This is a genomic window from Sinorhizobium glycinis (assembly GCF_001651865.1).
GTDB classification, from domain to species: Bacteria; Pseudomonadota; Alphaproteobacteria; order Rhizobiales; family Rhizobiaceae; genus Sinorhizobium; species Sinorhizobium glycinis.
Window position 1 is genome coordinate 168,973 of sequence record NZ_LPUX01000061.1, and the last position, 114,660, is coordinate 283,632.

Below are 114,660 nucleotides of genomic sequence, written 5' to 3' on the forward strand. Positions count from 1 at the left end.
CCCGCGACGACGTCAAGGCCTTCTATCTCGGACAGAAACCCGGCGCTGCCGTTCTCGCCGCCTATTGACCATTCATTGAAAGGGAGAACCCGAATGACCATTTCGACTATCAGAACACGCGATGCCGCCCATGGCGTTCCGGCGGTGCCGCGGCCAAGCGAGCCGGCGCATGTCATCAGGAGCGATTCCGAGGCGATCGAGGTGGCGAAGAAGCTCGCTGCCGAATTTGCTCCCGGTTCGGCCGCGCGCGACCGCGAACGCATCTGGCCGGTTCAGGAACTCGATGCCTTCTCGCAGAGCGGGCTCTGGTCGATCAACGTGCCGAAGAAGTTCGGCGGCCCCGAAGTCTCCTATGCGACTCTCGCCAAGGTGATCGAGATCATTTCCGCCGCCGACTCCTCGATCGGCCAGATCGCCCAGAACCATCTCGGTGTCGTTGCCGCGGTCCGCACCGTTTCCGACGAGGAGCAGCAGAAGCTGCTATTTGCGGAGGTGCTGCGCGGCACCCGCTTCGGCAACGCCTTCTCGGAATTCGGCTCGAAGCGTGCCGTCGATTTCGAGACGAAGTTCGTCGATGCCGGCGATCATGTCATCGTCAACGGGCGGAAGTTCTATTCCTCCGGCGCATTGCTCGCTCACCTGGTGCCGATCGTCGCCTTGGACGACGAGGGCCGCGCCTGGTACGCAATTGCCGAACGCGATGCGCCGGGCCTGACGGTCGTCGACGACTGGTCTTCCTTCGGCCAGCGTACGACGCTTTCCGGCACGGTCATCCTCGACAATGTCAAGGTGCCGAAGACGCACCTCGTTCCCGGCTACAAGGGCTACGAAGTGCCGACGGCGGACGGCGCGATCTTCCAGATCATCCAGGTGGCCGTGGATACCGGCATCGCCCAGGCGGCAATCGACGAAACCGTCGCCTTCGTGCGGACGAAGAGCCGTGCCTGGGTCGACAGCGGTCTCGAAAACGCCTGGGACGATCCGTACACCATCCAGGCGGTCGGCGACCTGACGCTGCGCCTCCATGCTGCGCAGGCCCTGCTCGAAAAGGCCGGATATGCGATCGACCGTGCGGTTGCAAATCCGACGGCTGAAACCGTGGCAGAGGCCCAGATCGTCACGGCGGAGGCGAAGATCCTTTCGACGGAGATCGCGATCGCTGCCACCAACAAGCTGTTCGAACTGGCCGGCACGCGCTCGACGCTCGCCGAGCACAATCTGGACCGCCATTGGCGCAATGCCCGCACCCACACGCTGCATGATCCGGTGCGCTGGAAATACGCGATCCTCGGCAAGTATTTCCTGAACGGCGAGAAACCGCCGCTCCACGCCTGGAGTTAGAGCGGGACGCGCTCACATAGGTTCGCGCCGGTCTAATCCTTTGTTCTTGCCGCATTTGCGCGACGTCAGGTGATTTCCACCTGAGTGCAAAATGCTCTGATGGCGCAGCTTGCCGTTCCTTGCCGGCGCCCGGCCGTTGGATCCGCCCGGGCGCCGGTTGCCGTTATCGGCTTTCTTCAAGCCAGGGCGAGCGAAGAAAAAACTTCCGCGCTTAAATACATAAAAAACATAGATTGACTGTATAGTAGCTGGCGACCTGCGATGCTGATGACGAACCTCGCCCGAGCCGGACGGAGACTCCGATGAGCAAGACCATTCGCTTCAACGCCTTCGACATGAACTGCGTTGGCCACCAGTCGCCGGGGCTATGGGCGCATCCGCGCGACAGGTCCTTCAAATACAAGGACCTGGACTATTGGCAGGACTTGGCGCGGACGCTCGAGCGCGGCGTCTTCGACGGCATCTTCATCGCCGACGTGATCGGCTACTACGACGTCTACAAGGGCAGCAACTACCACGCGCTCCATCAGGCGGCGCAGATTCCGGTCAACGACCCGCTGCAGCTCGCCGCGCCGATCGCGCTGGCGACCGAGCATCTCGGCATCGGCATCACCGCGTCGATCTCCTTCGAGCATCCCTACACCTTCGCAAGGCGGCTTTCGACGGCGGATCATCACACCAGAGGTCGGGTCGGCTGGAACATCGTCACGTCCTATCTCGAAAGCGGCGCGAAGAATGTCGGGCAGGGAGGCCTGCGCAAGCATGACGACCGCTACGCCGTCGCTCGGGAGTATCTGGAGGTGATCTACAAGCTGCTCGAAGGCTCCTGGGAGGATGGCGCGGTCGTGCGCGACCGGGATGCCCGGGTCTTCACGCATCCCGAAAAGGTCCACGAGATCGGCCATCGCGGCAAATATTTCGAGGTTCCGGGCTATCATCTCTCCGAACCCTCGCCGCAGCGCACCCCGGTTCTCTATCAGGCCGGCGCGTCCGGGCCGGGCAAGAAGTTTGCGGCGGAGCACGCTGAATGCGTGTTCGTCGCGGCGCAGACGAAGACCATCCTTCGCAACTATGTCGCCGACATCCGGGCGAGAGCCGCGGCGGCGGGACGTTCTCCCGAAAGCATCAAGATCTACAATCTGCTGACGGTGATCGTCGACGAGACCGACGAGAAGGCGCGCGCCAAGTTCCGCGACTATCTCGACTACGTCTCCTATGACGGCTCGCTGGTCTTCATGTCCGGCTGGACCGGCATCGATTTCTCCCGCTACGAGCCGGACGACCTGGTGCGGAAGGTGGAGACGAACGCAATCCATTCGGCGGTCGAAAGCCTCTCCGAAGGCGATCCGAACAAGCGCTGGACGATCCGGGAGCTCGCCGAATGGGGCGGGATCGGCGGCATGGGCCCCGTCGTCGTCGGTTCCGCCGCGACGGTTGCCGACGAATTGGAGCAGTGGGTCGAGGACACCGGCGTCGACGGCTTCAACCTCGCCTATGCGGTCACGCCCGAGACCTTCGAGGACATCGTCGGCCATCTCGTTCCGGAGCTGCAGAAGCGCGGCGTCTATCCGCGCGAATACCGTCCGGGAACGCTGCGCGAAAAGCTGTTCGGACAGGGGCCCCGCCTCGAGGCGCCGCATCCCGGCGCGAACTACCGCGACATCGAAGCCATCAAACGCAGCGAAGCGCTGCGCGCCACCGGCAGCTAACCCTGTTCTCAAGGAGCATCGAGCCATGGGTACTCTTTCCAACGCCAAGATCGACTATTCCGTCCATCCCCGTGTCAATTCGCACGATCCTGTACCGCCCCGCCCGAAGCCGGCGACGCCGGCCCATGTCATCACCAGCGACGCGGAGGCGATCGAGATCGCCGAACGTCTGGCGGAACGGTTCAAGGCGGGTGCGGCTCTGCGCGACCGAGAAGGCCTGCTGCCGATCGCCGAACTGGACGAATATTCCCAGAGCGGCCTCTGGAGCATCAACGTGCCGAAGGCCTATGGTGGTCCGGAAGTCTCCTATGCGACGCTCGCACGGGTGATCGCCACGATCGCCGCGGCCGATCCGGCAATCGCCCAGATCACCCAGAACCATCTGGCCATCGTCGCGACGGTCGATCTCGACGGCACCGAGGAACAGAAGAAGCTGTTCTTCTCCTGGGCGCTTCAAGGCATCCGCTACGGCAATGCGTTCTCGGAACTGAAGAGCAAGACGGTCGCGGCCTTCGAGACCAAGGTCGTCTTCGACGGCGACGACGTGATCGTCAATGGCGAGAAGTTCTACACGACCGGCGCGCTCCTCGCCCATGTCGTGCCGATCGTCGGCGTCGACGAGAACGGGCAGGGCTATCTGGTTTTTGCCGACCGCGATGCTCCCGGCCTGACGGTCACCAACAACTGGTCGAGCTTCGGCCAGCGCACCACGGCCTCCGGGTCCGTCAAGATCGAAAATGTCCGGGTGCCACGGGCGCGCGCGGTCCACGTCACCTCCTTCGACCATCCGACGATCGGCGGTCCGGTCTCACAGATCATCCAGGCGGCCATAGATGCCGGCATCGCGCGCGGCGCGATCGAGGATACGATCGCCTTCGTCAAGAACCATAGCCGGCCATGGGTCGACAGCGGCAAGGAGACCGCCGGCGAGGATCTGTTCACGATCGCGGCGATCGGCGACCTGAAGATCAAGCTGCACGCCGCCGAGGCGCTGCTGGAAATCGCCGGGCGTAGCATCGACGTCGCCAAGACGGACCCGACGCTGGAGACGGTCTCGGAGGCGACGATCAAGACCGGCGAGTCCAAGGTATTGACGACCGAAATCGCCATTCTCGCGACGAACAAGCTTTTTGAACTCGCCGGTACGCGCTCGACGCTTGCCGAGCACAATCTCGACCGGCACTGGCGCAACGCCCGCGTCCATACCCTGCACGATCCGGTGCGCTGGAAGTTCTACCACGTGGGGAATTACTACCTGAACGGCGTCAACCCGCCGCGCCACGCCTGGAACTGAGGCGAGAAGCGATGAGCGAGAACGACCGCAGACTGCACCGGGAGGCCGCGCTTATCGCCGGCCGTCCTGCGCCTCATGTGCCGCCGCGCCGGACAAAAGCCTACCGCATCAAGGATGACCGGGAAGCGGTCGCCGTCGCTCGGGAGCTGGCGCGCGAATTCGCCATCGGCGCCGCCGAGCGCGACCGCGAGCGCCGTCTGCCGCTCGCGGAGATAGAGCGCTTCTCGCAATCCGGCCTCTGGGCGATCACCGTCCCGAAGGCCCATGGCGGGGCCGGGGTCTCCGCCGTTACCCTTGCCGAAGTCACGGCGATCATCTCGGCGGCCGATTCGAGCATCGGACAGATTCCGCAGAACCACTTCTATATGGTCGAGGCACTGCGGCTCGCCGGCAGCGAAGAACAGAAGAGGCATTTCTTCGGGCGCATCCTCGATGGGGATCGCCTCGGCAATGCATTCACGGAAATCGGCACGAGGACACCGGTCGATTTCAGGACGCGTCTTCGCAAAGAGAACGGCAGACTGTTGCTCAACGGCCAGAAATTCTACTCGACCGGTTCGCTCTTCGCCCACATCGTCGTCGCCGTGGCGAAGGACGAGAACGAACGCGTGAACCTCGTCTTCATCGATCGGGCGACGCCCGGGCTCGATCTCGTCGATGACTGGACTTCGTTCGGCCAGCGCTCGACGGGCAGCGGTACGGTTACCTTCGACGACGTCGAGGTCACCGCCTTTGAGGTCGTCGACCATGACGGCGTTTTCGAACGGCCGACGCCGATGGGGCCCTTGGCGCAGATCGTTCACTCGGCAGTCCAGGTCGGCCTGGCGCGCGGTGCACTTGCTGAAACGATCTCCTATGTGCGGGCGCATGCGCGGCCGTTCTTCGAGCTCTCTATCAAGCATGGATTCGAGGATCCGCACACGATCCATGCGGTGGGGGACGTCTCGATCCGCGTCCACGCGGCCGATGCGCTGCTCGCCCGTGCGGGCCGATTGCTCGACGCCGCTACGGAAACTCCGACGGAAGACACGGTCGCCGTGGCATCGATCGCCGTCGCGGAGGTCAAGGCGCTCGCGACCGAGACCGCCCAACTTGCGTCGACGAAGTTGATCGAACTCGGCGGAGCGCGCTCGACCCTTGAGAGCTACGGCCTCGATCGCTTCTGGCGCAATGCCCGGACCCACTCGCTGCACGATCCGGTGCGGTGGAAATACCACCATATCGGCAATTATTACCTGAACGGGCTGTTGCCTCCGCGGCACGGCGCAATTTGATCTTCGACGTGTCCTGTTGACCGGAGCGCTGTCGACTGCGGAGGTGCAGCATGCGGAAATTCGAACCTTTGCCAGTGGTGGCCATCGTCGGAGGCGGCTTCAGCGGGGCGGCGGTCGCGCTGCATCTGGCGCGCAGCCGGGAACCGGGACCAGAGGCGCGCGTCGTCGTGTTTGAACCGCGCGCCAGGCTCGGGGCCGGTCTCGCTTACGACACGGCGGAACCGACAAACCGGATCAATGTGCCGGCCGGCAGGATGAGCCTCTATCCGGACGAGCCGGAGAGTTTCGTCCGCTATCTGGAACGCGTAAACGCGCTCGCAGGCGATCCAGATGCCCTGACCGCGGACCGCGTGCCTTATCCCCGCCGATCCGTGTTCGGCGATTATGTGGCGAGCGAGCTTGCGCCTTATCTCTCAAGCGGCGCGATCGAGCACCGTCGCGTCCGCGTGCTCGGCATCAGGCGCTCGGCGGGTCAGTGGACGATCTCCACCAGCGACGATCGGGAAATGGTGGCCGACGTCGTGGTGATCGCGGTCAGCCACCCGGCGCCGGCTCCGCCGAAAGCCCTATTGCCCGTCCTGTCGCATCCGAAGCTGATGGCCGATCCGACGAAGGGCGGCGCGCTCGAGGTCATTGCGCCAGCAGATCGGGTCCTCATCGTCGGAAACGGTCTGACGTCGGCGGATGTCGTCGCCGCGCTGGAGCAGCGGGGCCACTACGGTCCCATCATTTCCATCTCGCGCCGCGGCCTGCGGTCCCGAGGCCATCCCGCCGTCGCGCAGGATCCCTATGGCGACTTCGTCTCCGAACCGATCACGCGCGCCTCCGAGCTTCTCCGCCGCATTCGCCAGACGCTGCGTGCGGCCCGGCAACGGGGTCTGGACTGGCATCCCGTCCTCGATGCCGTGCGGGCGCAAGGCCAGCAAATCTGGCAGGCCCTGCCTGTTATCGAGCGCCGGCGCATCGCCCGACTTGCGCGGTCCTATTGGGACGTTCATCGATTCCGAATAGCGCCGCAGGTCGAGATGGTTCTCGACCGGGCGGTGGAAAGCGGCAGGCTCAACATTCTAGCCGCCTCCGTGGCATCTGCGGCGATTGAAGGGCAACATATTGTGGTTGACCTCAAGGAAAGGGTTCTCGGCGCGCAGCGTCGGATCGCCGTGGACGCCATCGTCGTCACCACCGGTCCCGCTCACGGCAGCATCCTGAGTTCCCAGCCCTTCCTTGCAGGTCTGGAAGACGCCGGCGTGCTGACAGCATGCGAAACCGGGCTCGGCATTGCTTGCGGTCGCGACGCCCGCGCCGTCGGCGCCGATAGTCTTTCGAACCGGTGGCTTTTCGTAGCGGGGCCGCTCGCACGCGGAACTTTCGGCGAACTGATGGGGCTCCCGCAGGTGACCGAGCATGCGGTATTCGTTGCCCGTGAAGTCGAAGCGCTCCTGGCGGTCGACGCGCCGGTCAGCAAAACCGGTCAGGGCGGTTGGGCGGCGAGGGGATAGCACGGGCATTCGCGTCCTGGTCCGAGTGTGACGGATAATCTCGGGGAAGGCTTTTTCTTTGAAAAAGTGTTCCTTATTAAAACTATAGATTATGATATGATCGCAACATGATCGGTGATGGACAGCGGTCGGAGGCGGATCACGATGGCTCGCAGTCAGACGCTGGGGCCTTTCGGATGAAAGGATAAAAATGACCAAAACTGACAAACCGCTCGATTTCCATTGGTTCATCCCATCCTCGGGAGACGGCGTCTATCTCGGATCCGATGACCTGAGCCGGCCCTCCGATCCCGGCTATTTCCGCGAGATCGCAACGGCTGTCGATCGCCTCGGCTATTCCGGCGTGCTTATCCCGACCGGGGTCGCCTGCGAAGAATCCTTCATACTAGCGGCCAATCTTGCGGCGTTCACGGAAAAGCTGAAGTTCCTGGTCGCCGTTCGTCCCGGTATCGCGTCGCCTGCCTACTATGCCCGTCTCGCCTCGACGCTCGATCGCGTCTCTAATGGCCGTCTGCTCCTCAATATTGTCGCGGGTGGAAGCGCCCAGGAGCTCGCCGGCGACGGTATCTTCCTTGCCCATGACGAGCGTTACGCCCATGCGGAGGAGTTCTTCCAGGTCTTCAATCGGCTCCTCGAGACCGGCAAGGCCAACCTCGATGGTAAATACATAAAGGCTCATGATGCACAGCTCGGCTTCCCGCCGGTGCAGGAACCGCGCCCGCCGCTCTATTTCGGCGGATCGTCCGATGCAGCCATCGAGTTTTCCGCCGGTCTCGTCGACAAATATCTCACCTGGGGCGAGACGCCGGACCAGGTCGCCGAAAAGATCACGAAGGTGCGCAAGGCTGCTGCCGCCAGGGGACGTGAAGTGACCTTCGGCATCCGCCTGCACTTCATCGTGCGCGAAACCGACGAGGAGGCCTGGGCCGCAGCCGACCGGCTGATCTCCAAACTTTCCGACGAGACGATCGCCGCCGCGCAGGAAGGATTTGCAAAAAATTCCGATTCTGTGGGGCAGGCGCGCATGCTGGCTCTTCACGGGGGTCGCCGCGACAAGCTCGAGGTTTCACCCAATCTTTGGGCCGGCATCGGACTCGTCCGCTCAGGCGCGGGGACCGCGCTCGTAGGCTCGCCGAAAACGGTGGCAGCGCGCCTGAAGGAATATCAGGACCTCGGCATCGATACGGTGATCGCCTCCGGCTATCCACATCTTGAGGAAGCCTATCGCGTGTCCGAGCTGCTGTTCCCGGAAATTGGTCTCGGTGGCCCGCGCAACCAGATCCGCTCGTCCTTTGGTGAGCGGCAGGTTTTTGGTGGCGGCGGGCATGGCGGCAATCTCCGGGTCGTGGCGGGCTCCTGATCTCCCGGTTGGGCAGCCAATGGGTGGCCTTGGCGGGCTGCTGATCTGGTGCTGGTAAAGTTCCTGAACGAGGAGTGATTTAGATGTCGGTTCAGCCTTCCGTACGCACATTCGATGACGAAAGGATAGCCAGCCCTTTAGCGAACCGCCCGGTCGACGCTGACGGTTTGAAAACGGCGCTGCGCGCCCTGGGTGGCGGCGTCAGCATCATAACGGCGGGAGAGGGAGAGGTGCGCACCGGAGCCACGGTCACCTCGGCGACTGCCCTTTCCGTTGATCCGCCGCGCATGCTCGTTTCCCTCAACCATTCCTCCTCGACCTGGCCCGTCGTTGAGCGTTTCGGCCACTTCTGCGTAAATATTGTCGGCTCGTCGCACGAAGCACTTGCCAATCAGTTTGCCGGCCGCGGCGGCTTGAAGGGGGTGGACCGTTACCGCGGCGCCGCGTGGACGCGCCTCGTGAGCGGAGCACCGGTCCTTGAGGATGCGGCCGCGGCAATAGACTGCGAGGTCGAGGAGGCGATCCAACGGCACAGCCATGCGATCGTGCTTGGCCGCGTCGTTGCTATTCGCATCGGCAATGGCAGTTCGCTGGTTTACCGCGATGGCCGGTACCTTGCGCTCGGTAGCTAAGCCGTCCACCAGCGGTCGCGCTCAAGATCGAAATTATTGACGAATTCCAGAATGCGGCGAGACTGGGCGCCGCCTCAAGACGGTCCAAGCGAGAGGAATGACCAAATGCCGCTCGGTATGGTGAACTTTTCCTTCGATCTTTTCGCCCCTTGGCGCAGGCCAGCCGAGGCGTGCGACATCCGCTCCGCGAGCGTGGCTGCGAAAAGGCAGGATGACGGCGAAACCGTCCCCGCGGTCCGATCCGAAGAGGAGCGGGTACGCGAACAGGCGCTGTTCTGGGGCCTCTTTCCGGTTCTTTAAGTCGGATGAGGAAGTGTGTGAAGCGGTTTTTCGCGCGCATTCCGTGTCTTGGCCTTGGAACCGATCCGGGTCCAAGCCGCCCGAGGCCCTCACAACGAGAAGACGCCTGTCCGGCTGGCGATCGTCAGTGGACGATGCATCTGAGATGGGATTCATTACACATCACCTCCGTCATCGACATGCTGACCACGAGTACTGTGGGGTCGAAGTGGGCTAAGGGCTCAACCCTGCCGATCGCTGCGGGCAAACTGCACGGCCGAAGATCGGACTAAGCCGTCGTTCTAATCCTGGCGCCGACAGCGCTTTCCGCTAACGTGTTCTCGAGGGTCTCACTCGGGTCGGATCGCCATCCACTGACACTGACACCAATGACCGGGTCGTGAGCGGAAATTCGGCAGCCCCTCGGCTGGCGCTGTCGCGTTGGATGCTGCTTAACGGCGTGCAGGCGGCAGTGAAATGATCGGGCGTTCCCGATGAGGATCGTGAGATGGCAAAGTTCGTGGCGACAAATCCCGAAGCCTACGAAGCGTATGTTGGGCGAGGCAGTCAGCGTCTCGCCCCGGCCTTCGTGCGCTTCGCCGGTGTTTCAGTCAACGAGCGAGTCCTAGACGTCGGCTGTGGCACGGGGTATTTGACACGCGCAATCGCGGCAGCGCATGCGCGAGCAACCGGTATCGATCTGTCAATATCATATGTAGATTTCGCGCGACGCACGACTGCCGACGAGAAGGTCATTTTTGACGTTGGTGATGCCCTGGATCTACCTTACTCAGATGGCGTTTTTGAACGCGCGCTGTCCATGCTCGCTCTTGATCTGCTGCCCGACGCGACCCGAGGCCTACGCGAATTCTGCCGGGTTACCCGGGTAGGAGGCACTGTCGCAGTAGTCGTCAACAACTTCCGCTGCGGCTGGACACCCTTCAGTTTAGTTTGGGATGCGGCGGCGGTGCTCGATCCTTATGGAGCAGCGATGCGCGATGAAATGGTGTCCAAGCCGCTGGGTTGGCCCGGCGGACTCGCAAAACTGTTCGGTGTGGTCGGTTTCGCGAATGTGGTGGAAGAACCGCTCAGCGCGGTCTTTGAGTACCGGTCGTTCGGAGACTATTGGTCCAGCTTTCTCACCGGGCAGGGAAAGACCGGCGCTATGTCACGAATCTCGAAGGCGCGCTACGCAGCGAATTAGAGCGCCACGTCAAGACGGCCTATCTTTGTGGCATGCTGGATGGTCCACGCGCCTTTGCCACCTCGTTCTGGGCTGTTCGCGGCGAGGTTCCAACTCAGCGGTAGCGACCCATGGGCGCAAAGCCGTTGCTCACGTGTCTAACGAGAGTCCGCTTCGGGCTCAAACGAGCCATTCCCGGTCCTCGTCCCCTACGGCAGCAACGGGTCGAGTTTGGCCCTCGGCGGGCCGGCCAGCGGCGCCTCTGTTCAAAGCGCCGCTAAGTCCGATACTCGACACCCACCGCTCGACGATCCTGCCATATTGCCGCGTCGACAGATGCGGTAAAGCGCGGACGCGGCTTGGAAACAGGTAATCCCGTTCACCGAGTCTGCGACTTCCGATCCATCCCGCGACAGCCTCCCGCGTTTGATCGGTCAGTTCGAATTGCGCGGGTCGGCCGGTCTTCCTCTGAATGATGATCGCCCGATCGCGAACCCTTCCGGAAATCGCGACATCAGCAACTGAGATCGCGACGAGATCACAAGCTCGCAATTTGCTGTCGATCGCGAGATTGAACAGCGCCAGGTCGCGCACCGCACCCGCCATTTGGAGGCGGGTTCGGATGGCCCACACCTCCTTCGGCTTCAATGGAGGCTTCTGACTGATAATGCGGCCGGAGTTCCAACTGGACATAGCTTCCTCCCGAAAACCACCCTCCACAGCCGCAGCGCTTATCATCAAGCGCGCCGATGATAATCTTCTTAGAAGTGATACTGGGAGTGGAAAGCGGAGATCTGCTGCCCCTTAAGTTCAGTTCGGCCGAGGGAAGTGGACATTGACACCGGCGCTGCCAAGGCGACTCGACACGCCAATCCTACGTTGTCCTTCGGCGTCACAGGTCATACGCAAGTCGGATGAGGTCAGGCATTTATTCGCATGTGCCGTGGTCGAAAAACCGGCGCTGACGCGGCCCTAACCGGGCCGGCGCGGCGGGAAGACGCACGGACTGCGCCGGGAGCCGACGCATGAATTATAATTCACGTCATGAATTATATTGACAAGAAATGCCCTTTGCGTTTAGCTGCCCATACCGGACTTCGAGGAGGAAATCCGGTTTTCACTGAGACCGGCGTCTGTTCGGCGCCCTCGGGCTTTTTGGGAGGGGCTTCGGCCTCGAGGAGGACACTTGCGCAGTTTTTTCAACACGACCGCGATGGCGGTCCTTGCGGCAACTCTTTTTGCCGGTTCCGCGGCCGCCGAGACGGAGAACCCGTTCCGCTGCAAGCCGGGCGAAAAATACGTCATGAACGTCATGGTCTCGGGCGTCGAATACTGGTTCCCGGTCTATGAAATGTTCAAGCAGGCGGGCCAGCAGTTCGGCTGCGAAACGGAATATACGGGCACGCCGGAATATGACGTCAACAAACAGATCGCCACCTTCGACCAGGCACTGGCACAGAACCCGGCCGGCATTCTCGTTCATCCGATGAACTCCGACCCGTTCATCGAGCCGATCAACCGCGCGATCGACCAGGGCACGGCGGTCGTCACCTTCGCGGCCGACTCGCCGCTCTCCAAGCGCGTGTCCTTCATCACGTCGGACAACACCCGCGAAGGCATCTATGCCGCCGACGCAATCGCGGAGAAGATGGGCGGCAAGGGTGAATATGCGGTTCTGGAAAATCCGGGTCAGGACAACCACGACAAGCGCATCGCGGCTTTCATCGGCCGCATGGAGGAGAAGTGGCCGGATATGAAGCTGGTCGGCCGTGCTGCCTCCAACCAGGATCCGACCAAGGCCTATCAGGGTCTCAACAGCATCATCCAGGCCAATCCGAACCTCGGCGCCGTCTTCATGCCGGAGGCAAATTCCGCGATCGGTGCCGCCCAGGCCAACAAGGAAAGCGGCGGCAAGGTCCTCGTCATGTGCGCGGACGTCAACGCCAATATCCTCGACATGATCAAGGCCGGCGAGGTCTTCGGTTCGATCAACCCGAACCAGGGCATGCAGGGCTATATGGGCTTCATGTTGCTTTGGCTCGCCAAGCATCCGGAACTGATCGATCCGATGAACGACGCCAAGCGCTCCGGCTTCAACCCGATGAGCATCCCGGTCGTCGACAATGGGCTCTCCATCGTGACGGCAGAAAATGCCGATGACTTCTATTGGGACAAATATCTGAAGCGTCGCGGCACGAACGGTATCGAGGAGTAAGCTCCGGATTTGCGCCATCCGCGCCTCATGGCGCGGATGGTCTCAGGGAGGGGAGGAACACGATGGCGAAGCCTGTGCTGACAATTCATCGCGTCACCAAGCACTTCGGTGCGGTGAAGGCGCTGACGGACGTCGAGTTCATGCTCGAACGCGGTGAGATCCATGCGCTCTGCGGCGAGAACGGCGCCGGAAAGTCGACATTGATGAACATCATCGCAGGCGTACTGCAGCCGACCGAGGGTGAGATCCGCATGGACGGGAAGGTCGTGCGGATATCCTCACCAGCCGTCGCCCAATCGCTCGGCATTGGTCTCGTGCATCAGGAAATCGCCCTCTGCCCGGATGTGACGGTTGCGGAAAACATGTTCATGGCGGCGACCGACCGCCGCCGTGCCCCCTTCATGAACTACCGCGCGCTCGAACGTGACGCGCAGGCCGTAATGAACCGGCTGGGCGCAATCGACGTCGGCCGCAAGGTTGCGGACCTACCGATTTCCAGCCAGCAGCTCGTCGAGATCGCCAAGGCTTTGACGCTCGACTGCCGGGTGCTGATCCTGGACGAGCCGACCGCGGCGCTCGCCGAAAGCGAGGCGCAGCAGCTCTTTTCGATTATCCGCGATCTCAAGGCGAACGGCATATCAATCATCTATATCAGTCATCGCATGGCCGAGATATTCAGCCTCTGTGACCGGGTAACCGTGTTCCGCGACGGCCGTTACGTCTCTACCGATCGCATTGCCGACATCACGCCGGATGACGTGGTACGCCGGATGGTGGGGCGCGAGATCACGCAGCTCTACCCGGAAAAGATCGGACCGGGTGAGGCGTCTGGCGAGCTGGTCTTCGAGGTGGACAACATCGGCGACGGCGAGCGTTTCCATGGCGTCAGCTTCGCGCTGCGCAAGGGCGAGATTCTTGGCATCGGCGGCCTGATCGGATCCGGCCGCACGGAAATCGCCGAGGGTATATGCGGGCTTCGAGCGCGCACGGCCGGTGCAGTACGCCTCCGCGGCAAGACGCAGAAGATCAATTCCTATTCCGATGCGGTGAAGGCCGGGCTCGTTTATCTCTCGGAGGACCGAAAGGGCGCTGGCATCTTTCTGGAGATGTCGATCGCGCAGAACATTTCCGTGCTGGAACTGAAGTCGCTGACGAATTCCGTCGGTCTCATGAACGGGCGTGCGGAGGCCGCGCTTGCTGAGGATTTCGCCCGGCGGCTTGCAGTGCGGATGGGCGGTGTCGAGGCCCCCGTAAAATCGCTCTCCGGCGGTAACCAGCAGAAGGTCGCGATCGCCAAGCAGCTCGCGGTGAAGCCGAAGGTCATCCTGATGGACGAGCCAACACGCGGCATCGATGTCGGTGCGAAGGCGGAGATTCACCGCCTGCTGCGCGAGCTTGCCCGCTCGGGCATCGGCATTGTCGTCATCTCTTCGGAAATGCCGGAGCTGCTCGGGCTCTCGGACCGCGTGCTCGTCGTCCGGGAGGGTCGCATAGCCGGGGAGCTCGGCATTGACGAGATGACGGAGGAGGCTGTGATCCGCCTCGCCTCGGGGGTGGGAACGGCAAGGGCGGCAAGCCATGCAGCGTGACGAGAAATTGGGAGGGACGGGAATGGCAATCGACACGATGGCGGCAGGCGCGCCGAAGACATCGTCCTGGAAACGCATCGGCAGGATGCGCGAGGCGGGGCTGATAGCGATCATCCTCGCACTCTGCGTGATCATGAGTTTCGCCTCGCCGCACTTTCTGACACTCGGCAACTTCCGCGCCATGTTGATGAGTTTTTCGGTCGAAGGCATCGTCGTCGTGGGCATGACGATCTTGCTTATCGTCGGCGGCATCGATCTCGCGGTTGGCTCCGTCGTCTGCTTTGCGATGGTGCTCTCGGGTTCGCTCTTCCTGGCCGGCCTCGACCCTTGGACGGCCTCGCTCGTCGGCATCGCCGCGAGCAGCGTGATCGGCGGCATCATGGGTTTCTTCGTGACGATCGTGGGCCTCAACCACTTCATCACGTCGCTCGCTGCCATGGTGATCGTGCGCGGGCTTTGCCTCATCATCACAAAGGGCACGCCGCTCTCGCTCTTCACGCTGCCGGCGGGCTTCAAGGCGGTGGGGCAGGGCACGTTCTACGGCGTTCCCTATGTCATCCTGATCTTCGTCGCCGTCGTCATCCTGTTCGACTTCCTGCTGCGCCGGGCAACCGCCTTCCGCAAGGTCTTCTACACCGGCAGCAACGAGAAGGCGGCGCTCTATTCCGGCATCAAGACCAATCGGGTGAAATTCTGGGTGACGGTGCTCTGCTCGACGCTCGCAGGTGTTGCAGGCGTCATCTACATGTCCCGCTTCGGCGCCGCGACCCCCACCTTCGGCGTTGGCATGGAACTCAACATCATTGCGGCGGCGGTAATCGGCGGCGCCTCGCTCAACGGCGGCTCCGGCACGATCCTCGGCGCCATCCTCGGCATCGCGCTTCTCTCTGTCGTCACCAGCTCGCTGATCCTGCTGGACGTCTCGGTCTATTGGCAGGACATGATCAAGGGGTGCATTCTGCTCGCTGCCGTTTCCATCGACCATTTCCTGCACAAGCGGAAGGCCGCCTGACATGCCAATTGCGAAACTGAAACCCAGGACGACAGCGCAGCGCGAGGAAATCGTCATCGCCCGTCAGATGCACCAGGCGCTCGTCCTGCACTTTATGGAAGGCCTGACGCAGGCACAGATCGCCGATCAGCTCGGTATCTCCCAAGCCACCGTCAACCGCCTCATCAAGCGGGGCCGTCAACTCGGCCTCGTCGAGATCAAGATCAAGTCCCCCGTCGAGCCCCTGGTCGACATGGAGGAACGACTTCTGGCGCTCGGTGGTATCAGCCGTGCGGTCGTGGTGCCGACCGTTTCCGACAATCCGCAGATCGCGCTTCAGACAGTCGGACAGGCGGCCGCCCGCCTGCTGCTCGATGAGATCGGCGACGGCGACACGATCTGCATCACTGGCGGCAAAGGGGTGAGCGCCGTCGTCGCCGGCTTGCAGCCGCCGCGTCGTTTCGACGTCGAGGTAATACCGGCGACGGGCTGCGTCCAGGGCAAGCACTATACCGACGTCAATCATGTTTCGACGCTGATGGCCGAGCGGCTTGGCGGGCATTCCTATCAGATCCACGCGCCGCTCTTCGCCGACGATTCCGAGCAGCGGGAAATGCTGATCAACATCCGCTCCGTCGCCGACGTCTTCAAACGGGCGCGCGAGGCGAAGGTGGCCGTGGTCGGCATCGGCTCGATCCTGACCGACGACTCGAGCTACTACGACCTGCATCCGTCTTCCAGCACCGACCGGGCGGCGATCGAACGCTCCGGCGCGACCTGCGAACTGCTCGCCCACCTGCTCGACGACCGAGGCCGGGTTTGCAACTACAGCCTCAACCGTTCGCTGGTGTCGCTGACGCTTGAGGAATTTGCCTCGATTCCAACCAAGATCGGCGTCGCGAGCGGGCCGAACAAGGCAGGCCCGATTCTCAGCGTCATGCGGGGCGACCATCTCGACACGCTCGTCACCGACGAGGCGACCGGCGCGCGTATTCTTGAAATTGCCTCCGAGGAAGGATTTTCCGCATGAGCGGCGAGCAGCTAACCCGCGAGATCGGACGCTCCGGCGTCAAGGCATCTGCCGTCGGCCTCGGCACCTGGGCGATCGGCGGCTGGATGTGGGGCGGAACGGATGAGGCGGAATCCAATGCCGCCATTCACGCTTCGCTCGAGGCCGGCGTCACCCTCATAGACACGGCGCCGGCCTACGGCCTCGGCCGGGCGGAGGAGATCGTCGGCAAGGCGATCGCGGGGCGCCGCGACAAGGCGGTGATCGCCACCAAATGCGGCCTCGTGTGGCATACGAAAAGAGGCAACCACTTCTTCGACCAGGACAGCAAGCCGGTCCATCGTTATCTCGGCCGGGATTCGATCATCCATGAGGTTGAGCAAAGCCTGCGCCGCCTCGGCACAGATCATATCGACCTCTACATCACCCACTGGCAGGACGCGACGACGCCCATCGAGGAGACGGTTGCGGCGCTGGAAGACCTGAAGCGGGCCGGCAAGATCCGCGCGATCGGCGCCAGCAATGTCAACCGTTCGGAGCTGAAGCAGTACATCGAAACCGGTTCGCTCGATGCGATCCAGGAGCGGTTCAGCATGATCGATCGCGAGATCGAGGCGGACCTGCTGCCGCTCACCGTTGCCAACGGCGTCTCGACCCTCAGCTATTCCTCGCTGGCGCTCGGCCTGCTCTCCGGCGCGATCGGACCGGAGCGGGTCTTTTCCGGCGACGACCAGCGCAAGGACAATCCGCGCTTTTCCGTCGCAAACCGGCAGAAGGCCAGGGATTTCGCCGAGACGACCCGGGCCGTCGCAGAGCGCCACGGCGCCAGCGTCGCGCAGACGGTCATCGCCTGGACGCTGAAGCAGCCAGGCGTGACCTTTGCCCTCTGTGGCGCGCGGAACCCGGCGCAGGCGCTCGACAATGCGCGGGCCGGCACGCTGCGGCTCTCCGCTGAAGATATGGCAGCCATCGAAACGGCCGTTTCGGCGAAGCTGGCGAACATGGACGGATAACGGACCCATCATGAACCGGAAAGACACTTTGGACGGGCTCCGCCAAAGCCCGAAGGTGGACGTGTGCGTCCTCGGAGGCGGCATCAACGGTATCAGCGTCTTTCGCGAGCTTGCGTTGCAGGGCGTCAATGTGCTGCTAGCCGAGAAGGGCGACTATTGCTCGGGCGCGAGCGCTGCCCTCTCGCGAATGGTCCATGGCGGTCTGCGCTATCTCGAGAATGGTGAGTTCAGCCTGGTTCGGGAGTCGCTCGTCGAGCGCGACCGGCTGCTGCGCAACGCCCCGCACTATGTCGCCCCGTTGCCGACCACGGTGCCGGTCTTCGATGTCTTCTCCGGTCTCGCCAACGGCATCGTGCGCTTTCTCGGCCTCACCCGCCGCCCCAGCCGTCGTGGTGCCGTCGCCATCAAGGGGGGCCTCGGCATTTACGATTTCCTGACGCGCAAGCGGGCGCTGATGCCGCGACACGAGTTCCGCGGCCGCAAGTCGACGCTGGGAAAATGGCCGGCGCTCAATCCGGCAATCCTGGGCTCGGCGACCTATCACGATGCCTGGGTCAGCCATCCCGAACGCATCGGCATCGAGCTGTTGCGCGACGCTCTGTCAGCCGGGGCGAATGCCGGCGCCCTGAACTACGCGACGCTCGAAGAGGCCGATGCCGGGGAATTCCTGCTGCATGACAAGCTTTCCGGAGAAAAATTCCCGATACGGCCGCGACTGGTCGTCAATGCCACCGGCGGCTGGATCGATACGGCAAACGCAACGCTGTTTCCTGCAGACGACCGACCCGCTCCGCTGATGGGGGGTACGAAGGGCTCGCACCTGATCATCGACAATCCGGCACTCCACGACATGCTCGATGGGCACATGATCTACTACGAGAACGAGGACGGCCGCATCTGCATTCTGTTTCCCTATCTCGGAAAGGTGCTGGTTGGCTCGACGGATATCCGCGTCGAAGATCCCGATACGGTGCGGTGCGAACCCGAAGAGCGGAACTATATCCTGCAATCGCTCGCCTTCGTACTGCCGGGCGTGCGCATCCGCCCGAAAGAGATCGTCTTTCAGTTCGCCGGCGTGCGACCGCTACCGGCCAGCAAGGATAGCTTCACCGGCCGCATCCCGCGCGACCATTTCTGCACCGTGCTCGAAGGCCGCGACGGCGGGCCGCCGGTGCTCTGCATGATCGGCGGCAAGTGGACGACTTTCCGATCCTTCGGCGAGCTCGCCGCAGACATGGCGTTGGAACGGCTGGGCCATAGCCGCCGCGTGAACACAGCCGATCGCCCTTTTGGCGGCGGACGGGAATTTCCGAAAGACCGTGCCGGATGGGTCCGGGACCTGTCGGAATCGACGAGCCTTTCCCCGGGTCGCGCCGCAACGCTGTTCGAGCGCTACGGGACAGATGCGGAGGGCGTCGTCAGCTTCACGGCGGCGGGGCCGGACCGCCTCTTGCCCCATGCCGGCTATAGCGCTCGTGAACTCCTGTATCTCATCCGCGAGGAGGCGGTCGAGCATCTGGACGACCTGCTCCTCCGGCGCACGACACTTGCCATCACCGGCGAGCTTTCGCTTGCCATGGCCGAAGCCGCGCTCGACCTGCTTGCCGCCGAAAAGGGCTGGCCGGAGCAGCGCAGGGCCGAGGAATTGAGCCGTTTTTTCAGCCTCATGCGCGAGCGCCACGGCGTCGCGGAGGAAACCCTTTCCGCAAGGAACGAACATAGGAGTGAATTATGCGAGACAACCGCAAGGTCCGGATGAACCGGCTGTTCGGCAACGGCCGTTGCCTTGACGTGGCGATCGATCACGGCGTGTGCAACGAGCCGTCCTTCCTCGATGGGCTGGAGAACATGCCAGCCGTCGTAAAGGCGCTGGTCGAGGCCAGACCTGACGCGATCCAGATGAACTACGGCCAGGCCGAGCTGTTGCAGGACATTCCCGGTAAGGACAAGCCGGCGCTGGTCATGCGTATCGACATGGGCAATCCCTATAACCGCATCCGCCATCGCGACATGTGGGCGGTATTGCAGAACGAGGCCGAGCCGCTGGTCGGTGCGTTGCAAATGGATGCCGCCTGCGTGGTGGTCAACCTCTTCATGCTGCCCGACGAACCCGATCTCTTCCGCCAATGCGTCCAGAACATTTCGTGCGTGCGGGCAGACTGCGAACGATACGGCATGCCGCTGATGATCGAACCGCTGGTCATGCAACCGGTGACGGAACGCGGCGGCTACATGGTCGATGGCGATGCCGAAAAGATCGTCACGTTGACGCGGCTTGCCCGCGAAATGGGGGCCGATATCGTCAAGGCGGACCCGACGACCAATGCGGAAGATTTTCACCGTGTCGTCGAGGCGGCGCGCTGCCCGGTTCTGGTGCGCGGCGGCGGCAAGGAGGATCTTCGCGCCGTCTTCGACAAGTCAGCCGCCTTGATGCGGCAGGGCGCCATGGGCATGGTCTATGGGCGCAACATCTATCAGCATGCCAATCCCAGCGCCGTGGTGCGCGGGCTGATGGCGATCGTGCACGCGGATGCGAGCGGCGAGGACGCCTTCGCGCTCTATCACCAGGGGTGAGGGCGTAAACGAACCTTGGGAGGGGTTCCGAATGGGAGACTATCTTTTGGGGATCGACGCCGGCAACACTGTCATCAAGGCGGTGATCTTCGACCGGACCGGCCGGGAACTGGCGCATGCGGGGGAGGAGGGCCACAGCCGCATGCCATGCCCCGGCCATGTCGAGCGCGATCTCGACGAACTCTGGACGAATGCCAAGCATGTCATCCGCACCTGCCTCGACGAGGCGGGAATCGCGGCGAGCGATATTGCCGCGATCGGCTGTGCCGGCCACGGCAACGGCCTCTACGCACTCGATCGGGACGGCGAACCGCTCCTCGGCATACAGTCGCTCGACACGCGGGCGACCGGCCTCGTCGAGCAATGGGCGGCGGAAGGCGTGGGCGACCGCACCTATCCAATCGGCCGCCAGCGCCCCTGGCCCTCACAGACGCCGACGCTTCTTGCCTGGCTGAAGCGACACCGGCCGGAGGTCTTCAAGCACATCGGCACGGTGTTCTTCTCCAAGGATTTCGTCGTCAACCGCCTGACCGGCCGGCGCATCAGCGAGGTGTCGGACATGTCCGGCGCCGGCCTGCTCGACCTCGCCGCCCGCAGCTATGACAGGACGCTCATGGACGCCTATGGGCTCGCCGATTGCATGGACCTGTTGCCGCCGCTCATCGAAAGCGCCGACATCGCCGGCACAGTTGCGGAGAGGGTGGCGCAGGAAACCGGGCTTGCCGCCGGCACACCGGTAATCGGGGGACTCTTCGACGTCGTCGCCTCGGCGCTCGGTTCCGGCGTCTCGCGCACCGGCAGCGCCTCGATCATCGCGGGCACATGGAGCATCAACCAAGTCATCATAGACGGTCCCGACCTCGACGGCCCCGTATTCATGTCTTCGACCTTTGACCGCACCTGCTACATGGCGATGGAAAATAGCGCCACCTCCGCTGTCAATCTCGAATGGCTGGTGCGTGAGTTCTTCGAGGGCGAGCATGCGGAGAGTGTATCGCCCTTCGACGCCTGCTGCGCGCTGGCAGCTGCTGTCGAACCCGCTGCGGACGATCCCCTCTACCACCCATATCTTTATGGCGCGCAGCAGGACGGCCACGCTCGGGCAGGCTTCTACGGGATCGCGGGCTGGCATAGCAAGGGGCATCTGATCCGTGCGCTGCTCGAAGGCGTCGCCTTCGGCCACCGCCAACATATTGAGACGATCCGCAAGGCGGGGGCCAGATTCGACGAGGCGGTCCTGTCGGGTGGCGGTTCGCGCAGCCAATTGTGGCCGCAGATCTTTGCCGATGTGCTCGGCGTGCCGGTCTCCGTCGCGGCTTCGCGGGAAACTGGGGCGCTGGGTGCCGCGATCGCCGCGGGAACGGGCGTCGGTCTCTTCGCCGATTTCACCGACGGCGCGGCCGCGATGGTGCGTGTCGAACGAGAATACAGGCCGAACGGTAGCCTCTCCGCTCACTATAATCAGCGCTACGCTTTGTACAGGGACATCACGGATGCCATGACGCCGATCTGGCGGCGGCTTTCGGCGCCGGCAAAAAAGTCAGCGGGAGTTGCGGCGTGACCGTGCCCATGACGGAAACTGCGGTTGACGAAGGAACCTACGATTTCATTATCGTCGGCGCGGGCTCGGCGGGATGCGTCCTGGCGAACAGGCTCTCGGCCGATCCGAGGATCCGGGTTCTGCTGCTCGAAGCGGGCGGTTCGGACCGCTATCCCTGGGTGCATGTGCCGATCGGCTATCTCTACTGCATGGGCAATCCGCGCACCGACTGGCTTATGAAGACGGCACCCGAAGCCGGCCTCAACGGCCGTGCATTGAACTATCCGCGCGGAAAGGTTCTCGGCGGCTGCTCGTCGATCAACGGGATGATCTACATGCGCGGCCAGGCTGCCGACTATGACGGCTGGCGACAGGCGGGCAATGCCGGCTGGGGCTGGGACGACGTGTTGCCCTACTTCCTGAAGTCGGAGGACAATTACCGCGGAAAATCGGCGATGCATGGGGCAGGCGGCGAGTGGCGCGTCGAGCGCCAGCGCCTCTCCTGGCCGATCCTCGACGCATTCCGCGACGCGGCGGAAGAGCTCGGCATTCCGAAGACCGACGACTTCAACGACGGCGACAACGAAGGCTCCGGTTATTTCGAGGTCAACCAGCGCGGCGGCGTGCGCTGGAACACGACAAAAGCCTTTCTGCGACCTGCAATGAACCGCAAGAATTTGCGCGTCCTGACCGGAGCCGAGACCGAAAGGCTGGAATTAAACGGAAAGATGGTCACCGGCGTGCGTTTCCGCCTCGGCGGCCGGCTCTGCATCGCTCATGCTTCGCGCGAAGTGTTGTTGTCTGCTGGTGCCATCAACTCGCCAAAAATACTGGAGCTGTCGGGCATCGGTCGACCGGACCTGCTGTCCGCCCTCGACATTCCCGTCCACCATGAACTTCAAGGCGTCGGTGAGAACCTGCAGGACCACCTGCAGATCCGCACCGTTTTCAAGATCGAAGGCGCGCGCACACTGAACCAACTCTATCACAACCTCTTCAGCCGCGCCGGCATGGGTCTGCAATACGCCATCAGCCGATCCGGCCCGCTCTCAATGGCGCCGAGCCAGCTCGGGATCTTCGCCAAGAGCGATCCGGCCGTGGCGACGGCCGATCTCGAATATCACGTTCAGCCGCTCAGCACGGACCGGCTCGGAGAGCCGTTGCATCGCTATCCCGCCGTCACCGTATCCGTCTGCAATCTCCGGCCGGAGAGCCGCGGCACGGTGCACGTCACCGCGCGTGATGCGACACGGCCACCTGAAATACGCCCAAACTATCTCTCCACCGCCGGCGACCGTTTGCTTGCGGCGAGGTCCATTCGCCACGCCCGCAGCCTCATGGAAACGAAGGCGCTCGCGCAATTCCGGCCGCAGGAAATGCTTCCCGGTCGCGAGCACGACAGCGACGAGGATCTGATCCGCCGCGCCGGGGACATTGCGACGACCATCTTCCACCCCGTCGGTACCTGCAAGATGGGAAGTGACCCTATGGCCGTGGTGGACGCGGAACTGCGCGTGCACGGCATCGAACGACTGCGCGTCGTCGACGCGTCCATGATGCCGACGATCGTCTCCGGCAACACGAACTCGCCGGTGATCATGATCGCGGAGAAGGCATCAGAAGCCATTCTGAAGCGGTTATGAAAAATTACTCGAAACGTGCTTGCTTGGAGGCGACTTGGAGCACAGCCACGGGGCTGGAGTGCACCTCCGAGGATCGACTAGACCGTAGATCGATTCAGGCCGCTGATCAGAAACTGGGACTGCTCTTGGCGTGTCGTGCTCGTTTAGCTTCCATCGTCAGATTTCCGGATTCCACCTAAGCGGGCCGCTCCCTTCCAACGATTCGATGTCGTGCGTCATTGCCGACAAAACGGTAAACCGCCCTGGCCGAAGACCGTGCTTTCGCTGTTCATGGGCCAGATGATCTGGGTGGCTATCGGCTGGTCCAGTCAAAGTCGGCCCGCGAATAGATTGTGAGCTTGCCATGCTGATGTGCAGCTGCACCCGATGGGAAGGTTAGATACTGGAATAACAACAAGAGAAGACTTAAACGCCCTGGACCCACTCACAGTCTAATCCACCGCGCTGCCGCCCGACCCGCATTGCTACAGGGCCCGGGAAAGAACCTAAGGCCAGGGGTGCTTCTGGCGACACGGGTCGGCTTCGAGCACTAAGGGCGCTTTCTACCGACCCCTTATATAGGCGTGAGGGACCATCCTACAATGCTTTCCCTTTCGGCCGAGTATCGATTTTGGGATTATGCGGCCGCGAGCGCGAAAAGCGGCCGGTCGAAATTTTGAGGAGGCCAGGATAGACCCGCATCCGAACACTCAGCCACACACGGGTCTGCTTTGCGCAACGAATTTGGAAGTTCCGGGCGCCAGCGGCCAATGTCCGCAGTGGGCTCAAACGAGCCATTCCGGGTCCTCGTCCCGTACGTCGGCAAGGGGTTGTACTACCGTCCCCGGCCCGGTGAGAAGAACCTGCCCAATATCATCCGTATCATCAATAAGGAGTGGCTTGCTTGGATCAATCGCGGACCGCCCCCTTTGCGCGCGGCCATAGGGTTCAATTTGTTCCACCCCACGGCGAGCAAAGCGGCGCGCTCGCCCTCTGTATACATCTGACGAAATTCAGCCGGCATCGCACCGCAACCTCCGAATGTTCGCTTGCGCTTCCAGGACAGTTCGCGATCTGGTGATGATTGCCATTTGCGGGACTTGAAGCCTTTCCGCTTAGCCGCGGGCGTGGCCCCCTTGCCGTCGAGCTGGCGCTGATACTCGCGTGGATTTGATACTGCTTCTCGCACGAGCCTTGTATTCAGAAGTCCATTGCTGATGGGAATGGAGGCGCTCATAACGAACCCCCATTCGCCATCCGAATGGCAAGGCAGACTTGGAGCGGGGAGAGTTCGAACTTTCGCCTCAGCGTCAAGACAACCGGACGAGGGCAGCTATCTCGATTTATCGAGTACCATTCGGCCGCTCGCATCACCGTCGATTCGGCATCGCGGAACCAATTCTCGTTGAGATTTTCGTTTGATTCTTGGACCTGATTGAGTGAGACACCTCGGTTTAAACCGCATTGTTTCTGTTTGCCAAATTGAAGTGTCTCAGTTTGCGAGATGTTGTTGATTTTATTTACTAGTGGAGGGGCCTCCGGGCCCACCGGCCGCCTGGGCGATCGCCGCTCCACCGTGTCTTCGTGGAAATGAAATCCTTGAGATCAAAAACGCTCGGTTCGGGCGAGCGGGTCAGAACGCCAGGCGGTTGTTGGACCAGACAGGGCCGAGGCGCTCTTCCTCCCGCAGGGTTGCCGAGCCATAGGAGAAGCGCAAGCCGCCGAAGATCGTGCTCGTGTCGCCGGAAAGCGCCTCGCGGAAACCGGAGAGCTCTTCGTTCACGTATTTGTAGCCGGCGAAGAGCGTGACGGGGAAGGCCTCGGGCCGGTAGTTGGCCGTCAGCTTCAGGGTACGCAGATCGTAATCGATGTCGCTTTCCGAGATGCGGTTATGGGAGCCGTCGATATCGAAGCGGATGTTGTCGGTCGCGTATATGCGTGCGCCGAGCGCGCCCATGTAGTGGTCGGCGCCGATGCTTTCCATCCGCGCCTGGCCGTAGCCAAGCGTCCCGTGCAGGGTCCAGGTGTCGAGGAAATAGGCGCCCTCGAGGCCGCCGAGGTAATCGTTGACATGGGTGTCGATGCCCGGATCGAGACGTGCCGCCTGCAGGAAGACGCCGGCTGCATAGGTGTTGTCGCGGTAGTAGCCGTGGAGCGCGCCATCGTAGCTGTTCGTGTCGAGATCCTCGTACGAAGCGCGGGTGTAGCCCAGGTCGACCTGCAGGTTCATGCCGGAGCCGGCGTCGAAGTTCACCGCGCCTCTCAGTTCCCAGCTATCCGTATCGATATCGCCGGGCGCATCGACTGCGGCGCCATAGGAGCCTTCCATATAACCGGCGACGCCGCCGGAAGATTGTTCGACCGGCACCTCATAGCCATCCCCGGGCCCGACCAGCGGCCCGTCGATATCAGCCGCCGCCGAGAGCCGCGCACCTGAAAGAAGAAAAACGAGAAGACTGCCGGCCCGGATGATTGCCCCATTCCCTTTGCAAACCCGCGAGGAACGTAAACGAGTATGGTTAATGCAATCTCTACGCGTAAACCCGGGCGTGTAGACCGGCTTCGAATTCGGCCGGCACGCAACCGGCTACCACCAATGGCGCCGAGCGATCCCACGGTGTCGATCGCTCTTGCTGCAGTGATTGTTCTTTTCGCGGCTCTTATGATTGGAATAGTGTTCGCCTGGCCGCCCCACATAGATAGGACCTCGCCCGTCAAAGTCCGTGTTGCTGCCGAGCCATCGGCGACGCCAACTTGCGTGCCGAGGCAGCAATGGAGAATTCTTCCATTCTAATATGATCACAACATCAGCAGTCGTTGCGCGAGACCCTTTTCCTGCGAACTTCATTCATTCTTCAAAGGCTCGTTTCACGGCACAAATATATAGTTCTCACGCCGTCGCCGCGAGCACGTGTCATTTGCCGCCTTTGTTCTTGTTGGAACCTAAATCACTCCTGTGAGTTTTTGCCACAGCATTAAGAATAAGGAGATTTTAGATGGCTGATAGAGGACCAACGGTGGTAAATACTGGCAGCGGTGGCGCTTGGGCCGTCGCTATAGTTCTCGTTCTGCTGGTTGTCGGCGCCTTGTTCCTGTTTGGCGGCGACCTCTTCGACGGTGCGGGCGGCGGCGGTGACACGGATGTGAATGTCAACGCGCCGAGCGTCGAAGCTCCGGCCGGGGGCGGCGGAGACACAACGCAACAGGCGCCGGCAGGCGGGCAAGCCACAGAACCGGCTCCCTCGGGTGGACAAGGCACGCAGCCAGCCCCGTCGGGAGGTACCCAGTAACGAACGAGCCGTCGCTTACGAGCGACGGCTTTGCCCATCCCTTGCTTCAAGGTGTGAAACGGCTGCCACTACCGCAGCTTTGCTCCGTGATCCACCGTGATCCACGGCGGGCCGCGTCGGTTATCCTACCGGACCACGTCCCGCCCACGCCGACAATATTCTTGTGAAAAATCGGAGACTAGGGCACAATTTGTGAACGCATCTGAAGTGCGGCGCTACCTCAAATCTGGCCACCTCGCGCCGAGTGACAGTTCGCGTGGGAGGGGTCGGCGTCGATGGATCAGGGCTTCTTTCTTCTGTTCGCCACGGTAGCTGTGATCACTGCCCTGACTGTGGTGCTGGCCCGCAATCCGGTTCACAGCGCTTTGGCACTGATGGCCTGTTTCCTGCAGATCTCGGCCGTTTTCGTCCTGCTCGAGGCGCCCTTGCTCGCCGTCGTCCAGATCTTCGTCTATGTCGGCGCGATCATGGTGCTGTTCCTCTTCGTGATCATGATGATCGATGTGCGCGAAGCGGTGTTGCAACGGTTCCTGCCGGGCGGCAACCTGCCGGCCCTGGTGCTGCTGGTCCTGCTCGGCGTCGAGATGCTTGTGCTGGTGCTCTGGAGCGACCGCTTTGCGGTCACTGAGCCCGCTGCGATCCGCGGCGGCGACCAGATCAGGTCGCTCAGCACGACGCTTTTCGCCGATTATCTCCTGCCGTTCGAAGTCGTCTCCGTCATCCTGCTGGCGGCGCTCGTCGGAGCAATCGTCTTGGCGCGGAAGGAGTCGGGGTGATGGTGCCGCTCTGGTGGTTTGTTTTGCTTGGAGTGGTCCTGTTCGTGATCGGGGCTGCGGGCGTGCTGGTCAGGCGCAACATTCTGATCGTGCTGATGTCGCTGGAGCTGCTGCTCAATTCGGTCAATATCAATTTCATCGCTTTCGGGCGTTACTACGCCGATTTCCGCGGGCAGATCTTCGCGATCTTCGTCATCGCGATCACGGCCGCGGAGGTCGCCGTCGCGCTCGGCATCCTGGTTGCCCTCGTGCGGAACAAGTCCACCCTCAAGGTCGACGACGTGACCGTGATGAAAGGATAGCGGCTTGGATCCGGTGACCTCCATCCGGCCCCTACTTGCCGTCGCCGTCGCAGGCCTGGCGGCCCTTGCAGTTCTCCTTCTCAACAAGCGCGAAAAGCTCCGCGATCTCGTCTCGCCGCTCGCCGCGATCGTCATGTTCGCGATCGTCGCCTCGATGGCGCCGACGGTGCTTTCGGGCGGCACGGTCGAGTTGCGGCTGTTCGAGATCTTGCCGGGAATCGACTTCGCTTTCCGGGTCGATGCGCTCGGCATGGTGTTTGCCACCGTCTCGTCGCTGCTGTGGATCCTCGCGGCAATCTATTCCATCGGATACATGCGGCACCTGAAGGAGCACGCGCAGACCCGCTTCTTCGCCTGCTTCGCCACCAGTCTCGCGGCGGCCGTCGGCGGCGCCTTCGCCGCCAATCTGTTCACGCTGGTGATCTTCTACGAGGTGCTGAGCCTCGTCACCTATCCGCTGGTCTACCACCACGAGGACGAGGAGGGGTGGGCGGGCAGCCGCAAATACCTCGTCTATCTGATGGGCGCGTCGAAGAGCGTGCTTCTCGCGGCGCTGGCGCTCACCTATCACGTTGCCGGGTCGCTCGACTTCGTGCCCGGAGGGCTGCTGGCGAAGGCCGATGCCTCGGCGGCGCTGCTGACGGTCGTCTATTTCTGCTATCTCTTCGGCTTCGCCAAGGCCGCGGTGATGCCGATGCATGCCTGGCTGCCTGCCGCGATGGTGGCGCCGACGCCGGTCAGCGCGCTGCTGCATGCCGTGGCGGTCGTCAAGATGGGCGTCTTCTGCGTGCTCAGGGTGGTGTTCCATGTCTTCGGCACGGAGCTGATGGGCGGACTGGGGCTCGGCATTGCCACGGCCTATCTGGTCTCCTTCACGATCCTGATGGCGTCGATCTATGCGTTGACGCGGGACGACCTGAAGGCGCGGCTTGCCTATTCTACGGTCAGCCAGCTCTCCTATGTGGTGCTGGGCGCGGTTCTGCTCTCGCCGGTTGCGATGGTCGGCGGCATCATCCACATCGCCGCGCACGCCTTCTCCAAGATCACGCTGTTCTTCTGTGCCGGGTCGATCTATTGCGCCTCCGGCAAGCGCAATATCAGCGACATGGCCGGCATCGGCCGCAGGCTCCCCTGGACGATGGGGGCATTCTTCGTCGCCTCGCTCAGCATGATCGGCGTGCCGCCGACCGCGGGCTTCGTCAGCAAATGGTATCTGACGCTTGGCTCGGTCCAGGCGGGGGAGATGGCGTTCCTGATCGTGCTTCTGGCAAGCTCGGTGCTGAACGCCGCCTATTTCCTGCCGGTCAGTTATGTCGCCTTTTTCGGGGCGGGCACGACGGAAAGCCCCGCGACGGTCCGCGAAATTCCGCTGGTGACGGTGCCGTTGGTCGCGACCGCCATCCTGTCGGTGTTGATGGGCATCTTTCCCGGCTATTTCCTTGCTCTGGCGGAAGGAGTAGTCCGATGATCAAGCGGATCGTCGATTTCTTCGGAGGTGAAGCCTATGCGCGGCAGCGGCGACGGCTGTTCTACCTGGTACTCGTGCTGATCGTCGTCGCCGACTTTATCGTTCGCCGCGAACATGCCGAATATCTGTGGGAGCGCGTGCCTGGCTGGTCGGCCGTCTACGGCTTCGGTTCCTGCGTGCTTTTGATTTTCGTCTCCAAGTTCCTCGGCCATCAGGGCGGGCTCATGCGGCGCGAGGACTATTATGACTGAGTTCGTCCATCCGGCCCTGCTGTTCATTCTTGGCGCCTTGCCGATCCCCTTCCTGCAGGGAGCGATCCGCAAGGTGTATCTGCTCTCGATCCCGGTCCTGGCGATCCTCGCGGTGCTTGCGATGCAGCCGGGAAGCTATGGTGCGGCACAGTTCATCGGCCAGGATATTCTCGTCGCCAAGGTCGACAAGCTGAGCATCGTCTTTGCCACGGTTTTCACGCTCATGGCGCTGATCGGCATGGTCTATGCGCTGCACCTGACCGAGGCTGGCCAGCACGTCGCGGCGTTCGTCTATGTCGGCAGCGCTCTTGGCGTAGTGTTCGCCGGCGACTACCTGACGCTTTACCTGTTCTGGGAGGGCATGGCGTTCGCCTCCGCCTATCTGGTGTTCGCGCAAGGGGGCGAGAAGGCGATCCGCGCCGCGTTTCGCTACCTGATGGTCCATGTCACCGGTGGTGTCGTGCTGCTCGGCGGCATCGTCCTGCACGGGATTGCCAGCGGCTCGTTTCTCTTCGGACCCATCGAGGCGGGGATGGGCCCCGGCACCTACCTGATCCTTGCCGGCTTCCTGCTCAATGCCGCGGTGCCGCCGCTCAACGCCTGGCTGACCGATGCCTATCCCGAGGCGACTGTCACCGGGGCGGTGTTCATGAGCGCCTTCACCACCAAGACGGCCGTCTATGTGCTGGCGCGGGCCTTTCCGGGAACCGAGCTCCTGGTCTGGCTCGGCACGGCGATGGCGATCTACGGCGTCATCTACGCGGTGCTGGAGAACGACTGCCGGCGGCTGCTCGCCTATCACATCGTCAGCCAGGTGGGGTACATGGTGGCGGGAGTCGGCATCGGCACCGAGATGGCCGTGAACGGAGCCACCAGCCATGCCTTCGCCCACATCCTCTACAAGGCGCTGCTGTTTATGGGGGCGGGGGCGGTGATCTACGTCACCGGTCGGCGCAAGCTCACTGAGCTCGGCGGGCTGTACAGGACCATGCCGCTCACAGTGGCGCTCTACATGATCGGCGCCTTCGCCATTTCGGCCTTTCCGTTCTTCTCGGGTTTCGTCACCAAGTCGATGGTGGTGGCCGCCGCCGGGGGAGATCACCGCGCGCTGGTCACGCTGGCGCTGACGATGGCGTCGTCGGGGACGTTCCTGCATACCGGACTCAAGCTTCCATACTACATGTTCTTCGGCACCGACCGGGGGCTGGAGGCGCGGGAGCCGCCCGGCAACATGCTGGCCGCGATGGCCATGGCGGCGACGCTCTGCATTGCGATCGGGGTATTTCCAGGACCGCTCTATGCGCTTCTTCCCTATCCAGTGGATTTCGAACCCTATACCGGCGTGCATATCACCGAGAGCCTCGGCGTTCTGATGTTCACCGCCCTCGGCTTCGTCATTTTCCTCAGGGCGCTCGACCCGGAGAACACGATCAGCATCGACACCGACTGGTTCTACCGCAAGGGGGCGCGGGCCTTCATGTGGTTCGCCGAGCAACCGCTGGCCCGTTACGAGAAGGCGGTGAGCGACGTCTCGGAGACGGCGGCACTTCCCTTGCTGCACGGGACGGCACGGACCGGGCTTCGGGTCGACCTCCACGGCGTGGATGCAATGGTCAACGGCGTGGCGCATGCGATCCTTGACGGCGGCGGGGTGCTGCGGCGGCTGCAGACCGGCGTTGTGACACACTACGCGCTGGCGATGATCGCCGGTCTGATCGCCGCCATCTCCGTCTTCGCCGTCGTCTGGCAATAGGGGGTACAATGACGTTCCCGCTGCTCAGCCTCATCGTCTTCCTGCCCGCGGTCGGGGCAGCGGTCCTGATGTGTCTGCGCAACGACGATGCGGTGCGCTGGACGGCGCTCGGTTTCACCGTGGTTGACCTCGCGCTCACGATTGCGATGCTGGCCGCCTTCGACACCACGACCCACGAGATGCAGTTCACCGAAAGGCGCCCCTGGGTGCCGGCGATCGGCATCACCTATGCGCTCGGCGTCGACGGCATCAGCGCGCTCTTCGTGTTCCTGACCGCGCTGCTCGGCTGGATCTCAGTGCTCGCCTCGTGGGTGGCGATCGACCGCAAGGTGAAGGAATTCATGGTCGCCCTGCTTTTGATGCAGGCGCTGATGCTGGGCGTATTCTCAGCGATGGACCTGTTCCTGTTCTATGTCTGCTGGGAGGCGATGCTAATCCCGATGTACCTGATCATCGGCGTCTGGGGCGGCGATGGCCGGGTCTATGCGGCCTTCAAGTTCTTCCTCTACACGCTGGCGGGCAGCCTCCTGTTCCTGATCGGCGTCATCGTGCTCTATTTCCATGGCGGCGAGACCTTCGACATCCTCGCCTTGACGGCGCAGGACTTGCCGTTCGATGTGCAGTCCTGGCTGTTCTTCGCCTTCCTGATCGCCTTCGCCGTCAAGGTGCCGATGGTCCCGGTCCATACCTGGCTGCCGGACGCCCACGTCCAGGCGCCGACGGCGGGCAGCATCATCCTCGCCGGCGTACTCCTGAAGATGGGCGCCTATGGGTTCCTTCGCTTCTCCCTGCCGATGCTGCCGGAGGCGTCGGTGTATTACTCGACGCTGATGCTGGCGCTTTCGGCGCTTGCGATCGTCTATGGCGGTCTGCTTGCGCTCGCGCAGGACGATCTGAAGAAGCTGGTGGCCTATTCCAGCATCAGTCATATGGGCTTCGTGACGATGGGGATTTTCGCGCTCAATCTCCGCGGGCTCGAAGGCGGCATCCTGCAGATGTTCAATCATGGCGTGACGACGGGCGCGCTGTTCCTGTTCGTCGGGGTGATCTACGAGCGGACCCATACGCGCAGCATCGCCGATTATGGCGGGTTGATGAAGGTGGCGCCGGTCTATACCGGTTTTCTCGCGCTGTTCACCCTGTCATCGATGGCGCTGCCGGGCACAAATTCGTTCGTCGGCGAACTGCTGGTGCTGTCGGGCGGGTTTGGCGCCAACATGGCCGTCGGTACCGCCGCCGTTGTCGGGGCGTTGCTCAGCGCGGCCTATCTGCTTGGCATGTATCGCAAGGTCGCACTTGGCCCGGCAAGCGTCGGCGCCCGATACCAGATCCGCGACGTGAACGCCCGCGAGATGGCGGCAATCCTGCCGCTGGCGATCTTCGTGCTCTGGGTCGGACTCTACCCGAAACCCTTCCTCAACGTTATCGACGCGTCGGTAAAGCATTTGCTGATTGAGGTGGACGGAAAGGGCAGCGGACAATGACCGCCGCCGTGCTCTTCCAGTGGATGCTGGCAAGCCTGCCCGAGGTCATCGTGATCACCGGCGCCTGCATCCTCCTGATCCTGGGACAATTGATACGGCAAGATCAGGAACAGCTGCTCGTCTGGGCTTCCGTCGCGGTGGTGCTGATGGCCGCTGTCGCAACGCTCATGCTGGCGGGCGAGGTGCGGCCGGCCTATTCGGGCATGTTCGTTGCCGATCGCTTCTCGGTCTTCTTCAAGTTCGTCTTCTATCTCGCCACCGTCCTGACCTTCCTCCTTTCGCGGAAATATGCCGATATCGAAGGGATCGGGAGCAGCGAATACTATGTCATGCTGCTCTTCGCGCTTTCGGGCATGATGATCATGGCTTCGGCGACCGATCTCCTGTCGATCTATGTGGGCCTCGAACTGATGGTGCTCTGCACCTATGTGCTGACCGGGTTCCTCAGGCATGAGCGGCGATCGAACGAAGCGGCGCTGAAATATGTGATCCTGGGCGCCGTCTCGACCGGCATTTTCCTCTACGGTGTTTCGCTGGTCTATGGGCTGACCGGTACGACTCAACTGGACGCGATGGCCGCTGCCGTGAGCGGCGATCCGCTCGATCCGGGATTGCTGCTGGCGGTTGTCTTCATCGTCGCGGGGCTGGTCTTCAAGGTCGGCGCGGTGCCGTTCCATATGTGGGTGCCGGACGTCTATGAGGGCGCGCCGACGACGGTCACCGCATTCATGTCGGTGGGGCCGAAGGCAGCGGGGTTCGCGGTGATCCTCAGGGTCTTCCTCAATCCCTTGGTCGCAGGCTCGGACGTCTGGATCATCGTCGCGGTCATTGCTGTGGTGACGGCGGCGCTCGGCAGTTTCGTGGCCCTGGTGCAGGATAATTTCAAGCGGCTGCTCGCCTATTCGAGCATCGCCCATGCCGGGTTCGCGACGTTCGGCGTGGTGGCCGGCGGGGCGGACGGGATCGCCAGCGTGATGCTCTATCTGCTGATCTACGCCTTCATGAATCTCGGCATTTTCGGTGCCGTCATCATGATGCGCAATGGCGATTTCTCGGGCGAGGTCATCGAAGACTATGCCGGCTTCGCCAAGTCGCATCCGGGGCTGGCGCTTCTCATGCTCATCTACCTGTTTTCGCTCGCCGGCATTCCGCCGACGGCCGGGTTTTTCGCCAAGTTCTACGTGCTCACCGCGCTCGTCGAGCGAGGTTTCGTCTTACTGGCGGTGGTCGCCGTGCTCCTGAGCGCTGTTGCCGCCTACTTCTACATCCGCATCGTCATGGTGATCTATATGCGCGAGCCGGAGAGAGCGTTCGAGCCGGCGCTGACGCCCCTGGTACGCGCCACGCTCGCCTGCACCGCCGCAGGCACCATCGGCATCGGCCTGTTTCCGGGGTGGTTTCTGAAGCTTGCCCAGGAGTCGGTGTTTGGCGGTTGATTTATTTGCAATGGCCCGCTCGACGGAATAGACTGCAAGTTCAAGAAAGAATTGCTCAATTCGCTTCCAGGGCGAGCACTTTTTTGACCCGGCATGGGGTCGCCCTGACGAAGGCCCTCGATGAACGGGGCAATGCGAGATGACTGCGATCGAATTTCTGCCGGTTCTTGTCATGATCGCCGGAATTGTTCTGGTGGTCGGGGCGACGCTGTTTGTCTCGTCGCTGCTGCGCCCCTCCAATCCCTATCCCGAAAAGAACATGCCCTATGAGTGCGGCATGGACCCCGCCGGCGAGGCCGCCGGGGGCCGCTTCAGGGTGCAGTTCTATATTCTCGCGATCCTGCTGGTCGTCTTCGATGTCGAGACGATGTTCCTGTTTCCGTGGGCCGTCGTCCTGAAAGAAATCGGGCTGGTCGGCTTTGTCGAGATGTTCGTCTTCATCGTGCTGCTTCTCGTGGGCTTCGCCTACGCCTGGCTGAAGGGGGCGCTGGAATGGGAGGCGTAGGGAATGCGTTCCGCGACAGTGTGCTGTTTACCACCGCCGACAGCGTCATCAGCTGGAGCCGCAGGTCGGCGCTATGGCCCGAGACCTTCGGAATTGCCTGCTGCGCCATCGAGATGATCTCGGCAGGCTGCGCCCGCTACGATCTCGACCGGTTCGGCGTGGTGTTCCGGCCGTCGCCCCGCCAGTCCGACGTGATGATCATCGCCGGTACAGTGACGCGGAAGTTCGCGCCTGTGGTGCGCCGGCTCTATGACCAGATGCCGGAGCCCCGCTGGGTCATCGCCATGGGCACCTGCGCCATCTCGGGCGGGGTCTACAACACCTATGCGGTGGTGCAGGGGGCGGAAACATTCGTACCGGTGGACGTCCATGTGCCCGGCTGTCCGCCGCGACCCGAGGCGCTGATGCACGGCTTCCTGCTGCTTCAGGAGAAGATCAGGAAGGCCAGGGCGCTCGCCGGGACGCCACTGGACCGGATCGCCGCATCATGAGCGTAGAGACGTCGGTTATCAGCACCCTTATCGCGGAACATTTCGGAGAGGCAATCGAGGAGCTCGGCTTCTCGCATGGGGTTCACGCATACGCTGCTCCGCCCGACAGGCTCGTCGAGCTTTGCCGATTGCTGAAGGAGCATCCGGCCCTGCGGTTCGACTTCCTGTCCGACATTTGCGGGGTCGATCTTTACCCCGAGACACCGCGCTACGAGGCGGTCTACCATCTCTATTCGCTGCCGAACAAATGGCGCGTCCGGATCAAGTGCCGCCTCGCCGATCCGCCGCAGGTTCCCTCGGTGACGGGAGTCTGGCGCACGGCCAACTGGCATGAGCGCGAGGCCTGGGACATGTACGGGATCAAGTTCGAGGGCCACCCCGACTTGCGGCGGATCTACATGTGGGAGGGCTTCGAGGGCTTCCCGCAGCGCAAGGACTTTCCGCTCCGGGGCTACAAGGACGAACTGAATCCGTTCGGCGCCGAAGGGCCGCCGCCGCACCAGCCGGACCTTGCCACCAGGGACATTCCATCAGGAGGCCGCTCGACACCGGACACGTCAGATGACCGAAGTCACTGAGCTCATGAGGCCTGAAGGCGAAGCGCTCGACACCAAGGAGGTGCTTCTCAATCTCGGCCCGCAGCATCCCAGCACGCATGGGGTGCTGAGGCTCGTACTCGAGCTCGACGGCGAGTATGTCGCCCGCGTCGATCCGCATATCGGCTATCTGCACCGCGGCACGGAAAAACTCGCGGAGAGCTTCACCTACACCCAGATATTTCCGCTGACGGATCGGCTCGATTATGTCTGCCCACCCTCGAACAATCTCGCCTTTGCGCTGGCGGTGGAGAAGCTCCTCGGGATCGAGGCGCCGATCCGCGCGCAATATATCCGCGTGCTGATGGCCGAACTGGCGCGGATCTCCGGCCATCTCCTGATCACCGGCGCACTGCCGATGGATCTCGGTGCCATGACCGCGCTGCTTTACGCCATGCGCGAGCGCGAGATGATCATGGACTTGTTGGAAATGATCACCGGGGCGCGGATGCATACCTCCTTCTGCCGGGTGGGCGGCGTGCGCGAGGACCTGCCCGACGGCTTCTTCCCCAAGATCAGGGAGTTCTGCGATATTTTCCCGAACCGGATCCGCGATTACGAACGGCTGATCGAGGACAACCGGGTGTTCCTGAAGCGAACCCAGGGGATCGGCGTGATCTCCGCCGAGGACGGCATCGACCTCGGCCTCAGCGGTCCGAACCTCCGGGCTTCCGGAGTCGACTGGGACATCCGCCGCGACGAACCCTACGAGATCTACGATCGGCTCGACTTCAATGTCATTACCCGCGAGGAGGGCGATTGCTATGCGCGCTGGCAGTGCCGGGTCGAGGAGATGCGCGAGAGCGTCCGGATCATCGAGCAATGCCTCGACCAGATGCCCGAGGGGCCGTTCCAGGTCGATATGCCGACGATCGCCTTCCCGATGGACAAGGATCGGGTGCACTGTTCGATGGAGGCGCTGATCCAGCATTTCGACCTGTCCGCCTACGGCTTCGAGGTGCCGAAAGGCGAGGTCTATTCGGCGATCGAGGCGCCAAAGGGCGAGCTCGGCTTCTACATCATCAGCGACGGGTCGCCGAAACCTTTCCGCATGAAGGTCAGGGCACCCTCGTTCGTCAACCTGCAGGGACTCTTCGGGGTCACCAATGCCCGCTATCTCGCGGACATGATCGCCGTTCTCGGCAGCCTCGATCCGGTGATGGCGGAGGTGGACAAGTAGCAGGAGCTTTGGACGCGATGAGCATGCGCGAAAAGATCGAGGAAGCGGCGGCGCGGTATCCGGACCAGCGCTCGGCGATCATGCCCGCACTGCTCATCGCGCAGCAGGAACATGGTCATCTGCCCGGCCCGGTGCTGGAAGAGGTCGCCGATATCCTCGGTGTCGAGCGGATCTGGGTCTACGAGCTGGCGACGTTCTACACCCTCTTCCACACCGTCCCCGTGGGGATGTTCCACCTGGAACTCTGCGACAACGTCTCCTGCATGCTGTGCGGATCCGAGGCGCTGCTGAAGCATCTGGAGGAGGTGCTGGGGATCGAGAAGGGTAGCACGACGCCGGACGGGCTGTTCACGCTCTCGACCGTCGAGTGCCTCGGCGCTTGCGAGATGGCTCCGGTCATGCAGGTCGGCGACGACTATCACGGCAACCTCGATGTCGGTCGGCTCGACGCGCTTCTCGCCAGGCTGCGCGCTGAGGCGGGGCAAGCCCCGGGCGACGATATAGCTGCCGCGGCACCGCCGGGAGAATAGCCTCATGTTCGAACCGGTTCTCCTCAAGAATATCGACGTCCCCGATGGCCACCTGCTCGCCACCTACGAGGCCGGCGGCGGCTACCAGGCGTTGGCGAAAGCGCTTCGCGAGCACACGCCCGACGAGGTCGTCGAGCTCGTCAAACAGTCCAATTTGCGCGGCCGCGGCGGTGCCGGCTTCCCCACGGGGATGAAATGGGGTTTCGTGCCGAAGCGGGGCGACAAGCCGAAATATCTCTGTTGCAACGCCGATGAGGGTGAGCCCGGGACCTTCAAGGACCGGATCATCATGGAGCGCGATCCGCATCAACTCGTCGAGGGGCTGGCGGTCAGCGCCTACGCGATCGGGGCCGAAACCGCCTATGTCTATGTCCGCGGCGAATATGTGAAGGCCATTCGTCGCCTGGAGCAGGCGATCGCCGAGGCACGCGAGAAAGGCTATCTCGGAGACGGCGTCCTCGGATCGGATTTCAACTTCACCATTCACATCCACTGCGGCGCCGGCGCCTATATCTGCGGCGAGGAGACCGCCATGCTCGAGTCGCTCGAGGGTAAGCGGGCGCAGCCGCGATTGAAGCCGCCGTTTCCGGCCGTCGCCGGGCTCTATGCCAGCCCGACCGTTATCAACAATGTCGAGACGCTCGCTTGCGTGCCGCATATCGTGATGCGCGGGCCGCACTGGTTCCGGGCGATCGGCCCGGACAAGAGCCCCGGCCCGAAGCTCTACTGCGTCAGCGGGCAGGTGAAGAAACCCGGCCTCTACGAACTGCCGATGGGCATACCGCTGCGCGAACTGGTCGAGGACCATGCCGGCGGCCCGCTGCCGGGACGCGGGATCAAGGCAGTGATCCCGGGCGGCGTTTCGGCCCCAATCATCCCGCGGGATGGTCTTGATGTCGGCATGGACTTCGACTCGCTGGCCGCTGCCGGCTCGATGCTCGGCTCGGCCGGGGTGATCGTCGTCGACGACTCGACCTGCATGGTCAAGGTCGCCACCCGTATCATCGAGTTCTTCCACCACGAGTCCTGCGGCAAGTGCACGCCATGCCGGGAAGGCCTGAACTGGGCCGTCAAGGTGCTGCGGCGGATCGAGGCCGGGGAGGGCGCTCCGGGCGACCTCGAGCAGCTGGATAAGCTCTGCAAGGGTATATTCGGCAATACGTTTTGTGCCTTGGGGGATGGCGCGGCGATGGGCCTGCGGGCGGCACTCGCGCATTTCCGCGATGAGTTCGCCGCTCATATCGACGAGCGGAGGTGCCCGTTCCACTAGGAAGTTCGCTGGACAGGGCTGTGAGGAAGCATGGTTAGCATCACGATCGATGGACAAACCCTGGAAGTTGAGGCTGGCTCGACGGTGCTGCAGGCCGCCGAGCGTTTGGGCATCGACATCCCAACCTTCTGCTACCTGAAGCGGCTGCCGCCGCTGGCGTCGTGCCGCATGTGCCTGGTGGAAATCGAAGGTCTGCGACGGTTGCAGCCGTCCTGCGCCACGGCGGTCACCGACGGCATGGTGGTGCGGACGAACACGCCGCTGATCGAGGAGACTCGTTCTTCCATGCTCGACATGCTGCTCGCCAACCATCCACTTGACTGCCCGATCTGCGACAAGGGCGGCGAGTGCGAGCTGCAGGACATGGTGATGGCCTATGGCCCCCGCAAAAGTGAGTTCCGCGATCCCAAGCGCGTGTTCCACTCCCGGGATATTCGCCTCAGCCCGGTTGTCATCATGAACGTCAACCGCTGCATCCAGTGCCAGCGCTGCGTGCGGATGTGCGAGGAAGTGGTTGGCGCGGTCGCCTTGGGGACTGTCGAGAAAGGCATGGATACTGCGGTCACGGGCTTCGAGGGCAGCCTTGCGACTTGCGACCAATGCGGCAACTGCATCGAGGTGTGCCCGGTCGGCGCGCTGATGAGCTTTCCCTATCGCTATAAGGCGCGCCCGTGGGACCTGGCCGAGACCGATACGATCTGCCCGCATTGCGGCACGGGCTGCCAGCTCACTGTCGGGGCGCGCAAGGGCGAGTTCATGCGGGTGCGATCCAAGGAAGAGCACGGAGTCAACCGGGAGACGCTCTGCGTGCGGGGGCGCTTCGGCCTGGACTTCGTCGAAAGCCGCGACCGGATCAAGCGGCCGATGGTCCGCCGGGATGGCGCTCTCGTCCCGGTATCCTGGGAGGAGGCCGGGGACTATCTGCGCCGACGCCTGGCGGCCGTCGAGAACAAGGCCGCGGGCGGGCTCGCCTCTGCGTGCCTGCCCAATGAGGTGCTCTATCAGTTCCAGAAGCTGATGCGGACGGTATTCCGGACCAACAACATCGATTGCTCGTCGCGCTGGTCCGTGCCCTTCGATATGCTCGGCCCGCTCCTGACTGGCTTCTATACGCGCGCTTCGCTGCACGAAGTGATCGGCAACGACTGTGTGCTCGTGGTCGGCGGCAACGTGACGGAGGAAAATCCGGTTACGGAATACCTGCTGCGCGACGCCGCGCGGCGGCGGCAAACGGCACTGCTCATGCTCTCGGCGCGGCCGTCGCGTCTCGACGCCGATGCCCGGGTAGCGCTTCGCGTGCCGCCGGGGGGAGAAGCGCCGGGTCTTGCGGCGGTGGTGGGGGGGCTCGCGGCAAGGGCCGGCCGGGAATTGCCGGACGACGCCTTCGCGACAATCGGCAGATCGGCGGTGAGCTTTGGCAGTGAAGGGTCGGACCGTCTGGTCGCGGCGCTCAAGGAAGGCCGAAGTGCCACCCTGCTTGTCAGCATCGGCCTGCTGAGATCACCGGAAGCGCGCGCCACGCTGCAGCAGCTCAACAACCTGCTGCAGGTTCTCCGTCTGCTCGGCAAGGACGTGGCGATGCAGTTCCTCTTCGACCGCGCCAACCAGATGGGCGCCTGGGACATGGGGGTTCTGCCGGAAGCTCTGCCGGGGCTGCTTCCCGCCACCGACGACGATGCGGCGCGTGCAGCTCTAGGGCGCGCCTGGGGCGCCGAGATCCCGTCTGAACCGGGCGCGAATTTCGACGCCATGCTGGAGCTTTGTGATGTGGGGCGAATGGGCGCGCTCTATATCGTCGGGAGCGACCCCCTGATGACCTATCCGGACCGGAGGATCGTACAGATGGCGCTTGGCGCTGCCGATCTCCTGATCGTGCAGGACGCGTTCCTCACGGATACCGCCGGCCTCGCCGATGTGGTGCTACCGGCTGCGAGTTATGGAGAGGAAGCGGGCACTTTTACCAACAATGAAGGCCGCGCCCAAAAACTCCGCAAATTCCGCAACCCCGCCTTCGAGGCGAGAGGCAATCTGGAGATCTTCGACTTCGTCGCGGCGCTCCGCCATCAAACGCTACAGCCATCGACGCAAGGCGAGATTTTTGGCGAGATTGCCCGGGTGGTCCCAACTTATCAGGGGCTGACGCAGGACGGGCTGGGCGCCGACGGCGCATTTACCAAAGCGGCCTCGCCGCCGCCCGCTGGCGCGTTCTTCGCGCCGCCGCCGACCCCAAAGGTCTACGACGGGCTCATGCTGGTGACCGGCGACTGCCTGTTCCACAACGGATATCTTTCCGAGCGCTCGGAGATCCTGAATACGGTCGCGGATGACCCCTATGTCGAGATGAGCACGCAGGATGCCGGGCAACTTGACGTTTCGGATGGCGATCAGGTGATCGTGCGTTCCGCTCAGGGCGAGCTGAAGGCGAAGCTCAAGGTCAACAGGCGCTTTCCCGGCGGCCTCGTTTTCGTACCGGAGAACTACAGGGCCTTGCGCCTCAACAGCCTGATGCGGCGGGGTGAATATCCATGTCCGGTGGAAGTTCTAAAGGCGCATGATACTTTTGAGATCGCCCCTGGCTCCGGCCCGCCGGCGAGCCCCGAGGATCTCGGCCAAGGCATGGCCGGTGGTTCGCCCTGAACCTTGATCGCACCTGAAAGCGCGTCGCATTGCGTATTCATGCGAAGCGCATTAGGTCATCTGTGCATGCCGTTGTCCAAAAAACCGCTACACACTTTTGGGCGACATGCATTGGCGATCGCAGGTCCCGTCAGTGATAGTGGGTCCCGCGAATATAATCGTGCAGGTCCTGCTCCGTGCGCTGCGCTTCGTCGAGCCGGTGCTTGACCACGTCGCCGATGCTGACCACGCCGACGACGTCTTCGCCCTCCATCACCAACACGTGGCGGGTGCGCCGCTGGGTCATGATCGCCATCACAAAAGGCAGCAGATCCTCTGTCGAGCAGCTCGCCACGCTTCGGTTCATGATGTCGGCGACCCGCATCATCGCCGCCTCGGCACCGTACTCGGCCATTGCATTGCAGCAATCCCGTTCCGACAGCGTGCCCAAAAATTCCCCGGCCGACCGGCTGACGACCACGAAGCCGATGTTGTTGTCGCGAAACAGCCGCAGGACCTCCACCATCGGCTGATCGGGAGTGACCGCGATGACTCCGACACCCTTGTTCTTCACGATTTCGCCGACAAACATCTGGATCCTCCTCTCCCACAGCGCGTGCGTTCGGGCGCAAAAAGCTCGCCGTAGCACCTTGAATTGCCTTAATGTTTCCTTCAGTCTGCTCCGAACCCAAGGAAACGTGCAGCGGCACTCCGGCCTGACCGCTGGCGCGCTTTCACGTTCTCCGTATATTCCGCCACCAGTTGTAGCCCCGCGTCTCGCTCGTCTCGACCAGCACGTCCTTCTTTGTGTCCAGCCGCGCGGCAACCACGCCGCCGCCCATTGCGGCCTTGCCCGGTTTGGCCAGCAGGTCGTCGCGCCCGATCACCAGGTCCCGCGAGGAAAAACTTGAGAATTCGTATTGCTGGCCGAGTGCGATCGCATCCGCGGGGCAGGCGTCCTCGCACAGCCCGCAGAACAGGCAGCGGGCCGTGTCGATCTCGAATTTCAGCGGGCGACGATTGCCCTTCTCGTCCTCGTAGGGGACGACTTCGATGCAGTAGCAGGGGCAGATCCGCGCGCAGAGTTCGCAGGCCACACACTTGATCTCGCCCTCTTCGTCACGCTTCAGGAAGTGATGGCCGCGATAACGCGAGTAGGGGAGCCATTTCTCCTTGTCCGGATACTGCATGGTCACGGATCTGGAAAACATGTAGCCGAAGGTCAGCGCCAAGCCATTCGCCAGGTCGGCGAAGAACGTCCAGCCGATCCATGTTCCGATGCTGTTCTGCGTCCGCGACATCGCCGCCCCGCTATGGACCCGGTGAGGGCCCCTCAAGAGAAAGCAATACCAGTAATAATTATGTTCGCCATCGACAGAGGAAGCAAGACTTTCCATCCGATCGCCATCAGCTGGTCGTAGCGGTAACGGGGGAAAGTAAAGCGGAACCACATGAACAAATAGACGAAGAACGCCACCTTGAGCGCGAACCAGAGGAGCGGCGGCAAGGGGACCAGCACGCCATTCCAGCCGCCGAAGAACAGGATCACCGCCAGCACCGACACCAAAAGCATGATGACGTATTCGCTGACCATGAAGAATGCGAAGCGGATGCCGCTATATTCGGTATGGAAGCCAGCCCCAAGATCGCCTTCCGCTTCCGCGAGGTCGAAGGGGATGCGCTGCGCTTCGGCGAGCCCCGCGACGAAGAATACGAAGAACCCGATCGGCTGGTAAACGATGTTCCAGACATCGGCCTGCGCCCGCACGATGTCGAGCAGGCTCATCGATTGCGCCAGCATGACCACGCCGATGACCGCAAACCCCATCGGAATCTCGTAGCTGATCATCTGCGCGCAGGTCCTGAGGCTGCCGAGGACCGCGTATTTGCTGTTCGCCGCCCAGCCGCCGAAGATGACGCCATAGACTTCCAGTCCGATCACCGCGAACACGAACAGGAGCGCCACGTTCATGTTGGAAACGTAGAGCGTGATCTCGTTGCCGAGCACCGAGACGGACTCGCCGAAGGGGATGGCGACGAACACCACAAACGGCGGCGCAAGTGCCAGGATTGGTGCCAGTTTGAACAGGAAGTGGTCGGCCTCGGCCGGGATATGGTCTTCCTTGGTCAGGAGCTTGATCCCGTCTGCCACCGGCTGCAGCAGCCCGTGCCACCCGACGCGCATCGGTCCCAGCCGCTGCTGGATGTGCCCGGCGATCTTGCGTTCCACCCAGGTCAGCGGCAAGGGCAAGAGCAGCAGGAACGCGATCAGCAACGCGACCTTGAATACGATCAGGCCAAGGGCGACGACAAGCTCCATCCGCGGCTACTTCTTCGAAGGGTTGAAAGGCGCGACCGGACTATGCCTCAACTATACACTAGGCCAAGGACCTATTGAATTCGTCCATTTTGCTGTCTGTGAATGGGTGACTGTTCGTTCGAGCTGTCGCATTATTGCCGCTGGACGCTGCGGTGAGACTTGCGAAGGCTCAGCAAGATCTTTTTTCGGAGCGAACGGCTGCCCACCCGAAGGAGACCCGGGGCGGATGGGCGTTTCGAATTGGGTCTCCGTACTTGCCCTGTAAATGCGCAAAGACGGGGTTTCGTTCCTGTCGGGCTGGCCATTTCCCAAGCCCAAATGAACCAAATGGCCCGGTCGCGAGTTTCCCCGACAGGCAGTCACAGCCTGGAGGAAATGGCATGGATTGGAATCGTGTCGAAGGTAACTGGAAACAGGTGAAGGGCAAGATCAAGGAACAGTGGGGCAGATTGACCGACGATGATCTTGACCAGATCGACGGTAACATGGATCAGCTCGAGGGCAAGATCCAGGAGCGGTACGGCATCGAAAAGGACCGGGTCAGACGGGATCTCGATGACTGGTACAACCGACAAACCTGGAACTGATCCCCAAGACCTAACCCCCGCTTCTGAACTGCCCCCGAAACTGGATGTCCTACCTTCGGGGGCAGTTCGTTCTGTTTCTTCGGATATCGCGTCAGCCGTCGTTAATGCTTCATTGATTTCCCGGTCAGCCGGCGCAACACGCTTTCGGATCGGGCGAAGCGATCAACATGTATTCAACGAGACGGAAAAACGGCTTCCCAGACGCTCGTTTTTTCGAAACGCCAACCGGGTCTCGGCAGGTTGCGTGTATTGGGCGTGTCAATCACCGTTTCGATAAGCATTTCTGCATCGCGAAGCTTCTGATTGAGGTTGTTTTCAAGCAGTATTGCAAGCACCTCGCTCGCCCTACCTCGATCGGTTATCGCGGCCGATGCCAAGCTCTTGTAAGTTCGATCCTTGAAGAAGATCGCCTGCGCGGTCGTGAGCAAATGGTCATGTTCCGCAGACGTGATGAGTTCCAAATGCAAGCAGCGAGCCAGCGTCGCCCGGACATTCACGAGTGGCTCGCTCAATGGGAGAAAACCTAGCTCGGAGGGTCCATGAGATTGCGCGACTTCCGCATCATCCTCCAGCACGCCGTCCGCGAAGTCCTGGTAAATCTTTCCAATACCCACCATCCCAAACGCCGCACATTCCACCGCCCTCAGCGCCCCCATGCTAGCAGCGCCGTAGATGCAGACGCCTTGGCTAAGCCCGAACAAGATCTCCTTGTGCCAGATGGCCGGTACGTACTCGTAAATACCGTCGATCAGTCCAATGACAGTCGCCCCGCCTTGAATCGCTTCATGGAAGTCTCCCTGCTTGGCAGGCGGGCGCAACTCGTAGTCAGGGCTGGGTGGCAAGCGCGCGCCGTAAAGGGTCGGGCCACCGAAAATCACTTTCATCTTGTTCTCAATATTCTCTTCAACGCGCGAGGGGGTGGTGGATAAGAGTATCGTTGCATCGGCGAGTCACCATTACAACCCGTAACGCACGGAACAAGCGTTGCTCCTATCGCAACCGGCAAGCTGCGAACCCCTAAATTAGATCGCCCGATCGAGGTTCGAATTCATAACTCCCCCGCAGCCTGAACCGTACGTGAATCCTGTTCATGAAATGAAGCTTCGGGTTGCGTAGTCCCTGCTTTTCAAGCATCTTTGCAAAAGCAGCCAAGCGGATCGCGCGGGGGGGCGATAGATGGGGCGCTCGCTCAGTGTCATCGACGTTTTCGTCGGTCGTCGCCTTCGCCTTGGCCGCGAAGCGCGTGGGATGGACGAGGGGGAGTTCGCCGCGGCTCTGGGCGTGTCTGCCGGGCAGGTCCGCAGATACGAGAAGGGGGCGGATCGGGTGTGTGCGCATCGTCTGCAGGTAATGGCAAATCTTCTGCAGGTGCATTTTTCGTTTTTCTTCGAGGATGCGCCATCCTCGTCGGGCGATGGCTCGCCGAAGGCGGCTGAGGCGGGAGCGGAGATCACCGCGACGTCGGTGTTCCCATCGAGAATTGTTCGGAGTCGGCGTGCCGTCGGGGCCACCCTCTGGGGCGGCCGCACCTTAGGCGTTTCGGTCGGTTGAGGTGGTCGTGACGGGGGCCGGCTATCACCTCAGGACCTTCGGGGAGTTGCGGCTGACCGATGCCACCGGCGGCACAGTAGCCTGTCCGGAGCGCGGCCTCCTGATCCTCGCCTATCTTGTCGCGTCCGGGCAGAAGGTCGCCACCCGCGAAAAGGTCGCGACAATGGTCTGGCCGGACAGGGAAAAAAGCGTCGCGTTCAAGAATCTGCGCTCAACGCTCTGGCGCATGCAGCACCTGGTCACGCCCGCGGGTGCGGTTCTGTCCGCCACGGAGATGGAAGTCGCACTGGGGCCGGTCTCCTGCGATGTCTCCGATTTCGAGAGCATAAACGGCTCCGAAGAGAGTTTTTGCAATGCCCTCTCACTCTGGCGCGATACGTTCCTATCGTCGGCGGATCTGCCGCCCGGACGTTACGCGGCCTGGGTGATGGAAAAGCGACGTAGTTTCACGGAAGTACTGCGGAGCGGGCTCATCAAAGCGGAGCAGCGGTCCGCCGACCGGTCGAAGCTGCGCGCCGCCTGTGCGCACTTCCTGGAGCACGATCCGGCGGATACCACCGTTCGTGAAATCCTGCAACGCGTCAGCTACGGCCCGCTGCTGAGTGTCAGACCGCCGGCCGTGGCCGTAAAGCAAGCTGAAGCGAACGCTCCGCAAGCGGTTCAGCTACCGCGCGTCGCACTGCTTCCACCGGCTGCCTTCGGCAGCGACCCGATGCTCCACGCCGTGAGCGTGGCGGTGATCGAGGATATAACGATCGGGCTCTGTGCTCTGCGCTCGATGACCGTTGTTGCGCCTTATACAGCCGAGCGTATCCGCGAGGCGGATGATAAGGCAACGATACTCGAGAGGCACGGCGTCACCTATGCGCTTGATTGCCGTATGTCTGATCAAGGGCTTTTCACCCAACTGATCTACCTGCCTTCCGACCAGATCGTCTGGGCCGATCGCTTTCTGATCTCGCCCGCCGGCCTCCTCAAGCAGCGTCAAGAGATCGCCTACCACGTCGCACGGGCCGTTACCCAGCAGGTGGAGACCGGGCGGGCGGAGCACCTCGACTACCTGGCGCATCCGGAAGCTTATTACGCCTATCTTGGCGGGCTCAGACACCTCTCTGGTCTCGGCTTGCCGGATGTTCGCAGGGCGCGCCATGAGTTTCGGGATGCGCTGAAGCACAAGCACGATTTTGCGCAGGCGCTGAGCGGCATGGCACGTACCTATGTCACCGAGTGGCTGCTGACCGCACGGGCGGATGATGAACTCCTGTCCGTGGCGGAGCGGCATGCCAAGGACGCGATCGGGAGCAACGAGGCCCTGCCCACGGCACATCGCGAAATTGGTGTCGTCAAGCTTTATCAGGGCGACCTCGACGAAAGCCTGGCGGCGCTGGATCGCGCCGAGCAATTGGGTCCCCACTATGCCGATGTTCTCTACAGCCACGCCGATACGCTCGTTCATGCCTCCCGTCCCGGCGAGGCCTTGGAAAAGCTTGGCAACGCGATCTCCCTCAATCCGCTGGCGCCCGACGCCTATCTATGGAGTGCAGCGGGGGCCAGCTACTTCCTCGGGGAATACGAGCAGGCCATAGGCTTTGCCCACGACATGAAGGACAAGTCGCCGGCAGACAGGATCGTTGCCGCGAGCTGGGCAATGTTGGGCGACCGCAAGAAGGCTCGCCAGCACAGGATACGGGCATTGAAGGCCAATCCGACTTTCGACGTCGACAAATGGCTCGCCGTTATTCCTTTCAAGGAGCAGTGGCAGAAAGATCTCTATCGTGAGGGCCTGAAAAAGGCTGGTTTTTAATCTGGCTGGGGGAACCAATATGAGCAAAGTGGTTGTGATCGGAATTCCGGGGGAACCGGGCTTGTGGATGGCTGATCTTGGAAACGGAACGGTAACACCGCTCAACGAGGTGACGGGCGATCTGGCGACTGTAAATGGCTTTCGAAAGCTGGGAAGCACCTTCGTCAACAACATCGATCTAGCCATCGCAGTGACGTCGGTCGAGGACGTCTTTGCAGGTCACGTGGACAGTTGATCTGCCACGACATCAGAGAGCGGGCGAGCCTGGGCAACGCTTACTCCGACAGGGTGTGCGACCCAGCGGAAACATTCGATCGCGTTCGGCCTCACCTTGCCGCTTTTGGCGTGACGCGCGTCGCCCGGCATACGGGGCTCGACAAGGTCGGGATCCCGGTCTGGTGCGCCTACACGCCGAATTCGCGGTCGATCGTCGTGGCCCAGGGAAAGGGGCTGACGGACGCTGATGCCCGGACCTCGGCGGCGATGGAGGCGCTGGAGCGTGCCGTCGCCGGCGAGCCCGCCATCGAGAGCTTCATCGAAACGGCAGAAAACTTGCGTGCCGCCGGTCGGGCCTTCGATCCGCTGAACGGGCTGATCGCCGCCGGCCAGGGCGATATCCGTCCGGACGAGGAAATCGAATGGGTCCGCGGCGCCGACCTGGCCTCCGGTCGGGACGTCTTCGTGCCGCTCGAAGCGGTGCTTCTCGACCGCACGAGACGATCGCGTTTCTGGATGTCGTCGGATGGGCTCGCGTCGGGGAACATCATGGAGGAGGCGATCCTGCACGGCCTGCTCGAGCGTGTCGAACGCGACGCACACATTCTCTGGCGCGTGTCCAGTCAGGAAGCCCGCCACCGGGCATGCGTCGTGGCGGAGGATCTCGATGACCCGGCACTCGACGCGCTCGTCGCCCGCATCGGGGAGGCGGAACTCGAATTGCGGCTTTTCGACATCACCAGCGACACCGGCATTCCGTGCTTCCTCGCGCTTCTCGGTCCGCGCGGCGCGGCGACCGCCAGCAATATCCGCTACGTCGAGGTCACGAGCGGTTGTGGGGCGCACCCTTCCGCCGTCCGGGCCGCGATCCGGGCGGTGACGGAGGCGGCGCAGTCGCGGCTCACCTATATCGGTGGCGCCCGCGATGACGTCTACGCGGAAACCTTCGACCGGCCATTGCCGGAATCGACGCGGCGCGCCTTTCTCGCAACGCCGCGACCGATCACGACCCCGCTCGCCCGCGCCGGCACGCATGTCGAGGCATTGCTGAGCCGCGCCATCTCCTGCGTGACGAAGGCGGGTGTACGGTCCGTCGTCGCGGTTCCCCTCTCTCGCGACGATCTGCCCTTCGCTGTCGTCAAGGTGCTCGTCCCGGACCTTGAGAATCCGGACGGCGAGCGAGCGCGTCGCTTCGGGCCTCGCGCGCTGTCGAAGGCGATTTCGACCTGAGGCAGCGCTGCGCTCGAAGTCTCCTGTGCCGAAGGGAACTGCACCGCGGGGCGAACGGGGGTACGTTTTCCTGAGCCCAGATCGGTGAAATTTGTCGCGTATCACCACTGATGGATGTGCAACGCTTGTGCAACGCGCGCGAACGGAAATTTCATCTATAGTCCCTTGCGAGGGTAGTAAACGCAATGGGGGTTCGAATGACTCATTCTGTCTCGGCAGCCGCCGAACATGAAGCGGAACTTGCGAGCATTGCCAGAATGCTGGCCCATATCCGCGACAGTGCCCGCGCACTAGATGCGCAAGCCCTGGAATATTGCATCGACATGGCGCTTCAGGCTGTCGCCAACGAACTGCGCGATCGGCGCGACTTCGCCGGCACAGGAGCCGATCTGGCCGGCGGCTGTCGTCTGCTGCAGTGAACATTTACAGCGCCGTGCGTCTTTGTTAGACGCACAAAGGTCGCTGTAGCACTTTGAATTGCTGCATGTTTTGATCCTTAAATCGGCCGATTTAAGGAAACATGCAGTAGGATGGAGCCGCCTGCGGCCTACCGCTAACGATCCAGTTCCGGGTAGACCCTGTCCAGGAAGCCCGGCCGAAGCTTTTCGCCAATCATGCAATCTGCCGCCGTTTCCACAGCGGCGAGGCTGAGCGTCGGGGGAAGCGTCACGCCGCTCACCTCGAGGATCAGCTTCTGCCGGATCGCGATTGCGAAATCCTCGGCCTCATGCACCGGAAGAACAAATGAGCCCGGGCCGCCGATCACGCACTCCGCATAATACTGGTCCAGCGGACCGGTAGACACGGAGGGGCGGATCAGGATTGCAAGCCCATTGATTATGATGCCGCGTCCTACGGCGTCGTTGCGGGCGGGGGCGACGGGCGGCCCGGTATTGTTGGGGCCGTCGCCGGAAATGTCGATGACGCGGCGCGCGCCCGAAAAGGCGTTCGTGTCGATCAGGCTCGTACCAAAGATGATCGCATTCGAAATCGATGTGCCGCGCCGCGTTCCGATCGGCCGCGCCTCGATCTTGGCCGCGAAGTCTTCGGCATCAGCGACGCCTTCGATCACCTGCCAGGTCACGACCGAAGCCTCGTTCACCATGCCCGCCCATTCGAAATAGCCGATGGCAATGCGGCCGAGATATCCGCCCTTGACGGCGTTGATGAAATCCGGGTGCCTGAGCGCCTGCACGTAGCCGGAACGCTGTACCCGCGCTTCCTCCATGTCCATCGAGCCGGACATGTCTACAGCAAGAACCAGTTCCACATCGACATTCGGGGGCGTGGCAGCCGTCTGCACCGGGCTGCCACTGAGTGCCATGATCAATGCCAGCATGCTCAACATCGCATCCGCCAATCGTCATGATCTACAGTCGGGACCGTCCGAGCCTCGTGTCAGTGCGGGGCTCCACAACAGGAATGTATCACAGGATTGCAAATCGGGGACTGACGCGGCCGGACGCGATTACAATATTTGTTGATCGCGATGCCTGAGAGAGAAAAAGCGGCTTAGAATGGGCGTCATGCGATGAAGATGGCCCAGGTTTTTGCAGCACTGCCGTTGGGCTGCTTGCACCCGAACTGATCATGATTCTCAGAACCCCGTTATGCTTCACTCCGCGCCGAACAAGGACATCGCCCTGATCGACCGGTTGCAACGCGCCGCCTTCGACTATTTTCCTGATCATTCCGATGCGCGGACCGGTCTCGTCGCCGACACGTCGAGGCAGGGATCGCCGTCGAGCATAGCCGCCACCGGCTTCGGGCTGTCCTGCTATCCCGTCGCCGTCGAGCGCGGCTGGTTGAGGCGTCCAGATGCGGCGCGCCGCGTACTCACCACTTTGCGCTTCTTCAACGGCAGCCGGCAGGGGAGCGATAGGCACGCAACGGGATACCGCGGCCACTACTACCATTTTCTGGACATGCGAACGGGCGAGCGCGCCTGGAGCAGCGAACTTTCGACCATCGACACGGCGCTGCTCCTGGCCGGCGTCCTGACGGCTGCCGCCTATTTTACCGGGCGCGATCCAAGCGAGGCGGAGATCCGGAGCCTTGCCGCGCGTCTTGATGAACGGGCGGATTGGACCTGGGCACTCAACCGCGGCGAAACGGTGGCGATGGGCTGGAGGCCGCCCGGGCGCTTTCTGAAGCACCGCTGGCGCGGCTATAGCGAGGCGCTGCTTCTCTACGTGCTGGCACTCGGCTCGTCGAACCGGCCCATCGCGCCGGAAAACTACGGTGCATACGCGGCGGCACACGAATGGCTGACGATCGGCGGGGCGCCGCACCTCCATGCTGGTGAACTGTTCATCCATCTCTTTCCGCACGCATGGATCGACTTCCGTGGAATAAGCGACACGGGAATGCGGGCGGCAAGAAGCGACTATTTTGCGAATACGTGCCGCGCGATCGCCCTACAGCGCGCCCACGCGGAAGAAAATCCCCACGGTTTTTCGGGCTATTGCCGCGACCTCTGGGGCCTCAGCGCCTGCCATGCGCCGAAGGGTTGGCTGCAACTGCGTGATGGTCGGCGGCAGAAGCTGTTGGGCTATGCGGCGCGCGGTGCTCCATTTGGTGCCGATGACGGGACCCTGGTCCCGTGGGCGTCCGTTGCCGGCTTGCCTTTCGCGCCGGACGACTGCCTGAGCGGCCTTTTCCATCTGATGGCGCACTATCCGGCGCTGCTTCGCGACGGCCGCCTTCCGGGTGGCTTCAATCCGAGTTTGCCGGGAGCGGGGCGCGAGGGCTGGGTCGATGACAGGATTGTCGGGCTTGACCAGGGGCTGGCAGTCATGATGATCGAGAACTGGAGAAGCGGCCTCATTTGGGAGCTCACACGCAGCATCCCGATCTTCAGCCGAGGACTGAAACGGGCCGGCTTCGATGGCGGATGGCTGACGCCGGGCGTGTTCTGATGGATGAGCGAATGGGGCAGGGACAGCATCAGGAAAGCGCGGCCGGCAGGGAGGCGGCGGCCGCGATCGCGTGGCTCGCGGCCGTTCGCCCCGAAGTCGCCTGTTCGGTTGCGAGCTCCAATGCACACTCCAAATCTCCAGACGGTTTCTGGTCGGAGTCGGCAAACGTCGAAACATGTCTTGCCTATCAGGATCGCTTTGCGTCGGGCATGGACGACAAGGTCAGGGCGGCGCATCTGATCGCCTTCTACAGTCACCAGTTCAGCCTTGCCGCGGGGGCGATTTCTCTCGCCAGCGGCCTTGTCCCGATCGTCTCGGGGCTGCGGTTCGAAACCTATTCACGTCCCTGCGACGGGCGGACGCTCACGGCCGGCCGCTTTCATTTCCTCGTCGAGCTTTCGCCGGGCGAGAGTGAGATGGAGCGGGAGGCCTGGGCCAAGAGCTTCCACGACGCCTTCGTTGCCCATCTGAAGCCGGTGATCTCGATCCTGAAACGGCGATGCGGCCTATCGGTCCGCGCGCAATGGCGACTTGCCGCAGACAGTCTCGCCGGCGCTTTCCTGGAGATCGGGCGCCGGCGGGGAGAAGAGGAAACAGCGATCGAGCACGCGCTGGGGATCGTCAAGCGCGCTCACTCGCCGCTCGCGTCGCGGCAGCTTCATTACGAAAGAATCACCGTGTTCAGCAGCGGTGGAGGAGAGGTGCGTTCCAGGACCTACCGGATACGCGGCGGCTGTTGCCTCTTTTATCGCGCCGATGGCGGCAGCTACTGCGATACCTGCGTGCTGCTGGAGCCTGAGCTTCGACGGGAGAGGCTCCGGGCCCACCTGCTCGACAGCAAAGTCTGAAGCGGCCCCATTTCCGCTACCTTCTCCACGCATGCGGCGCGCAAGCGTGGAGAAGGGAAAAAGCGCGGCCGCACACGTGCGGGTTAATTCGCCGTCAGAAACCGGTCGTTGATGAAACCGGAGACGATGCCGAGCACGATCCAGAAAGCGAGCGTCGTTGCAAGCGCGGCGACGGCGAACTCGGCGCCGAGCACGGCCGGGACGTTGCTGGAAATGTCGAGCGGCTGCGGCGCGCCGTAGAGGTGGGGAGCAGCGACAAGGGCAAGACCGGCCAGCTTGGCGACGATTTCGCGGCGGAGTGCCAACAGGTAAAGGCCGGCGGCCGAGAGCAGGACCGTCGCCCCCCACCAGGCCTGGCGGTCGCCAAGCTCGGCGGCCGGAAATCCCGGCAGCTCCGGTGGCAGGCCGATTGCGGGCAGCAGGTGTACCGCGAGCCAACCGAAGGCGCCCCAGAGCGCGCCATTGGCAAGCGTGAGCGGATAGCCGATCACCAGGCTGATGCCGGCTAGAAGCAGCGAGAAACCGGCGCCGGTCACCAGGTTGGCGGCAAGCGTGCCGGAGAAGCGGCTCATGCCGAACATGATGCCGCCTTCCTCGTGTTCGCCCTCATGCTCGTGGGCGTAGGCGGGGGTGATCGGCGAAAGTGCGCTGAGCATGGCAGCGAAGGTCGGAGCGCCGCTCAGCGACGAATGCTGCTGATGATCAGGGGTCGCCGGCTGTTCGGCGGCGGGCTGTTCGGTTGCAGCCGGTGCTTCGCCCTCGAATTCTTCCGCATGCAGGATCAGCGGCGTGATGCGCCATTCCTGGGCGGCGGTCATGAAGACGCCGGCGATCAGCCCGGCCACGATCGCGGCCAGAAGTGTCTTGACGATCATTGTCGATTTTCCTCAGCGGGCGCGCTCGCCTTGTGGCGCAGCCGGCCCGGTTCCATGGACGCAACCAGCCGCTCGCAGCCGCGTATGCGTGCCAGCCGCACGACGCGCGCTCCGAGCGCCTGGAGGTCGATCGTTTCGTTCGAAGCGGAACGCGGCAAGCGTTCCATGGCTTCGCCTAGTGGCAGGGGAAGCCGTAGGAATGACGCGTGTCGTGCGCAGTATCATGCAGCACGGCCGAATTCGCCAGGCCTGCACCGAAGACGAGGAAGGCGCCGATCATCAGGGCGATGATGCCCGCGGTCAGACGATCGCTAAGGGAGAGCGGAATGCTCGAAACTGTAGACGTAGCCATGACAACCTCCGTGATGGCAGTGGGATATTCCCCTTGGGCACTATGCTCGCATCGCTTGGCAGGTTTCCTGGCTCGCAGCGTCAGGTGCCCAGACAGGCACCAGGGATTTGCCTCGCCTTCCCAGTTCGCACCGCTCTCGCGGTTCTTGCCAGTGGCTTTTTCCGGATCGCTCCGGAACGGCGAATTCACGCTGCTCTACAGTCGCGGGGTCGGCCGTGATTAAGATGCCCAGCTTGGGTCCATCCTTCACATTCCCGTTTACTCCCGAAACGCGTTCGCATTCCGGGAACCAACCGATCAGCGATGATTAGGTGGGGACAGAGACGATGTCAATCGAGCCGCGGCGGAAAGTGTGGGAGGGCTTTGCGCGCTCCTGAAGGGGCCGCTGCACATGCCACAACCCTTGAGGACTATGTCCCTTCGGTCGGCTATCTGTTCGGGGCGTCCGGCTTACGTCCGCAACATGGCTGCAAACCCGTATCTGGAGTCCCGCGCAATGACTGCCCTCGTGCCCGCATTGGCATTTGCCGCTGTCATAGGGTCCGGCCTGATGGCTGGTCTCTTCTTCGTCTTCTCGGTCTGTGTCATGCAGGCGCTGTCGCGGCTGCCCCCGGAACAGGGGATTGCCGCCATGAACTCGATCAATGTGGTGATCCAGAACCCGCTGTTCCTCGCGGCCTTCATGGGCCCGGCGCTTCTCGGCCTGGTGCTTATCGCTGCCGCCTTCATCTGGGGCGGGCAGGGGAGCTACCTGCTGGCAGCAGGTGGGCTTGTCTATCTGCTCGGCACGCTCATGGTGACGATCGTCTTCAACGTTCCCTTGAACGACGCGCTTGCGGCCGCTCGCGGCGAGGCCGCCACGGAACTCTGGCAAAAGCGCTATTTGACGGATTGGGTCTGGTGGAACCACGTTCGCACAATCGCCTCGGTCGGGTCGCTTGGCCTTTTCGTGCTCGGCTTCGCGCGAAGCTGATGGGCCCGGACCAGCTTCCGCGGCGCCCCTCAAAAAGGCTCTGTGCGAAAGCTGGTTGGGCGCAATGGATCACACGGTCGTCAGCGCATTCGCGACGTCGGCGATCAGATCGTCCGGATGTTCGATACCGATCGACAGGCGGATGGTGGACTCGAGCACGCCGATCCGGCGCCGCACCTCGATCGGCACGCCCGAGTGAGTCATGGCGGCGGGGTGGCTGGCGAGCGACTCCGTGCCCCCGAGGCTGACGGCGAGCTTGAAGATCTGCAGGGCGTTAAGGAAGCGGAAGGCTGCGTCCTGGCCGCCGGCGATGTCGAAGGAGAAGGTCGAGCCGGCGCCGCTGCATTGCGCGGCGAAGACACGGCCCACCGGCGAAGCTTCGTCGTGGAAGGGCAGGTAGTGGATGCGTTCGACCTTCGGATGGTCGCGCAGGAACTCGGCGACGATGCGGGCGTTTTCGTTCGCCTTCTCCATCCGGACAGACAGCGTTTCGAGCGAGCGGCCGATCATCCAGCAGGAATGTGGGTCGAGCTGCGTGCCGATCGAGCCGCGAAGCGCCTTCACCTGCTTGATGAGCGCCTTGGACCCGAGGACGGCACCGGCGATCAGATCGGAATGGCCACCGACATATTTGGTGAGCGAATAAAGTGACAGATCGGCGCCGTGCTCGATCGGGTGCTGGAAGACCGGGCCGAGCAGGGTGTTGTCACAGGCAACCATCGGTCGTTGTCCCTGCCTTTCGCCGATCTTCTCGGCGATGCGGCGGATCATTGCGACGTCAACGAGGCTGTTGGTGGGGTTCGCCGGCGTTTCGACGAGGACCGCGGCAACCCGTCCCTTGCTCATCGCCTCCTCGGCTGCGGCACTGACGGCCGCTTCTTCGGTGCCATCGGCAAAGCCGACGGCGTGTATTCCGAGATTGAGGAAGGTCTTGGCAAGCAGGGTCTCGGTGCCGCCGTAGAGCGGCTGCGAATGCAGGATCGCATCTCCCGGCCGCACGAAGGCAAGCAGCGTCGTGGCGACGGCCGACATGCCGGAGGAAAACAGCGCTCCGGCCTCGGCCCGCTCGAACACGGCAAGCCGATCTTCGACGATTTCGCTGTTCGGGTGATTGAAGCGGGAATAGACGAGCCCGGCGCCGACACCTGCCGGCGGTTCGCGCCGTCCCGAGACGAAATCGAAGAAGTCACGGCCTTCCTCGGCGGAGTGGAAGACGAAAGTCGAGGTCAGGAACACCGGCGGCTTGACGGCGCCTTCCGAAAGCTCGGGGTCGTAACCATAGTTCAGCATCAGCGTTTCGGGATGCAGTTTGTGGTTGCCGATATGGGTCTTCGACGGATGCGGCGCGGTCATGATTTCTCTCCTGGGCGCGAGCGGACTCGACTGTCCGCCAATTTATATCAAACGCCTGGGTCGGTCCTTGCTATTTGCGATCACTTCGTTTTGATGGACGCAAGTTTTTGCCGAGGTTCTGGCGATATGACGCAGAAAATTGCCGACGAGATGGATCGCCGCATCCTGAGGGAACTGGTTTCTGACGCCCGGATCACCAACAATGAACTGGCCGAGCGCGTCGGCCTCTCGCCTTCGCCCTGCCTCAGGCGGCTCAGGCGCCTGGAGGAAACCGGCGTCATCCGCGGCTACACGGCCCTCGTCGATCCTGCGATCGAAGGCTGGACGATGACCGCGATCGCCACGGTCCGCCTCAGCCGCCAGCACGAGGACGAGATCGTGATGTTCGAGGAGGCGATCCGCGGCTGGGACGAGGTACTCGAATGCCACCTCGTCACCGGTTCGCGCGATTATGTGCTGAAGGTGATGAGCACTGGCCTCGACCACTACGAGCGGTTCATCAAGGACAAGATCGCCCGACTCAAATGCGTCGCTTCGATCGAGACGAGCTTCGTGATGAACACCATCAAGGAGCGGAGGATCTAGCGCCTTACTGCGCGGCTATGGCGCATCTTCGGGTTGCGCCGATTGACTGTGCGGGGGCGGAAGGCGACATTGCCGCCGATGCGTCGCTCGCCTCGGGCGACTAGGTGACAACGCCGCAGAGTGGAGGCCCGCAATGGAACACCTTCAACAGCCGGACCTGTCGCGGCCATTGCCGTTCTATCTTGCGAACCTCTTGCGTTCCCTTTCCACGAGCGGCCTGCTTGTCGGCGTCATCTTCTTCGCGGTGTCGCTGACGCCGAGCCTCATTCCTCGTCCCTACCTGATCCAGGCGGTGATTTCGGGGGCTTCGCTGGCCGCCGGCTACGCGATCGGCGTATTGCTGCGCTGGCTCTGGTCGTTTTTCGAATTGCCCGAACCGACGTCCAGACGGACGCGCACGCTGAAGATCGCCGCCGCTATCGTCTGCATAGCGGCGGCTGCCGTATTTCTCTGGCAGGTGGCGGGGTGGCAGAATACCGTCCGTAACATCATGGGTCTCGAGCCCATCGAGAGCGCCGAGCCTGTCAGGCTCGGCCTCATTGCCGCACTCATGTTCGTTGTACTTATCTTTCTGGCGCGGCTGTTCCGTTTTACCTTCCGCGTTGTTTCTCGATGGCTGCAATATTTCCTGACGCGGCCGATTGCCAATGCCCTTGGCGGACTGATTGCCCTGGCGCTCTTCTGGTCGGTGGCAAATGGGGTGATCTTCAAGTTCGCGCTTCGTGCGGCCGACAGTTCTTTCCAGCAACTCGATGCGCTGATCGATCCCGATATCGCGCCCCCGACCGATCCCGCCAAGACCGGCAGCGCGGCGTCGCTCGTGCGCTGGGATGAGCTTGGGCGGCAGGGGCGGCAGTTCATTGCCTCCGGCCCGACGGCCGCCGAAATCGGCGCTTTCTTCGGCGGCGCGGCACCAGACCCTATCCGGGTCTATGTCGGCCTGAATTCCGCCGACACGGCGCGGCAACGGGCGAGGCTGGCGCTGGAGGAACTGAAACGTGCCGGGGGCTTCGAGCGCAAGTCGCTGATCGTCGTCGTGCCGACCGGCACCGGCTGGATCGACCCGGAGGCGCTCGATCCGCTTGAGTATCTGCTGCACGGTGATGTCGCGAGCGTCGCGGTGCAATATTCCTATCTCACCAGCTGGCTGTCGCTTCTCGTCGAGCCGGGGTACGGTGCGGACGCGGCAAACGCGCTCTTCGACGAGGTCTACGGCTATTGGACGACACTGCCGAAGGACCGGCGCCCAAAGCTCTATCTGCATGGCTTGAGCCTCGGGGCCATGAATTCGCAAGGGTCGGTCGATCTCTTCGATATCATCAGCGACCCCTTCCAGGGTGCGCTCTGGAGCGGGCCACCCTTTCAGAGCGGGCTCTGGCGTTCGGTGACGGCAGACCGTGTCCCGGGCTCGCCCGCCTGGCTGCCGCGCTACCGCGACAGTTCCGTCATCCGCTTCACCAATCAGGAGAATGCGCTCGACATTCCCGGTGCGCATTGGGGCGCCATGCGGATCGTCTATCTGCAGTATGCGAGCGACCCGGTGACCTTCTTCGATCCGCGCGCCTTCTACCGCGAACCGGACTGGATGAGGGTGCCGCGCGGGCCCGATGTTTCTCCGGCGCTGAAATGGTTTCCAGTCGTGACTGGGCTACAACTCCTCGCCGACATGGCGATGGCAACCACGTCGCCGATGGGCCACGGCCATGTCTATGCGCCGGACGACTATATTGACGCTTGGGTGGCGGTCACGGAGCCGCAGGGCGTGACGCAAGAGGATTTGATGCGGCTGAAGGAGTGGTTCAAAGAGCGTTGACGGGGCGGCGTTTCTGCAGCGCCCCTCGTCCGCCTGCCGGCACCTTCTCCCCGCAGGCGGGGCGAAGGGGCGATGCCGCGCCCGCCCAAGTCACTCGCCCCGCTTGCGGGGAGAGGGCTAGCGTGAGGGGCAGTTTCGGCAAGCTGCGGCGCTACAGGCCAAACAGTAGCCCGTCCATTGCGCCGATGATCTTGCGGTGCTGATGGGCATGTCGGGTGCGCAGGCTCGTTGCCGCGTAGACCGCCTGCGGGATAATAGGTGCGTCGCCGATCACGACCGCCACGCCCTCGTCGGAGAACCGCTGCGCTGTAGCCTTCGTAACATATGCTGCACCGCCGAGTGTGCGGAGGAAACCGGTGATCGCCATGTTCTGCCCGGCAGAAAGCGAGGCTGCCGAAAGATGCGGCAGCGCCAGGCGATGGGCGCGGTCGAAGGCGGGCGAATAGCTGGAGCGGATATAGGTCTCGGGCTTCACGCCGGCCATGTCGCGAGCCTTGGTGCTGACAAGCACGTAATGCAGTTCGCCGATCCTTTCATAGTGGAGGTCGGGCAGGTAGTGCGGCGTGTAGAGGATCGCCAGGTCGAGTTCTCCGGCGGCGAGATCGCGGTTCATCTGGTTGGAATAATCCGCCTCCATATAGATCTCGGTCGCCGGCAATTCCCGCCGGATTGCCGCCACCCATTGCCCGGCAAAAGCCTCCGCCAGATCGTGTTGAATGCCGAGCCGCATCGAGCGCTCCAAAGCGCCGGCGCTCGCCACGGCGCGGGTCGCCTCATGCCACTGATTTTGCAGCGCTTTCGCATAGTCGAGAAAGCGAAGCCCCGAGGCGGTCGGAACCGTGCCGCCCTTGTTGCGGGCGAAGAGCTTGCGGCTGAACTGCGCCTCAAGCGCCTTGATGCGATGGGAAACGGTCGACTGCGTGATGTTCAGCCGCTCGGCGGTGCGGTTGAAACTCCGTGTCTCCATCAGATCCAGAAAGGTCTCGATCAGGTCGACTTGCATCTTGGGGCTGCTCCTTACGCGTGCTGCAATCAATCTAATCGAAAACATCGATCAATAAAGCCTGATCTCTCCGCTTGATGGCCTCGGTCTCCTCGTCAAATATCGCGACAAAACCAGGGAACCACGCATGTCGATTTTGCCGTCTCACGCACGTGTCGTCATCATCGGTGGGGGAGCGGTCGGCGCCTCCTCGCTCTACCACCTGGCCAAGGCCGGCTGGACCGACTGCGTGCTCCTGGAGAAGAACGAACTCACCGCCGGCTCGACCTGGCATGCGGCCGGCAACGTGCCGACCTTCTCCTCGTCCTGGTCGATCATGAACATGCAGCGCTATTCGGCCTCGCTTTATCGCGAGCTCGGGCAGCGTGTCGACTACCCGATGAACTATCACGTGACGGGCTCGATCCGCCTCGGCCATTCCAAAGAGCGGCTGCAGGAATTCAAGCGCGTTGTCGGCATGGGTCGCTACCAGGGCATGGACCTCGACATCCTGGCGACCGATGAGATGCGCGGCCGCTATCCCTTCCTCGAAACGCATGACCTGACCGGCGCTCTCTACGATCCCTACGACGGCGACATCGACCCGGCGCAGCTTACCCAGGCGCTCGCCAAGGGTGCGCGCGACATGGGTGCGAAGATCATCCGCTTCTGTCCGGTGACGGGCGCCCGGCGCGAGAACGACGAATGGGTGATCGTCACGCCAAAGGGCGAGATCCGCTGCGAGTATGTCGTCAATGCCGCCGGCTACTATGCCCGCGAGGTGGGCAAGATGTTCGGCCGCGACGTGCCGATGATGGTGATGAGCCATCAATATATTCTCTTCGACGAGATCCCGGAGCTTGCCGCCTGGTCGAAGGAGGCGGGGCACAAGCTGCCGCTCTTACGCGATGTCGATTCCTCCTATTATCTTCGTCAGGAGAAGTACGGCATGAATCTCGGCCCCTACGAGCGGAATTGCCGGGCGCACTGGACGACGCCCGACGATCCGATGCCGGAGGATTTCTCCTTCCAGCTCTTCCCTGACGATCTCGAACGGCTCGAATGGTACCTGAATGACGCCGTGGAGCGCGTGCCGATCCTCGGCACCGCAGGCCTGTCGCGCGTCATCAACGGCCCCATTCCCTATGCGCCGGACGGCAACCCGCTGATCGGTCCGATGCCGGGCGTGCCGAACGCGTTCGAAGCCTGCGTCTTCACCTTCGGCATCTGCCAGGCGGGTGGCGCCGGCAAGGTGCTGGCCGAGTGGATCACCGAGGGCCAGACGGAATGGGATATGTGGTCCTGCGATCCGCGCCGCTACACCGACTATACCGACCAGGATTATTGCATCGCCAAGGGCAAGGAGATCTATGGCCACGAATATGCGATGCATTTCCCGAAGCACTATTGGCCGGCGGGACGCAACAAAAAGCTCTCGCCGATCCATGACCGAATTGCGGCGCTCGGCGCGCAGTTCAAGCCCTATAACGGCTGGGAGCGCGCCATGTGGTATGCGAAGCCCGGCGACGACACATCCGAAGAGGCTACGCAGACCTGGGAACGGGAAGGGTCCTGGGCAAAGCGGATCGAGGAGGAGTGCCTGGCAGTGCGCGATGCCGCCGGCATCCTCGACCTGCCGGGCTTCTCGCGCTTCCGGCTGAAGGGCGAGGGGGCGCGTGAATGGCTCTCCGGTCTCATCACCGGCCGAGTCCCGAAACCAGGCCGCATCGGCCTTGCCTATTTCGCCGACGACAAGGGCCGCATCGTCACGGAAATGTCGGTGATGGCGATCGAGGAGGACTTCTTCTTCCTGATCACCGCGGCGACGGCGCAATGGCACGACTTCGAGTGGCTGCAGAAGCACCGGCCTGCCGGTGCCAAGTTCACCCTTGAGGACGTGACCGCGAATTTTGCCTGCCAGATTCTCAGCGGACCGAAGTCACGCGCGATCCTGGCTGAGGTGTCTGACGCCGATCTTTCGAAGGGCTGGCTGACACATCAGACGGCGCAGATTGCCGGGCGCTATTGCCAATTCGTGCGGGTCTCCTTCGCGGGCGAACTCGGCTGGGAAATCCACACCAGGGTGGAGGACACCGCGGCGATCTTCGATGCCGTCTGGGAGGCCGGGGAGAAGCATGGCCTCAGGCCCTTCGGCATGGAGGCGCTCGACAGCCTGCGCATCGAGAAGGGTTATCATGCCTGGAAGGGCGATTTGTCGACCGACTACACGGTCCTTCAGGGCGGGCTCGAACGCTTCGTCGACTGGTCGAAGCCGAGCTTCAAGGGCAAGGCGGCGCTGGAGCGCGAGAAGCAACAGGGTGTGACCAAGCGCTTCGTGACGCTCACCGTCGAGGCCGGTGCGTGCGACGCGCCCTACATGTCGACGCTCTGGTCGGGTGGCGAGGTCGTCGGCGAGACGACCTCAGGAAACTGGGGTTATCGCGTTGGCAAGTCGATCGCACTCGGCATGCTGCGCGCCGATCTCGCCGTGCCCGGCCGGGAGATCGAGGTCGAGATCTTCGGCGATCGATTCAAGGCCACCGTTCAGCCCGACCAGCCGCTCTGGGATCCCTCGAATGAAAGACTGAAGGCATGACGAAGCCCATCCCTCAAAAGGCGCGCGTGGTGATCATCGGCGGCGGTATTTCCGGCTGCTCGGTCGCCTATCATCTCTCGAAGCTCGGCTGGACCGACGTCGTGCTGCTCGAGCGCAAGCAATTGACCTCAGGCACCACCTGGCATGCGGCCGGCCTGATCGGACAGCTCCGGGCTTCGCAGAACATGACGCGGCTCGCGAAATATTCGGCCGACCTCTATGTCAAGCTGGAGGCCGAGACCGGCATTTCGACCGGCATGCGCCAGAACGGCTCGATTACCGTGGCGCTGACGGAAGAGCGCAAGGAGGAGATCTACCGGCAGGCTTCGCTCGCCCGCGCTTTCAATGTCGATGTGCGCGAGATCACGCCGGACGAGGTCAAGGCGATGTATCCGCATCTCAACGTCTCGGACGTGAGGGCCGCGGTGCATCTGCCGCTCGACGGCCAATGCGATCCGGCCAATATCGCCATGGCGCTTGCCAAAGGTGCGCGGCAGAACGGCGCGACGATCATCGAAGGCGTGAAGGTCACGTCTGTCATGAAGAAGGACGGGCGCGTCGCCGGCGTCACCTGCGAGCGGAACGGCGAGAGCTTCACGATCGAGACGGAGAATGTCGTCAACTGCGCCGGCATGTGGGGCAGGGAACTGGCACGCCAGTCGGGCGTCACCGTGCCGCTTCATGCCTGCGAGCATTTCTATATCGTCACCGAGGCGATCCCCGGATTGAACCGCCTGCCGGTCCTGCGCGTGCCGGACGAGTGCACCTATTACAAGGAGGATGCCGGCAAGATGCTGGTCGGCGCATTCGAGCCGAAGGCCAAGCCCTGGGGCATGGAGGGTATCCGCGAGGACTTCTGCTTCGACCAGCTTCCGGAGGATTTCGACCATTTCGCCCCGATCCTCGAAATGGCGGTCAACCGCATGCCGATGCTGGAGACGGCGGGCATCCATACCTTCTTCAACGGTCCGGAAAGCTTCACGCCCGACGACCGCTACTATCTCGGCGAGGCGCCCGAGTTCAAAGGCTACTGGGTCGCGACCGGCTACAATTCGATCGGCATCGTTTCGTCCGGCGGCGCCGGCATGGCGCTGGCACAATGGATGGACGATGGCGAGCCGCCTTTCGACCTCTGGGAGGTCGATATCCGCCGCGCCCAGCCGTTCCAGAAGAACCGCTCCTATCTGAAGGAGCGTGTTTCGGAAACGCTTGGGCTGCTCTATGCCGATCATTTCCCCTATCGCCAGATGGCGACGGCGCGGGGCGTCCGCCGCTCGCCGCTGCACGAACATTTGAAGGCCCGCGGCGCCGTCTTCGGCGAGGTGGCCGGCTGGGAGCGCGCCAACTGGTTCGCAAAAGACGGCCAGGAACGCGAATACCGCTATTCGTGGAAGCGGCAGAACTGGTTCGAGAACCAGCGCGACGAGCATCTCGCCGTCCGTAATGGCGTCGGCCTCTTCGACATGACGTCCTTCGGCAAGGTCCGCGTGGAGGGGCGCGATGCGCTCGCCTTCCTGCAGCGCCTTTGCGCCAACGAGATGAATGTCGACGCCGGCCGCATCGTCTATACGCAGATGCTCAACGCTCGGGGCGGCATCGAGAGCGACCTGACCGTCACGCGTCTTTCGGAAACTGCATTCTTGCTCGTCGTGCCAGGCGCGACCCTGCAGCGCGATCTCGCCTGGCTGCGCAAGCATCTCCGCGACGAGTTCGTGGTGATCACCGACGTAACCGCCGCGGAAAGCGTGCTCTGCGTCATGGGGCCCAAGGCGCGCGAGCTGATGCAAAAGGTGAGTCCGAACGATCTCTCCAATGAGGCCCATCCTTTCGGTACGGCGCGCGAAATAGAGATCGGCATGGGCCTCGCCCGCGCTCACCGCGTCACCTATGTCGGCGAACTCGGTTGGGAGCTATACGTCTCCACTGACCAGGCGGCCCATGTCTTCGAGACGCTGGAGGCGGCGGGAAATGATGTCGGGCTCAAGCTCTGCGGTCTTCACACGCTCGACAGTTGCCGCATCGAGAAGGCGTTCCGCCACTTCGGCCATGACATCACCGATGAGGATCATGTCCTCGAAGCGGGGCTCGGCTTCGCGGTGAAGGTCGACAAGGGTGATTTCATCGGCCGCGAGGCGGTGCTGGCCAAGCAAGCTAAGGGCCTGTCACGCCGGCTGGTGCAGTTCCGGCTCCCCGATCCGGAGCCGCTGCTCTTCCACAACGAGGCGATTGTCCGCGACGGCGAGATCGTCGGCACGATTACGTCCGGGAATTACGGGCATTTTCTCAGGGGTGCGATCGGGCTCGGATACGTGCCCTGTAAGGGCGAGAGCGCTGCCGACGTGCTGGCGTCGAGTTACGAGATTGAAATTGCTGGAGCACGTGTCAAGGCCGAGGCTTCGCTGAGGCCGATGTACGACCCGAGGGCGGAGCGGGTGCGGGCGTAACTTCGTGTCGGACATACGCGGCAAATGATTCGCCCCTCATCCGCCTGCCGGCACCTTCTCCCCGTCTTGACGGGGAGAAGGGGAGACGCGGCGCCGTCTTGGTCCCCTCTCCCCGCGTGCGGGGAGAGGGTTAGGGTGAGGGGCAATTGCGGGCCGGGGTGAGGGACAAAGAGCTACAGTGCCACTGGGAGACGATGATGGCTGAGGAATGCGTAATTACGGCTTCGAGGCGATCCGGAGGGCGGGCGGCGCGAGTTGCGCTCCGCTCGGCACCGCTCGCGGAGAATATCCGGCCGGTTCGCCCCGGCCTTTCGGGCGGGCAGTACAAGCCGCTGACCGACGCGGGTGTCAAACGCATCCACGAGGCGGCGCTCGATGCGCTCGAGCAGATCGGCCTTGCCAATGCACCGAAGTCCGGCATCGAGGTCATGACCGGCGCCGGCGCCATTCTCGGCGACGACGGGCGCATCCGCTTTCCCCGAGCGCTTGTCGACGACATGCTGGCGATCGCCGCGCGTGACATAACCCTTCACGCCCGCGACCCGAAGCAGGATCTCGAGCTCAGCGGCACGCGCGTCTATTACGGCACTGCCGGCGCCGCCGTGCATGTCGTTGATGTCGAGAAGCGGGAATATCGCGAGTCGACGTCGAAGGACCTGCTGAACGCCGCCCAGCTCGTCCAACATCTCGACAACGTCCACTTCTTCCAGCGCGCGATGGTCTGCCGGGATATTCCCGACAACTTCCTGATGGACATCAACACGCTCTATGCCTGCTGCGCCGGTACCACCAAGCATGTCGGCACCAGCTTTTCCGATCCGTCGCATGTGGAGGGCTGCTTCGACCTGATCCACATGATCGCCGGCGGGGAGGACAAGTGGCGGGCGCGGCCCTTCGTCTCGAATTCCAACTGCTTCGTCGTGCCGCCGATGAAGTTTGCGGAAGAGAGCTGCATCACCATGGAGAAGTGCATTCGCGGCGGCATGCCGATCCTGCTGCTTTCCGCCGGGCAGGCGGGCGCCACAGCCCCGGCGCCGCTCGCAACCGCAATCGTGCAGGCGGTGGCTGAATGCCTGGCCGGCGTCGTCTACGTCAATGCGCTGTCCCCCGGCCATCCGGCCGTCTTCGGAACCTGGCCGTTCGTTTCGGACTTAAGGACCGGTGCGATGTCCGGCGGCTCCGGCGAACAGGCGCTGCTGACGGCCGGCTGCGCGCAGATGCACCAGTTCTACCGCCTGCCGGGCGGCGCGGCGGCCGGCATCGCGGATGCGAAGCTGCCGGATATGCAGGCCGGCTGGGAACAGGCGATCTCCAATGTCATGGCTGGGCTCTCGGGTCTTAACATGGTCTATGAAGCGGTCGGCATGCATGCATCGCTCCTCGGCTTCTGCCTCGAGTCGCTGGTGCTCGGCGACGACCTGCTAGGTCAGGTGCAGCGCTGCATCCGCGGCATCGACGTGACCGAGGATTCGGTCTCGCTCGACACCATGCGCTCCGTCTGCCTCGATGGTCCCGGCCACTATCTCGGCCATCCCCAGACTCTCGGACTGATGCAGACCGAATACGTCTATCCGGCCGTGGCCGACCGGACGAGCCCGAAGGAATGGGCCGAGATCGGCAGGCCGGATCTCGTCGCGAAGGCAATAGACAGGAAGAATCGCATCCTCGCGGACGCTGCACCCTCCGTCATCGCGCCGGAGATCGATCGGGCAATCCGGGGCAAGTTCAGGATCTATTGCTGAGGCCGAGCGTTAAGCGGGCCGGGATTCGCCCCTCTCCTCGATTTAACCCGAGGACTGGCCCTCTCCGCGCGAGCGGGGAGAGGATTGGAAGGGCGCCGCTTGTAAACTTCACTGGCGCGTCGCGCCCCTCACCTCGCTCACCGTGTAGCTCCATTTCGGTGCGGTCGGCGCTTCATCCGCTCGATAGGGATAGGTGAGAAACGTCTCGAAGGGACGGGTCTCTCCGCCCGGGACCCGCACCAGCACCAGCGCCGTGTCGTCGCCGATCCGCCTGCAGGAGCCTTCCGGGCAATCCTCCAGCGTGACCGTCAGGCGGAAATATTCCAGCGTGATTGCCGAAGTGTTCCTGGCAGTTCCACGGAGGCGGTAGCTGCGCTCCGACTGGTTTCGCTCGAAGGCGAGATTCTCGAGGACGATGTCTGAAGGGGCGAGCCCGGCTGGGGGCGGGGAGGGGGCGGGTGCAGGCGGTTCGGGTGTGCTTTCGCTGAGCCAGATCAGAAAGGCGGCGGCAAGCCCCACGGCCACCGCAATGGAAAGGACCGGCTCTACCCAGCTACGAAAGCGGCCATAGCGGGCCGCGAGATACACGATTGCCAAGCCCAGGAATAACGCAATCACCCACAGCATAAAGATCCTCCTACAGCGCCGCGCCTCCAACAGGCGCGCAAGGGTCGCTGTAGCGCCTTGAATTACTGCATGATTTTTCCCTGAAATCGATACCGGGCAAAGGGATGATGCAGTGGAGGAATCTTATAGGGGCTCGCGCAAAGCTGGCAATTGCCACCGGCGCAGTTCCTCGCGCCGCGAAGATCGATGCAATGGGCTTTCATTCAGCTTTCGGCGAGGCTCATTTCTTCAGGCTGATCCAGTAGGCGCCCTTGAAGGGAACGGCCGCGAAGCGTTCATTGATCTCGGTCATGGTCCTGGCCGGATCGACGTCGGGAAAGAGGTCCGGCCGCAGCCAGGCGGCGAAGGCTTCCGCGGCGACGATGTTCAGCGGGATGGCATTGAAGAAATTCCACAGTCCGTGGACGCGGCCGTTGCGGACCGCCGCGATACTCGCCATCACCGGCGTGTCGACCGACTTTGCCAATGTCTGCTCGGCCTCTTCGGTACTGATGCCGGGCCCGATGGAAAACCCGCTGTACTTGCCGCCCGGCGACGAGGTGGCGATATAGACTTCGGGATTCTCCGCCATGACCGCTTCCGCATTCATCATGCCACCCGGCCGCGGCAGCTTGCCTTCGGCGATGTTGCGGCTGCCGGTCAGGCCGATGAATTCGCCGAGGCCGCCGATGCCATAGGCCCAACAACAGCGGTCCGCACCGGGAAAGGCTTCCATCAGCACGGTTGGTCCAGGCCCCGGATGCTTGCGGACCCGGTCGCGGATGCGGGCAAGGCGCTCCTCGTAGAAGCGGGCGAATTCTTCGGCCTTTTCCTCGCGCTCGAAGATCTTGCCGAGCAGGCGCATGGTGTCCGGCGTGCGCGTGAGCACGTCGTCGTTGAAGTTCAAGACGACTACCGGGACGCCGACTCCTGAGAGAAATTCGATGGCGCGCTGGCCGGCTTCGGTATCCGCCTGCCAATTTGCGAGCAGCGCCAGATCGGCCTTGAGCGTCAGGATCGTCTCGAAGGAAAGGCCGGGCCCGCTGCCGTCGTCGATCAGCGGCACCTCGGCAAGTCTCGGGAATTTGCTTCGGAAGCTCTCATAGATTTCCGGATTGTCGCCCTTCATGTCGCCGGACCAGCCGGCCAGCAGGCTCACCGGGTCAGGGTGGATGAGCGACAGCGCGATGAGATTGAAACCGCTGCCGAGCAGGACGGCCTGGGGCCGCGACGCTATCGTGACCTCCCGTCCCGCCCCATCGGTGACCGTCATCGGCCATTGCGTTTCCGCCCGGGTGGTAAAGGCGGACAGGAGGATCAAAAGCGATGTCACCGTTCCAACGACGGCCAAGCGGATGTTCCGGACGAGGGACAATTTATTGATTCCTTTGGCTAGGAAGCGCGCAGAGGCTGCCGCAGCTCGGAATCCCCGGAAGAAGATAACGGAGGCAGCAGATCTTGCGCCGGCAGACACGCGCCCCGTCCTCTTCCTCGTGGCGCAGGCAGTCGAAGAAGGGGTTGGGTGTGCCGTTCGGCATCAGGCGCGCGCTCGTCATCGCATCGGCCTGATCGCTCAAAGGCTCGGTGCCGGCGCTACGCAGCGCGTAGTCGATGTAGACCGCGGCGTTGTTCCAGGCGAGCTTCGGCGATATGCCGCCCACTGTCTTGAGATGGCCAATGACCCTGACGAGGTGCTCGTCCATAAGGGGTTGAAGGGCGGAGAAAATCTCCTGCCCATCCTCGTCGCTCCAATCGCCAGGCGCGGCAACTCCGAGGGCACGCGGCAAGCCGTCCGCCGAAAGCGCCACCGTCATCTCGTCGAAAGCAACGGGCAGCACCTGGCGCTCCAGCGCCCAGGCGACGACATACGGAATGGTAAGGCTGGACAAATAGAAGAGCGACCACATGGAAGCGACGGCCCGCCGATCGCTGCCCTCGAATGTTGCCGCATAGGTCGAAAGTGCCTGGTCGAAGGCGCCGGAGGCGAAGAATTCGCTGAGCGGGATGCCGTCGGCAAGATCGGCCGACAGCAGCATCTTTTCGTTGCACCACGCATGCGGACCGGCAAAGGCCACCGACAGGCCTGTCGGTCCCCCGGTATTTGCCACGCTGTTGGATGTGCCCGTCGTCATGGTGCTACCTGTTCTCGCGCATGGGGCCAATGACTACATGACCGCGGTCGAAGCAGAGGCGGATGGCGAGTCTGGGCATTGCGATTGCAGCTTTCTGGACGGTGAGCTTTTTAAGATGAGCTATTCACTCATGATTACGCTGCGCGCAACAAGATTTTATGAGCGCGCTACTCATGTTTATATGCTTGTGGGAAAAGTGCAACAACACGCTGCGCGGGTGGCAAAAGCGCTGCCGCTGGGTATCGCCGATTTGCTCTCATGAATGAAAACGCCCGCCGCCGGAAAGTGACCGGCGGAATGGCGAGCGATTTTCCCTCAATCTGGCTGCCGGTGTCAGCAGCGAAGCGATGAGGGAGGAACGTGGTCTTAGCCGTGGTTGATCATGATGTGGCGGACAGCGGTGTAGTCCTCCAACGCGTAGACGGACATGTCCTTGCCGTAGCCCGACTGCTTGACGCCGCCATGCGGCATTTCATTGGTCAGCATGAAATGCGTGTTGATCCAGGTGCAGCCGTATTGCAGTCGGGAGGCCGCCCTCATCGCCTTGCTGATGTCCCTGGTCCAGACGGAGGAGGCGAGGCCGTAATCGCTGTCGTTCGCCCAGCCAACGACATCGTCCTTGGCGGAGAAGCGTGTGACCGAGACGACCGGTCCAAAAACCTCGCGGCGGACGATCTCGTCCTCCTGCGTCGCGCCGGCAACGACCGTCGGCTGGAAGAAGAAACCCTCTGTGCTGCCCGTGCGGCCGCCGGTGGTGATGTCGATATGCTTCTGGTCCGCTGCCCGCTCGACAAAGCTCGCGACTCGATCGCGCTGGCGCTTCGAGATTAGCGGACCGATCTCGTTCTCGGTGTCGTCGGCAAGATTGTAGCGGATCGTGGAGACGGCGGTTGTGAGATCGGCGACGAGCTTCTCGTAGATGCCCCCCTCGGCGTAGACGCGGCAGGCGGCGGTGCAGTCCTGGCCGGCATTGTAATAACCGAAGGTGCGGACGCCGTTGACGACGGCCTCGATATCGGCGTCGTCATAGACGATGACCGGCGCCTTGCCGCCGAGTTCGAGATGGGTGCGCTTCACCGTCTTGGCGGCGGCGGCGAGCACCTTCTTGCCGGTGGCGATATCGCCGGTGATCGACACCATCGAGATCTTGGGATGATTGATCAGTGCATTGCCGACCGTTTCGCCGCGACCGGTGATGACGTTGACGACGCCCTCGGGAAGAATATCGGCCAAGAGCCGCGCGAGCTTCAGCGCAGTCAGCGGCGTCTGCTCCGACGGCTTGAAGACGACCGTATTGCCGCCGGCGATCGCCGGCGCCAACTTCCAGGCCATCATCATCAGCGGATAGTTCCAGGGGGCGATCGAGCCGACGATGCCGATCGGGTCGCGGCGGATCATCGAGGTGTGGCCCGGCAGATATTCGCCTGCCGCCGGGCCATGCAGGTTGCGCACCGCACCGGCAAAGAAGCGCCAGCAATCGATGATCGCCGGCAGTTCGTCGTTCTTCACCGCATTGATCGGCTTGCCGCAGTTCAGGGCTTCGAGCGCGGCGAAGTCGTGGGCGTTCTTCTCGATCGCATCGGCGATCTTCAGGAGATGATTCGAGCGTTCGGCGGGCGTCGTCTGCGACCAGGTGATGAACGCGCGCTCGGCGGCGTCGACGGCGGCGTCGATCTGCGTATGGGAGGCTTCGGCGAGGTCAATGATCCTGCCGCCGGTGCGCGGGTTCAGGATGTGCTCCTCGGCCTCGGTTCCGGCCTCGAAGCGCGATCCGATCAGGAGTTGGGTGTCCATGTCTGTTCTCCCTTTTGTGTTCGATGTCATTTGCCGGCGCCGGCGATCTGGTCGCCGTCGCGGGTGAGGTAGTAGGCGCCGAGGATCGGCAGGAAGGTGACAATGACCACGATCATCGCGACGACATTGGTCACCGGCCGCTGGCGCGGGCGGATCAGTTCCTCGAGCATCCAGATCGGGAGGGTCGACTGCTGTCCGGCCGTAAAGGTCGTGACGATCACCTCGTCGAAGGAGAGCGCGAAGGCGAGCATGCCTCCTGCGAGCAGTGCCGTGCCGATGTTCGGCAGGATCACGTAGCGGAAGGTCTGGAAGCCGTCGGCGCCGAGATCCAGCGACGCCTCGATCAGCGAGCCGGAGATGCGGCGGAAGCGGGCCACCGCGTTGTTGTAGACGACGACGATGCAGAAGGTCGCGTGGCCGAGGACGATCGTCCAGAACGAGAACGGGATGTCCGCCATCGAGAAGGCCGAGCGCAGCGCGATGCCGGTGATGATGCCGGGCAGCGCGATCGGCAGGATGACCAGCAGCGACACTGTCTCGCGGCCAAAGAAGCGCGTCTGGCTGACGGCGGCAGCGCAAAGCGTCCCGAGGACGAGCGCGGCGGCTGTGGCTATCGCAGCGACCTTGACGGACAGGGTGAGGGCGGCCCAGACGTCCGGTCGGTTCCAGGCGACGGCGAACCATTGCGTCGTCAGCCCTGGCGGCGGGAATTGATAGGTCTTTTCCTCCGTCGTGAAGGCGTAGAGAAAGATCAGCAGGATCGGCAGGTGCATGAAGGCAAGACCCGCGGCTGCGGCGATCTTCAGGCCAAGGGGCGCGCGATTTGTCTTTTCAGAGCGCATCGAAGGCCCCCATGCGTTTGGCCATCCAGAGATAGGCGCCCATGATGACGATCGGCACGACGGTGAAGGCGGCGGCGAGCGGAATGTTGCCGGCCGTGCCCTGCTGGGCATAGACGGCCTGGCCGATGAACAGCCGCGACGAGCCGATGATCTGCGGGATGATGTAGTCGCCGAGCGTCAGCGAGAAGGTAAAGATCGAGCCGGCGACGATGCCGGGCAGCGCCAGTGGGAAAAGCACATGGCGGAAGGTTTGTGCCGGCGTGCCGCCGAGGTCGGACGAGGCTTCGATGAGATTTGCCGGCACGCGTTCCAGCGCCGCCTGTACCGGCAGGATCATGAAGGGCATCCAGACATAGACGAAGACGATGAAGGTGCCGGTGTAGCTGACCGAGAGCGAGTTGCCGCCGACGATGGGCAGGGCCAGCCAGGCGTCGAGCAGCCAGATGAGGTTCAGCTTCTCGAAGACCCAGGTCAGGATGCCTTCCTTGGCGAGGATCAGCTTCCAGGCATAGACCTTGACGAGATAGCTCGACCAGAGCGGCAGCATGACGGCGAGATAGAAGAGCGCCTTCCATTTGCCGCGCGCGTAGCGGGCCGCGTAATAGGCGATCGGGAAGGCGATGAAGGCCGAGACGAGCGTCACCAGCGCCGCCATCGCGACGGTACGCAGGATGATGTCGAGATTGGCTTCGCTCAGAAGTTGCCGGTAGGTCGCAAGCGTGAACTCGTAATTGATGAGGCCGGAAAACTCGTCGATCGAAAAGAAGCTCTGGAGGAGCAGCGCGAAGAGCGAGCCGAGATAGACGATGCCGAGCCACAGCAAGGGCGGCCCGAGCAGTACCGTCAGGAGCACGCGCGGGTGCCGCCAGAAGAAGTCCGAAAGACGCCCGGCCGTGCTGCGGCGTTCCGGAAGGACAAGGCTCTCGGCGACGACAGTCATGCGTCCTCCATCGGATGAAGGTCGCGGGTGGCGAAACTCAGGGTAACAGGGCTCCCGATCTCGGGCACAGCTTGCGCGGCGGGGCTGGCGACGGCGATGCGGCTGCCCTCCACATCGACGACGATGCGGTTGGTCGCCCCGAGGAAGCTGCGGCCGGCGACGGTGCCCGACAGGCTGAGCGCGCCGTCCGAGGCGGGCGCGATCGCCACCGCCTCCGGCCTCAGGCTGGCATAGGATGCGGTCAGTCCGAGTTTCTGGCAGAGCTTGGACGAGAGCACGTTAGAGGAACCGACGAAATCGGCGACGAAGCGGGTCTTCGGCCGGTTGTAGACGTCTTCCGGCCGGCCAAGCTGCTGGATCCTGCCTTCGTTGAAGACGGCGATCCTGTCGGCCATCGACAGGGCTTCGCCCTGGTCGTGGGTGACGAAGACGAATGTGATGCCGAGCGATTTCTGCAGGCTCTTCAGTTCCTCCTGCATCTGCTCGCGCAGCTTCAGATCGAGCGCGCCGAGCGGTTCGTCGAGCAGAAGCACCTTGGGCTTGTTGACGAGCGCCCGGGCAAGCGCGACGCGTTGCCGCTGGCCGCCGGAAAGCTGGCCGGGCCGGCGCGCGCCATAGCCGGGGAGCTTGACCATGGCGAGCGCATCTCCCGCGGCCTTCCGTCTTTCCTCCCGACCAATCCCCTTGACCATCAGCCCATAGGCAACATTGTCGAGAATGGAGAGATGCGGAAAGAGGGCGTAGTCCTGGAAGACGGTGTTGACGCTGCGGCGGTAGGGTGGCACGCCTTCTGCCGTCTCACCGAAAATCTCGATGTGTCCTGCGGACGGTTGCTCGAAGCCCGCCATAAGTCTCAGGCACGTCGTCTTGCCCGAGCCCGACGGGCCGAGCATCGCGAAGAACTCGCCCTCGGTGATCGAGAGGTTGACGCGATCGACGGCGCGCACCGCACCGAAATGGCGGGAGACGTTATCGAAGAGGACGGCGGTGGTCATGGAAGAATGCTCCGGAATTTGCCCCTCATCCGCCTGCCGGCACCTTCTCCCCGCTTGCGGGGAGAAGGGACTCGCGGCGGCGCCTCGCCCAAGATCACGCAAGGGCTTTGCCGCAGGCGTTCCCTCTCCCCGCGAGCGGGGAGAGGGTTAGTCCTCGGGTTAAACCCGAGGAGAGGGTCGATGCTTGCGATGCGTTGGCCGGCTTACCGTCCGCCGATCACGCCGATATAGTCGGAGACCCAGCGGTGATAGGGCACGCATTCGCTCTGGCTCGCGCATTTGGCCACCGGTGTCTTCCAGAACTTGACCTTGTCGAAGTCGTTGTAGCCGTTGGTGGCGCAGCCCTGGTCGGTCAGGAGCTCATTGCCCTTGCAGGCGGCGCCCACCGAGGGGTTGGCGCCGAACCAGGCGGAGACGTCGCCCTGCACCTTTGGAGACAGCGTATGCTCCATCCACATATAGGCGCAGTTCGGATGCTCGCTTTCGGCATGCAGCATCGTCGTGTCGGCCCAGCCCGTCACCCCTTCTTCCGGTATGATCGAGGAGATCGGCTGTTTCTCGGCCTGCATCAGATTGACCTGGAAAGGCCAGGAGCCGGAGGCGACCACGCCTTCGTTCTTGAAGTCGTCGATCTGGATCATCGCATCGTGCCAGTAGCGGCCGACCAGCGTGCGCTGTACGCGAAGGAGATCGAGGGCTGCCTTGTACTGGTCTTCGTTGAGCTCGTAAGGATCCTTGATGCCGAGCTCGGGCTTGTGCGCCATCAGATAGTTGGCCGCGTCGGCGACATGGATAGGGCCGTCATAGGCCTGGATGCGGCCCTTGTTCGACTTGCCGTCCGGCAGCGTCATCTCCTCGAAGACGACGTTCCAGCTCTTCGGCGGCTGGCCCTTGAAGGCTTCCGTGTTGTACATCAGGACGTTCGGACCCCAGACGTAGGGCGTGCCGTAATGGACGTCGTTGGCGGTATGCCAGGGTGCGTTCTGCATGCGCTCGTCGATCGTTTTCCAGCTCGGAATGAGGGCGGTGTTGATCGGCTGGACGCGCTTGCCGGCCACCAGCCGAAGCGAGGCGTCGCCCGAGGCGGTGACGAGGTCGAAGCCGCCTTCGTTCATCAGCGCGACCATTTCATCGGAGGTGGCGGCGGTTTTCACGCTGACCTTGCAGCCCGTCTTCTTTTCGAATTCGGTGACCCAGTCGTAGTTCTTGTCGGTTTCGCCGCGCTCGATATAGCCCGGCCAGGCGACGATCGAGAGTTGACCTTCGCCCTTGCCGAGTTCCTTCAGCGGCTCCTGCGCAAGCGCAGGGGCGGCAAGGCCGAGTGAAAGGGTAAGCGCCGTGCAGGATTTCAACATCTGCTTCATCGAAGTCTCCCCAGTTGATGCCGCGTTCGGCGGACTTGTTCCCTGAGATGAAGCGTGCCTCTATTTCTCCGTATTCGCAAATTCATTAATCAGAATGCCGCAATCGGTTTTTCCGATATGGGCATCGCGGAGTAGAAGAAGGCATTCAGCGGGGACGCGCGCTGCGCAAGGCCTCGGCGATACCGACAAAATCGCGCGCCGACTGTGGCAGGCTCGAGCCTTTGCGCCACACCATGCCGACCTGAACGACAGGCAGCGCGCCGGAGACATCGCGGCTCTCGATACGGTCGCCTTCAAGCGACCACGGCCGATAGACGAGATCGGGCAGGAGGGCGATGCCCGCGCCGGTAGCGACCAGGCTCCTGACCGCCTCGACCGAACGGGTGCGGAAGGCGACATGGGGGCGGGCGCCGAGCGCCGTCAGCAGCTTGCCGGTGTTCTCCTCAATCTCGTCCACCGTCAGCATGATCAGCGGTTCCCTGGCTATATCCTCGACCGAGATGATATCGGCGCTGACGAGCGGGTGGCCGATCGGCAGCCAGAGCCGGTAGGGCGAGGTTTCGAGGATTTCCGCCTGCAGCGCCATGCGGTCGCGCAGGTTCGAGATCACCATCACGGCGACGTCGAGCTCGCCACCGATCAGCAGATGTTCGAGATAGGAGCCGTTGTCCTCGAGGGCGCTCACCTCGACGCCCGGGCAGGCTCGGCGATAGCGGGCGAGCAGGTCCGAGAGCACATAGCCGGCGACGAGCGAGGTGACGCCGAGATTGAGCCTCCCGCCGCGTTCCTCACGGCTATCGGAGAAACTGCGTCGCGCATCCGAAACATCGGCGAGGATCTTCGTCGCATGCCTGAGAAACTGGTGGCCGTTATGGGTGATGGAAAGGCCGCGGGGGTGACGGTCAAAAAGCGCGACGCCGAGATCGCTCTCCAGTTCCTTGATCGCTTCGGTGATCGAGGATTGCGAGATCGACAGGTTCTGCGCCGCCCGGGTGACCGAGCCTTGCTCGGCGACGGCGACGAAATATTGCAATTGCCGGAGCGTGAATGCCATGAGCGAATTAACACCGGACCGTAAGGAGATGGCAAGTCAGGCGGGAGCGCACGCCATGGGTTGGCGCATTTGGTCGTGCGTGACAGTGGGACGATGCTAAGGTGCGCTCAAGGGAGCACAAGATGGATTCGAGACGAACAAACCAGATGCCGACGGAGCCCGGAATCCTGGCGTTTCACGAGCGCTGCGAGGCGTTCTACCCGGCCGACGCCGTGAATGCTTGCATCGGACAACAGCGGCAGTGGTACGATGCGCTTTGTGCCGAGTTCGACACCCCTTCGCCGGAAGGGCTGACAAGGCGCGACGAGCTTGTGGCGGGACGCATTGCCATCCGGCGCTACCGGCCGGTGGAGATCGCGACCGGGACGCGGATTTTCTATATCCATGGCGGCGGCTTCGTTCTCGGCTCGCTCGAAAGTCACGATGCGATCTGCGCCGAGCTCGCGCATGGAGCGCGGGCCGAGCTGATCTCGGTCGACTATCGGCTGGCGCCCGAGCATGTCTGGCCGGCGGCTTTAGATGACTGTTTTGCGGTACTCGAAAGCCTGCTTGCCGATGGTCGGCCGCTCGTCGCTGTCGGCGACAGCGCCGGCGGCAACCTCGCCGCAGGCATCGTACTCAAGGCCAAGGCCGAGGGGCTTGCCGGCATAGTTGGACAGGTGCTGATCTATCCCGGCCTCGGTGGCGATCTCGTCAGCGGTTCCTATGCCGAGATGGCGGCGGCACCGGGACTTTCGACAAAAGACGTTGCCTATTACCGAGAGATGCTGAAGGCGCCGGCCGACGACCCCTTCGCCTATCCGTTGAAGGCTCCGGATCTTTCCGGTCTTCCGTCCGCCTATATCACCGGGGCTTGTTTCGATCCGCTGCGCGACGACGCGCGGACCTATGCCGCCCGGCTTGCGCTGGCGGGCGTGGACGTCACCTATCGCGAAGAGCCGCAAATGATCCATGCCTGGCTGCGGGCGCGGCACATGAGTCCGGGGGCGCGCGAAGGGTTTGCCCATCTCGTTCATGGCGTGGCGCGGCTGGTCGGCACAGCTTGAGGGTGCGATGAGCGGAGAGACCGATCTTCAGCGGCTGCTCAGTGAGATGAAGCCGACCCTGGGCGAAGCCGAGTATGTCTACTGCACAGTCGAGGGCGACGCCGCGTCCTGGCTTGCCCTTGAGCCGATCGGCACGTTTCGCGAAGCGGAGGGGCTGACGCTGATCCTCGAACGGTCAACGGCGGATGCGGCCGGGTTTTCCTATGGCCCGGTGCTGCGGCTGATCACGCTCGGCGTTCATTCCGCACTTGAGGCGGTGGGCCTGACGGCGGCTGTGTCTGCAGCGCTCACCCGCGCGAAGATCAGCGCCAATGTGGTCGCGGCCTTTTACCACGACCACATCTTCGTGCCGGCGGCAGATGCGGAGCGGGCGCTCAGGGTGTTGCGGGAACTGAGCAGCGGGGACAATAGAACTGCGTGACTTGCCCCTCTCCTCGGGTTTAACCCGAGGACTAGCCCCGTTCTGACGGGGAGAGGGGACACCGTCGCGGTCGGACGCCTCGTCAGCGTTCCCATCGATGGTCGTCCTCCTATTCGCATCAGAAGCAGTCCAGCGGTTCCGCGAGTCCGTTCTCTCCGCCCGTGGCCGCGCGTGGAGAGGGAGTGAGTGCGCGCGGCAAATCCCTTCTCCCCGCCTGTGGACCGCCTGCGGCGAGAAGGTCGCGGCAGCGGGATGAGGGGCGTTCCGCCCGACCATTCACATGAAGTCTCGCCGGACACGCTTCTCGAAAGCCTTCTCAAAGATTTTCGTTTCGCCCTCGAAGGCCTCGACCTTGGCCGAGGTGATCCACTCGGTCCCGGTGCAGTCAAGCCGGGAGGTCGACACGGTCTTGAGAGACTGCTCGCCGCGCTTTGCTATGCAGGTCCAGGTGGAGACGCCCGTCATCGAATGCGGATCGCCGGGTGCGATCGACCAGGTTTCGTCCCGGATGTCCTGCGTCGCATTGCCCGTGCCGGGATGTTCGACGAGGCCGGTGTCCTCGTGGATCCGGTAATGCGTCACGCCCTTTGTCATGTCGCGCTCGACGCTGCGGCGCGTTTTCGCCGGCGAATGCTCTATGTAGCTGGGCAGCGGATTGGGATCGGCCGGCTGCGGCACGACGATCTCGCGATGCTCGCCGAGGAGCGGCAGCGACAGTGAGAGCGTCTCGGTGTCAATCGTCAGCCCCGAGTCGGTCGGCGGAGGCAGGATCATCGGCCAGTAGGACGTCGAGAGCGACAATCGGATGCGATGGCCGGAGCGGAAGCGGTAGCCGCAGGCGTCGAGCTTGAGCGTGACGCGCGTCTTGTGGTTCTTCTGCATCGGCTGCGGCCTGGCATTGCCGTCGCGGTGAGCGAGGTTGACGACCCCGAAAGAGACGCGCGTCGCCGTGCCGTCGGGATGAATATCGACGAGACGCGCGATGAGGTTGGCGGTCGCGGCACTGCAGGAGACATCGAGCGCCAGAAGCGGCTCTCCGAGATAGTCCTCGGCGACGAGCAGCGGACGGGTCTCGAAGGTCAGAGAGCCCGCATCGTCCATGCGCTGGTCGCCTGCCATCTCGGCGTCCGGCTTCAACGTGAAATATTCGCCGGCGGCCGTACCGGTATCGAGCGGCGAACGGATGTAGATATCGCCAACCCCTTTTCCCGACGAACCGGTCGCCAGGCTGCCGTCGCTCGAAATCGTCAGCGTTCGCATCTCTGGTGCGTTCCAGGCGTCCTTGGCGATCCATCGGCCAGGATCTTCGTTGCGCCGCAATGCCGGCTTCGGGCCGTCGAGGATATAGGCCCGCATCTGCGGCAGCTTTTCGGCATCGTTCTTTTCACTGCGCAGCCACCGATTCCACCAGCGGATCGCCTCGCTGTGAAAATCCGCGCGCGGCTTCGGCCAGGCGAAATGCGGGTATTTGTGGACCCACGGGCCAATCAGCGCCTTGGCCTTGCCGCCGAGACCCTCGATCGCCTTGATCGGCGTGTTGCGGTAGCCGTCGGCCCAGCCGGCGATGACGAGCGCCGGGATCGGAAAGCCGTCGAAATCCTCCGAGATCGAGCCGTGACGCCAGAAGTCGTCGCGACGCTGATGTTCGAGCCATTCCTCCAGGAAAAAGGGTTCGTTCTCCAGTCGCTCGAGCCACATTTCCTTCCAGCGCTCGCCGACGAGTTCCGGATCGGGCGAACGCGACTGATAGGCGAGCATGGTGGCCGCCCAGGAGAGCTGCGCCGAAAGATGACAGCCGTTCTTGTAGTGGATGTCGTCATTATAGCGGTCGACGGTCGAGGCGATCGAAATGACCGCCTTGAGCGCCGGCGGCTTCAGAGCGGCCACCTGCAGGCAGTTGAAGCCGCCCCAGGAGATGCCCATCATGCCGACCTTGCCGTTCGACCAGGGCTGCGCGGCGATCCATTCGATGATCTCGCAGCCGTCGGAGAGTTCGCGCGGCGTATATTCGCCGTCGATCACCCCTTCGGATTCGCCGCAGCCGCGGATGTCGACGCGAACGCCGGCAATGCCCGCCGCCGCGAACACAGGGTAGGTGGACTCGTCACGGGCGCAGGTTCCGTCGCGCTTGCGATAGGGCAGATATTCGAGCACCGCCGGCACCGGGTTCTGCTCGGTGCCCTCCGGCATCCAGATGCGCGCCGCCAGCCGCGTCCCATCTTTCAGCGTGATCCACTCGTTCTCGATGACGGTGAAGTTGCGATCGGACACGATTGTTTTCTCCTGATTTTTCTTGCGCGTGAGCGATCAACAGCGGATTGGAACGAGAGCGGGGCGGAGGCGCCCCGCTCCAGGGTCAATTCCCCGCACTCTCCATGCGCCTGGTCTTCAGCACCCGTTCCAGCCAGCCGATTTCCATTTCCGGCACCGACTTCAGGAGCAGGTCCGTGTAGTCGTCGAAGGGCGGCGAGAGCACCTTCGACTTCGGCCCGAAGCGCACCAGTCGGCCGCGGTGCATCACCGCGACGCTGTCGGCGATCGCCCGGACGATGGCGATGTCGTGGGTGATAAATACATAGGAAACAGCGGTTTCTTCCTGGAGCTTCATAAGCAGATTCAGGATACCCTCCGCCACCAGCGGGTCGAGCGCCGAGGTCGGCTCGTCGCAGAGGATGAGCTCCGGCTTGGCGGCGAGAGCCCGGGCGATCGCGACGCGTTGCTTCTGGCCGCCCGACAATTCGGCCGGATAGCGGTCGACGAAACGCGTTCCCATCTCGATCTGGTCGAGCAGTTCCTTGACGCGTTCAGTTTTCCTGGCGCCGTGCATGCCGAAATAGAAGGATAGCGGCCGGCCGATGATGTCGCGCACCGTCTGGCGCGGATTCATGGCCGTGTCCGCCATCTGGTAGATCATCTGGATGCGGCGCAGTTCCTCGTTCGTGCGGCCCTTGAGCGCCTTCGGCAGGTCCTTGCCGTCGAAGGTGATGCGGCCCTCCGTCGGCGGCAACAGCCCGGTGATGACCCGGGCGAGGGTGGATTTGCCGGAGCCGGACTCGCCGACGATCGCCAGCGTCTGGCCCTTCGACAGGTGCATTGACACGTCGTGCAGCACCTTGAAGCCATTGCCGTAAGCGGCATGGACATGCTCGATCTTGAGGAGCGTGCCGGACTGGTCCGGGGCTTCGTCGCGCTTCGTCTGACGGACGCTGACGAGCGCCCTTGTATAGTCCTCCTTCGGCGCTTCGATCACCTGCTTGGTGGTGCCGTATTCGACGGTCTTGCCGTGGCGGAGCACCATGATGTCGTCGGAGATCTGGGCGACGACGGCGAGATCGTGGGTGATATAGAGCGCCGCCGTATGCGTCTCCTCGATGGCGTGCTTGATCGCCGCCAGCACGTCGATCTGCGTGGTGACATCGAGCGCCGTCGTCGGCTCGTCGAAGACGATCAGTTCCGGGTTGGGGCAGAGGGCCATGGCAGTCATGGCGCGCTGCAGTTGGCCGCCCGAAACCTGGTGCGGATAGCGCTCGCCGAAGGTCTCCGGATTGGGGAGCCCGAGCACCCGGAAGAGATAGAGGGCGCGCTTTTTCGCCTCCTCGCGGTTCATGATGCCGTGGCGCAGCGACGCCTCGATCACCTGGTCGCCGAGCTTGTGGGCCGGGTTGAAGGCCGCGGCCGCGGACTGCGCCACATAGCAGACGTGGCAGCCGCGGACCGAATTGATGCCGCCGCGGTCGAGCTTCAAAATATCTTTGCCGTTGAGCAGGACTTCGCCGCCGGTAATCCGCACGCCGCCGCGGCCATAGGCAAGTGCCGAGAGGCCGATCGTCGACTTGCCGGCACCGGATTCGCCGATGAGGCCGAGGACCTTGCCCTTTTCGAGATTGAAGGAAACGCCTTCGACCAGTGTCACCACCTTCGGCGGCTCTCCGGGCGGATAGCTCGTCGCCTCGATCTTCAGGTTCTTGACGGAAAGAAGCTCAGGCATCGCCGCGCCCTCCTTTCAGGCTCGAGGTGCGCTTCATCAGCCAGTCGACGACGAGGTTGACGCAGATGGCGAGGGTGGCGATCGCCGCGCCGGGAACCAGGGCAGCGGAGATGCCGAAGATGATGCCGTCCTTGTTGTCCTTGACCATGCCGCCCCAGTCGGCGGCCGGCGGCTGGATGCCGAGGCCGAGGAAGGACAGGGTGGAAAGGAACAGGATCGAGAAGGCGAAGCGCAAGCCAAATTCGGCCAAGAGCGGCGACAGCGTGTTCGGCAGGATCTCCCGGAAGATGATCCACAGCGAGCCTTCGCCGCGAAGCCTCGCGGCCTCGACGAATTCCATCACCGCGACATCGAGGGCGACGGCGCGGCCGATGCGGAAGACGCGGGTGGAATCGAGCACGGCCATGACGAGGATCAGGATCCAGAGATGCTGAGGCAGGACGGCGAGCACGACGAGCGCAAAGATCAACGTCGGGACCGCCATCATCAGATCGTTGAAACGGGAGAAGAGTTGGTCGACAAAGCCGCCGGTGACGGCGGCCGTAAAGCTCAGGAACATGCCGAGCGCGAAGGAGACCAAGGTCGCCGCCAGCGCCACGAAGATGGTGGTGCGGGCGCCGTAGATCAGACGCGACAGCAGGTCGCGCCCGAGATTGTCGGTGCCGAGCAGGAAGTCACCGCCGGCCGGCGCCCAGATCTCGCCGACGACGTCGCGTTCGCCGAAGGGGGCGATGAAGGGCGCGAAGATCGCGCAAAGCAGGCAGAGCGCTATGCCAATGATGCCGATCCAGGCGCTGATGGGGATAGATCTGAGATTCATCGCGGGTGCCTCAGTCTCGGGTTGGCGAGAATGGCGAGAATGTCGGCCGCCATGTTGAGGAAGATGTAGAAGGCCGCGAAGATCAGCCCGCAGGCCTGCACGACGGGCATGTCGCGCACCGTCACCGCATCCACCATGTACTGACCCATGCCGGGATAGACGAACACCACCTCGACGACGACGACGCCGACCACGAGATAGGCGAGGTTCAACGCGATGACGTTGATGACCGGCGCCACGGCATTGGGGGCTGCATGGCGGGCGATGATGCGGAAGGTCCCGAGCCCCTTGAGTTCGGCGGTTTCGACATAGGCCGACGACATGACGTTGAGGATTGCCGCCCGCGTCATGCGCATCATGTGGGCAAGGACGACGAGCACGAGGGTTGCGACGGGCAGCGCGATCGCCGAAAGCCGCTCGGTGAGGGTCATGCTGTCATAGACCGTCGCCGGGAAGGTGGCGACGCCGTATTGAACGGCAAACACCATGATCAACAGATAGCCGATGAAGAACTCCGGCAGCGAAATCGCCGCCAGCGAGATCACGTTGATGATCTTGTCCGGTAGTCGATTGCGGAACTGGACCGCCAACATGCCGAGCCCGACGGCAAGCGGCACGGAGATCAGAGCCGCGAAAAAGGCGAGGAAGAGCGAATTGCCGAGCCTCTTGCCGATCTGTTCGCTGACCGAATTCTTGCTCGCCCAGGAGGTGCCGAAGTCGCCCTTCACGGCGCCGCCAAGCCAGGTGAGGTAACGCTCGCTCCAGGGCCGGTCGAGGCCGAGATCCTTGCGGATGTTCTCGACCGCCTGCGGCGTCGCCGACTGGCCGAGATAAGTGGTGGCGAAATCGCCGGGCAAGGCTTCGATGCCACCGAAGATCATCAGCGACACGGCGAAGAGCAGGCCGACGCTGAGGCCGAGGCGCTGAAGGATCAGCGCCACGAGAGGGCGGCGAAAGACGAAACGCCGCCAGAAGGAGCCGCCGATCTCGCCCGTGGCGGCGGCGGGGTTGGGCTTTGCTGGCACTCCGGAAAGATCGGCGGAGCGCGGGTGTGTTTCACCCGCGACCCCATCGGTCAGAACCGGACCAGAGATCGGTCCGCTTTCCATGGTCAGGCGTCCAGCCACACCCGGGTTGCGACATAGCCGTTCGACATGTCGTTGCCGATGTCGTGGACGTAGCCCTTCACCTGCTTGGTGGACGCGTTCACGAAGTCATTGAACATCGGCAGGATCACGCCGCCTTCGTCCCGCACCATCATCGCCAGGGTGCGATACATGTCCTTGCGCTTGGCCTCGTCCAGTTCGGAACGCGCTTGGAGCAGGAGCTTGTCGAAGTCCTCACGCTGGAAGCGGGTGTCGTTCCAGTCGGCGTTCGACAGGTAAGCCGTCGAGTACATCTGGTCCTGCGTCGGGCGCCCGCCCCAGTAGGAGGTGCAGAACGGCTGGGCGTTCCAGACATTGGTCCAGTAGCCGTCGCCCGGCTCACGCTTGACCTCGATCTCGATGCCGGCTTTCTTGGCACTCTCCTGATAGAGAACGGCCGCATCCACGGCACCCGGGAAGGCGACGTCGGAGGTGCGCAGCAGTACTGGCCCGCTGTGGCCGGACTTCTTGTAGTGGAAGGCGGCCTTGTCGGGATCATAGACACGCTGCTCGATGCCTTCCGGGAAGAGGGCATAGGTGTCGTTGATCGGGAAGTCGTTGCCGATCTTGCCGTAACCGCCGAGGATGCGCTGGACCATGGTCTCGCGATCCATCGACAGCTTCAGCGCCATCCTGAGGTCGTTGTTGTCGAACGGCGCGGTGTTGCAATGCATGATGAAGACGTAGTGGCCGCGGCCGGACGTATTCAGGATCTCGACAGTCGGCGCGCGCTTCAGGAGGCTGACCGTCTTCGGATCGACGCGGTTGATAAAGTGCACCTGACCGGACGAAAGAGCGGCGATGCGCGCCGTAGCATCGTTCATGGCGATCAGTTCGACCGTGTCCACATAGCCACGATCCGTGCGCCAGTCGTCCTGGTTCCTTTCGAAAGTGGCGCGCACGCCCGGTTCGAAGCTCGCGACCTTGTAGGGGCCGGTGCCGATCATGGCATCTGGATTGTCCATACCGCCGTTCGGCTGGATGACGAGGTGATAGTCGGAAAGCAGCAGCGGCAGGTCGGCATTGCCTTCCGTCAGCGTCAGCACGAGCTTGCCGCCATCGGCCTTGATTTCCTTGATCGATTTCATCACGCCAAGGGCGCCCGACTCCGACTTGTCGTCCGTGTGACGCTGCAGCGTCTTGACGACGTCCTCCACCGTCAGTTCCTTGCCATCATGGAATTTGACGCCCTTGCGGATCGTGAAGGTCCATGTCGCCGCGTCGGCGGAAGGCTCCCAGGATTCTGCAAGCGCCGGTACCGCCGCGCCGGTCGTCGGGTGGGTTTCGACGAGCAGGTCGCCCCAGTTCCTGATGACGACGAACAGGAACTGTGAGAGCGCCTTTGCCGGGTCTTTCGAATCGGTTGCGGCCGCGCCTTCGAGGCCAAGCTTCAGGTGGCCGCCGCGTTTCGGCTCCTGCGCCGCGGCGCTCACCGCAAACAGCGTGTTCGCCGTCGATGCGGCAATGCCGAAGGCTGCCGCCCGTCCGAGAAATTCGCGCCGGTTCATTTTGCCCAGCATGACCTGACGTGTCAGATAATCCTTGTAATCGCTCATTCCCCTGTTCCCTTTCGTTAGCCGGCATTCGCCGTTCATTGTGATTGGTAGAGACTGCGTATCGCCATCCTGGGGATGGCCCAAGGCACTTACCGCTTGATGTCCTTTCCTTCGTCCTCCCTCCTGTCCCGGGGGGCGTTATTGGCTTCAACCATAAGGCTATCCGCTCGGTGGAAGCTTGTAACGTCCTAAATGATCTTTTCTTTCCATAAGCAGGCCTTATGGCTGCTCCTCGCGGCCGATTTTACCTTCCCTTCCAGACCGGATCGCGCTTCTCGGCGAAAGCGCGCGCTCCCTCCAACTGGTCCTCGCTCGAATAAAGCACGTCGATCGACTTGAACTGCCGACGGGTGATCTTGTTCATCGTCGTCTGGAAATCGCGGCCCTCGGCTTCGCGGACGACCTCCTTGATCGCCGCATAGACGAGCGGCGGTCCGCTCTCGAGCAGGCGCGCGAGCTCCCAGGCGCGCTCCATCAGTCGCCCCGCAGGCAGAATTTCATTGACGAAGCCCCAGCGATGCGCCTCCGCGGCCTCGAGCCAGCGCCCGGTCAGAAGCATGTCCATGGCGATGTGGTAGGGGATGCGCTTCGGCAGCTTGATCGAGGCGGCGTCGGCGACCGTGCCCGAACGGATTTCCGGCAGCGCGAAGGTCGCGTGTTCTGCAGCGAGGATGAGGTCCGTCGAGAGCGCGATCTCCAGCCCGCCGCCGCAGCAGATGCCGTTGACGGCCGCGATGATCGGCTTGTTGAGGTCGCGGAGCTCCTGGATGCCGCCGAAACCGCCGACACCATAGTCGCCATCGACAGGGTCGCCCTCCGCCGCAGCCTTCAAATCCCAGCCGGGGCAGAAGAATTTTTCCCCGGCGCCGGTGATGATCGCCACGCGAAGCTCCGGGTCGTCTCGGAAGTCACGGAAGATTTCGCCCAAGACCCGGCTGGTCTTGAGGTCGATGGCATTCGCCTTCGGCCGGTCGATCGTGACTTCGAGAATGCCGCCTTCGCGGCGGGCGAGGATCGGTCCGGTCATAGGCGTCATTTCCTCCGGCGGATCAAGGCATCGGCGGCGACGGCTCCGTCGCCGACCGGCAACACCATTATAGGATTGATATCGAGTTCTTCGAGTTTGGAAGCGTTTGCAACGACATAGGATGCCGCTGCTGCGACAGTCCTTGTCAGCGCTGCGACATCGCCTCTCGGGCCGCCGCGATAGCCGTCGAGCAGTTTCCTGATCTTAAGGCCGTCAATGGCCGCTTTGATCATCTCTTCGGTGGCAGGGAGCGTCAGGATTGCGGAATCGTCAAGCAATTCCACGAGGATACCACCGGCCCCGATGGTCAGCACCGGACCGGCGACGGGATCGCGCATCGCCCCGACGATCAATTCGGCGACCGGCCTGGCGATCATTTTCTCGACCAGATAGCCGGAGGCGACCGACGCCATCTCCTCCGCCGCGGCAAGCACCTCTTCGCGGTTCGTCAAATTGAGCTTGACGGCACCGGCTTCGGTCTTGTGGGCTACGCCCAGGCCCTTGAGCACAACGGGGAAGCCAAGGACTTCGGCAGCTTCTGCCGCTTCTTTCGGCGTTCCTGCGGTCTCGCCCTTCGGGACCGCTACGCCAGCCGCGAAGAGCTCGGCCTTTGCCTGCGCCTCCGTCAATGTGATGGCATCGCCGCCGGCCGCTGCAGCCTTTATGAGGGGCGGCGGGGCGGGGCGCGCCCAGGCGCCGCCGATCGCGGCCGCCGTTTCTGCGGCGGCGAGTGCCTCGTCTATGCCAGAGAAGGGCACGACGCCTGCTGCCATCAAGGAGAGAGCGGTCTCCTCCGGCATGTTCTCGCCGAGGCTCGCGACGATGCCGGCGGCGGCGCCCGTCGCTTTCGCCGCGTCGATGACCGCATCGCAGGTCGTCACCCAATCTTCGGCGTGGCAACGGTCGAGGCGCGGGAAGTCGAGCACGATCAGATTCAGCGCGTAGCCGCCCTGCATCATCGCGGTGAAGGCGGCGGTCTGCTTTTCGCGATTGCCCCAGACGAAGGTGTGGTAGTCGAGCGGATTGGCGATCGTCACCATCTCGCCAAGACTTTCCCTGAGCGGCTGGCGCTGCTCGTCCTTAAGTGCCCGGAAGTTGACCTTGCGCCGAACGCCGGCATCCGCCATCAGCGAGGCCTCGCCGCCCGAACAGCTCATCGAGGAGATGTCGGCATTGGGGAGGGGACCGTGAAGATGCAGGAGCTTCAGGGTTTCGAGGAGCTCGGGCAAGGTCTCGACACGGCCGATGCCGAGGCGGGCGAGCAGGGCCGAAGAGACGCGGTCGTTGCCGGCGAGCGAAGCCGTATGGGAAACCGTCGCCAGCTGTGCCGCCTCCGACTTGCCGACCTTCAGCGTCACGACCGGTTTACGCAACTCGCGGGCGCGGGTTGCCAGCCTCTCCAGCGCCTCGACGCTGTCGAAACCTTCAATATGCAGCCCTACGGCGGTGACGCGCGGATCCTCGAGCACGGCGCAGGCGATATCGGAGAGGCCGGTCTGTGCCTGGTTACCGGCGGTCATCACATAGGCGAGCGGCAGCCCACGCTTCTGCATCGAGATGTTGCAGGCGATGTTCGACGATTGGGTGAGGATCGCCACGCCGCGTTCGACGCGCAGCATGCCGTGCTGGTCAGGCCACAGAAGCGCGCCGTCCAGCATATTGATGAAGCCGTAGCAATTGGGTCCGACGATCGGCATGTCACCGGCGGCAGCGACCAGCGCCTGCTGCAGGTCGCTGCCATCGGCAAGTTCACTGACCGCCTCGCGGAAGCCTGAAGCGTAACAGACGGCACCGCCGCCACCGCGCGCCGCAAGATCGCGAATGATTTCGATGGTCAGCGCCCGGTTGACGCCGACAAAGGAGGCATCCGGCGCCTCCGGCAGGTCGGCGACCGAGCGATAGCAGCGGCGGCCGAGGATTTCTTCTTCCCGCGGGTGAACTGGCCAGATTTTGCCGGCGAAGCCCATCTTGTCGCATTGTTCGATGACGCGCCGCGCCTCCTTGCCGCCGAAGACGGCGATGGAGCGCGGGCGGATGAGGCGGTCGAGGGAACGGGGAGGGGTGGTCATTGCGCTGTGCTCTCCCCCGCGGCGGAGCGGTGCCCCTCATCCGGCTGCCGCCACCTTCTCCCCGCGTGCGGGGAGAAGGGATATGCCGCGCCGTCTTGCTCCACCGCTGCTGCCCCGCAGGTGGTGTCCCCTCTCCCCGCTCGCGGGGAGAGGGCTACGGTGAGGGGCAAATCGTCAAGAAGAAGCGAAACCGCCATCCCTCAAGCCCCCAGTGGCCGCAGCAGGTCGCGGCTGATGATGTGGCGCTGGATCTCCGATGTACCGTCCCAGATGCGCTCGACGCGAGCGTCGCGCCAGAAGCGGGCGAGCGGCAGGTCGTCCATGAGTCCCATGCCGCCATAGATCTGGATCGCCTCGTCGGTGACGCGGGCCAGCATCTCTGTGGCAAAGACCTTGGCGGAGGCGATCTCGCGGTTCGACGGCAGACCCTGGTCGAGCCGCCAGGCGGCCGAGAGCGTCAGCAGGTCGGCGGCGTCGATCTCGGTGATCATGTCGGCGAGCTTGAAGGAGACGCCCTGGTTGGCGCCGATCGGCTTGCCGAACTGCTTGCGTTCGGCCGAATAGGAGAGAGCGTAATCGAAGGCGCGGCGGGCGCGGCCGACGGAGGTGGCGGCAACCGTCAGGCGTGTCGCATAGAGCCAGTCGTTGGCAAGATCGAAACCCTTGTGGAGTTCGCCGAGAACTTGAGAGGAGGGCAGGCGGCAGTCGTCGAAGGTCAGGATGCAGTTCTTGTAGCCGCGATGCGAGACGGAATTGTAGCCCTCGCGGATTTCGAAGCCCGGCGTGCCGCGATCGACGAGGAAGCAGGTGATCTTCTTCTTCGGTCCGCGCGGCGTCTGTTCCTCGCCGGTGGCGATGAAGACGATGACGAAATCGGCGATGTCGGCGTGGCTGATGAAGTGCTTGGTGCCGTTGACGATCCAATCGTCGCCATCCGGCCTCGCGAAGCATTTCATGCCGCGTACATCGGAGCCGGCGTCCGGCTCGGTCATGGCGAGCGCATCGAACTTGTCGCCGCGGACGGCGGGCAGCAGATAGCGCTCGCGTTGTTCTTCATTGCAGGCCATCAGGATGCCGGAGGGGCGGCCGAAGAAGACGGTGAGCCCCATCGAGCCGCGGCCGAGTTCGCGCTCGACGAGCGTGAAGGTGAGGTGGTCGAGACCGGCACCGCCGACTTCTTCCGGGAAATTGCAGGCGAAGAAGCCGAGCTCCTTGCATTTGCGGGCAATTTCCTGGCCGAGCTCGCGCGGCACCAAGCCGGTGCGCTCGACCTCGTTTTCATGCGGATAGATCTCGGTCTCGACGAAGCCGCGGACCGTATCGACGATCATCTGCTGTTCTTCGGTCAGTGCGAAATTCATTGTTCTCCCTCGTATTTTTTGTTTGCTTGCATTGAGCCGATCTCCCTACCGACTCGTGCATGCAACTTGCCCCTCACCCTAGCCCTCTCCCCGCGCGCGGGGAGAGGGGACTTTGATCGCTACTGCCCTCGTCCGCGAAGGAAGCGAGCGGTTGCAGCATCTCCCTTCTCCCCGCCTGCGGGGAGAAGGTGGCGGCAGCCGGATGAGGGGCTGCCATCTTGTCGTCTCAGCGTTTCTGTCCGACGTGCCTGCCCGCGCCATCCGGCACCCCAAGCCTCGCATGCCCTTCCGCGATCGGCTTCAGCTTCTCCAATACCTCGGCCGGTGCGGCGACAGACTTGCCGGCCTCAGCATCGACATGCAGCATCATCTGCTCGGCCGTCGCGATCACTTCGCCCGAGGCGGTGTCGTGAATCCTGGTGAAGAAGTGGATGCGCTTCTCGTCCGAGGCGAGAATTTGCAGCGTCGTGTAGAGCGCCTGGCCGAGCTTCGCCTCGCCGAGATGGCGGATATGCGTCTCGACGGTGTAGTAACTGTGGCCGGCCTCCACATAGGCGAAGTCGACGCCGATCAATCGGAGCAGGGCGTCGGACGTATCGCCGAAGAGTTGCAGATAGCGGTGCTCGGTCATGTGACCGTTGTAATCGACCCAGGCGGCGTTGACCTTGGTCTCGACGAGGCGCAGCGGACCGGAGACGTCAAAGCTCTTCGGCTGGTTGCCGCCTTGCGCCCAGAGGCGCTTCTCGAAATCGGCGAGCAGCTTGCCGGCACCCCAGCCTTCGCCGCCATTGCCGGCCTTCAGCGCCTGCATGATGCCGACGAGGTTTTCGTCGCGGATGCGCTCGAGTTCGCGGATCGAACGGCCGGCAGCCTGGGCGTCCGATTGGGCGCCGATCTTCTCGACCAGCGCATCGTCGAGATCGACGACGTCGGTGAACTTCGTCCACGGCCATTTCAGGCAGGGGCCGAACTGGGCGAGGAAATGACGCATGCCGGCTTCGCCGCCGGCGATGCGATAGGTCTCGAAGAGGCCCATCTGCGCCCAGCGCATGCCGAAGGAGTAGCGCATGACATCGTCGAGCGTCTCGGTATCGCAGATATCGTCCTGGATCAGCCAGAGCGCCTCGCGCCAGAGCGCCTCGAGCAGCCGGTCGCCGACGAAGGCCTCGATCTCCTTGGCGATGACGACGCCTTTCATGCCGATCTCGGCGACCGCTTTCTCGGCGCGCTTGATCGTCTCCGGCGACGTCTTCTTGCCGCCGACGAGCTCGACCAGCGGCAGCAGGTAGACCGGGTTATAGGGGTGGGCCACGAACATGCGCTCGGGATGCTTCATCTCGGCCTGGAGGTCGGACGGCAGCAGGCCTGAGGTAGACGAACCGATCAGCGCGTCGCTGCGGGCGGCTGCGTCGATCTCGGTGATGACGCCGCGCTTCAGCGGCAGCCGTTCCGGGACGCTTTCCTGAATCCAGTCAACATCGTGGACGGCTTCCTCAATGCTCTTGCAGAATATGAATTTGCCGCGCGGCGGCAGCGGTGCCATGGTCAGCATGCCATAGGCGCGCTCGGCATTGGCCATGACCTCGCCGATGATGCGCTCGGCTTCGGGGTGCGGATCGAAGATGTTGACGTCGATGCCGGCGAGCGCGAAACGCGCCGCCCAGGCCCCGCCGATGACGCCGCCGCCGACGCAGGCGGCCTTGGTGATGATGGTCATTGCCTCTCCATCTCGTTGTACCGTGGGAACCCCTCCCGGCCCTGCGGGCCACCCTCCCCACAAGGGGGAGGGATGGGTGGCTCCGGATCCTCGCTGTCCCTCTCCGGCGCTCGCCTGCCGCCTCGGTTGGCCTTGATGCGGACCTCTCCACAAACGCAGAGGTTCCGTTCGGAGTCCGGCGGCGCCGCCTGTTAAGCCCTCCCCCTTGTGGGGAGGGTTGGGGAGGGGTCTTGTTATCGCTTCGTCAGCTTCAATTTCTCGCGGACCTCCTGCGGTCCGATGATCTTCGCGCCCATGCCCTCGACCACCGAAATCGCCTTCTCGACCAGCTGGCCGTTGGTCGCGAGCTGTCCTTTGCCGACATAGAGGTTGTCCTCCAATCCGACCCGGACATTGCCGCCGGCGAGGATCGCCGCGGCGGGATAGGCGAGCGCGTTGCGGCCGATCGAGAAGGCCGAGAACGTCCAATTCGACGGCACGTTGTTGACCATCGCCATGAAGGTGTTGAGGTCGTCCGGCGCGCCCCATGGAATGCCCATGCAGAGCTGGATCAGCACCGGATCCTCGATCAGACCTTCCTCGACGAGCTGCTTGGCGAACCAGAGATGGCCGGTGTCGAAGGCTTCGATCTCGGGCCGGACGCCGATTGCGGTCATCTGGCGTGCCATTTCACGCAACATCGACGGCGTGTTGGTCATGACATAGTCGCCGAGCGAGAAGTTCATCGTGCCGCAGTCGAGCGTGCAGATCTCCGGCAGACATTCGGCCACATGGGCGACGCGTTCGGTCGCGCCGGCCATGTCGGTGCCTTTCTCGTTGAGCGGGAGGGGGTTTTCGACATCGCCGAAGATAAGGTCTCCGCCCATGCCGGCGGTCAGGTTGAGGACCATGTCGACATCGGCGGAGCGGATGCGGTCGGTTACCTCCCTGTAGAGATCGAGGCGGCGGGCCGGTGCGCCGGTTTCCGGATCGCGGACATGGCAGTGGACGATCGCCGCACCCGCCTTGGCCGCTTCGACCGCCGCGTCGGCGATCTGTTTCGGCGTGATCGGAACGTGGTTGGACTTCGAAACGGTGTCTCCCGAACCGGTGACTGCGCAGGTGATGAAAACCTCGCGGTTCATGCTGAGCGGCATAGCTGTCTCCCCTTTCGTTGAACCCATTACGAGCCAGAAACGGCGCCGGCGCTTTCCACAGGTGGAACTATCCTATACATTATCGGCAGTGATGGGAGGAAGTTTCACCATGGAAGCCAGTGTTTCGCAGGCGCAGCATATCGATTTGCTGATCCTGCCGGAGACCAATCTCATTCTGGTCGCCTCCGTCGTCGAGCCGCTGCGCGCGGCAAACCGCATCGCCGGGCGGGCGCTCTACAGCTGGACGATGTTCAGCCCGGACGGTGAAGCGATTGAGACCAAAAGCGGCATCCCGATACCGGTCTTCGGACCCTTTCGCCCGCAGCGCGAGACGGCGCCGCTTTTCGTGCTGTCGAGCTACAACTGGCAGCGCAGCGCCACCTCGCAGCTGAAGATGCTTCTGTCGCAGACGGCGCGGCACCGGGAGGCGATGGCGGGGATCGAATCCGGCTCCTGGCTCTTGGCGGAGACGAGCCTCCTCGACAATTTTTCCGCCACGACCCACTGGGAAGACTTCGAGGATTTCGCCAGCGCCTATCCGCAGGTGACGATGGTTCGCGAGCGTTTCGTCATCGATGGCAAGCGCATCACCACCGGCGGCTCGCTGCCGACGCTCGATCTGATGCTGGAGCTCATCCGCCGCGCGCATGGCTATTCGCTGGCGCTCGAGGTATCTCGCCTCTTTATCTACGAGCAGGAGCGGACGCGCGGCGACCTCCTGCAGATGCCGGTGATCGGCAACATGCGCATTCTCGACGCTCGGGTCGGTGCGGCGGTCAAGCTGATGGAGGAAACCGTCGAGGCGCCGATGACGCTTGCCAAGCTGGCGCGGCGGGTCGGCGTCAGCGCCCGACACCTGCAGGACCTTTTCAAGGACACGATGGGAGTTGCGCCGCATGAGCACTACCTTGCGCTGCGGCTCAATGCGGCCCGCCGCAAGGTGATCGAGACGCGTATGGAATTCGCCGATATCGCGGCGATTTCCGGCTTTAACTCTTCTTCTTCATTTTCGCGGAGCTATCGCGCCCATTACCGCGAGAGCCCCAGCGAGACGCGCCGGCGGCTGAAGCTCAAGAGTTGATTCAAGGACCTCAGGCGCCCTTTGAGCTGAGGCCGGTTCAACGAATCAAATCAGCGGCCTGCGGTCCGTATGTCGGAAAGTGAATCAGGTAGGAGCGCATCGGCCGGAACGAGTGAGGGAGCCTCCTGGATGCGGCGCTCCGCTATGGGCCGTCGCTGTCGCCGACGTGACGAAACGCGGAGCAGGATTCGTCCGACGTGTCAGACGACGGTCTCGCCCCCGTCGACCACGAGTATCTGCCCGGTCATGTAGGATGACCGATCGGAGACGAGAAAGAGGATCGACTCGGCGATTTCGTCGACGCTCGCCCAGCGGCCGAGCGGTACCTTCTCGCGAATGTAGGCTTCGATGGCGCGCCGTCCGCCCATCTGCTTGATGAACGGCTCATTGAAAGGTGTGTCGACCCAGCCGGGGCAGAGCGCATTCACCCGCACGCCGTACTTTGCATAGTCGCCGGCCATCTGCCGGGTCATGGCGATCACGGCGTGCTTCGTCGTGGTGTAGGCGATCATCTCGCGGTCGTAGAGCACGCCCGAGGACGAGGAGGTGTTGACGATCACCCCGCGACCGGCCGCCTTCATCGACGGCATGACGAGGCGGGCGGCCATGAAATGGGCGCGGACATTGAGGCTCCATGAGCGGTCGAAGCCCGCGACGTCGACCTCCTCCAGAGTGCCGGCCACTTGCGCGCCGGCGTGATTGTGCAGGATGTCGATTCGGCCGTGACGGCGGAGCACGTCGGCGATGCCGTCGGAAAGCGCGGCGTCATCCGTGACATCGATGGCGAGCGCCTCGGCGCTGCCGCCCTTGGCGACAATCGCCGCGACGGTCGCCTCTCCTGCGTCCCGGCTGCGGTCGATGGCCACGACATGGGCACCTTCGCGCGCCATGATGGCGGCGCCCGCCTGACCGATTCCGGAGCCTGCTCCGGTCACGATCGCGACCCGATCTCTCAAAATCATGGTTTCACTCCCCGGATTTGCTTCTCTTTTCGCGCATCAGAATGCGCGCGGTCAGGATCAGGAGCAGCGATGCGAAGAGCACCAGTGTCGCGATCGCGTTGATCTCGGGCGTCACGCCTCGGCGGATCGAGGCGAAGACGTAGATCGGCAAGGTCGTTTTCGAGCCGGCGACGAAGAAGGCGATAATGAAATCGTCGAAGGAGAAGGTGAAGGCGAGCAGGAAGCCGGCAAGGATCGACGGCAGGATTTGCGGCAGGACGATCAGCCGGAAGGTGGTGAGCGGCGTCGCATAGAGATCGCTGGAGGCCTCGACGATGTCGCGACCGAGACTGGCGATGCGCGCCTTGACGATCATCGTGACGAGCGCCATCGAGAAAAGCCCGTGGGCGGCGATAATCGAGCCGTAGCCGAGACCGAGTTGGGGCGGCCGGTCGCCCGGCCAGAGGGCCGCAAGTGCCGGGTTGAGGAAGGAAAAGACAGCGACGAGTGCGACGAGCGTGGCGATGCCGATGACAACGCCGGGCACGACGATCGCTGCGGCAAAGAGCGCGTCGAAGAGCGCGCGCATGCGTGCACCAAGGCGCTCCATGCCGAGCGCCGCCATGGTGCCGAAGACGGCAGCGAGTGCCGCGCTCGTGAAGGCGATGATCAGGCTGTTCTGCAGGGCCGAGACCAGGAAGGTGTTGCCAAGCGCCTTGCCGTACCAGTCAGTCGAGAAGCCCGTGAACTCGCTGGCGCTGCGTCCGGCGTTGAAGGAGAACAGCACGACAAGGGCGATCGGCGCATAGAGGAAGAGATAGACGGACGAGATGAACGCGCGCATCAGACGAGATCCACCTGTCTGGTTCCGGCGACCCTCCAGGCGATACGCATCGCCACCATCAGCACGACGACGACAACAGCGACGAGCGTCACGGCGATCGCCGAGCCGAAGGGCCAGTTGCGCGACTGCAGGAAGAGATCGACCAGCGCGTTGCCGATGAAGAAGACCTTGCCGCCGCCGAGAAGCTGCGGGATCAGATATTCGCCAAGGAGCAGGATGGTGACGAGGGCGACGCCGGTCATGACCCCTGGCAGGGAAAGAGGCAGGGTTACGCCGAAGAAGGTCGAGACCGGCTTGGCGCCGAGATCGGCGGAGGCCTCCAGGAGCCGCCGGTCGAGCTTTTCCAGGCTCACATAGATCGGCATGATCATCAGCGGCAGGTAGCCGTACACGATGCCCAGCAGCACGGCGCCCGGCGTATTGAGCAGGCGCACGTCCTCGATGCCGACCATCGCCAGGAGATTGGGGATGCCGCGCGAGCCGAGGATGTACATCCAGGCATAGGTGCGCACCAAGAGGCTCGTCCAGAACGGCACGACGACGAGCGAGACCAGAATGAGGCGGTAGCGCGGGTTCGCCTTCACCGCGAGGTGATAGGCGGTGGGGTAGGCGACCACGAGGCAGAGCAGGGCGCCTGCCGGCGCAAGCAGCAAGGTGTTCCAGAAAGCGGTCGCGCGCGTCGGCAGATTGGCGAACTGGGCGAAGGTAAAGGCCGCCTGGTACCCGCCTTCCGGTGCCCGTTCGCCAAAGGCGAAGACGAGCATGGCGACGAAGGGGAGAACGAGGAACACGAAAAGCCATGCGGCCGCTGGCGCAACAAGCGCCGCCGTCACCAGGTTCCTCTTCGTGTTCATTGCCGCGCGCATGGGGTGGTCCGTCAGATGCACGTTGAATATGGCCCCTCATCCCGCTGCCGCGACCTTCTCCCCGCAGGCGGGGAGAAGGGGACTAGCGGCACCCGCTTCGTTTCCTCGCCGCCGCTGGCGGAATCGGCGCTCGCGGCTTGTTCCTTCTCCCCGTCAGGACGGGGAGAAGGTGCCGGCAGGCGGATGAGGGGCGATCTTGCCGGTATGTTCAAGCCGCCTTGAACCGCGCCATCAGCTCGGCCCGGCCGGGATCGGTGAGCGTCACGGCGGCGCCGAATTCGAGCGGGGTCAGTGCCGCCTCATCGGGATAGACGATCTTGTTCGAGGTGACCTCGGCCGGTAGCAGCTTCAGCACCCGGCTGTCGGTCGTCGGTGCGCCGTTGGCGACATGCTCCTTGACGGCATTTTCCGGCGTCATCAGGTAGTTCAACAACGCGTAGCCGGCCGGCTTGTTGGCGGCACTCTTCGGGATCGCGTAGAAGTCCGACCAGATCTCGCCGCCGTCCTTGCCAAGCACGAACTGAATTTCCGGCATGTCGCGGTTGAGCTGTGCCCCGTCATTGGTCCAGCACATGGTCATCCAGGCATCGGTGGCGCGCATCGCCGGTTGATAGTCGCTGTTGATCGCATAGAGATGCGGCTTGACTTTGAGCAGGACTTCCTCCGCCTTGGCAAGCTCTTCCGGCTTGATCGAATTGAACGAATAGCCAAGCGACACCAGTGCATTGCCAATGGTGGTGAGCTGGTAGTCGTGCACCATGGCGCGGCCATCCGCCTCGGTTATCGCCACTTCGAAGAAGTCCTTCCAGCTCGTCACCGGTTTCTTGATCTTGTCGCTGTTCACGGCAATGCCGGTCGTGCCCCAGTTCTTCGGCACGGCATAGGTCTTGCCGTCGATAATGCCTTCGTTGGTAAAGCGCGGGTTTTCGGTCGAGGGGTCGTAGTTCGGCAGCTTCGACAGGTCGAGCTCGTCGATCAGGCCGAGCTTGGCATAAGTCGAGATCGTGTAGTTTGTCGGAACGAAGAGATCCCAGCCGGTGCCGCCCGCCTGGAGCTTCGCCAGCATCTCCTCGTTCGACCCGAAGACGTTCACCTCGACGGCGACGCCGGTCGCGGCCTTGAACGCCTCGAAGGTGGCGGGGTCATGATAGTTCGGCCAGGTCGCGATTGACATCTGCGTGCCGAGGTCTTCGGCGAAAGCCGTCGAATTGAAGAGTCCCGGCTGGCGCGCCAGAACGGCGGTCGCGAGGCCGAGCCCGGTGACGCCGAGGAAATGGCGGCGCGTCACCGAGCCGCGCTTCAGGCGCATCAGCTCGTCGGTCAGCCTGTCTGCAGTGATCGGGGCATTTTCTCTGTGCGACTTGGTCATGATGCTGTTCCCTTATCGTTGGCATGCATTTGATGGCAGGCATCGGCTGTTCAGGCCGGAAAGACATGCATTGCATTCGAGTCGAAGCGGAGCCCGATCCTTTCTCCGGGTTCGGCGAGATCGCTCTCGTCGATGCTGCGGCGGTCGGCCGTCACGAGGAAATCGCCGAGGCCGTCGACCTCGACGGAGTATTCCACGGATGAACCAAGGAAGATGCGGTGCGTCACTGTGCCTTGCAGCGTTGCGGTACTGTCGCGCACGAGGCTGATCGATTCCGGGCGCAGCGCCACCATGGCCGCGCCTGCGGTTCCATTGGCGCGGGCCGGCTTTGCCAATCCGACGCCATTCGCCAGCCGCACCGAGTTCGCGCCAGGCTCGATCGTCGCCGCAATACGGTTGGTCTTGCCGACGAAATCGGCGACGAAGAGGCTTGCCGGGCGATCGTAGATCTCCTGCGGCGGGCCGACCTGGACGATCCGCCCCGTATTCATGACGGAGACGAGATCGCTCATCGAAAGCGCCTCCTCCTGGTCGTGCGTGACGAGCACGAAGGTGATGCCGAGCTCGCGCTGCAGGCTCTGGAGCTCGATCTGCATCGCGGTCCGCAGCTTCTTGTCGAGCGCGGCAAGCGGCTCGTCGAGGAGCAGCACCTTCGGCTTGTTGACGATGGCGCGGGCAAGCGCCACGCGCTGCTGCTGTCCACCGGACATCTCGTGGATGCGGCGCTTGGAGAAGCCGCCGAGGCGGACCATGTCCAACGCCTCCTGGGCGCGGCGGGCGATTTCGGCAGCGGCGATGCGCGGGCGCATCTGTTTCAGCCCATAAGCGACGTTCTGCTCGACATCGAGATGCGGAAACAGCGCATATTGCTGGAAGACCATGTTGACCGGCCGCCGATAGGCCGGCACGCCGTTCATCGGCTGCCCGCCGATATAGACCATGCCCTCGCTCGGCTGTTCGAAGCCGCCGATCATGCGCAGGCAGGTCGTCTTGCCGCAGCCGGAAGGGCCGAGCAACGCGACGAAAGCGCCCTTGGGAACCGCGAGATTGATATCCGACACGGCCGTAACGCTGCCATAGCGTTTGGCGACCGAACGGAATTCGATGTCGTTCGTCGAAGCGGATGTCACGTCTGTTCCCTGCGGCTGCTCTTTTGCGAATCGGGCACGGTTCTGGCGCCTCGATTTCCACCGTCATTGCCAAGCAGCCTAGTCAAAGGAAGCCGTCCCGGTATATACCCCAAGAGAGGTATTTCAACCCGGAATGCCTTGTGAAAGGAGTATATCCCGCGTAGGCGGTCCAAGGGTAAGGGGAGGAGCCGGGAGGGCGGTTTGGTGATAGACATCGAAAGGCTGTTCCAGGCCTTGGCGCCGCTGATGAATGGCGCTTCGCTGGACGACGAGGCCGTCGGCCAGGCGTTCCGCCGACTGATGTCGAGCCTGATGATCTTCGACTATGTCGTCGTCTTTGCTTATCGCGGCAAGGAGCGTCCGATCGATCTCTACAGCACTTTCGACGCCAAGGACCACGTGCTCTTCGTCAGCCTCTACCAGGCCGGTCCCTACCTGCTCGATCCTTTCTACCACGCCGCCTGCGCGCCAAAGCAGGGTGCATGGCGGATGCGGGAATTAGCACCCGATCGCTTCTTCTCCAGCGAATATTACCGGACCTATTATGTGCAGACCGGGCTTGCGGAGGAGGTCGGCTTCTTCGTGCCGGTCAGCGAACAGGTGACCGTCGTTCTGTCGCTGATGCGGCGGGAAGCGACCGGCACTTTCAGCGCCGCCGAATTCGCCCTGCTCAAGAAAGCCGAACCGCTGGTCGCCGGGCTGGTCCGCCATCATTGGGCCGACCTCGACCGCCGCTTCGATACGGCGCTCGCGAAGACGGGCCGCAGCCGGCGCAAGGCTCTACATCCGCCCGCCGACGGGGTCTGGCGGCATCTCAACCTCACCGACCGGGAAGCGGCGATCATCGAACTGGTGCTGCAGGGGCATTCGTCGGAGTCGATCGGGTTGAAGCTCGGCATTTCGACCGGGACCGTCAAAGTCCATCGCCGCAACGTCTACCGCAAGCTCGGCATTTCCTCTCAGACGCAACTGCTGTCGCTCTATATCAAGAAACTCGGTCACTGATGTCTTTTGGCGTTCGCTCCGAGCAGCCCGCGGCCGAGAGCAGAAGCGCGGCCCGTCGGCCGCGCCCCGCGCTTCGGATCGAGAAAAGGTTCTTCAGGCGTTGACGAGGGCGAGCTTGGCGCGCGCGTCGAGAATTTGCGCGCAGGCGTTCGCTGCCTCTTCGCCCTTGACGACGAAATGGTCGCGGAAGAAGGCGATCAGCGGCTCGCTTTCCTGGAAGTTGTGGGGCGTGAGGACGGCGGAGAGCACCGGCACATCCGTGTCGAGCTGGACGCGCATCATGCCGTCGAGCACGGTGCCGGCGACGAAGTCGTGGCGGTAGATGCCGCCATTGACGACGAAAGCGGTGCCGAGGACCGCCGAGTAGCGTCCCGTCTTGGCAAGCTTCTGCGCATGCAGCGGAATTTCCAACGCCCCGGGCACATCGAAGATCTCGACGTCGGCCGCGTTGCCGCCGAGCTTCGACCACTGGGCGACGAAGGCTTTGACGCACTGGTCGACGATATCGGCGTGCCAGCGGGCGCGGACGATCGCAATCTTGGTGGAGGGGTGGGAAAGAATGGTCATGGTCTCAAGCCTTTCAGGGTTGGCGTCTTTTCCAATGATCCCGTCGGGCGAACATGCATGCGCGACTGCCCCTCGAAAGGGCCCGCACCGCTTGCTCTCTTCCATCCGGACTGTGACCGTCGGCTCCGGAATCTGACCGGATCTGCTGACCTTCAAGGCGGACCTCGAAGCGCTCGCGGGCTTCGACCATTGGATCACTGGACCCGCTGATCGCTACCGCCGGTGGGGAATTTCACCCCGCCCTGAGAACGCGTGCGACTATATAGATAGATCGGCGCCCGTCAAACGCAGGCACCGACGAAAATGCGAGAAATCACGACAGATTTTTCCTGGCATTGCCCCAGGCGCGCCAGTTTGTTCCGCAAGCCGGCTACTCCTGGATGACCAGCAGATCCTTTGCAGCGAACCGCAGTGTGACGTTGTCGCCGGCAACCGGGGGGACAATGCCTGGATTGTTGAACATGTCGAAGGAGATGACGTCGCTGCCGACGCGAAGCCTGGTGCGGATGACCGATCCCAGGAAGCTCGTGGAGACGACTTCGCCCGGAAGCGCGGTATCGCCCCGGGATCCGTCGGCGATCGAGCCCGCTTCCGGCCGGAGCGCCAGCGAGATGCTGTCGCCGCCCTTCAGGCTGGCGATCGGTTCCTTCAGCGAAACCGGCTGGCCGCCGATCGCGACGGAGCCGGCCGCCGGGTCGATCACCTTCGCTTCGATGATATTGAGCGTGCCGACGAAGGAGGCGACGAAGCGGGTCGCCGGCGTATTGTAGATATCGAAGGGGGTGCCGATCTGGTCGGCGCGTCCGGCATTCATGACGACGATGCGGTCGGAGATCGACAGCGCCTCCTCCTGATCGTGCGTGACGAACACCGTGGTGATGCCGAGCTGCTGCTGGATCTGCCGGATCTCTTCGCGCAGCGAGATGCGGATCTTCGCATCGAGCGCGGAGAGCGGCTCGTCGAGCAGCAGCACTTGCGGCTTGACGGCAAGCGCGCGGGCAAGCGCCACACGCTGCTGCTGGCCGCCGGACAATTGATAGGGGAAGCGGTCCGCCAGATGCTCGAGCTTGATGAGCCCGAGCATCTCCTTCACCCTTGTATCAATATCCGTCTTGGAGGCGCCGGCGACCTTCAGGCCGAAGGCGACATTGTCATGCACATTCATGTTCGGAAAAAGCGCATAGGCCTGGAACACCATGCCGATGTTGCGCTGGTTCGGTTTCAGCGTGCCCTGGTCCTTGCCGTCGATGATGATCGAGCCGCCGGACGGCGTCTCGAAGCCGGCGATCATGCGCAGGATGGTGGTCTTGCCGCAGCCGGACGGCCCGAGGAAGGAGACGAACTCGCCCTTTTCGATGCCCATGTCGAAATCATGCACGACCTGTACGGGGCCGAAGGATTTTTTGATGTTGGTCAGTGACAGGAAACTCATACGAACGGTCCTCAGGCCTTGGGAGGCGCGCTTTTCTGGAAGCGCGAGACGAGTTGGATGAGGCCGAGGCAGCCCCAGGTGATGCCGAATGCGATGACGGCGAGCGCCGCCGGCTCATAGGCGCGGTTAGCGCCGAGGAGCTGCATGTAGGGGCCGAAGGCCGGCCTGTTCAGCAGCGCCGCCATGGTGAATTCGCCGATCACGATAGCGAAGGTGAGGAAGGCGCCGGAGAGGACTGCGACGAGTACGTTGGGCAGTATGATCCGCGCCAGGATCGTGGTCCATCCGGCGCCCAGGCTCTGGGCGGCTTCGGTCAGCGTGGCGACGTCGATTGTCCTGAGGCCGGTGTCCACCGCGCGATACATGTATGGCAGCGCGAGCGTGGCATAGCCGAACATCAGCAGTATATTGGTGCCGAGAGCGGAGCCCGTCAGCGGCAGCCAACTTGAGGTGTTGTAGAGCCGGATATAGCCGAAGACGATGACAATTGCCGGAATGACCAGCGGCAGCAGCGTCACGAACTCGACGTAGGGACGCAGGCCCGGCAGCTTGAGGCGGATCCAGTAGGCCGTCGGCACGACGAGCAGCACGCCGAAGACGATGGTGAAGAGCGCCTGCGTCACTGAATAGGTGAAGGTTTCCTGGAAGCGCGGATCGCCGAACACTTTCGCGTAGGCGTCGAAGGAATACTCGCCGCGCCGCATTTTCAGCGAGAAGTTGGTCATGCCGACGAGCGGAAGGGTGAAATAGAGGATGCCGAAAAGAAGGGCGCCCCAGGCCCAGATCTTCTTCATTTCAGCCACCTCTCACTGCGGGCGCGAAGCCAGATGTAGATTGCGTTGGCGACACCCGTGACGACGATCATGCCGAACGCGAGCGCGTAGCCGAGGTGCGGATTGCCGAGGACGTCGCCGCGGATCTGGGCGAAGAGCAGGATGGGCACAATCGACAGGGACGAGCCGGTCAGCGCAATGGCGGTTGCGACGGCGCCGAAGGCGTTGGCGAAGAGCAGCGCCAGGGTGCCGAGAATTGAGGGAAGCAGGATCGGGAAGGCGACCATCCGCCAGTATTGCAAGCCCGTGGCACCGAGGATCGAGGCCGCTTCGCGCCACTCGCGCTTCAATCCGTCGAGCGCCGGCGTGATGATGAGGATCATCAGCGGGATCTGGAAGAAGAGGTATGTAACCGTCAGGCCCCAGAAGGACAGGATGTTGAAGCCGAGCGCCCGCAGGTCGACGCCAAGCTCCGAGCGCAGGAAGACGCTCAGTATGCCGACCGGCCCGAGCGTCGCAAGAAAGGCGAAGGCCAGCGGTACGCCTGCAAAGTTGGAGGCGACGCCGGAAAAAGTCAGCAGCGGTCCGCGGATCCATTTCGGCAATCCGCCGAAAACGACGGCCGCGGATATGGCAAAGCCGGCCAGGCAGCCGAGAAGCGCCGAGGCGATGCTGATCTTGATGGAAATCCAATAGGCCGCGAGGATCGAAGGCGTGAAAAGACCCTGGATATTATCGAGCGTGAAGCTGCCGTCCGGTGTCTGAAAGGCGCCGACCACGATCTTCATCGTCGGAAGAATGAGAAACAGCGTCACGAAAGCGGCAAAGGGCAGGATGCCCAGCCAGTGAAGCGGAAGGCGACGCGCAGGCCTGGCGCCGATGTGAGCAGATGACATTCCGTTCGCCCTACGAGGCCGCGTCGCAGACGCGCTCGTTCATTGAATTTACCATGAATATCGCATCCGCCCCGGCCGGGAAACCGGCCGGGGCGGCATGATTGCGGAAAGCTTACTGGACGTTTGCACCGACGACGGAATCCCAACCGCCGGTCACGGCAGCCTTGTTCGCGTCGACTTCTTCCAGCGTCGGGAAGTAGGCCTTTTCATAAGCATCTGCCGGCGGCAGGGCGTCGATCAGCTCCTTCGGAACCTTGCCGTCCTTGACCATCGCGTTGAAGCGGGCCGGATGGCAGAAGCCCTTCAGCCACCCGAGCTGACCTTCGTCGGAATAGAGGTGCTCCATCCACAGCTTGGCTGCGTTCGGGTGCGGGGCATAGGCCGAGATACCCTGAACGTAGACGCCGGCCAGAACGCCGCTTGCCGGAACGACGACTTCGGTCGGCGGGTTGCCGGCCAGCGTCTTGCCCCAGCCGAGCGCGTTGTAGTCCCACGCAACGATGATGGGGGTCGAGCCCTGGGCCAGCGTGCCGGACTTGCCGATGACCGGGACGAAATTGCCGGCCTTGTTCAGTTCGGCGAAATAGGCGAGACCGGCTTCCCCGGCTTCCTTCCCGGCCTTGGCACCCTTGGCGAGGCCGGCGGCGAGTACGCCGAGGATCGCCTGGTTAGAGGCGCGCGGATCGCCGGCGAGGGCGACCTGGCCGGCATATTCGGGCTTCAGCAGATCGGCCCAGTCCTTCGGCGAATTGGCAACGAGATCCTTGTTTACGATGAAGGACATCACCCCGTAATAGTCGCCGTACCAGTGACCTTCCGCATCCTTGACGTTGTCCGGAATCTCGTCCCAGGTGGAGACCTTATAGGGCTGCAGCAGGCCTTCGGCCTTCATTTGCGGACCGAAGGCGAGCCCGACATCGACAACGTCCGGCGCCTGCGGACCCTTGTTGTCCTTGTTGGCCTTGACGGCTTCGACCTCGTCGGCCGAGCCGGCATCCGGGTTCAGTTCGTTGACCTGAATTTCCGGATACTTGGCCTTGAAGGAGGCGATGACGTCTCCATAGCCGCACCAGTCGTGGGGCAGAGCGATGGTTGTGAGCATGCCTTCCTTCTTGGCGGCGGCGATAAGCTCTTCGCTCGGTTCGGCAGCGGCCACTGCCATGGTTGCCAGCAGCATGGCGGTCGAGAGCGAGAGCAGGCGTTGAGTCTTTGAAATCACTGGTGTTCTCCTTATCGGTTTTCAGTCAATTTCGGCGATGCTGTTAAAGTGGCGCGATGAAACTTGTGTGACAGGCCTTTTTCCCCTTTGTGGCGAGAACGCCGTTTCGGGAGAGCTGTCCTCCAAGGGGTGCACGGCGCGCCTTGCACCTTCGTTCCTTCGTCCGGACATTCAGATCTCGGCCGGTACCTCCTAGCCTGGCTTGCGAAAGATGCGTGTCGAATCGAAGAGGCCCTCGAGCGTCTTCATTCGGTCCCTCGTTTCGTCCCAATTCGAGCTCTGCACTGCCTCGATCAGCGCCTCGACGAGAAACAGCAGCATGACCGAGCTGTCCCAGGCCGAAGGCGCCTCGATCTGGGCGCGGAAGACCTTGGACGCGGGCTTTGCGACCGGCGAACCCCATTGGTCGGTGAAAAGGATGATCTCGACGCCCCGGTTGCGGGCGGAGCGGGCGAGGGTCTCCATCTCCTGCTCATAGCGGCGGATATCGAACAGGATGAGGACGTCGCCCTGTTTCATGTCGAGCACATAGTGCGGCCAGGAGCTCGGATTGGCAGCGATCTGCGTGACGCCGGTGCGGATGACCTGGAGATGGGTGAAGAGATAATCGGCCATCGACCGGGTGATACGGCCGCCGACAACATAGACATTTCGCTTGCGATCGGCGACGAGGCCCGCCGCCTGATCGAATTCGACAGGCTCGATCTGCGACAGCGTCTGGCGCATGTTTCCCATCATGGCATCGGCGAAGCGGTTGAGGATGTGGGTGCCCGGTGCGCTTGCCGCCCAGCGATCGTGCTTGGCGATCGGATTGGAGATCGTCGCCTCCAGTTCCTGGTGGAGCCTTGCCTGAAAATCAGGAAAGCCGCGGAAACCCAGCTTCTGCACCATGCGCGCCACAGTTGGCGTCGAAACGCCGGCATTCTCGGCGACCGTGGTGATCGAGCCAAGACCGGAGACCGGATAGTTGTCGAGAAGTGTCTCCGCCAAGCGCTTCTCGGCGCGCGTCAGCGCCGCGAAATGTGCGTTGATCACATCCGACACCGTCATGGATGCCGTGTTGCCGTTCAATATCATGCCCCTCAGCCGGTCTTTGCCAGCTTGAAGGAAATTAAACATCGCTGCCGCAATCGGAGTCAATGGGAAACTGAAAAGATCGTTTCAGATTTTTATTGACACCCGCCGATTCGTGAAGAATTCTTTTCAACAACATCGTCCGACGAGGCAAATGGGGGCCGGATTTGTCGGGGCTTTTGACGCAGGCAGAGGGCGATCCGGTCGCCATTGAGAATGCCGACGCGAAGGGAGACTTCCTCTTCGTCTGCGAGCACGCGTCCAGCCGTCTGCCCGTGCGGCTCGGGACGCTCGGACTTTCCAGGGAAGCGCTTGAGAGCCATATCGCCTGGGACCCTGGCGCGCTGGCGGTATCCAAGCTGCTTGCCGAGAAGCTGGACGGTACGCTCATCCACCAGCGTTTTTCGCGCCTCGTCTATGACTGCAACAGGCCGCCCGAGTCCGACGCGGCAACGCCCGTCATCAGCGAGATCTACGAGGTGCCGGGGAACCGGGCAATGTCGGCCGCGGAGCGCCAGGCGCGCATCGACGAGATTTATCTGCCGTTCCGCGACGCGGTGTCCGAGTTCGTCATCAGCCGCAAGGCGGCGGGCCGGGTTCCCATCCTCGTCACCATGCACAGCTTCACGCCGGTTTATTTCGGCAGGCCGCGCAGCGTCGAGCTCGGGATTCTTCACGACGCCGACAGCCGGCTCGCCGATCGCATGCTGGCGGTCGCCACGACCGGCGAGGTCGCATACGACATCCGTCGCAACGAGCCCTACGGGCCGGCGGACGGGGTAACGCACAGCTTGATCGAATATGGCGTCCGTCATGGGCTGCCGAATGTAATGATCGAGATCAGGAACGATCTCATCCTGAACGAGGTCGGCCAGAGGGTCATGGCCGATTATCTGGAAGGGCTGCTCGCCAGAAGCGCGGCCACCCTTCCGAAAAGATAAAAAGACCCAGGGGAGCGGCAAAGCCGCGGTTCTGTTCCCGTGCCGGAACAGGTGGTGACATGACCTTTCGCAATGGCGCGCCGGGTCAGGAGAAACAGGGGAAAAAGATGTCAGACTACACCGATGTCGATAAGAAGCAGGATCTGCACATCCTGCATTCGATGGGTTATGCGCAGGAACTCGAGCGGCGAATGAGCCAGTTCTCGAATTTCGCCGTATCCTTCTCAATCATCTGCATTCTTTCCGGCGGCATCAACTCGCTGGCGCAGGCGACCTCCGGCGCTGGCGGTGCCTCGATCGGTATCGGCTGGCCGCTTGGATGCTTCATCTCCCTCGTCTTCGCGGTTGCCATGGCGCAGATCAGCTCCGCCTATCCGACCGCCGGCGGCCTCTATCACTGGGGCTCGATCCTCGGGAACCGCTTCACCGGCTGGTTGACGGCGTGGTTCAACCTCCTCGGCCTGGTCACCGTTCTCGGCGCCATCAACGTCGGCACCTATTATTTCTTCATGGGTTCGTTCGGCACGCCCTATTTCGGCCTGGAAGACACGACCACGACCCGCATCATCTTCCTGACGATCATCACCGGCGCGCAGGCCCTGGTGAACCATATGGGCATCGGCCTGACGGCGAAGCTCACCGACTTCTCGGGCTATCTGATTTTCGCCACGGCGATCCTCCTTGCCGTTGTCTGCCTTGCCGCGGCCGACACCTATGAGATCGGCAGGCTCTTCACCTTCTCGAATTATTCCGGCGAGGCGGGCGGCAACGTCTGGCCGCAGACCTCCGGAACCTGGGTGTTCCTGCTCGGCCTGCTGCTGCCGATCTACACGATCACCGGCTACGACGCCTCGGCCCATACTTCGGAAGAGACGGTCAAGGCCGCCGAATCGGTGCCGCGCGGCATGGTCTCCTCGGTGCTCTGGTCCGCGCTCTTCGGCTACATCATGCTCTGCTCCTTCGTGCTGATGATCCCGAACATGGACGAGGCAGCCAAGCAGGGCTGGAACGTCTTCTTCTGGGCGATGGACGCGCAAGTCCATCCGGTCATCAAGGATATTCTCTACCTCGCCATCTTCGTCAGTCAGTGGCTGTGCGGCCTGGCGACCGTCACCTCGGTCTCGCGTATGATCTTCGCCTTCTCGCGCGATGGCGGCCTGCCGGCCTCGAAGGCGCTTTCGAAGGTAAGCCCCACCTATCGCTCGCCCGTTGCCGCGATCTGGACGGGCTCGATCCTTTCCGTGCTGTTCGTCTGGGGCTCTTCGCTCGTCTCGATCGGCGAAACGCCGGTCTATACGATTGTCGTCTCCTGCACCGTCATCTTCCTGTTCTTCTCCTTCGCGATCCCGATCACGCTCGGCCTGTTCGCCTGGGGAACCTCGAAGTGGGACAAGATGGGGCCGTGGAACCTCGGCGAAGGAATGTTCAAGCTGTTTGCGATCCTTTCGATCGTCGCCATGGTGCTGATCTTCGTGCTCGGCATTCAGCCGCCGAACGACTGGGCGCTCTACATCACCGTCGGCTTCCTCGTCGTAACCGGCATCATCTGGTACGGCTTCGAGAGCCGCCGGTTCCGCGGGCCGCCGATCGGCGACGAGGTCGCGCGCCGCCAGGCGGAGATCGCTGCTGCCGAGAAGGCTGTCGGGGAAGTCTAAGGAGATGAAAAGAGAGCGGAGATCGCGCTCGCGATCTCCGCTTCGCATTGGCGGCTATCGGAACGGCCGCGCCGAAACATGGGATTTGCTTTCATGAGCTACTCGTTCGAAGAATTGAAAGAGGATGTCGCCGCCGGCCGCATCGACACGGTGCTCGCCTGCCAGGTGGACATGCAAGGCCGCCTGATGGGCAAGCGATTTCACGCGCAATATTTCGTCGACAGCGCCTGGAAGGAAACGCATAGCTGCAACTACCTGCTGGCGACGGACATGGAGATGGAAACCGTCCCCGGCTACAAGGCGACGAGCTGGGAGAAGGGCTACGGCGACTACACGATGAAGCCGGACCTTGCGACGCTTCGGCGCATCCCTTGGCTCGAGGGCACGGCGCTGGTTCTATGCGACGTTCTCGATCACCATACGCATGAGGAGGTGCCGCATTCGCCGCGCGCCATCCTCAAGAAGCAGGTTGCGCGCCTCGAGGCCATGGGTTTCAAGCCCTTCATGGCGAGCGAGCTCGAATTCTTCCTTTTCGATCAGTCCTACGAAGACGCGCGGCTCTCCGGATACCGCGATCTGCAACTCGCCAGCGGCTATAACGAGGACTACCACATCTTCCAGACCACCAAGGAGGAAGATGTGATGCGGGCGATCCGCAACGGCCTGCAGGGCGCGGACATTCCGGTCGAGAATTCCAAGGGCGAAGCCTCCGCCGGCCAGGAGGAAATCAACGTCCGCTATGCCGACGCTCTGACCATGGCCGACCGCCACGCCATCATCAAGAACGGCTGCAAGGAGATTGCCTGGTCGCGGGGCAAGGCGATCACCTTCCTCGCCAAGTGGAACTATTCCGCCGCCGGCTCCTCGTCGCACATTCACCAGTCGCTCTGGAGCCTCGACGGCAAGACGCCGCTGTTCTACGACAAGGAGGGGCGTTACGGCATGTCCGGGCTGATGCGGCACTATGTGGCCGGGTTGCTCGCCCATGCGAGCGAGATCACCTATTTCCTGGCGCCTTACATCAATTCCTACAAGCGCTTCATGGCCGGGACCTTCGCGCCGACGAAAGCGATCTGGAGCAAGGACAACCGCACCGCCGGCTATCGCCTGTGCGGCGACGAAACCAAGGCGATCCGCATCGAATGCCGGGTCGGCGGCTCCGACCTCAACCCGTATCTTGCCTTTGCGGCTCTGATCGCTGCCGGCATTTCCGGCATCGAGAACAAGATGGAGCTGGAAGCGCCCTTCGTCGGAGATGCCTACCACGGCAAGGACGTGCGCGAAATTCCGCATACGCTCAGGGCGGCAACCGAGGCGCTGACGGGTTCGAAAATGCTGCGGGAGGCCTTCGGCGAAGAGGTGATCGACCACTATACCCGCGCGGCGCAGTGGGAGCAGGAGGAATACGACCGGCGCGTCACCGATTGGGAGGTCGCGCGCGGGTTCGAAAGGGCGTAGGGCATTACCCCTCCCCAACCCCTCCCCACAAGGGGAAGGGGCTTCGCGGCGGCACCGTCTCGCCCACCCGGCGTTTCCCCAGGTGGCAACGCTTCAGGTCAGAAAGGCGAGGGTGCGGCAGTGTAGCCCCTCCCCCTTGTGGGGAGGGGTTGGGGAGGGGACTTTATTTGAAAGCAGAAACAGGAAGACCATCATGACGATGATCAGATGCATTTCGCCGGTCAATGGCGAGGTCTATGCCGAGCGGCCTGCAATGCCGCTGGAACTCGCCAACCAGGCGGTTGCGCAGGCGCGGCTGGCGCAGAAAAGCTGGGCGAAGCGGCCGCTCGACGAGCGTGTCAAGCTGGTGCTCGCCGGCGTCGCGCGGCTCAACGAGATGGTCGACGAGGTGGTGCCGGAGCTTGCTTGGCAGATGGGCCGGCCGGTGCGCTATGGCGGCGAGTTCAAGGGCTTCAACGAGCGCTCCAACTACGTGGCCTCGATCGCGGCCGACGCGCTGAAGCCGCTTGTCGTAGAGGAGAGCGACCGCTTCGAGCGGCGCATCGAACGCGAGCCGCATGGCGTCGTCTTCGTCATCGCGCCGTGGAACTATCCCTACATGACGGCGATCAACACGGTGGCACCGGCGCTGATGGCCGGCAACACGGTAGTGCTCAAGCATGCCAGCCAGACGATCCTGGTCGGCGAGCGCATGGTGCGCGCCTTCGTCGAGGCGGGCGTTCCGGCGGACGTCTTCCAGAACCTGTTCCTGGACCACGAGACGACCGCGGCGCTGATCGCGGCCAGGAGTTTCGACTTCATCAACTTCACCGGCTCGGTCGAAGGCGGGCGTTCGATCGAACGCGCGGCGGCCGGCACCTTTACCGGTCTTGGCCTCGAACTCGGGGGCAAGGATCCGGGCTACGTGATGGCGGACGCCGATCTCGATGCCGCCGTCGACACACTGATGGATGGCGCGACCTACAATTCCGGCCAGTGCTGTTGCGGCATCGAGCGCATCTACGTGCATGAATCGCTCTACGACGCCTTCGTCGAGAAATCCGTCGCCTGGGTTTCCAACTACAAGCTCGGCAACCCGCTCGATGCCGAAACGACGCTCGGTCCGATGGCCAACAAGCGCTTTGCCGCGACCGTGCGCAACCAGATCGCCGACGCGGTTTCAAAGGGCGCCAAGGCGCTGATCGACCCGAAGCTGTTCCCGCAGGACGATGGCGGCGCCTATCTCGCGCCGCAGATCCTCGTCGATGTCGATCATTCAATGGAGTTCATGCGTGAGGAGACCTTCGGTCCCGCCGTCGGCATCATGAAGGTGAAGAACGATGCTCAGGCGATCGAGTTGATGAACGACAGCCAATACGGTCTTACCGTTTCGCTCTGGACCAAGGATGCGGAACGTGCCGCCCGGATCGGTGCAGAGCTGGAAACCGGCACCGTGTTCATGAACCGCGCCGACTATCTCGATCCAGCGCTCTGCTGGACCGGCGTCAAGGAAACGGGCCGCGGCGGCTCGCTCTCGGTCCTCGGGTTCCACAATCTCACCCGTCCGAAATCCTACCATCTGAAGAAAGCCACAGCATGACGATTACCGCGAACTGGAGCTACCCGACCGCCATTAAGTTCGGCGCCGGCCGAATCAAGGAGCTTGCCGACCATTGCAAGGCCGTCGGCATGAAAAAACCGCTGCTGATCACCGATCGCGGACTTGCACCGATGGCGATCACGCAGAATGCGCTGGAAATTCTGGAAGCCGGTGGCCTCGGGCGTGCCATCTTCGCCGAGGTCGATCCGAACCCGAACGACGTCAACCTCGAGGCCGGGATCAGAGCCTTCAAGGATGGCGGGCATGATGGTGTCGTTGCCTTCGGCGGCGGTTCGGGTCTCGACCTCGGCAAATGCGTCGCCTTCATGGCCGGTCAGACGCGGCCCGTCTGGGATTTCGAGGACATCGGCGACTGGTGGACGCGTGCGAGCGTCGAGGGCATTGCGCCGATCATCGCCGTGCCGACGACCGCTGGGACCGGCTCCGAAGTGGGGCGGGCGAGCGTCATCACCAATTCGGCGGACCACGTGAAGAAGGTGATCTTCCACCCGAAATTCCTGCCGGCCGTGACGATCTGCGATCCGGAACTGACGGTCGGCATGCCGAAGGTCATCACCGCCGGTACCGGCATGGACGCCTTCGCCCATTGCCTGGAGGCCTATTCCTCACCCTTCTATCACCCGATGTCCGCCGGTATCGCGCTCGAAGGCATGCGGCTCGTCAAGGAATACTTGCCGCGCGCCTATAGGGACGGCACCGACATCGAGGCGCGCGCCAATATGATGAGCGCGGCAGCGATGGGCGCGGTCGCCTTCCAGAAGGGACTCGGCGCGATCCACTCGCTCTCGCATCCGGTCGGCGCCATCTACAACACCCATCACGGCATGACCAACGCCGTCGTCATGCCGCCGGTGCTACGCTTCAACCGACCCGCAATCGAGGAGAAGATCGCGCGTGCCGCGGCCTATCTCGGTATCGCCGGCGGGTTCGACGGCTTCTACGATTATGTGCTGCAACTGCGCGAGGAACTCGGCGTTCCGAACAAGCTCGCCGCACTCGGCGTTGGTACCGACCGCATCGATGAGATGGCGGAGATGGCGATCGTCGATCCGACGGCCGGCGGCAATCCGGTGGAATTGACGCTGGATGCGGCGAAGAAGCTCTTTGCCGAGTGCATCTGAGCCATCGCATTAATTTTTTCGAGGCCCGGGAGACGTTGATTTCCCGGGCTTTTTTGCGCGGACAGGGGCGCTCGCCGGGCGAAGCTGTTAATCTTTGCCGGCGAAAATTTCCATTTTGTTAACCATGTTCTGAAAGGTTCTCTTAATCGAGCCTGCCCCGAAGCCGGGGCGACGGGGCACTGAGAGAATGAGGTGGTTAAGATGGCGGTCATTACATTGGCCAACGCAAAGGGCGGCGCCGGCAAGACGACGGCTGCCTTGATCCTGGCGACGGAACTGGCCCGGCAGGGCAACCGCGTGGTGATCCTGGATGCCGATCCGCAGCGGTGGATCACCAGCTGGTCCGAGGTCTCCGGCCATGTCGCCAATCTCGAGGTGATCTCGCATATCACGCCCGCTTCGCTGCCTTGTCATATCCGCGAGTTGAAGGACGAGGCTGATTTCATCGTGATCGACCTCGCAGGCGCGAAGGACGCGATCGTTGCGCTGGCGCTCGGGCTTTCCGATCAGGTGCTGATCCCGGTTCAGGGCTGTGCCATGGACGCGCGTGGGGCGGTGCAGATTCTGGAGCTCATTCGTCAGATCGAACAGAAGGCGCGCGTGCGCATCAATCACTCGGTGGTCCTGACGCGCGTCAATTCGCTGGTGACGACGCGGGCGCTACAGGCGATCAAGGCGCTGCTCGCCTCGCGGGGCGTCTCTGTCCTCGACACGCCCATCATCGAACGCGCTGCCTATCGCGAAATCTTCGAATGCGGCGGCACATTGCAGTCCATGGACGCAAACCGCGTCAGCAACCTCGACAAGGCGCGGGAAAACGCATTCGCGCTTGCCAGCGAGGTCCAAAACTTGCTGCCCGTAACGCCACGCCGCGCCCTGATGTCCCGCCTGCGCTCTTTGCCGCGGGCGGCTTGATATCCGCTCGGCCCATGTTGCCTCCCAAGGCCGACCGGAGCTGACAAAGGTCGTTCCGGTCGAAACCTCCGTCAGAACCGCCCGTCTATGAAGTGCTTGGCTTGGGCCCCAGCGTGGTAGAAAGCGGATTTCACGTTCCGCCACGGGTCCGGCGTGATCGGGGACTCGGCAAGCGGGATCGCCGAGACGTCGCCGGTGACATGGCGGGCAAGGGCGCGGCCGAAAACTGTGCCGGGGGCGATGCCGCGACCGTTGTAGCCGCTGATGGAGACGACATTCGGCGCAAGCACGTGCATGACCGGCAGGTGATTGATGGTCATGCCGATGCGGCCGTCCCACCAATATTCGAAGCGGAAATCGCCGATATAGGGGAAGAGCTTGCGCACCGAACGCGCCGCGAAGGCGCGATGCGTCCCCGCGGCGATCGCGTCGAGGCGGCCGACAGAGCCGAAGATCAGCCGGTTCTGCTGATCCATGCGGAACGACGTCATGACGAGGCCCGTGTCCCAGGCGCCCTGGCGCTCGGGGAGGATTCGGCCGGCGACATCGTCCGGCAGCGGATTGGTCGCGACCTGAAAAAAGGGCAGGACCGTGAGTTCCTGAGTCTGTGTCCTCCACGGCGCGCCGTCAATGAGCGCGCCATAGGCTTCGGTGGCGACGATGACATGCCGGGCCGTAAGCGTGCCTCTGCCGGCCGTCAGCTTCCAGCCGTCGCCGCGACGCTCGGCGGCAACGAGTGGCGTATCCGTATAGATCCGGGCGCCTGCGGTCAGTGCAGCCCGTGCCAGGCCGCGCGCATAGGCGAGCGGCTGGATCGTGCCGGCCCGCCGGTCGAGCAGTGCGCCGGCAAAACCTTCGGCACCGGAAAGGGCATGTGCCTTCTCGGCCGAAAGCACCTCCACCGGCGCGCCGCGCTTCTTCCACTGGGCCTCGCGCTCCTGGATGTCCTTAAGCCCATCGGCTCCGACGGCCATATGCAGCGTTCCGTTGCGCACCGCTTCGCACTGGACGCCATGACGGTCGACAAGGTCGTAGACGAGCGAGGGGCCGTCGCCGAGCTCGTTCAGCAAGCGCCCTCCGGCCTGCGCACCGAGCGTGGCTATCAGATCTTCGGGTTTCACCCACATGCCGGCATTGACCAGGCCGACATTGCGGCCGGAGCCGCCGTAGCCGATCATGCGGGCCTCGATCACCGCGGCCTGGATGCCCATTTCGGCGAGATGCAGTGCAGCCGAAAGCCCGGTGAAACCGCCGCCGATGATCGCGACGTCGGTTGTCAGGTCATCGGCAAGCTGGGTCGTTTCCGGAGCGGCCGGTGCTGTCGCATGCCAGAGATTGGGAAGAGGGCGCTCCGTCGCCATTGCGGGCCTTTCTTTGCGGTGATCAGGGGTTCCTTGCCTTTGATAGAACCATCAGAGCAAAGTTTTTCATGACAATGTTTCATGAAGTCATGAGGCCGACAATGCTGGGGCAAGCAGGAAATTGGGCGATCCCTCGCG

General features: G+C 63.0%; 102 protein-coding genes and 2 riboswitches (1 of these 104 only partly in view). Of the genes, 59 read left to right on the forward strand and 43 right to left on the reverse strand.

Annotation, left to right across the window (positions count from 1 at the left end):
- The 10 genes from AU381_RS16395 to AU381_RS16440 form a co-directional block, all read left to right on the forward strand.
- A protein-coding gene (locus tag AU381_RS16395; protein WP_064242805.1) for an ABC transporter ATP-binding protein crosses the window boundary here: on the forward strand, nucleotides 1–68 show its 3' end. The gene continues 709 nt to the left of window position 1, outside the view; the window shows 68 of its 777 coding nt (coding positions 710–777); its start codon lies beyond the left edge, outside the window; its stop codon occupies nucleotides 66–68.
- A gap of 25 nt (nucleotides 69–93) precedes the next feature.
- A complete protein-coding gene (locus tag AU381_RS16400; protein WP_064242806.1) occupies nucleotides 94–1,341 on the forward strand; it encodes an SfnB family sulfur acquisition oxidoreductase in 1,248 nt (415 codons plus the stop codon).
- Nucleotides 1,342–1,643: 302 nt separating this feature from the next.
- Nucleotides 1,644–3,050 carry an LLM class flavin-dependent oxidoreductase gene (locus tag AU381_RS16405; RefSeq protein WP_064242807.1) on the forward strand — a complete coding sequence of 469 codons (1,407 nt, stop codon included), beginning with the start codon at nucleotides 1,644–1,646 and terminating at the stop codon, nucleotides 3,048–3,050.
- 25 nt (nucleotides 3,051–3,075) lie between these two features.
- Nucleotides 3,076–4,344 (forward strand): SfnB family sulfur acquisition oxidoreductase, encoded by a 1,269-nt coding sequence (locus tag AU381_RS16410; RefSeq protein WP_064242808.1) that lies wholly within the window; start codon nucleotides 3,076–3,078, stop codon nucleotides 4,342–4,344.
- Between the two features lie 11 nt (nucleotides 4,345–4,355).
- Nucleotides 4,356–5,618, forward strand: a complete 1,263-nt coding sequence (locus AU381_RS16415) for an SfnB family sulfur acquisition oxidoreductase (RefSeq protein WP_064242809.1) — start codon at nucleotides 4,356–4,358, stop codon at nucleotides 5,616–5,618.
- A gap of 50 nt (nucleotides 5,619–5,668) precedes the next feature.
- Entirely contained in the window at nucleotides 5,669–7,117 is a 1,449-nt protein-coding gene (locus tag AU381_RS16420; RefSeq protein ID WP_064242810.1) for an FAD/NAD(P)-binding protein, read from the forward strand.
- A gap of 190 nt (nucleotides 7,118–7,307) precedes the next feature.
- Nucleotides 7,308–8,477: an FMNH2-dependent alkanesulfonate monooxygenase gene (gene ssuD / locus AU381_RS16425; protein ID WP_064242811.1), complete on the forward strand. Its 1,170-nt coding sequence runs from the start codon at nucleotides 7,308–7,310 to the stop codon at nucleotides 8,475–8,477.
- A gap of 83 nt (nucleotides 8,478–8,560) precedes the next feature.
- Nucleotides 8,561–9,109 (forward strand): flavin reductase family protein, encoded by a 549-nt coding sequence (locus AU381_RS16430; protein ID WP_064242812.1) that lies wholly within the window; start codon nucleotides 8,561–8,563, stop codon nucleotides 9,107–9,109.
- A 105-nt stretch (nucleotides 9,110–9,214) separates the two neighbouring features.
- Nucleotides 9,215–9,409, forward strand: coding sequence for a hypothetical protein (locus AU381_RS16435; protein ID WP_064242813.1), 195 nt, complete (start codon nucleotides 9,215–9,217; stop codon nucleotides 9,407–9,409).
- 487 nt (nucleotides 9,410–9,896) lie between these two features.
- The gene (locus tag AU381_RS16440; protein WP_082910079.1) at nucleotides 9,897–10,592 is read left to right on the forward strand and encodes a class I SAM-dependent methyltransferase; all 696 of its coding nucleotides are present in this window, start codon (nucleotides 9,897–9,899) and stop codon (nucleotides 10,590–10,592) included.
- A 159-nt stretch (nucleotides 10,593–10,751) separates the two neighbouring features.
- Here AU381_RS16440 and AU381_RS16445 read toward each other — a convergent pair whose 3' ends face one another.
- Nucleotides 10,752–11,264: a tyrosine-type recombinase/integrase gene (locus tag AU381_RS16445; RefSeq protein ID WP_167353370.1), complete on the reverse strand. Its 513-nt coding sequence runs from the start codon at nucleotides 11,262–11,264 to the stop codon at nucleotides 10,752–10,754.
- Nucleotides 11,265–11,757: 493 nt separating this feature from the next.
- Between AU381_RS16445 and AU381_RS16450 the strand changes: the two genes are divergently transcribed.
- The 9 genes from AU381_RS16450 to AU381_RS16490 all read left to right on the forward strand — a co-directional run bounded on the left by AU381_RS16450 (nucleotide 11,758) and on the right by AU381_RS16490 (nucleotide 23,145).
- Nucleotides 11,758–12,786: a substrate-binding domain-containing protein gene (locus tag AU381_RS16450; RefSeq protein WP_064242815.1), complete on the forward strand. Its 1,029-nt coding sequence runs from the start codon at nucleotides 11,758–11,760 to the stop codon at nucleotides 12,784–12,786.
- A 62-nt stretch (nucleotides 12,787–12,848) separates the two neighbouring features.
- A complete protein-coding gene (locus AU381_RS16455) occupies nucleotides 12,849–14,375 on the forward strand; it encodes a sugar ABC transporter ATP-binding protein (RefSeq protein ID WP_064242816.1) in 1,527 nt (508 codons plus the stop codon).
- Between the two features lie 22 nt (nucleotides 14,376–14,397).
- Nucleotides 14,398–15,387 (forward strand): ABC transporter permease, encoded by a 990-nt coding sequence (locus tag AU381_RS16460; RefSeq protein ID WP_064242817.1) that lies wholly within the window; start codon nucleotides 14,398–14,400, stop codon nucleotides 15,385–15,387.
- Between the two features lies 1 nt (nucleotide 15,388).
- Nucleotides 15,389–16,396: a sugar-binding transcriptional regulator gene (locus tag AU381_RS16465; protein ID WP_064242818.1), complete on the forward strand. Its 1,008-nt coding sequence runs from the start codon at nucleotides 15,389–15,391 to the stop codon at nucleotides 16,394–16,396.
- Complete coding sequence (locus AU381_RS16470) at nucleotides 16,393–17,388, forward strand: aldo/keto reductase (RefSeq protein ID WP_064242819.1); 996 nt, start codon at nucleotides 16,393–16,395, stop codon at nucleotides 17,386–17,388. The genes AU381_RS16465 and AU381_RS16470 overlap by 4 nt, the downstream gene beginning before the upstream one ends.
- A gap of 10 nt (nucleotides 17,389–17,398) precedes the next feature.
- Nucleotides 17,399–19,147 (forward strand): glycerol-3-phosphate dehydrogenase/oxidase, encoded by a 1,749-nt coding sequence (locus AU381_RS16475; protein WP_064242820.1) that lies wholly within the window; start codon nucleotides 17,399–17,401, stop codon nucleotides 19,145–19,147.
- Nucleotides 19,120–19,962: a class I fructose-bisphosphate aldolase gene (locus AU381_RS16480; protein ID WP_064242821.1), complete on the forward strand. Its 843-nt coding sequence runs from the start codon at nucleotides 19,120–19,122 to the stop codon at nucleotides 19,960–19,962. Before AU381_RS16475 ends, AU381_RS16480 begins: the two co-directional genes overlap by 28 nt.
- A gap of 31 nt (nucleotides 19,963–19,993) precedes the next feature.
- Nucleotides 19,994–21,523 carry an FGGY-family carbohydrate kinase gene (locus AU381_RS16485; protein ID WP_064242822.1) on the forward strand — a complete coding sequence of 510 codons (1,530 nt, stop codon included), beginning with the start codon at nucleotides 19,994–19,996 and terminating at the stop codon, nucleotides 21,521–21,523.
- 8 nt (nucleotides 21,524–21,531) lie between these two features.
- Nucleotides 21,532–23,145 carry a GMC family oxidoreductase gene (locus AU381_RS16490; protein ID WP_425288625.1) on the forward strand — a complete coding sequence of 538 codons (1,614 nt, stop codon included), beginning with the start codon at nucleotides 21,532–21,534 and terminating at the stop codon, nucleotides 23,143–23,145.
- Between the two features lie 1,612 nt (nucleotides 23,146–24,757).
- Here AU381_RS16490 and AU381_RS16500 read toward each other — a convergent pair.
- Nucleotides 24,758–25,492 (reverse strand): porin family protein, encoded by a 735-nt coding sequence (locus AU381_RS16500; RefSeq protein ID WP_082910090.1) that lies wholly within the window; start codon nucleotides 25,490–25,492, stop codon nucleotides 24,758–24,760.
- Between the two features lie 628 nt (nucleotides 25,493–26,120).
- On the opposite strand from AU381_RS16500, the gene AU381_RS30545 reads away from it, so the two are divergent.
- From AU381_RS30545 to nuoG, 15 genes are all read left to right on the forward strand, one after another.
- Entirely contained in the window at nucleotides 26,121–26,414 is a 294-nt protein-coding gene (locus tag AU381_RS30545) for a hypothetical protein (protein WP_064242826.1), read from the forward strand.
- 275 nt (nucleotides 26,415–26,689) lie between these two features.
- Nucleotides 26,690–27,190, forward strand: a complete 501-nt coding sequence (locus AU381_RS16510; protein ID WP_064242827.1) for an NADH-quinone oxidoreductase subunit J — start codon at nucleotides 26,690–26,692, stop codon at nucleotides 27,188–27,190.
- Complete coding sequence (gene nuoK, locus AU381_RS16515; protein ID WP_064242828.1) at nucleotides 27,190–27,492, forward strand: NADH-quinone oxidoreductase subunit NuoK; 303 nt, start codon at nucleotides 27,190–27,192, stop codon at nucleotides 27,490–27,492. The genes AU381_RS16510 and nuoK overlap by 1 nt, the downstream gene beginning before the upstream one ends.
- Before the next feature lie 4 nt (nucleotides 27,493–27,496).
- On the forward strand, nucleotides 27,497–28,960 hold the full coding sequence (locus AU381_RS16520) for a monovalent cation/H+ antiporter subunit D family protein (RefSeq protein WP_064242829.1): 1,464 nt from the start codon (nucleotides 27,497–27,499) through the stop codon (nucleotides 28,958–28,960).
- Nucleotides 28,957–29,211, forward strand: coding sequence for a hypothetical protein (locus tag AU381_RS16525; RefSeq protein WP_064242830.1), 255 nt, complete (start codon nucleotides 28,957–28,959; stop codon nucleotides 29,209–29,211). The genes AU381_RS16520 and AU381_RS16525 overlap by 4 nt, the downstream gene beginning before the upstream one ends.
- Complete coding sequence (locus AU381_RS16530; protein WP_064242831.1) at nucleotides 29,204–30,964, forward strand: Na(+)/H(+) antiporter subunit D; 1,761 nt, start codon at nucleotides 29,204–29,206, stop codon at nucleotides 30,962–30,964. The genes AU381_RS16525 and AU381_RS16530 overlap by 8 nt, the downstream gene beginning before the upstream one ends.
- 8 nt (nucleotides 30,965–30,972) lie before the next feature.
- Nucleotides 30,973–32,448: an NADH-quinone oxidoreductase subunit M gene (locus tag AU381_RS16535; RefSeq protein ID WP_064242832.1), complete on the forward strand. Its 1,476-nt coding sequence runs from the start codon at nucleotides 30,973–30,975 to the stop codon at nucleotides 32,446–32,448.
- Nucleotides 32,445–33,884, forward strand: coding sequence for an NADH-quinone oxidoreductase subunit N (locus AU381_RS16540; protein ID WP_064242833.1), 1,440 nt, complete (start codon nucleotides 32,445–32,447; stop codon nucleotides 33,882–33,884). The genes AU381_RS16535 and AU381_RS16540 overlap by 4 nt, the downstream gene beginning before the upstream one ends.
- 139 nt (nucleotides 33,885–34,023) lie before the next feature.
- Entirely contained in the window at nucleotides 34,024–34,389 is a 366-nt protein-coding gene (locus tag AU381_RS16545) for an NADH-quinone oxidoreductase subunit A (protein WP_064242834.1), read from the forward strand.
- Entirely contained in the window at nucleotides 34,377–34,880 is a 504-nt protein-coding gene (locus tag AU381_RS16550; protein ID WP_064242835.1) for a NuoB/complex I 20 kDa subunit family protein, read from the forward strand. The genes AU381_RS16545 and AU381_RS16550 overlap by 13 nt, the downstream gene beginning before the upstream one ends.
- Entirely contained in the window at nucleotides 34,877–35,458 is a 582-nt protein-coding gene (locus AU381_RS16555) for an NADH-quinone oxidoreductase subunit C (RefSeq protein WP_064242836.1), read from the forward strand. The genes AU381_RS16550 and AU381_RS16555 overlap by 4 nt, the downstream gene beginning before the upstream one ends.
- Nucleotides 35,442–36,656, forward strand: a complete 1,215-nt coding sequence (gene nuoD, locus AU381_RS16560; protein ID WP_064242837.1) for an NADH dehydrogenase (quinone) subunit D — start codon at nucleotides 35,442–35,444, stop codon at nucleotides 36,654–36,656. The genes AU381_RS16555 and nuoD overlap by 17 nt, the downstream gene beginning before the upstream one ends.
- A gap of 17 nt (nucleotides 36,657–36,673) precedes the next feature.
- A complete protein-coding gene (gene nuoE / locus AU381_RS16565) occupies nucleotides 36,674–37,186 on the forward strand; it encodes an NADH-quinone oxidoreductase subunit NuoE (protein ID WP_064242838.1) in 513 nt (170 codons plus the stop codon).
- A gap of 4 nt (nucleotides 37,187–37,190) precedes the next feature.
- A complete protein-coding gene (gene nuoF, locus AU381_RS16570) occupies nucleotides 37,191–38,456 on the forward strand; it encodes an NADH-quinone oxidoreductase subunit NuoF (protein WP_064242839.1) in 1,266 nt (421 codons plus the stop codon).
- Between the two features lie 30 nt (nucleotides 38,457–38,486).
- A complete protein-coding gene (gene nuoG / locus AU381_RS16575) occupies nucleotides 38,487–41,093 on the forward strand; it encodes an NADH-quinone oxidoreductase subunit NuoG (RefSeq protein ID WP_064242840.1) in 2,607 nt (868 codons plus the stop codon).
- A gap of 130 nt (nucleotides 41,094–41,223) precedes the next feature.
- Here the strand turns inward: nuoG and AU381_RS16580 are convergent, their stop codons facing one another.
- The 3 genes from AU381_RS16580 to nuoH form a co-directional block, all read right to left on the reverse strand.
- Nucleotides 41,224–41,664, reverse strand: coding sequence for a CBS domain-containing protein (locus AU381_RS16580; protein WP_064242841.1), 441 nt, complete (start codon nucleotides 41,662–41,664; stop codon nucleotides 41,224–41,226).
- Nucleotides 41,665–41,806: 142 nt separating this feature from the next.
- Nucleotides 41,807–42,373 carry an NADH-quinone oxidoreductase subunit I gene (locus tag AU381_RS16585; RefSeq protein ID WP_064242842.1) on the reverse strand — a complete coding sequence of 189 codons (567 nt, stop codon included), beginning with the start codon at nucleotides 42,371–42,373 and terminating at the stop codon, nucleotides 41,807–41,809.
- Between the two features lie 32 nt (nucleotides 42,374–42,405).
- Nucleotides 42,406–43,392: an NADH-quinone oxidoreductase subunit NuoH gene (nuoH, locus tag AU381_RS16590; RefSeq protein ID WP_064242843.1), complete on the reverse strand. Its 987-nt coding sequence runs from the start codon at nucleotides 43,390–43,392 to the stop codon at nucleotides 42,406–42,408.
- Nucleotides 43,393–43,772: 380 nt separating this feature from the next.
- Here nuoH and AU381_RS16595 point away from each other — a divergent pair, with 380 nt between their 5' ends.
- Nucleotides 43,773–43,979 carry a CsbD family protein gene (locus AU381_RS16595; protein ID WP_064242844.1) on the forward strand — a complete coding sequence of 69 codons (207 nt, stop codon included), beginning with the start codon at nucleotides 43,773–43,775 and terminating at the stop codon, nucleotides 43,977–43,979.
- 173 nt (nucleotides 43,980–44,152) lie between these two features.
- Here AU381_RS16595 and AU381_RS16600 read toward each other — a convergent pair whose 3' ends face one another.
- A complete protein-coding gene (locus AU381_RS16600) occupies nucleotides 44,153–44,863 on the reverse strand; it encodes a TfuA-like protein (RefSeq protein ID WP_064242845.1) in 711 nt (236 codons plus the stop codon).
- A gap of 364 nt (nucleotides 44,864–45,227) precedes the next feature.
- On the opposite strand from AU381_RS16600, the gene AU381_RS28675 reads away from it, so the two are divergent.
- The 5 genes from AU381_RS28675 (at nucleotide 45,228) to AU381_RS16625 (ending at nucleotide 49,199) form a co-directional block, all read left to right on the forward strand.
- Nucleotides 45,228–45,530 (forward strand): helix-turn-helix domain-containing protein, encoded by a 303-nt coding sequence (locus AU381_RS28675; protein ID WP_244520082.1) that lies wholly within the window; start codon nucleotides 45,228–45,230, stop codon nucleotides 45,528–45,530.
- Between the two features lie 7 nt (nucleotides 45,531–45,537).
- Entirely contained in the window at nucleotides 45,538–47,334 is a 1,797-nt protein-coding gene (locus AU381_RS16610; protein ID WP_064242847.1) for an AfsR/SARP family transcriptional regulator, read from the forward strand.
- Between the two features lie 19 nt (nucleotides 47,335–47,353).
- Nucleotides 47,354–47,569, forward strand: coding sequence for a hypothetical protein (locus AU381_RS16615; RefSeq protein ID WP_064242848.1), 216 nt, complete (start codon nucleotides 47,354–47,356; stop codon nucleotides 47,567–47,569).
- A gap of 29 nt (nucleotides 47,570–47,598) precedes the next feature.
- Entirely contained in the window at nucleotides 47,599–48,780 is a 1,182-nt protein-coding gene (locus tag AU381_RS16620; protein ID WP_064243126.1) for a YcaO-like family protein, read from the forward strand.
- A 185-nt stretch (nucleotides 48,781–48,965) separates the two neighbouring features.
- Complete coding sequence (locus AU381_RS16625) at nucleotides 48,966–49,199, forward strand: hypothetical protein (protein ID WP_064242849.1); 234 nt, start codon at nucleotides 48,966–48,968, stop codon at nucleotides 49,197–49,199.
- Between the two features lie 134 nt (nucleotides 49,200–49,333).
- Here AU381_RS16625 and AU381_RS16630 read toward each other — a convergent pair whose 3' ends face one another.
- Nucleotides 49,334–50,128 (reverse strand): DUF1194 domain-containing protein, encoded by a 795-nt coding sequence (locus tag AU381_RS16630; RefSeq protein ID WP_064242850.1) that lies wholly within the window; start codon nucleotides 50,126–50,128, stop codon nucleotides 49,334–49,336.
- A 262-nt stretch (nucleotides 50,129–50,390) separates the two neighbouring features.
- Here AU381_RS16630 and AU381_RS16635 point away from each other — a divergent pair, with 262 nt between their 5' ends.
- Together AU381_RS16635 and AU381_RS16640 are read left to right on the forward strand one after the other, a co-directional pair.
- Nucleotides 50,391–51,698: a glucoamylase family protein gene (locus tag AU381_RS16635; protein ID WP_064242851.1), complete on the forward strand. Its 1,308-nt coding sequence runs from the start codon at nucleotides 50,391–50,393 to the stop codon at nucleotides 51,696–51,698.
- 11 nt (nucleotides 51,699–51,709) lie between these two features.
- The gene (locus tag AU381_RS16640; RefSeq protein WP_156528617.1) at nucleotides 51,710–52,546 is read left to right on the forward strand and encodes a ferric iron reductase; all 837 of its coding nucleotides are present in this window, start codon (nucleotides 51,710–51,712) and stop codon (nucleotides 52,544–52,546) included.
- Nucleotides 52,547–52,629: 83 nt separating this feature from the next.
- Here the strand turns inward: AU381_RS16640 and AU381_RS16645 are convergent, their stop codons facing one another.
- The 3 genes from AU381_RS16645 to AU381_RS16650 are packed head-to-tail and all read right to left on the reverse strand — an operon-like array spanning nucleotide 52,630 to nucleotide 53,773.
- Entirely contained in the window at nucleotides 52,630–53,421 is a 792-nt protein-coding gene (locus AU381_RS16645; RefSeq protein WP_064242852.1) for a CbtA family protein, read from the reverse strand.
- Nucleotides 53,418–53,588: a hypothetical protein gene (locus AU381_RS29790; RefSeq protein WP_156528618.1), complete on the reverse strand. Its 171-nt coding sequence runs from the start codon at nucleotides 53,586–53,588 to the stop codon at nucleotides 53,418–53,420. Before AU381_RS29790 ends, AU381_RS16645 begins: the two co-directional genes overlap by 4 nt.
- An 8-nt stretch (nucleotides 53,589–53,596) precedes the next feature.
- Complete coding sequence (locus AU381_RS16650; protein ID WP_012708714.1) at nucleotides 53,597–53,773, reverse strand: CbtB domain-containing protein; 177 nt, start codon at nucleotides 53,771–53,773, stop codon at nucleotides 53,597–53,599.
- Nucleotides 53,774–53,813: 40 nt separating this feature from the next.
- Nucleotides 53,814–54,082: riboswitch (cobalamin riboswitch) on the reverse strand.
- A 187-nt stretch (nucleotides 54,083–54,269) separates the two neighbouring features.
- On the opposite strand from AU381_RS16650, the gene AU381_RS16655 reads away from it, so the two are divergent.
- The gene (locus tag AU381_RS16655; protein ID WP_064242853.1) at nucleotides 54,270–54,746 is read left to right on the forward strand and encodes an anthrone oxygenase family protein; all 477 of its coding nucleotides are present in this window, start codon (nucleotides 54,270–54,272) and stop codon (nucleotides 54,744–54,746) included.
- Nucleotides 54,747–54,815: 69 nt separating this feature from the next.
- On the opposite strand, the gene AU381_RS16660 is transcribed toward AU381_RS16655, so the two are convergent.
- Nucleotides 54,816–56,099, reverse strand: coding sequence for a cystathionine gamma-synthase family protein (locus AU381_RS16660; RefSeq protein ID WP_064242854.1), 1,284 nt, complete (start codon nucleotides 56,097–56,099; stop codon nucleotides 54,816–54,818).
- A gap of 126 nt (nucleotides 56,100–56,225) precedes the next feature.
- Between AU381_RS16660 and AU381_RS16665 the strand changes: the two genes are divergently transcribed.
- Together AU381_RS16665 and AU381_RS16670 are read left to right on the forward strand one after the other, a co-directional pair.
- Nucleotides 56,226–56,684: an Lrp/AsnC family transcriptional regulator gene (locus AU381_RS16665; protein ID WP_064242855.1), complete on the forward strand. Its 459-nt coding sequence runs from the start codon at nucleotides 56,226–56,228 to the stop codon at nucleotides 56,682–56,684.
- Between the two features lie 133 nt (nucleotides 56,685–56,817).
- A complete protein-coding gene (locus AU381_RS16670; protein ID WP_064242856.1) occupies nucleotides 56,818–58,497 on the forward strand; it encodes an alpha/beta hydrolase in 1,680 nt (559 codons plus the stop codon).
- Between the two features lie 151 nt (nucleotides 58,498–58,648).
- Here AU381_RS16670 and AU381_RS16675 read toward each other — a convergent pair whose 3' ends face one another.
- Complete coding sequence (locus tag AU381_RS16675; protein WP_064242857.1) at nucleotides 58,649–59,500, reverse strand: LysR family transcriptional regulator; 852 nt, start codon at nucleotides 59,498–59,500, stop codon at nucleotides 58,649–58,651.
- A gap of 127 nt (nucleotides 59,501–59,627) precedes the next feature.
- Between AU381_RS16675 and AU381_RS16680 the strand changes: the two genes are divergently transcribed.
- The 3 genes from AU381_RS16680 (at nucleotide 59,628) to AU381_RS16690 (ending at nucleotide 66,261) form a co-directional block, all read left to right on the forward strand.
- The gene (locus tag AU381_RS16680; protein ID WP_064242858.1) at nucleotides 59,628–62,075 is read left to right on the forward strand and encodes a GcvT family protein; all 2,448 of its coding nucleotides are present in this window, start codon (nucleotides 59,628–59,630) and stop codon (nucleotides 62,073–62,075) included.
- Nucleotides 62,072–64,519 carry a GcvT family protein gene (locus AU381_RS16685; RefSeq protein ID WP_064242859.1) on the forward strand — a complete coding sequence of 816 codons (2,448 nt, stop codon included), beginning with the start codon at nucleotides 62,072–62,074 and terminating at the stop codon, nucleotides 64,517–64,519. The genes AU381_RS16680 and AU381_RS16685 overlap by 4 nt, the downstream gene beginning before the upstream one ends.
- A 197-nt stretch (nucleotides 64,520–64,716) precedes the next feature.
- Nucleotides 64,717–66,261, forward strand: a complete 1,545-nt coding sequence (locus AU381_RS16690) for a trimethylamine methyltransferase family protein (protein ID WP_064242860.1) — start codon at nucleotides 64,717–64,719, stop codon at nucleotides 66,259–66,261.
- A gap of 108 nt (nucleotides 66,262–66,369) precedes the next feature.
- On the opposite strand, the gene AU381_RS16695 is transcribed toward AU381_RS16690, so the two are convergent.
- The 3 genes from AU381_RS16695 to fhuF form a co-directional block, all read right to left on the reverse strand.
- Nucleotides 66,370–66,888 (reverse strand): hypothetical protein, encoded by a 519-nt coding sequence (locus AU381_RS16695; RefSeq protein ID WP_064242861.1) that lies wholly within the window; start codon nucleotides 66,886–66,888, stop codon nucleotides 66,370–66,372.
- A 220-nt stretch (nucleotides 66,889–67,108) separates the two neighbouring features.
- Nucleotides 67,109–68,218, reverse strand: a complete 1,110-nt coding sequence (locus tag AU381_RS16700; RefSeq protein ID WP_064243128.1) for an ABC transporter substrate-binding protein — start codon at nucleotides 68,216–68,218, stop codon at nucleotides 67,109–67,111.
- Nucleotides 68,219–68,243: 25 nt separating this feature from the next.
- On the reverse strand, nucleotides 68,244–68,999 hold the full coding sequence (gene fhuF, locus AU381_RS16705) for a siderophore-iron reductase FhuF (RefSeq protein WP_064242862.1): 756 nt from the start codon (nucleotides 68,997–68,999) through the stop codon (nucleotides 68,244–68,246).
- Between fhuF and AU381_RS16710 the strand changes: the two genes are divergently transcribed.
- Entirely contained in the window at nucleotides 68,998–69,261 is a 264-nt protein-coding gene (locus AU381_RS16710) for a hypothetical protein (RefSeq protein WP_064242863.1), read from the forward strand. The two genes, fhuF and AU381_RS16710, sit on opposite strands and share 2 nt — an antisense overlap.
- A gap of 104 nt (nucleotides 69,262–69,365) precedes the next feature.
- Here AU381_RS16710 and AU381_RS16715 read toward each other — a convergent pair whose 3' ends face one another.
- The 6 genes from AU381_RS16715 to AU381_RS16740 all read right to left on the reverse strand — a co-directional run bounded on the left by AU381_RS16715 (nucleotide 69,366) and on the right by AU381_RS16740 (nucleotide 75,988).
- Nucleotides 69,366–70,793: a gamma-aminobutyraldehyde dehydrogenase gene (locus AU381_RS16715; RefSeq protein WP_064242864.1), complete on the reverse strand. Its 1,428-nt coding sequence runs from the start codon at nucleotides 70,791–70,793 to the stop codon at nucleotides 69,366–69,368.
- A 26-nt stretch (nucleotides 70,794–70,819) separates the two neighbouring features.
- On the reverse strand, nucleotides 70,820–71,635 hold the full coding sequence (locus AU381_RS16720; RefSeq protein ID WP_064242865.1) for an ABC transporter permease: 816 nt from the start codon (nucleotides 71,633–71,635) through the stop codon (nucleotides 70,820–70,822).
- Nucleotides 71,625–72,575, reverse strand: a complete 951-nt coding sequence (locus AU381_RS16725) for an ABC transporter permease (protein ID WP_064242866.1) — start codon at nucleotides 72,573–72,575, stop codon at nucleotides 71,625–71,627. The genes AU381_RS16720 and AU381_RS16725 overlap by 11 nt, the downstream gene beginning before the upstream one ends.
- Nucleotides 72,572–73,570, reverse strand: a complete 999-nt coding sequence (locus AU381_RS16730; RefSeq protein WP_064242867.1) for an ABC transporter ATP-binding protein — start codon at nucleotides 73,568–73,570, stop codon at nucleotides 72,572–72,574. Before AU381_RS16730 ends, AU381_RS16725 begins: the two co-directional genes overlap by 4 nt.
- Before the next feature lie 203 nt (nucleotides 73,571–73,773).
- Complete coding sequence (locus tag AU381_RS16735; protein WP_064242868.1) at nucleotides 73,774–74,934, reverse strand: ABC transporter substrate-binding protein; 1,161 nt, start codon at nucleotides 74,932–74,934, stop codon at nucleotides 73,774–73,776.
- Between the two features lie 145 nt (nucleotides 74,935–75,079).
- Entirely contained in the window at nucleotides 75,080–75,988 is a 909-nt protein-coding gene (locus AU381_RS16740; RefSeq protein WP_064242869.1) for a LysR family transcriptional regulator, read from the reverse strand.
- 122 nt (nucleotides 75,989–76,110) lie between these two features.
- Between AU381_RS16740 and AU381_RS16745 the strand changes: the two genes are divergently transcribed.
- Nucleotides 76,111–77,034 (forward strand): alpha/beta hydrolase, encoded by a 924-nt coding sequence (locus AU381_RS16745; RefSeq protein ID WP_064242870.1) that lies wholly within the window; start codon nucleotides 76,111–76,113, stop codon nucleotides 77,032–77,034.
- A 7-nt stretch (nucleotides 77,035–77,041) separates the two neighbouring features.
- Nucleotides 77,042–77,455, forward strand: coding sequence for an ACT domain-containing protein (locus AU381_RS16750; RefSeq protein ID WP_064242871.1), 414 nt, complete (start codon nucleotides 77,042–77,044; stop codon nucleotides 77,453–77,455).
- 276 nt (nucleotides 77,456–77,731) lie between these two features.
- Here the strand turns inward: AU381_RS16750 and AU381_RS16755 are convergent, their stop codons facing one another.
- The 10 genes from AU381_RS16755 to bcoG all read right to left on the reverse strand — a co-directional run bounded on the left by AU381_RS16755 (nucleotide 77,732) and on the right by bcoG (nucleotide 92,274).
- Nucleotides 77,732–79,726 (reverse strand): CocE/NonD family hydrolase, encoded by a 1,995-nt coding sequence (locus tag AU381_RS16755; RefSeq protein WP_064242872.1) that lies wholly within the window; start codon nucleotides 79,724–79,726, stop codon nucleotides 77,732–77,734.
- An 85-nt stretch (nucleotides 79,727–79,811) separates the two neighbouring features.
- Entirely contained in the window at nucleotides 79,812–81,443 is a 1,632-nt protein-coding gene (locus AU381_RS16760; RefSeq protein WP_064242873.1) for an ABC transporter ATP-binding protein, read from the reverse strand.
- Nucleotides 81,436–82,263: an ABC transporter permease gene (locus AU381_RS16765; RefSeq protein WP_012708688.1), complete on the reverse strand. Its 828-nt coding sequence runs from the start codon at nucleotides 82,261–82,263 to the stop codon at nucleotides 81,436–81,438. The genes AU381_RS16760 and AU381_RS16765 overlap by 8 nt, the downstream gene beginning before the upstream one ends.
- A complete protein-coding gene (locus AU381_RS16770) occupies nucleotides 82,260–83,372 on the reverse strand; it encodes an ABC transporter permease (RefSeq protein ID WP_064242874.1) in 1,113 nt (370 codons plus the stop codon). Before AU381_RS16770 ends, AU381_RS16765 begins: the two co-directional genes overlap by 4 nt.
- Before the next feature lie 2 nt (nucleotides 83,373–83,374).
- Nucleotides 83,375–84,964 carry an ABC transporter substrate-binding protein gene (locus AU381_RS16775; protein WP_064242875.1) on the reverse strand — a complete coding sequence of 530 codons (1,590 nt, stop codon included), beginning with the start codon at nucleotides 84,962–84,964 and terminating at the stop codon, nucleotides 83,375–83,377.
- Nucleotides 84,965–85,208: 244 nt separating this feature from the next.
- A complete protein-coding gene (locus AU381_RS16780; RefSeq protein WP_064242876.1) occupies nucleotides 85,209–85,991 on the reverse strand; it encodes a carnitinyl-CoA dehydratase in 783 nt (260 codons plus the stop codon).
- A gap of 5 nt (nucleotides 85,992–85,996) precedes the next feature.
- Nucleotides 85,997–88,060, reverse strand: a complete 2,064-nt coding sequence (locus AU381_RS16785) for an acetate--CoA ligase family protein (RefSeq protein ID WP_064242877.1) — start codon at nucleotides 88,058–88,060, stop codon at nucleotides 85,997–85,999.
- Nucleotides 88,061–88,260: 200 nt separating this feature from the next.
- Nucleotides 88,261–89,421, reverse strand: coding sequence for an acyl-CoA dehydrogenase family protein (locus AU381_RS16790; protein WP_064242878.1), 1,161 nt, complete (start codon nucleotides 89,419–89,421; stop codon nucleotides 88,261–88,263).
- Nucleotides 89,422–89,647: 226 nt separating this feature from the next.
- Nucleotides 89,648–91,138 (reverse strand): carnitine 3-dehydrogenase, encoded by a 1,491-nt coding sequence (locus tag AU381_RS16795; RefSeq protein ID WP_064242879.1) that lies wholly within the window; start codon nucleotides 91,136–91,138, stop codon nucleotides 89,648–89,650.
- A gap of 233 nt (nucleotides 91,139–91,371) precedes the next feature.
- On the reverse strand, nucleotides 91,372–92,274 hold the full coding sequence (bcoG, locus tag AU381_RS16800; protein WP_064242880.1) for a 3-dehydrocarnitine:acetyl-CoA trimethylamine transferase BcoG: 903 nt from the start codon (nucleotides 92,272–92,274) through the stop codon (nucleotides 91,372–91,374).
- Nucleotides 92,275–92,383: 109 nt separating this feature from the next.
- Between bcoG and AU381_RS16805 the strand changes: the two genes are divergently transcribed.
- Nucleotides 92,384–93,355: a GlxA family transcriptional regulator gene (locus tag AU381_RS16805; RefSeq protein ID WP_064242881.1), complete on the forward strand. Its 972-nt coding sequence runs from the start codon at nucleotides 92,384–92,386 to the stop codon at nucleotides 93,353–93,355.
- A gap of 200 nt (nucleotides 93,356–93,555) precedes the next feature.
- On the opposite strand, the gene AU381_RS16810 is transcribed toward AU381_RS16805, so the two are convergent.
- The 5 genes from AU381_RS16810 to AU381_RS16830 form a co-directional block, all read right to left on the reverse strand.
- Nucleotides 93,556–94,317 (reverse strand): SDR family NAD(P)-dependent oxidoreductase, encoded by a 762-nt coding sequence (locus AU381_RS16810; protein ID WP_064242882.1) that lies wholly within the window; start codon nucleotides 94,315–94,317, stop codon nucleotides 93,556–93,558.
- 4 nt (nucleotides 94,318–94,321) lie between these two features.
- Nucleotides 94,322–95,140, reverse strand: coding sequence for an ABC transporter permease (locus AU381_RS16815; RefSeq protein ID WP_064242883.1), 819 nt, complete (start codon nucleotides 95,138–95,140; stop codon nucleotides 94,322–94,324).
- Complete coding sequence (locus tag AU381_RS16820; RefSeq protein WP_064242884.1) at nucleotides 95,140–96,006, reverse strand: ABC transporter permease; 867 nt, start codon at nucleotides 96,004–96,006, stop codon at nucleotides 95,140–95,142. Before AU381_RS16820 ends, AU381_RS16815 begins: the two co-directional genes overlap by 1 nt.
- A 208-nt stretch (nucleotides 96,007–96,214) precedes the next feature.
- Nucleotides 96,215–97,375, reverse strand: coding sequence for a polyamine ABC transporter substrate-binding protein (locus AU381_RS16825; RefSeq protein WP_064242885.1), 1,161 nt, complete (start codon nucleotides 97,373–97,375; stop codon nucleotides 96,215–96,217).
- A gap of 50 nt (nucleotides 97,376–97,425) precedes the next feature.
- A complete protein-coding gene (locus AU381_RS16830; RefSeq protein ID WP_064242886.1) occupies nucleotides 97,426–98,505 on the reverse strand; it encodes an ABC transporter ATP-binding protein in 1,080 nt (359 codons plus the stop codon).
- Between the two features lie 201 nt (nucleotides 98,506–98,706).
- Here AU381_RS16830 and AU381_RS16835 point away from each other — a divergent pair, with 201 nt between their 5' ends.
- Nucleotides 98,707–99,510 (forward strand): helix-turn-helix domain-containing protein, encoded by an 804-nt coding sequence (locus AU381_RS16835; RefSeq protein ID WP_082910098.1) that lies wholly within the window; start codon nucleotides 98,707–98,709, stop codon nucleotides 99,508–99,510.
- Between the two features lie 93 nt (nucleotides 99,511–99,603).
- Here the strand turns inward: AU381_RS16835 and AU381_RS16840 are convergent, their stop codons facing one another.
- The 6 genes from AU381_RS16840 to AU381_RS16865 all read right to left on the reverse strand — a co-directional run bounded on the left by AU381_RS16840 (nucleotide 99,604) and on the right by AU381_RS16865 (nucleotide 105,468).
- Nucleotides 99,604–100,077 (reverse strand): 6,7-dimethyl-8-ribityllumazine synthase, encoded by a 474-nt coding sequence (locus tag AU381_RS16840; protein ID WP_064242887.1) that lies wholly within the window; start codon nucleotides 100,075–100,077, stop codon nucleotides 99,604–99,606.
- A gap of 89 nt (nucleotides 100,078–100,166) precedes the next feature.
- A riboswitch (FMN riboswitch) is annotated at nucleotides 100,167–100,331 on the reverse strand.
- Nucleotides 100,332–100,447: 116 nt separating this feature from the next.
- Nucleotides 100,448–101,509: an ABC transporter ATP-binding protein gene (locus tag AU381_RS16845; RefSeq protein WP_064242888.1), complete on the reverse strand. Its 1,062-nt coding sequence runs from the start codon at nucleotides 101,507–101,509 to the stop codon at nucleotides 100,448–100,450.
- Between the two features lie 11 nt (nucleotides 101,510–101,520).
- Complete coding sequence (locus AU381_RS16850; RefSeq protein ID WP_064242889.1) at nucleotides 101,521–102,303, reverse strand: ABC transporter permease; 783 nt, start codon at nucleotides 102,301–102,303, stop codon at nucleotides 101,521–101,523.
- The gene (locus AU381_RS16855; protein ID WP_064242890.1) at nucleotides 102,300–103,178 is read right to left on the reverse strand and encodes an ABC transporter permease; all 879 of its coding nucleotides are present in this window, start codon (nucleotides 103,176–103,178) and stop codon (nucleotides 102,300–102,302) included. The genes AU381_RS16850 and AU381_RS16855 overlap by 4 nt, the downstream gene beginning before the upstream one ends.
- 112 nt (nucleotides 103,179–103,290) lie before the next feature.
- On the reverse strand, nucleotides 103,291–104,397 hold the full coding sequence (locus AU381_RS16860; protein ID WP_064242891.1) for an ABC transporter substrate-binding protein: 1,107 nt from the start codon (nucleotides 104,395–104,397) through the stop codon (nucleotides 103,291–103,293).
- A 192-nt stretch (nucleotides 104,398–104,589) separates the two neighbouring features.
- A complete protein-coding gene (locus AU381_RS16865) occupies nucleotides 104,590–105,468 on the reverse strand; it encodes a MurR/RpiR family transcriptional regulator (RefSeq protein WP_082910153.1) in 879 nt (292 codons plus the stop codon).
- 170 nt (nucleotides 105,469–105,638) lie between these two features.
- On the opposite strand from AU381_RS16865, the gene AU381_RS16870 reads away from it, so the two are divergent.
- The 6 genes from AU381_RS16870 to AU381_RS16895 all read left to right on the forward strand — a co-directional run bounded on the left by AU381_RS16870 (nucleotide 105,639) and on the right by AU381_RS16895 (nucleotide 113,161).
- Nucleotides 105,639–106,412 carry an N-formylglutamate amidohydrolase gene (locus AU381_RS16870; protein WP_064242893.1) on the forward strand — a complete coding sequence of 258 codons (774 nt, stop codon included), beginning with the start codon at nucleotides 105,639–105,641 and terminating at the stop codon, nucleotides 106,410–106,412.
- A 107-nt stretch (nucleotides 106,413–106,519) separates the two neighbouring features.
- Nucleotides 106,520–108,067, forward strand: coding sequence for an amino acid permease (locus AU381_RS16875; RefSeq protein WP_064243130.1), 1,548 nt, complete (start codon nucleotides 106,520–106,522; stop codon nucleotides 108,065–108,067).
- 93 nt (nucleotides 108,068–108,160) lie between these two features.
- A complete protein-coding gene (locus AU381_RS16880) occupies nucleotides 108,161–109,525 on the forward strand; it encodes a glutamine synthetase family protein (RefSeq protein WP_064243131.1) in 1,365 nt (454 codons plus the stop codon).
- A 193-nt stretch (nucleotides 109,526–109,718) separates the two neighbouring features.
- Nucleotides 109,719–111,104, forward strand: coding sequence for an aldehyde dehydrogenase family protein (locus AU381_RS16885; RefSeq protein WP_064242894.1), 1,386 nt, complete (start codon nucleotides 109,719–109,721; stop codon nucleotides 111,102–111,104).
- Nucleotides 111,101–112,246: an iron-containing alcohol dehydrogenase gene (locus tag AU381_RS16890; RefSeq protein WP_064242895.1), complete on the forward strand. Its 1,146-nt coding sequence runs from the start codon at nucleotides 111,101–111,103 to the stop codon at nucleotides 112,244–112,246. The genes AU381_RS16885 and AU381_RS16890 overlap by 4 nt, the downstream gene beginning before the upstream one ends.
- A 201-nt stretch (nucleotides 112,247–112,447) precedes the next feature.
- On the forward strand, nucleotides 112,448–113,161 hold the full coding sequence (locus AU381_RS16895; RefSeq protein ID WP_064242896.1) for a ParA family protein: 714 nt from the start codon (nucleotides 112,448–112,450) through the stop codon (nucleotides 113,159–113,161).
- A gap of 71 nt (nucleotides 113,162–113,232) precedes the next feature.
- Here the strand turns inward: AU381_RS16895 and AU381_RS16900 are convergent, their stop codons facing one another.
- The gene (locus tag AU381_RS16900) at nucleotides 113,233–114,522 is read right to left on the reverse strand and encodes an NAD(P)/FAD-dependent oxidoreductase (RefSeq protein ID WP_064242897.1); all 1,290 of its coding nucleotides are present in this window, start codon (nucleotides 114,520–114,522) and stop codon (nucleotides 113,233–113,235) included.
- Between the last annotated feature and the right edge of the window lie 138 nt (nucleotides 114,523–114,660).

Coding starts and splice junctions, on each gene's coding strand:
- AU381_RS16400 (WP_064242806.1), top strand. CDS start 94: ATGACCATTTCGACTATCAGAACACGCGATGCCGCCCATGGCGTTCCG.
- AU381_RS16405 (WP_064242807.1), top strand. CDS start 1,644: ATGAGCAAGACCATTCGCTTCAACGCCTTCGACATGAACTGCGTTGGC.
- AU381_RS16410 (WP_064242808.1), top strand. CDS start 3,076: ATGGGTACTCTTTCCAACGCCAAGATCGACTATTCCGTCCATCCCCGT.
- AU381_RS16415 (WP_064242809.1), top strand. CDS start 4,356: ATGAGCGAGAACGACCGCAGACTGCACCGGGAGGCCGCGCTTATCGCC.
- AU381_RS16420 (WP_064242810.1), top strand. CDS start 5,669: ATGCGGAAATTCGAACCTTTGCCAGTGGTGGCCATCGTCGGAGGCGGC.
- ssuD (WP_064242811.1), top strand. CDS start 7,308: ATGACCAAAACTGACAAACCGCTCGATTTCCATTGGTTCATCCCATCC.
- AU381_RS16430 (WP_064242812.1), top strand. CDS start 8,561: ATGTCGGTTCAGCCTTCCGTACGCACATTCGATGACGAAAGGATAGCC.
- AU381_RS16435 (WP_064242813.1), top strand. CDS start 9,215: ATGCCGCTCGGTATGGTGAACTTTTCCTTCGATCTTTTCGCCCCTTGG.
- AU381_RS16440 (WP_082910079.1), top strand. CDS start 9,897: ATGGCAAAGTTCGTGGCGACAAATCCCGAAGCCTACGAAGCGTATGTT.
- AU381_RS16445 (WP_167353370.1), bottom strand. CDS start 11,264: ATGTCCAGTTGGAACTCCGGCCGCATTATCAGTCAGAAGCCTCCATTG.
- AU381_RS16455 (WP_064242816.1), top strand. CDS start 12,849: ATGGCGAAGCCTGTGCTGACAATTCATCGCGTCACCAAGCACTTCGGT.
- AU381_RS16460 (WP_064242817.1), top strand. CDS start 14,398: ATGGCAATCGACACGATGGCGGCAGGCGCGCCGAAGACATCGTCCTGG.
- AU381_RS16465 (WP_064242818.1), top strand. CDS start 15,389: ATGCCAATTGCGAAACTGAAACCCAGGACGACAGCGCAGCGCGAGGAA.
- AU381_RS16470 (WP_064242819.1), top strand. CDS start 16,393: ATGAGCGGCGAGCAGCTAACCCGCGAGATCGGACGCTCCGGCGTCAAG.
- AU381_RS16475 (WP_064242820.1), top strand. CDS start 17,399: ATGAACCGGAAAGACACTTTGGACGGGCTCCGCCAAAGCCCGAAGGTG.
- AU381_RS16480 (WP_064242821.1), top strand. CDS start 19,120: ATGCGAGACAACCGCAAGGTCCGGATGAACCGGCTGTTCGGCAACGGC.
- AU381_RS16485 (WP_064242822.1), top strand. CDS start 19,994: ATGGGAGACTATCTTTTGGGGATCGACGCCGGCAACACTGTCATCAAG.
- AU381_RS16490 (WP_425288625.1), top strand. CDS start 21,532: ATGACGGAAACTGCGGTTGACGAAGGAACCTACGATTTCATTATCGTC.
- AU381_RS30545 (WP_064242826.1), top strand. CDS start 26,121: ATGGCTGATAGAGGACCAACGGTGGTAAATACTGGCAGCGGTGGCGCT.
- AU381_RS16510 (WP_064242827.1), top strand. CDS start 26,690: ATGGATCAGGGCTTCTTTCTTCTGTTCGCCACGGTAGCTGTGATCACT.
- nuoK (WP_064242828.1), top strand. CDS start 27,190: ATGGTGCCGCTCTGGTGGTTTGTTTTGCTTGGAGTGGTCCTGTTCGTG.
- AU381_RS16525 (WP_064242830.1), top strand. CDS start 28,957: ATGATCAAGCGGATCGTCGATTTCTTCGGAGGTGAAGCCTATGCGCGG.
- AU381_RS16530 (WP_064242831.1), top strand. CDS start 29,204: ATGACTGAGTTCGTCCATCCGGCCCTGCTGTTCATTCTTGGCGCCTTG.
- AU381_RS16535 (WP_064242832.1), top strand. CDS start 30,973: ATGACGTTCCCGCTGCTCAGCCTCATCGTCTTCCTGCCCGCGGTCGGG.
- AU381_RS16540 (WP_064242833.1), top strand. CDS start 32,445: ATGACCGCCGCCGTGCTCTTCCAGTGGATGCTGGCAAGCCTGCCCGAG.
- AU381_RS16545 (WP_064242834.1), top strand. CDS start 34,024: ATGACTGCGATCGAATTTCTGCCGGTTCTTGTCATGATCGCCGGAATT.
- AU381_RS16550 (WP_064242835.1), top strand. CDS start 34,377: ATGGGAGGCGTAGGGAATGCGTTCCGCGACAGTGTGCTGTTTACCACC.
- AU381_RS16555 (WP_064242836.1), top strand. CDS start 34,877: ATGAGCGTAGAGACGTCGGTTATCAGCACCCTTATCGCGGAACATTTC.
- nuoD (WP_064242837.1), top strand. CDS start 35,442: ATGACCGAAGTCACTGAGCTCATGAGGCCTGAAGGCGAAGCGCTCGAC.
- nuoE (WP_064242838.1), top strand. CDS start 36,674: ATGAGCATGCGCGAAAAGATCGAGGAAGCGGCGGCGCGGTATCCGGAC.
- nuoF (WP_064242839.1), top strand. CDS start 37,191: ATGTTCGAACCGGTTCTCCTCAAGAATATCGACGTCCCCGATGGCCAC.
- nuoG (WP_064242840.1), top strand. CDS start 38,487: ATGGTTAGCATCACGATCGATGGACAAACCCTGGAAGTTGAGGCTGGC.
- AU381_RS16580 (WP_064242841.1), bottom strand. CDS start 41,664: ATGTTTGTCGGCGAAATCGTGAAGAACAAGGGTGTCGGAGTCATCGCG.
- AU381_RS16585 (WP_064242842.1), bottom strand. CDS start 42,373: ATGTCGCGGACGCAGAACAGCATCGGAACATGGATCGGCTGGACGTTC.
- nuoH (WP_064242843.1), bottom strand. CDS start 43,392: ATGGAGCTTGTCGTCGCCCTTGGCCTGATCGTATTCAAGGTCGCGTTG.
- AU381_RS16595 (WP_064242844.1), top strand. CDS start 43,773: ATGGATTGGAATCGTGTCGAAGGTAACTGGAAACAGGTGAAGGGCAAG.
- AU381_RS16600 (WP_064242845.1), bottom strand. CDS start 44,863: ATGAAAGTGATTTTCGGTGGCCCGACCCTTTACGGCGCGCGCTTGCCA.
- AU381_RS28675 (WP_244520082.1), top strand. CDS start 45,228: ATGGACGAGGGGGAGTTCGCCGCGGCTCTGGGCGTGTCTGCCGGGCAG.
- AU381_RS16615 (WP_064242848.1), top strand. CDS start 47,354: ATGAGCAAAGTGGTTGTGATCGGAATTCCGGGGGAACCGGGCTTGTGG.
- AU381_RS16625 (WP_064242849.1), top strand. CDS start 48,966: ATGGGGGTTCGAATGACTCATTCTGTCTCGGCAGCCGCCGAACATGAA.
- AU381_RS16630 (WP_064242850.1), bottom strand. CDS start 50,128: ATGTTGAGCATGCTGGCATTGATCATGGCACTCAGTGGCAGCCCGGTG.
- AU381_RS16635 (WP_064242851.1), top strand. CDS start 50,391: ATGCTTCACTCCGCGCCGAACAAGGACATCGCCCTGATCGACCGGTTG.
- AU381_RS16640 (WP_156528617.1), top strand. CDS start 51,710: ATGGGGCAGGGACAGCATCAGGAAAGCGCGGCCGGCAGGGAGGCGGCG.
- AU381_RS16645 (WP_064242852.1), bottom strand. CDS start 53,421: ATGATCGTCAAGACACTTCTGGCCGCGATCGTGGCCGGGCTGATCGCC.
- AU381_RS29790 (WP_156528618.1), bottom strand. CDS start 53,588: ATGGAACGCTTGCCGCGTTCCGCTTCGAACGAAACGATCGACCTCCAG.
- AU381_RS16650 (WP_012708714.1), bottom strand. CDS start 53,773: ATGGCTACGTCTACAGTTTCGAGCATTCCGCTCTCCCTTAGCGATCGT.
- AU381_RS16655 (WP_064242853.1), top strand. CDS start 54,270: ATGACTGCCCTCGTGCCCGCATTGGCATTTGCCGCTGTCATAGGGTCC.
- AU381_RS16660 (WP_064242854.1), bottom strand. CDS start 56,099: ATGACCGCGCCGCATCCGTCGAAGACCCATATCGGCAACCACAAACTG.
- AU381_RS16665 (WP_064242855.1), top strand. CDS start 56,226: ATGACGCAGAAAATTGCCGACGAGATGGATCGCCGCATCCTGAGGGAA.
- AU381_RS16670 (WP_064242856.1), top strand. CDS start 56,818: ATGGAACACCTTCAACAGCCGGACCTGTCGCGGCCATTGCCGTTCTAT.
- AU381_RS16675 (WP_064242857.1), bottom strand. CDS start 59,500: ATGCAAGTCGACCTGATCGAGACCTTTCTGGATCTGATGGAGACACGG.
- AU381_RS16680 (WP_064242858.1), top strand. CDS start 59,628: ATGTCGATTTTGCCGTCTCACGCACGTGTCGTCATCATCGGTGGGGGA.
- AU381_RS16685 (WP_064242859.1), top strand. CDS start 62,072: ATGACGAAGCCCATCCCTCAAAAGGCGCGCGTGGTGATCATCGGCGGC.
- AU381_RS16690 (WP_064242860.1), top strand. CDS start 64,717: ATGGCTGAGGAATGCGTAATTACGGCTTCGAGGCGATCCGGAGGGCGG.
- AU381_RS16695 (WP_064242861.1), bottom strand. CDS start 66,888: ATGCTGTGGGTGATTGCGTTATTCCTGGGCTTGGCAATCGTGTATCTC.
- AU381_RS16710 (WP_064242863.1), top strand. CDS start 68,998: ATGGTGCTACCTGTTCTCGCGCATGGGGCCAATGACTACATGACCGCG.
- fhuF (WP_064242862.1), bottom strand. CDS start 68,999: ATGACGACGGGCACATCCAACAGCGTGGCAAATACCGGGGGACCGACA.
- AU381_RS16715 (WP_064242864.1), bottom strand. CDS start 70,793: ATGGACACCCAACTCCTGATCGGATCGCGCTTCGAGGCCGGAACCGAG.
- AU381_RS16720 (WP_064242865.1), bottom strand. CDS start 71,635: ATGCGCTCTGAAAAGACAAATCGCGCGCCCCTTGGCCTGAAGATCGCC.
- AU381_RS16725 (WP_064242866.1), bottom strand. CDS start 72,575: ATGACTGTCGTCGCCGAGAGCCTTGTCCTTCCGGAACGCCGCAGCACG.
- AU381_RS16730 (WP_064242867.1), bottom strand. CDS start 73,570: ATGACCACCGCCGTCCTCTTCGATAACGTCTCCCGCCATTTCGGTGCG.
- AU381_RS16735 (WP_064242868.1), bottom strand. CDS start 74,934: ATGAAGCAGATGTTGAAATCCTGCACGGCGCTTACCCTTTCACTCGGC.
- AU381_RS16740 (WP_064242869.1), bottom strand. CDS start 75,988: ATGGCATTCACGCTCCGGCAATTGCAATATTTCGTCGCCGTCGCCGAG.
- AU381_RS16745 (WP_064242870.1), top strand. CDS start 76,111: ATGGATTCGAGACGAACAAACCAGATGCCGACGGAGCCCGGAATCCTG.
- AU381_RS16750 (WP_064242871.1), top strand. CDS start 77,042: ATGAGCGGAGAGACCGATCTTCAGCGGCTGCTCAGTGAGATGAAGCCG.
- AU381_RS16760 (WP_064242873.1), bottom strand. CDS start 81,443: ATGCCTGAGCTTCTTTCCGTCAAGAACCTGAAGATCGAGGCGACGAGC.
- AU381_RS16765 (WP_012708688.1), bottom strand. CDS start 82,263: ATGAATCTCAGATCTATCCCCATCAGCGCCTGGATCGGCATCATTGGC.
- AU381_RS16770 (WP_064242874.1), bottom strand. CDS start 83,372: ATGGAAAGCGGACCGATCTCTGGTCCGGTTCTGACCGATGGGGTCGCG.
- AU381_RS16775 (WP_064242875.1), bottom strand. CDS start 84,964: ATGAGCGATTACAAGGATTATCTGACACGTCAGGTCATGCTGGGCAAA.
- AU381_RS16780 (WP_064242876.1), bottom strand. CDS start 85,991: ATGACCGGACCGATCCTCGCCCGCCGCGAAGGCGGCATTCTCGAAGTC.
- AU381_RS16785 (WP_064242877.1), bottom strand. CDS start 88,060: ATGACCACCCCTCCCCGTTCCCTCGACCGCCTCATCCGCCCGCGCTCC.
- AU381_RS16790 (WP_064242878.1), bottom strand. CDS start 89,421: ATGAATTTCGCACTGACCGAAGAACAGCAGATGATCGTCGATACGGTC.
- AU381_RS16795 (WP_064242879.1), bottom strand. CDS start 91,138: ATGACCATCATCACCAAGGCCGCCTGCGTCGGCGGCGGCGTCATCGGC.
- bcoG (WP_064242880.1), bottom strand. CDS start 92,274: ATGCCGCTCAGCATGAACCGCGAGGTTTTCATCACCTGCGCAGTCACC.
- AU381_RS16805 (WP_064242881.1), top strand. CDS start 92,384: ATGGAAGCCAGTGTTTCGCAGGCGCAGCATATCGATTTGCTGATCCTG.
- AU381_RS16810 (WP_064242882.1), bottom strand. CDS start 94,317: ATGATTTTGAGAGATCGGGTCGCGATCGTGACCGGAGCAGGCTCCGGA.
- AU381_RS16815 (WP_064242883.1), bottom strand. CDS start 95,140: ATGCGCGCGTTCATCTCGTCCGTCTATCTCTTCCTCTATGCGCCGATC.
- AU381_RS16820 (WP_064242884.1), bottom strand. CDS start 96,006: ATGCGCGCGGCAATGAACACGAAGAGGAACCTGGTGACGGCGGCGCTT.
- AU381_RS16825 (WP_064242885.1), bottom strand. CDS start 97,375: ATGACCAAGTCGCACAGAGAAAATGCCCCGATCACTGCAGACAGGCTG.
- AU381_RS16840 (WP_064242887.1), bottom strand. CDS start 100,077: ATGACCATTCTTTCCCACCCCTCCACCAAGATTGCGATCGTCCGCGCC.
- AU381_RS16845 (WP_064242888.1), bottom strand. CDS start 101,509: ATGAGTTTCCTGTCACTGACCAACATCAAAAAATCCTTCGGCCCCGTA.
- AU381_RS16850 (WP_064242889.1), bottom strand. CDS start 102,303: ATGAAGAAGATCTGGGCCTGGGGCGCCCTTCTTTTCGGCATCCTCTAT.
- AU381_RS16855 (WP_064242890.1), bottom strand. CDS start 103,178: ATGTCATCTGCTCACATCGGCGCCAGGCCTGCGCGTCGCCTTCCGCTT.
- AU381_RS16875 (WP_064243130.1), top strand. CDS start 106,520: ATGTCAGACTACACCGATGTCGATAAGAAGCAGGATCTGCACATCCTG.
- AU381_RS16880 (WP_064243131.1), top strand. CDS start 108,161: ATGAGCTACTCGTTCGAAGAATTGAAAGAGGATGTCGCCGCCGGCCGC.
- AU381_RS16885 (WP_064242894.1), top strand. CDS start 109,719: ATGACGATGATCAGATGCATTTCGCCGGTCAATGGCGAGGTCTATGCC.
- AU381_RS16890 (WP_064242895.1), top strand. CDS start 111,101: ATGACGATTACCGCGAACTGGAGCTACCCGACCGCCATTAAGTTCGGC.
- AU381_RS16895 (WP_064242896.1), top strand. CDS start 112,448: ATGGCGGTCATTACATTGGCCAACGCAAAGGGCGGCGCCGGCAAGACG.
- AU381_RS16900 (WP_064242897.1), bottom strand. CDS start 114,522: ATGGCGACGGAGCGCCCTCTTCCCAATCTCTGGCATGCGACAGCACCG.